The sequence below is a fragment of the Streptomyces sp. NPDC107500 genome (genome assembly GCF_055582785.1).
Genome location: NZ_JBVJPF010000001.1, coordinates 830,613 through 942,328 on the forward strand (window position 1 = coordinate 830,613; position 111,716 = coordinate 942,328).

At 72.7% G+C, this 111,716-nt stretch carries 103 protein-coding genes, 1 other RNA gene and 3 pseudogenes (1 of these 107 only partly in view); 48 read left to right on the forward strand and 59 right to left on the reverse strand.

The window, feature by feature from the left end:
• From ACZ67M_RS03620 to ACZ67M_RS03640, 5 genes are all read right to left on the reverse strand, one after another.
• Positions 1-278, reverse strand: a 278-nt coding sequence (locus tag ACZ67M_RS03620; RefSeq protein WP_469849423.1) for a hypothetical protein, incomplete at its 3' end; no start/stop codon positions are given.
• A 106-nt stretch (positions 279-384) separates the two neighbouring features.
• Positions 385-1,254: a hypothetical protein gene (locus ACZ67M_RS03625; RefSeq protein WP_385799234.1), complete on the reverse strand. Its 870-nt coding sequence runs from the start codon at positions 1,252-1,254 to the stop codon at positions 385-387.
• 158 nt (positions 1,255-1,412) lie between these two features.
• The gene (locus ACZ67M_RS03630; RefSeq protein WP_469849425.1) at positions 1,413-2,387 is read right to left on the reverse strand and encodes an N-acetylmuramoyl-L-alanine amidase; all 975 of its coding nucleotides are present in this window, start codon (positions 2,385-2,387) and stop codon (positions 1,413-1,415) included.
• A 22-nt stretch (positions 2,388-2,409) separates the two neighbouring features.
• On the reverse strand, positions 2,410-3,060 hold the full coding sequence (locus ACZ67M_RS03635) for a class I SAM-dependent methyltransferase (protein ID WP_469849734.1): 651 nt from the start codon (positions 3,058-3,060) through the stop codon (positions 2,410-2,412).
• Between the two features lie 230 nt (positions 3,061-3,290).
• Positions 3,291-5,057: an MFS transporter gene (locus tag ACZ67M_RS03640; protein ID WP_469849427.1), complete on the reverse strand. Its 1,767-nt coding sequence runs from the start codon at positions 5,055-5,057 to the stop codon at positions 3,291-3,293.
• 240 nt (positions 5,058-5,297) lie between these two features.
• Here ACZ67M_RS03640 and ACZ67M_RS03645 point away from each other — a divergent pair, with 240 nt between their 5' ends.
• The gene (locus tag ACZ67M_RS03645; RefSeq protein WP_392008897.1) at positions 5,298-6,752 is read left to right on the forward strand and encodes an MFS transporter; all 1,455 of its coding nucleotides are present in this window, start codon (positions 5,298-5,300) and stop codon (positions 6,750-6,752) included.
• A 204-nt stretch (positions 6,753-6,956) separates the two neighbouring features.
• On the opposite strand, the gene ACZ67M_RS03650 is transcribed toward ACZ67M_RS03645, so the two are convergent.
• Positions 6,957-7,610, reverse strand: a complete 654-nt coding sequence (locus tag ACZ67M_RS03650; RefSeq protein ID WP_469849428.1) for a response regulator — start codon at positions 7,608-7,610, stop codon at positions 6,957-6,959.
• A gap of 9 nt (positions 7,611-7,619) precedes the next feature.
• Positions 7,620-8,846 (reverse strand): sensor histidine kinase, encoded by a 1,227-nt coding sequence (locus ACZ67M_RS03655; RefSeq protein WP_469849736.1) that lies wholly within the window; start codon positions 8,844-8,846, stop codon positions 7,620-7,622.
• A gap of 367 nt (positions 8,847-9,213) precedes the next feature.
• Between ACZ67M_RS03655 and ACZ67M_RS03660 the strand changes: the two genes are divergently transcribed.
• Positions 9,214-10,089 (forward strand): MaoC/PaaZ C-terminal domain-containing protein, encoded by an 876-nt coding sequence (locus ACZ67M_RS03660; protein WP_467322026.1) that lies wholly within the window; start codon positions 9,214-9,216, stop codon positions 10,087-10,089.
• Positions 10,090-10,190: 101 nt separating this feature from the next.
• On the opposite strand, the gene ACZ67M_RS03665 is transcribed toward ACZ67M_RS03660, so the two are convergent.
• Together ACZ67M_RS03665 and ACZ67M_RS03670 are read right to left on the reverse strand one after the other, a co-directional pair.
• Positions 10,191-10,358 carry a hypothetical protein gene (locus ACZ67M_RS03665; protein WP_122620378.1) on the reverse strand — a complete coding sequence of 56 codons (168 nt, stop codon included), beginning with the start codon at positions 10,356-10,358 and terminating at the stop codon, positions 10,191-10,193.
• Between the two features lie 97 nt (positions 10,359-10,455).
• Positions 10,456-11,658, reverse strand: a complete 1,203-nt coding sequence (locus ACZ67M_RS03670; protein WP_469849429.1) for a hypothetical protein — start codon at positions 11,656-11,658, stop codon at positions 10,456-10,458.
• A 211-nt stretch (positions 11,659-11,869) separates the two neighbouring features.
• On the opposite strand from ACZ67M_RS03670, the gene ACZ67M_RS03675 reads away from it, so the two are divergent.
• From ACZ67M_RS03675 to ACZ67M_RS03685, 3 genes are read left to right on the forward strand one after another with little or no spacing between them, the layout of a single operon-like run.
• Positions 11,870-12,736: a Nif3-like dinuclear metal center hexameric protein gene (locus tag ACZ67M_RS03675; RefSeq protein WP_467322029.1), complete on the forward strand. Its 867-nt coding sequence runs from the start codon at positions 11,870-11,872 to the stop codon at positions 12,734-12,736.
• A complete protein-coding gene (locus ACZ67M_RS03680) occupies positions 12,733-13,476 on the forward strand; it encodes a zinc ribbon domain-containing protein (RefSeq protein WP_361355535.1) in 744 nt (247 codons plus the stop codon). The genes ACZ67M_RS03675 and ACZ67M_RS03680 overlap by 4 nt, the downstream gene beginning before the upstream one ends.
• A gap of 47 nt (positions 13,477-13,523) precedes the next feature.
• Complete coding sequence (locus ACZ67M_RS03685; RefSeq protein ID WP_469849737.1) at positions 13,524-14,804, forward strand: bifunctional RNase H/acid phosphatase; 1,281 nt, start codon at positions 13,524-13,526, stop codon at positions 14,802-14,804.
• Here ACZ67M_RS03685 and eda read toward each other — a convergent pair.
• From eda to ACZ67M_RS03705, 4 genes are all read right to left on the reverse strand, one after another.
• Positions 14,779-15,438: a bifunctional 4-hydroxy-2-oxoglutarate aldolase/2-dehydro-3-deoxy-phosphogluconate aldolase gene (gene eda / locus ACZ67M_RS03690; protein ID WP_361355314.1), complete on the reverse strand. Its 660-nt coding sequence runs from the start codon at positions 15,436-15,438 to the stop codon at positions 14,779-14,781. The two genes, ACZ67M_RS03685 and eda, sit on opposite strands and share 26 nt — an antisense overlap.
• A gap of 84 nt (positions 15,439-15,522) precedes the next feature.
• The gene (gene yaaA / locus ACZ67M_RS03695) at positions 15,523-16,305 is read right to left on the reverse strand and encodes a peroxide stress protein YaaA (RefSeq protein WP_469849432.1); all 783 of its coding nucleotides are present in this window, start codon (positions 16,303-16,305) and stop codon (positions 15,523-15,525) included.
• Between the two features lie 27 nt (positions 16,306-16,332).
• A complete protein-coding gene (locus ACZ67M_RS03700; protein WP_469849433.1) occupies positions 16,333-16,947 on the reverse strand; it encodes a hypothetical protein in 615 nt (204 codons plus the stop codon).
• Positions 16,944-17,705 (reverse strand): MerR family transcriptional regulator, encoded by a 762-nt coding sequence (locus tag ACZ67M_RS03705; RefSeq protein ID WP_392008918.1) that lies wholly within the window; start codon positions 17,703-17,705, stop codon positions 16,944-16,946. The genes ACZ67M_RS03700 and ACZ67M_RS03705 overlap by 4 nt, the downstream gene beginning before the upstream one ends.
• Positions 17,706-17,821: 116 nt before the next feature.
• Between ACZ67M_RS03705 and ACZ67M_RS03710 the strand changes: the two genes are divergently transcribed.
• From ACZ67M_RS03710 to rnpB, 3 genes and pseudogenes are all read left to right on the forward strand, one after another.
• A complete protein-coding gene (locus ACZ67M_RS03710; protein WP_385799214.1) occupies positions 17,822-18,655 on the forward strand; it encodes a helix-turn-helix transcriptional regulator in 834 nt (277 codons plus the stop codon).
• Positions 18,656-18,674: 19 nt separating this feature from the next.
• Positions 18,675-19,502 (forward strand): annotated as a pseudogene (locus tag ACZ67M_RS03715) (DMT family transporter); the annotation flags it as partial.
• Between the two features lie 79 nt (positions 19,503-19,581).
• An RNA gene (rnpB, locus tag ACZ67M_RS03720) (RNase P RNA component class A) lies at positions 19,582-19,985 on the forward strand.
• Positions 19,986-20,003: 18 nt separating this feature from the next.
• Here the strand turns inward: rnpB and ACZ67M_RS03725 are convergent.
• A complete protein-coding gene (locus ACZ67M_RS03725; protein ID WP_469849436.1) occupies positions 20,004-20,642 on the reverse strand; it encodes a LysE family translocator in 639 nt (212 codons plus the stop codon).
• A 164-nt stretch (positions 20,643-20,806) separates the two neighbouring features.
• Here ACZ67M_RS03725 and ACZ67M_RS03730 point away from each other — a divergent pair, with 164 nt between their 5' ends.
• The 3 genes from ACZ67M_RS03730 (at position 20,807) to ACZ67M_RS03740 (ending at position 24,638) form a co-directional block, all read left to right on the forward strand.
• Positions 20,807-22,414 (forward strand): serine/threonine-protein kinase, encoded by a 1,608-nt coding sequence (locus ACZ67M_RS03730; RefSeq protein ID WP_469849438.1) that lies wholly within the window; start codon positions 20,807-20,809, stop codon positions 22,412-22,414.
• A gap of 261 nt (positions 22,415-22,675) precedes the next feature.
• Complete coding sequence (locus ACZ67M_RS03735) at positions 22,676-23,617, forward strand: glycoside hydrolase family 11 protein (protein ID WP_469849440.1); 942 nt, start codon at positions 22,676-22,678, stop codon at positions 23,615-23,617.
• 37 nt (positions 23,618-23,654) lie between these two features.
• The gene (locus tag ACZ67M_RS03740; protein ID WP_469849441.1) at positions 23,655-24,638 is read left to right on the forward strand and encodes a polysaccharide deacetylase family protein; all 984 of its coding nucleotides are present in this window, start codon (positions 23,655-23,657) and stop codon (positions 24,636-24,638) included.
• 84 nt (positions 24,639-24,722) lie between these two features.
• On the opposite strand, the gene ACZ67M_RS03745 is transcribed toward ACZ67M_RS03740, so the two are convergent.
• Complete coding sequence (locus ACZ67M_RS03745) at positions 24,723-25,073, reverse strand: MazG-like family protein (RefSeq protein WP_361355330.1); 351 nt, start codon at positions 25,071-25,073, stop codon at positions 24,723-24,725.
• Positions 25,074-25,117: 44 nt separating this feature from the next.
• Positions 25,118-25,660 (reverse strand): DoxX family protein, encoded by a 543-nt coding sequence (locus ACZ67M_RS03750; RefSeq protein ID WP_361355332.1) that lies wholly within the window; start codon positions 25,658-25,660, stop codon positions 25,118-25,120.
• Between the two features lie 141 nt (positions 25,661-25,801).
• Between ACZ67M_RS03750 and ACZ67M_RS03755 the strand changes: the two genes are divergently transcribed.
• Complete coding sequence (locus tag ACZ67M_RS03755) at positions 25,802-26,128, forward strand: nuclear transport factor 2-like protein (RefSeq protein WP_122620575.1); 327 nt, start codon at positions 25,802-25,804, stop codon at positions 26,126-26,128.
• Between the two features lie 215 nt (positions 26,129-26,343).
• Here ACZ67M_RS03755 and ACZ67M_RS03760 read toward each other — a convergent pair whose 3' ends face one another.
• Complete coding sequence (locus ACZ67M_RS03760; RefSeq protein WP_122620397.1) at positions 26,344-27,132, reverse strand: SDR family oxidoreductase; 789 nt, start codon at positions 27,130-27,132, stop codon at positions 26,344-26,346.
• Positions 27,133-27,264: 132 nt separating this feature from the next.
• On the opposite strand from ACZ67M_RS03760, the gene ACZ67M_RS03765 reads away from it, so the two are divergent.
• On the forward strand, positions 27,265-28,917 hold the full coding sequence (locus ACZ67M_RS03765) for an alkaline phosphatase D family protein (RefSeq protein WP_361355337.1): 1,653 nt from the start codon (positions 27,265-27,267) through the stop codon (positions 28,915-28,917).
• Here ACZ67M_RS03765 and ACZ67M_RS03770 read toward each other — a convergent pair.
• A complete protein-coding gene (locus tag ACZ67M_RS03770) occupies positions 28,904-29,920 on the reverse strand; it encodes a Gfo/Idh/MocA family protein (RefSeq protein ID WP_469849443.1) in 1,017 nt (338 codons plus the stop codon). The two genes, ACZ67M_RS03765 and ACZ67M_RS03770, sit on opposite strands and share 14 nt — an antisense overlap.
• Positions 29,921-30,026: 106 nt before the next feature.
• Here ACZ67M_RS03770 and ACZ67M_RS03775 point away from each other — a divergent pair, with 106 nt between their 5' ends.
• From ACZ67M_RS03775 to ACZ67M_RS03790, 4 genes and pseudogenes are all read left to right on the forward strand, one after another.
• The gene (locus ACZ67M_RS03775) at positions 30,027-31,361 is read left to right on the forward strand and encodes a multidrug effflux MFS transporter (RefSeq protein WP_392008937.1); all 1,335 of its coding nucleotides are present in this window, start codon (positions 30,027-30,029) and stop codon (positions 31,359-31,361) included.
• A gap of 77 nt (positions 31,362-31,438) precedes the next feature.
• Positions 31,439-32,488 (forward strand): serine hydrolase domain-containing protein, encoded by a 1,050-nt coding sequence (locus tag ACZ67M_RS03780; RefSeq protein WP_361355343.1) that lies wholly within the window; start codon positions 31,439-31,441, stop codon positions 32,486-32,488.
• A 111-nt stretch (positions 32,489-32,599) separates the two neighbouring features.
• Positions 32,600-33,598: a small ribosomal subunit Rsm22 family protein gene (locus ACZ67M_RS03785; RefSeq protein WP_469849444.1), complete on the forward strand. Its 999-nt coding sequence runs from the start codon at positions 32,600-32,602 to the stop codon at positions 33,596-33,598.
• 78 nt (positions 33,599-33,676) lie between these two features.
• Positions 33,677-34,014 (forward strand): annotated as a pseudogene (locus tag ACZ67M_RS03790) (response regulator transcription factor); the annotation flags it as partial.
• Between the two features lie 21 nt (positions 34,015-34,035).
• On the opposite strand, the gene ACZ67M_RS03795 reads toward ACZ67M_RS03790, so the two are convergent.
• Positions 34,036-34,239, reverse strand: coding sequence for a DUF6243 family protein (locus ACZ67M_RS03795; protein ID WP_361355346.1), 204 nt, complete (start codon positions 34,237-34,239; stop codon positions 34,036-34,038).
• Positions 34,240-34,345: 106 nt separating this feature from the next.
• Here ACZ67M_RS03795 and ACZ67M_RS03800 point away from each other — a divergent pair, with 106 nt between their 5' ends.
• A complete protein-coding gene (locus ACZ67M_RS03800; RefSeq protein ID WP_385803727.1) occupies positions 34,346-34,984 on the forward strand; it encodes a TetR/AcrR family transcriptional regulator in 639 nt (212 codons plus the stop codon).
• A gap of 91 nt (positions 34,985-35,075) precedes the next feature.
• Positions 35,076-35,807, forward strand: a complete 732-nt coding sequence (locus tag ACZ67M_RS03805; protein WP_361355350.1) for a bifunctional DNA primase/polymerase — start codon at positions 35,076-35,078, stop codon at positions 35,805-35,807.
• Positions 35,808-35,824: 17 nt separating this feature from the next.
• On the opposite strand, the gene ACZ67M_RS03810 is transcribed toward ACZ67M_RS03805, so the two are convergent.
• From ACZ67M_RS03810 to ACZ67M_RS03830, 5 genes and pseudogenes are all read right to left on the reverse strand, one after another.
• Positions 35,825-36,814 carry an SCO2278 family lipoprotein gene (locus tag ACZ67M_RS03810; RefSeq protein ID WP_469849447.1) on the reverse strand — a complete coding sequence of 330 codons (990 nt, stop codon included), beginning with the start codon at positions 36,812-36,814 and terminating at the stop codon, positions 35,825-35,827.
• Positions 36,774-36,911, reverse strand: a pseudogene (locus ACZ67M_RS03815) (iron transporter); the annotation flags it as partial. The gene ACZ67M_RS03810 and the pseudogene ACZ67M_RS03815, both read right to left, overlap by 41 nt.
• Before the next feature lie 3 nt (positions 36,912-36,914).
• Positions 36,915-37,775, reverse strand: coding sequence for a heme ABC transporter ATP-binding protein (locus ACZ67M_RS03820; protein WP_469849448.1), 861 nt, complete (start codon positions 37,773-37,775; stop codon positions 36,915-36,917).
• Positions 37,772-38,863, reverse strand: a complete 1,092-nt coding sequence (locus tag ACZ67M_RS03825) for a FecCD family ABC transporter permease (RefSeq protein WP_469849449.1) — start codon at positions 38,861-38,863, stop codon at positions 37,772-37,774. The genes ACZ67M_RS03820 and ACZ67M_RS03825 overlap by 4 nt, the downstream gene beginning before the upstream one ends.
• Positions 38,860-39,888, reverse strand: coding sequence for a heme/hemin ABC transporter substrate-binding protein (locus tag ACZ67M_RS03830; protein ID WP_469849450.1), 1,029 nt, complete (start codon positions 39,886-39,888; stop codon positions 38,860-38,862). The genes ACZ67M_RS03825 and ACZ67M_RS03830 overlap by 4 nt, the downstream gene beginning before the upstream one ends.
• Positions 39,889-39,990: 102 nt before the next feature.
• Here ACZ67M_RS03830 and ACZ67M_RS03835 point away from each other — a divergent pair, with 102 nt between their 5' ends.
• From ACZ67M_RS03835 to ACZ67M_RS03845, 3 genes are all read left to right on the forward strand, one after another.
• Entirely contained in the window at positions 39,991-41,415 is a 1,425-nt protein-coding gene (locus tag ACZ67M_RS03835) for an HtaA domain-containing protein (protein ID WP_392100436.1), read from the forward strand.
• 66 nt (positions 41,416-41,481) lie between these two features.
• Positions 41,482-43,017 carry an HtaA domain-containing protein gene (locus tag ACZ67M_RS03840; RefSeq protein WP_469849451.1) on the forward strand — a complete coding sequence of 512 codons (1,536 nt, stop codon included), beginning with the start codon at positions 41,482-41,484 and terminating at the stop codon, positions 43,015-43,017.
• Between the two features lie 63 nt (positions 43,018-43,080).
• Complete coding sequence (locus tag ACZ67M_RS03845; protein WP_469849452.1) at positions 43,081-43,725, forward strand: PhzF family phenazine biosynthesis protein; 645 nt, start codon at positions 43,081-43,083, stop codon at positions 43,723-43,725.
• Between the two features lie 67 nt (positions 43,726-43,792).
• On the opposite strand, the gene ACZ67M_RS03850 is transcribed toward ACZ67M_RS03845, so the two are convergent.
• Both ACZ67M_RS03850 and map read right to left on the reverse strand, forming a co-directional pair.
• Positions 43,793-44,440, reverse strand: coding sequence for a biliverdin-producing heme oxygenase (locus tag ACZ67M_RS03850; protein WP_361355364.1), 648 nt, complete (start codon positions 44,438-44,440; stop codon positions 43,793-43,795).
• 129 nt (positions 44,441-44,569) lie between these two features.
• Positions 44,570-45,427, reverse strand: a complete 858-nt coding sequence (map, locus tag ACZ67M_RS03855) for a type I methionyl aminopeptidase (protein ID WP_122620416.1) — start codon at positions 45,425-45,427, stop codon at positions 44,570-44,572.
• Positions 45,428-45,485: 58 nt separating this feature from the next.
• On the opposite strand from map, the gene ACZ67M_RS03860 reads away from it, so the two are divergent.
• On the forward strand, positions 45,486-45,716 hold the full coding sequence (locus tag ACZ67M_RS03860; RefSeq protein ID WP_361355366.1) for a hypothetical protein: 231 nt from the start codon (positions 45,486-45,488) through the stop codon (positions 45,714-45,716).
• 35 nt (positions 45,717-45,751) lie between these two features.
• Here ACZ67M_RS03860 and ACZ67M_RS03865 read toward each other — a convergent pair whose 3' ends face one another.
• Together ACZ67M_RS03865 and ACZ67M_RS03870 are read right to left on the reverse strand one after the other, a co-directional pair.
• On the reverse strand, positions 45,752-47,068 hold the full coding sequence (locus ACZ67M_RS03865) for an MFS transporter (protein WP_392100431.1): 1,317 nt from the start codon (positions 47,066-47,068) through the stop codon (positions 45,752-45,754).
• Between the two features lie 67 nt (positions 47,069-47,135).
• Complete coding sequence (locus tag ACZ67M_RS03870; RefSeq protein WP_234953998.1) at positions 47,136-47,750, reverse strand: hypothetical protein; 615 nt, start codon at positions 47,748-47,750, stop codon at positions 47,136-47,138.
• Positions 47,751-47,892: 142 nt separating this feature from the next.
• On the opposite strand from ACZ67M_RS03870, the gene npdG reads away from it, so the two are divergent.
• Positions 47,893-48,600, forward strand: coding sequence for an NADPH-dependent F420 reductase (gene npdG / locus ACZ67M_RS03875; RefSeq protein WP_361355371.1), 708 nt, complete (start codon positions 47,893-47,895; stop codon positions 48,598-48,600).
• A gap of 74 nt (positions 48,601-48,674) precedes the next feature.
• On the forward strand, positions 48,675-48,863 hold the full coding sequence (locus ACZ67M_RS03880; protein WP_122620420.1) for a hypothetical protein: 189 nt from the start codon (positions 48,675-48,677) through the stop codon (positions 48,861-48,863).
• A 6-nt stretch (positions 48,864-48,869) separates the two neighbouring features.
• On the opposite strand, the gene ACZ67M_RS03885 is transcribed toward ACZ67M_RS03880, so the two are convergent.
• A complete protein-coding gene (locus ACZ67M_RS03885; RefSeq protein ID WP_122620421.1) occupies positions 48,870-49,667 on the reverse strand; it encodes a site-2 protease family protein in 798 nt (265 codons plus the stop codon).
• 164 nt (positions 49,668-49,831) lie between these two features.
• On the opposite strand from ACZ67M_RS03885, the gene ACZ67M_RS03890 reads away from it, so the two are divergent.
• Complete coding sequence (locus ACZ67M_RS03890; RefSeq protein WP_469849454.1) at positions 49,832-53,173, forward strand: AfsR/SARP family transcriptional regulator; 3,342 nt, start codon at positions 49,832-49,834, stop codon at positions 53,171-53,173.
• Positions 53,174-53,194: 21 nt separating this feature from the next.
• Here ACZ67M_RS03890 and ACZ67M_RS03895 read toward each other — a convergent pair whose 3' ends face one another.
• The 3 genes from ACZ67M_RS03895 to panB form a co-directional block, all read right to left on the reverse strand.
• Complete coding sequence (locus ACZ67M_RS03895) at positions 53,195-54,007, reverse strand: ABC transporter permease (RefSeq protein ID WP_122620423.1); 813 nt, start codon at positions 54,005-54,007, stop codon at positions 53,195-53,197.
• The gene (locus ACZ67M_RS03900) at positions 54,004-55,029 is read right to left on the reverse strand and encodes an ATP-binding cassette domain-containing protein (protein WP_361355376.1); all 1,026 of its coding nucleotides are present in this window, start codon (positions 55,027-55,029) and stop codon (positions 54,004-54,006) included. The genes ACZ67M_RS03895 and ACZ67M_RS03900 overlap by 4 nt, the downstream gene beginning before the upstream one ends.
• Positions 55,030-55,191: 162 nt before the next feature.
• A complete protein-coding gene (gene panB, locus ACZ67M_RS03905) occupies positions 55,192-56,067 on the reverse strand; it encodes a 3-methyl-2-oxobutanoate hydroxymethyltransferase (RefSeq protein WP_469849456.1) in 876 nt (291 codons plus the stop codon).
• Positions 56,068-56,374: 307 nt separating this feature from the next.
• Here panB and ACZ67M_RS03910 point away from each other — a divergent pair, with 307 nt between their 5' ends.
• From ACZ67M_RS03910 to ACZ67M_RS03930, 5 genes are all read left to right on the forward strand, one after another.
• The gene (locus ACZ67M_RS03910; protein WP_361355378.1) at positions 56,375-57,427 is read left to right on the forward strand and encodes an endonuclease/exonuclease/phosphatase family protein; all 1,053 of its coding nucleotides are present in this window, start codon (positions 56,375-56,377) and stop codon (positions 57,425-57,427) included.
• A gap of 101 nt (positions 57,428-57,528) precedes the next feature.
• On the forward strand, positions 57,529-58,749 hold the full coding sequence (locus ACZ67M_RS03915) for an MFS transporter (RefSeq protein ID WP_469849457.1): 1,221 nt from the start codon (positions 57,529-57,531) through the stop codon (positions 58,747-58,749).
• A gap of 92 nt (positions 58,750-58,841) precedes the next feature.
• On the forward strand, positions 58,842-59,780 hold the full coding sequence (locus ACZ67M_RS03920; RefSeq protein WP_469849459.1) for a MerR family transcriptional regulator: 939 nt from the start codon (positions 58,842-58,844) through the stop codon (positions 59,778-59,780).
• 132 nt (positions 59,781-59,912) lie between these two features.
• Complete coding sequence (locus tag ACZ67M_RS03925; protein WP_469849460.1) at positions 59,913-60,764, forward strand: helix-turn-helix domain-containing protein; 852 nt, start codon at positions 59,913-59,915, stop codon at positions 60,762-60,764.
• Positions 60,761-60,970, forward strand: coding sequence for a DUF397 domain-containing protein (locus ACZ67M_RS03930; protein ID WP_393729237.1), 210 nt, complete (start codon positions 60,761-60,763; stop codon positions 60,968-60,970). Before ACZ67M_RS03925 ends, ACZ67M_RS03930 begins: the two co-directional genes overlap by 4 nt.
• 16 nt (positions 60,971-60,986) lie before the next feature.
• Here the strand turns inward: ACZ67M_RS03930 and ACZ67M_RS03935 are convergent, their stop codons facing one another.
• On the reverse strand, positions 60,987-61,196 hold the full coding sequence (locus ACZ67M_RS03935) for a hypothetical protein (protein ID WP_385803696.1): 210 nt from the start codon (positions 61,194-61,196) through the stop codon (positions 60,987-60,989).
• A 596-nt stretch (positions 61,197-61,792) separates the two neighbouring features.
• Here ACZ67M_RS03935 and ACZ67M_RS03940 point away from each other — a divergent pair.
• Positions 61,793-62,161 carry an RNHCP domain-containing protein gene (locus ACZ67M_RS03940; protein ID WP_392234968.1) on the forward strand — a complete coding sequence of 123 codons (369 nt, stop codon included), beginning with the start codon at positions 61,793-61,795 and terminating at the stop codon, positions 62,159-62,161.
• A gap of 26 nt (positions 62,162-62,187) precedes the next feature.
• The gene (locus ACZ67M_RS03945) at positions 62,188-62,610 is read left to right on the forward strand and encodes an RNHCP domain-containing protein (protein WP_361355389.1); all 423 of its coding nucleotides are present in this window, start codon (positions 62,188-62,190) and stop codon (positions 62,608-62,610) included.
• An 84-nt stretch (positions 62,611-62,694) separates the two neighbouring features.
• Here the strand turns inward: ACZ67M_RS03945 and glnA (ACZ67M_RS03950) are convergent, their stop codons facing one another.
• On the reverse strand, positions 62,695-64,056 hold the full coding sequence (gene glnA, locus ACZ67M_RS03950; protein WP_122620453.1) for a type I glutamate--ammonia ligase: 1,362 nt from the start codon (positions 64,054-64,056) through the stop codon (positions 62,695-62,697).
• 292 nt (positions 64,057-64,348) lie between these two features.
• On the opposite strand from glnA (ACZ67M_RS03950), the gene ACZ67M_RS03955 reads away from it, so the two are divergent.
• Genes ACZ67M_RS03955 through ACZ67M_RS03965 form a run of 3 tightly spaced genes read left to right on the forward strand, consistent with a single transcriptional unit; the run spans position 64,349 to position 67,449 of the window.
• Positions 64,349-65,017, forward strand: a complete 669-nt coding sequence (locus tag ACZ67M_RS03955; RefSeq protein ID WP_450730882.1) for a DUF3105 domain-containing protein — start codon at positions 64,349-64,351, stop codon at positions 65,015-65,017.
• Entirely contained in the window at positions 65,014-65,640 is a 627-nt protein-coding gene (locus tag ACZ67M_RS03960; protein WP_392008988.1) for a DUF305 domain-containing protein, read from the forward strand. Before ACZ67M_RS03955 ends, ACZ67M_RS03960 begins: the two co-directional genes overlap by 4 nt.
• A gap of 54 nt (positions 65,641-65,694) precedes the next feature.
• Positions 65,695-67,449: an NAD+ synthase gene (locus tag ACZ67M_RS03965; RefSeq protein ID WP_385803610.1), complete on the forward strand. Its 1,755-nt coding sequence runs from the start codon at positions 65,695-65,697 to the stop codon at positions 67,447-67,449.
• A gap of 19 nt (positions 67,450-67,468) precedes the next feature.
• On the opposite strand, the gene ACZ67M_RS03970 is transcribed toward ACZ67M_RS03965, so the two are convergent.
• A complete protein-coding gene (locus tag ACZ67M_RS03970) occupies positions 67,469-67,915 on the reverse strand; it encodes a VOC family protein (protein ID WP_161332153.1) in 447 nt (148 codons plus the stop codon).
• Positions 67,916-68,080: 165 nt separating this feature from the next.
• Between ACZ67M_RS03970 and ACZ67M_RS03975 the strand changes: the two genes are divergently transcribed.
• The gene (locus tag ACZ67M_RS03975) at positions 68,081-71,074 is read left to right on the forward strand and encodes a bifunctional [glutamine synthetase] adenylyltransferase/[glutamine synthetase]-adenylyl-L-tyrosine phosphorylase (RefSeq protein ID WP_385803607.1); all 2,994 of its coding nucleotides are present in this window, start codon (positions 68,081-68,083) and stop codon (positions 71,072-71,074) included.
• Between the two features lie 24 nt (positions 71,075-71,098).
• On the opposite strand, the gene ACZ67M_RS03980 is transcribed toward ACZ67M_RS03975, so the two are convergent.
• Together ACZ67M_RS03980 and ACZ67M_RS03985 are read right to left on the reverse strand one after the other, a co-directional pair.
• A complete protein-coding gene (locus ACZ67M_RS03980; protein WP_361355398.1) occupies positions 71,099-71,956 on the reverse strand; it encodes a phosphatase PAP2 family protein in 858 nt (285 codons plus the stop codon).
• An 87-nt stretch (positions 71,957-72,043) separates the two neighbouring features.
• On the reverse strand, positions 72,044-73,078 hold the full coding sequence (locus tag ACZ67M_RS03985) for a LacI family DNA-binding transcriptional regulator (RefSeq protein WP_361355399.1): 1,035 nt from the start codon (positions 73,076-73,078) through the stop codon (positions 72,044-72,046).
• Between the two features lie 378 nt (positions 73,079-73,456).
• On the opposite strand from ACZ67M_RS03985, the gene ACZ67M_RS03990 reads away from it, so the two are divergent.
• From ACZ67M_RS03990 to ACZ67M_RS04020, 7 genes are all read left to right on the forward strand, one after another.
• Positions 73,457-74,728: an extracellular solute-binding protein gene (locus tag ACZ67M_RS03990; protein WP_361355401.1), complete on the forward strand. Its 1,272-nt coding sequence runs from the start codon at positions 73,457-73,459 to the stop codon at positions 74,726-74,728.
• A 106-nt stretch (positions 74,729-74,834) separates the two neighbouring features.
• Positions 74,835-75,839, forward strand: coding sequence for a carbohydrate ABC transporter permease (locus tag ACZ67M_RS03995; RefSeq protein ID WP_385803603.1), 1,005 nt, complete (start codon positions 74,835-74,837; stop codon positions 75,837-75,839).
• 13 nt (positions 75,840-75,852) lie between these two features.
• Positions 75,853-76,764: a sugar ABC transporter permease gene (locus ACZ67M_RS04000; protein WP_469849464.1), complete on the forward strand. Its 912-nt coding sequence runs from the start codon at positions 75,853-75,855 to the stop codon at positions 76,762-76,764.
• A 119-nt stretch (positions 76,765-76,883) separates the two neighbouring features.
• A complete protein-coding gene (locus ACZ67M_RS04005) occupies positions 76,884-78,578 on the forward strand; it encodes a glycoside hydrolase family 13 protein (RefSeq protein WP_392009001.1) in 1,695 nt (564 codons plus the stop codon).
• Positions 78,579-78,722: 144 nt separating this feature from the next.
• The gene (locus tag ACZ67M_RS04010) at positions 78,723-80,093 is read left to right on the forward strand and encodes an alpha-amylase (protein ID WP_469849465.1); all 1,371 of its coding nucleotides are present in this window, start codon (positions 78,723-78,725) and stop codon (positions 80,091-80,093) included.
• 133 nt (positions 80,094-80,226) lie between these two features.
• Complete coding sequence (pulA, locus tag ACZ67M_RS04015) at positions 80,227-85,644, forward strand: pullulanase-type alpha-1,6-glucosidase (RefSeq protein ID WP_469849467.1); 5,418 nt, start codon at positions 80,227-80,229, stop codon at positions 85,642-85,644.
• A 50-nt stretch (positions 85,645-85,694) separates the two neighbouring features.
• Positions 85,695-86,048, forward strand: a complete 354-nt coding sequence (locus ACZ67M_RS04020) for a 5-carboxymethyl-2-hydroxymuconate Delta-isomerase (RefSeq protein ID WP_361355411.1) — start codon at positions 85,695-85,697, stop codon at positions 86,046-86,048.
• 9 nt (positions 86,049-86,057) lie between these two features.
• Here ACZ67M_RS04020 and ACZ67M_RS04025 read toward each other — a convergent pair whose 3' ends face one another.
• The 5 genes from ACZ67M_RS04025 to ACZ67M_RS04045 all read right to left on the reverse strand — a co-directional run bounded on the left by ACZ67M_RS04025 (position 86,058) and on the right by ACZ67M_RS04045 (position 91,386).
• Positions 86,058-86,723, reverse strand: a complete 666-nt coding sequence (locus tag ACZ67M_RS04025) for a TetR/AcrR family transcriptional regulator (RefSeq protein WP_185832360.1) — start codon at positions 86,721-86,723, stop codon at positions 86,058-86,060.
• A gap of 81 nt (positions 86,724-86,804) precedes the next feature.
• Positions 86,805-87,863 carry a PDR/VanB family oxidoreductase gene (locus tag ACZ67M_RS04030; RefSeq protein ID WP_469849469.1) on the reverse strand — a complete coding sequence of 353 codons (1,059 nt, stop codon included), beginning with the start codon at positions 87,861-87,863 and terminating at the stop codon, positions 86,805-86,807.
• Positions 87,860-88,741: a metal-dependent hydrolase gene (locus ACZ67M_RS04035; RefSeq protein ID WP_361355415.1), complete on the reverse strand. Its 882-nt coding sequence runs from the start codon at positions 88,739-88,741 to the stop codon at positions 87,860-87,862. Before ACZ67M_RS04035 ends, ACZ67M_RS04030 begins: the two co-directional genes overlap by 4 nt.
• Positions 88,742-88,842: 101 nt before the next feature.
• Positions 88,843-90,774, reverse strand: coding sequence for a hypothetical protein (locus tag ACZ67M_RS04040; protein ID WP_469849471.1), 1,932 nt, complete (start codon positions 90,772-90,774; stop codon positions 88,843-88,845).
• Positions 90,775-90,834: 60 nt separating this feature from the next.
• Entirely contained in the window at positions 90,835-91,386 is a 552-nt protein-coding gene (locus ACZ67M_RS04045) for a tetratricopeptide repeat protein (protein WP_361355418.1), read from the reverse strand.
• A gap of 94 nt (positions 91,387-91,480) precedes the next feature.
• On the opposite strand from ACZ67M_RS04045, the gene ACZ67M_RS04050 reads away from it, so the two are divergent.
• Positions 91,481-91,921, forward strand: coding sequence for a hypothetical protein (locus tag ACZ67M_RS04050; RefSeq protein ID WP_469849474.1), 441 nt, complete (start codon positions 91,481-91,483; stop codon positions 91,919-91,921).
• Positions 91,922-91,999: 78 nt separating this feature from the next.
• Here the strand turns inward: ACZ67M_RS04050 and ACZ67M_RS04055 are convergent, their stop codons facing one another.
• From ACZ67M_RS04055 to ACZ67M_RS04090, 8 genes are all read right to left on the reverse strand, one after another.
• On the reverse strand, positions 92,000-93,568 hold the full coding sequence (locus tag ACZ67M_RS04055; RefSeq protein ID WP_467322081.1) for a DUF1996 domain-containing protein: 1,569 nt from the start codon (positions 93,566-93,568) through the stop codon (positions 92,000-92,002).
• Positions 93,569-93,712: 144 nt separating this feature from the next.
• Positions 93,713-94,366, reverse strand: a complete 654-nt coding sequence (locus ACZ67M_RS04060; protein WP_361355423.1) for a response regulator transcription factor — start codon at positions 94,364-94,366, stop codon at positions 93,713-93,715.
• The gene (locus ACZ67M_RS04065) at positions 94,357-95,616 is read right to left on the reverse strand and encodes a sensor histidine kinase (protein ID WP_469849476.1); all 1,260 of its coding nucleotides are present in this window, start codon (positions 95,614-95,616) and stop codon (positions 94,357-94,359) included. Before ACZ67M_RS04065 ends, ACZ67M_RS04060 begins: the two co-directional genes overlap by 10 nt.
• A gap of 51 nt (positions 95,617-95,667) precedes the next feature.
• Positions 95,668-96,699 (reverse strand): SDR family oxidoreductase, encoded by a 1,032-nt coding sequence (locus ACZ67M_RS04070; protein WP_469849478.1) that lies wholly within the window; start codon positions 96,697-96,699, stop codon positions 95,668-95,670.
• A 59-nt stretch (positions 96,700-96,758) separates the two neighbouring features.
• Entirely contained in the window at positions 96,759-97,358 is a 600-nt protein-coding gene (locus tag ACZ67M_RS04075; protein ID WP_469849480.1) for a winged helix-turn-helix domain-containing protein, read from the reverse strand.
• A 404-nt stretch (positions 97,359-97,762) separates the two neighbouring features.
• The gene (gene glnII / locus ACZ67M_RS04080; RefSeq protein WP_125492991.1) at positions 97,763-98,794 is read right to left on the reverse strand and encodes a glutamine synthetase; all 1,032 of its coding nucleotides are present in this window, start codon (positions 98,792-98,794) and stop codon (positions 97,763-97,765) included.
• A 267-nt stretch (positions 98,795-99,061) separates the two neighbouring features.
• Complete coding sequence (locus ACZ67M_RS04085) at positions 99,062-99,772, reverse strand: RlpA-like double-psi beta-barrel domain-containing protein (protein ID WP_469849482.1); 711 nt, start codon at positions 99,770-99,772, stop codon at positions 99,062-99,064.
• 97 nt (positions 99,773-99,869) lie between these two features.
• Complete coding sequence (locus ACZ67M_RS04090; RefSeq protein WP_469849483.1) at positions 99,870-100,244, reverse strand: arsenate reductase family protein; 375 nt, start codon at positions 100,242-100,244, stop codon at positions 99,870-99,872.
• 174 nt (positions 100,245-100,418) lie between these two features.
• Here ACZ67M_RS04090 and ACZ67M_RS04095 point away from each other — a divergent pair, with 174 nt between their 5' ends.
• Positions 100,419-100,733 (forward strand): hypothetical protein, encoded by a 315-nt coding sequence (locus ACZ67M_RS04095; RefSeq protein WP_125492994.1) that lies wholly within the window; start codon positions 100,419-100,421, stop codon positions 100,731-100,733.
• A 154-nt stretch (positions 100,734-100,887) separates the two neighbouring features.
• Here ACZ67M_RS04095 and ACZ67M_RS04100 read toward each other — a convergent pair whose 3' ends face one another.
• The 3 genes from ACZ67M_RS04100 to glnA (ACZ67M_RS04110) all read right to left on the reverse strand — a co-directional run bounded on the left by ACZ67M_RS04100 (position 100,888) and on the right by glnA (ACZ67M_RS04110) (position 104,210).
• The gene (locus ACZ67M_RS04100; RefSeq protein WP_469849484.1) at positions 100,888-102,075 is read right to left on the reverse strand and encodes a winged helix DNA-binding domain-containing protein; all 1,188 of its coding nucleotides are present in this window, start codon (positions 102,073-102,075) and stop codon (positions 100,888-100,890) included.
• Positions 102,076-102,370: 295 nt separating this feature from the next.
• Positions 102,371-102,628: an SCO2583/SCO2584 N-terminal domain-containing protein gene (locus ACZ67M_RS04105; RefSeq protein ID WP_202558344.1), complete on the reverse strand. Its 258-nt coding sequence runs from the start codon at positions 102,626-102,628 to the stop codon at positions 102,371-102,373.
• A 172-nt stretch (positions 102,629-102,800) separates the two neighbouring features.
• On the reverse strand, positions 102,801-104,210 hold the full coding sequence (gene glnA / locus ACZ67M_RS04110; protein ID WP_122620485.1) for a type I glutamate--ammonia ligase: 1,410 nt from the start codon (positions 104,208-104,210) through the stop codon (positions 102,801-102,803).
• Positions 104,211-104,430: 220 nt separating this feature from the next.
• On the opposite strand from glnA (ACZ67M_RS04110), the gene ACZ67M_RS04115 reads away from it, so the two are divergent.
• Positions 104,431-104,898 (forward strand): RDD family protein, encoded by a 468-nt coding sequence (locus ACZ67M_RS04115; protein WP_122620486.1) that lies wholly within the window; start codon positions 104,431-104,433, stop codon positions 104,896-104,898.
• Between the two features lie 115 nt (positions 104,899-105,013).
• Here ACZ67M_RS04115 and ACZ67M_RS04120 read toward each other — a convergent pair whose 3' ends face one another.
• The 4 genes from ACZ67M_RS04120 to lipB form a co-directional block, all read right to left on the reverse strand.
• The gene (locus ACZ67M_RS04120) at positions 105,014-105,718 is read right to left on the reverse strand and encodes a DUF4191 domain-containing protein (RefSeq protein ID WP_122620487.1); all 705 of its coding nucleotides are present in this window, start codon (positions 105,716-105,718) and stop codon (positions 105,014-105,016) included.
• 80 nt (positions 105,719-105,798) lie between these two features.
• On the reverse strand, positions 105,799-106,014 hold the full coding sequence (locus ACZ67M_RS04125; protein ID WP_122620488.1) for an SCO2195 family GlnR-regulated protein: 216 nt from the start codon (positions 106,012-106,014) through the stop codon (positions 105,799-105,801).
• A 232-nt stretch (positions 106,015-106,246) separates the two neighbouring features.
• Positions 106,247-107,200, reverse strand: a complete 954-nt coding sequence (gene lipA, locus ACZ67M_RS04130; protein WP_161329654.1) for a lipoyl synthase — start codon at positions 107,198-107,200, stop codon at positions 106,247-106,249.
• A 155-nt stretch (positions 107,201-107,355) separates the two neighbouring features.
• Positions 107,356-108,156, reverse strand: a complete 801-nt coding sequence (lipB, locus tag ACZ67M_RS04135) for a lipoyl(octanoyl) transferase LipB (protein WP_385804156.1) — start codon at positions 108,154-108,156, stop codon at positions 107,356-107,358.
• A gap of 232 nt (positions 108,157-108,388) precedes the next feature.
• Between lipB and ACZ67M_RS04140 the strand changes: the two genes are divergently transcribed.
• Positions 108,389-109,855, forward strand: coding sequence for a regulator (locus tag ACZ67M_RS04140; protein ID WP_361355441.1), 1,467 nt, complete (start codon positions 108,389-108,391; stop codon positions 109,853-109,855).
• 36 nt (positions 109,856-109,891) lie between these two features.
• On the opposite strand, the gene ACZ67M_RS04145 is transcribed toward ACZ67M_RS04140, so the two are convergent.
• Together ACZ67M_RS04145 and ACZ67M_RS04150 are read right to left on the reverse strand one after the other, a co-directional pair.
• Positions 109,892-111,295, reverse strand: a complete 1,404-nt coding sequence (locus ACZ67M_RS04145; protein WP_392009045.1) for an NAD(P)/FAD-dependent oxidoreductase — start codon at positions 111,293-111,295, stop codon at positions 109,892-109,894.
• A gap of 173 nt (positions 111,296-111,468) precedes the next feature.
• Positions 111,469-111,716, reverse strand: partial view of a TIGR01777 family oxidoreductase gene (locus ACZ67M_RS04150; protein WP_361355445.1) — the 3' end only. Its footprint extends 655 nt past the window's final position; 248 of the gene's 903 nt are visible here — the last part of the coding sequence; the start codon falls outside the window, past its right edge — the gene reads right to left on this strand; the stop codon is at positions 111,469-111,471.

Consider the following 111,716-nt stretch of genomic DNA (forward strand, 5'->3'; position numbering starts at 1 on the left):
CCGACGCGGTTGGCGATGGCGTGGCCGATGAAGAGGTAGACCACCGCGGCCAGGCCGTAGCCGGCGACCACGCGGGCCCAGTCCTCGTCGAAGGTGAAGAGGTCACGCGACCAGCCGGCCAGCCAGTTCGCCGCGTCATGGACGAACTGGACCAGGTCGTTGGCCCGGTTGGCGTCCAACAGGTACATCAGAATCCACAGGCCGAGGATGAAGGCCATGATGTCGGCGACGACGGCTATGGCCCTGCCCGCGGAACTGGAACCGTGAGATCTAGACATGCCTTGCGTATGGCCCCGGAAGCCCGGCGGAAACCTACGGCCACGGCCCTCCGTCCGGAACCGGGTCCGGGCGGAGGGCCGTTGAGGTGCCTGAGGGGCGGGCGGGTCAGCCGCGCTGGATGCCCGACGTGTCCTGGAGGACGCCGCGGCGGCCGTCCTGCGTCTGGGCGACCAGGTTGGCACCGCGCTGCTCGACGGCCAGGTACCAGGTGCCCGGCGCCAGCTCGGCGATCGGCGTGGGCGAGCCGTCCTCCGCGAACAGCGGACGCGGCACCGGCACGGCGAACCAGAACGGGGAGAAGTCCCCGGCCGGCTGCGCCTGCGCCTGGGCCTGCTGCGGGGCCTGCGGCTGCGGCTGGGCCTGACCCGGCTGCGGCTGACCGCCGAAGGGCTGACCCGGCTGACCCGGCTGACCGGGCTGACCGGGCTGGCCGCCGTACGGCTGCTGCTGCGCGCCTGGGTAGCCGTAACCACCCTGCGGCTGGCCGCCGTAGGGCTGCGGCGCCGCCGGACGCGCGGCCGGGATCAGGGCGCCCTTGAGGGCGGGGACCAGCGGCGTGGCCACCGCCGCGGCGGCCATGACCAGCGTGGCGATGAGGGCGAGGATCAGGCCCAGGCCGGCGCCGAGCTCGTCGACGAAGCCGCCCTCGCCGTCGAAGGCGCCGGCCGGGTCGAAGATGTTGCCGAGCGCGCTCCAGGCCGCGAAGACCGTGAAGGCGATGCCGAACTGGCCGAGGTCGAGACCGGCCACCTTCTTGGGCTGCGGCATCGCGCGGGCCACCACGATGAGCGCGGCGCCGATGACGCCCGCCAGGACGACACCGAGCACCACCGGCCCACTGCCCCACAGGCTGGGGATGTCGGCGCTGTCCGAGGCACCGTCGATCGAGTAGATGTCGAGGAACGACGCGATCAACAGCAGAACCGCTGCTCCGATCACCACGCCGTCGCCTCGAGTGAGGGAGCGGATATTCACTTCAGGTCCTTCGTAGGTCGTCTCGTCGTCAATAGAGGCGTCGCTGTCACGATGTCGCCGAAAGGTTCCGGTGTGAAGCGCGGGGGTGGCCCCTCATCGTACGGACGACACTATCGTCCGCGCGTCGGGGCTGTCCGCAGGGAGGGGAACGCTGATCACTACCCGCGCAGGAAACTCACGATTCCATCAGACATCCCCTGCGCCGCCTTCTGTCGCCAAGTGCCGCTGGTCAGCTGCGCCACGTCCTTGTCGTCGCGCATGTTGCCGCACTCGATGAACACCTTGGGAACCGTTGACAGATTGAGACCGCCCAGGTCCGTACGCGTGACCAGACCGGTGCCGTCACCCACGTAGTTGGACGGCGCGCCGCCCGTGGCGCGCACGAAGTTGCCCGCGACGCGTTCGCCGAGTTCGGCGGAGGGCGCGACGATGGCGCGGGTGTCGGCGTCGCCGTCGTGCACCGCGCCCGGCAGGATCACGTGGAAGCCGCGGTTGCCGGCTCCCGAGCCGTCGGCGTGGATCGAGATCGCGGCGTCCGCGTGCGCCTCGTTGCCGATCCGGGCGCGCTCGTCCACGCAGGGGCCGTATGAACGGTCGCCGTCCTGCGTCAGTTTCACCGTGGCGCCCTGCTCCTCCAGCAGCGTGCGCAGCCGGTGGGCGACGTCGAGGGTGAACTTCGCCTCCGGGTAGCCCGCGTTGGTGGCGGTGCCCGTCGTGTCGCACTCCTTCCAGTGCGTGCCGACGTTCACCTTCCGGTTGATCTCCGACGTGTGCTGGAAGTTGCCCGGATTGTGCCCGGGGTCGATGACGACGACCTTCCCCTTGAGCGGCCCGGCGGCCCCGGCGGGTGCGGACTTGGAGGAGGACGCGGTCGGCTTCCCGGTGGCGGAGGGGGAGGAGTCCGCGGGCTTCTTGGCGTCGTCGCTCGCGGAGGCCGCGCCCTCGGAGGGGGCCGCCGAGGACGTGCGCGCACCGGCCGCGTCCCCGCCGTCGTCGGAGCCGCCGACCGCCGCGTACACCCCCCACCCCAGCAGCGCCCCGGGCACCAGCGCGGCGACCGCCACGGTCAGCGGGCGGCGCAGCGGGGAGCGACGGGGCCGGGGAGGTTCGAGATCGGGGCCTGTGTACGACACGTCAGCGACTCTAACCGTGCCCTCAGATCCCCGCGCCCGTTCGCCGCAGGACGCGCAGCGAGTCGGTCGCGGAGACCTCCGTGAAGGCGCCGGACGCGAGGGCCCTGAGGTAGACGCGGTACGGGGCCTGGCCGGTGAACTCGTCGGCCGGGTGCGGGAAGACGTCGTGGATGACGAGGAGGCCGCCGTCGGCCACGTGCGGTGCCCAGCCCTCGTAGTCCGCGTTCGCGTGCTCGTCGGTGTGGCCGCCGTCGACGAAGACGAGGCCGAGGGGGGAGTTCCAGACCGCCGCGACCTGGGGCGAGCGGCCGACCAGGGCGACCACGTGCTCCTCCAGACCGGCCCGGTGCAGGGTGCGGCGGAAGGTGGGGAGGGTGTCCATCACGCCCAGCTCGGGATCGACCGTCTCCGGGTCGTGGTAGTCCCAGCCCGGCTGCTGCTCCTCGCTGCCCCGGTGGTGGTCGACGGTCAGCGCGGTGACCCCGGCCCGGCGGGCCGCGTCGGCGAGCAGGACGGTGGAGCGCCCGCAGTACGTGCCGACCTCCAGCAGCGGCAGCCCGAGTCCGCCCGCCTCCACGGCGGCGGCGTACAGCGCGCGGCCCTCGTGCACGGGCATGAACCCCTTGGCGGCCTCGAAGGCGGCCAGGGCGTCGGGGGCGGGCGGCGCGGACATGCGGGTCCTCTCGGTGACACGGGGCGCCGGGCGGCGGCGCGGTTCGGCGCCCATGCTGCCGTACTCCGTGCCGGGGGCCGGGCGGGGGGTGCGGCGAGGAAGGGGGCGCATGCGCCCGTGTGCCCGGAGGGGAGAGCCCCGGCGGGCCGGTGCGGGTGCGGCCCTCCATCGGCCCGCACCCCCTGCCGGGCGTGCGGCAGGGGGTGCGGTGAGGGGTGACGGCGTGCGGCTCAGGCGTGGACCGTCTCGCCCGGCAGGGACAGGTCCAGGTCGACCTGGTGGTCGCCGCCGTGGGTCGCCGCGTGGGCGAGCGGGCCGTGTCCGGCGGCGCGGGCGGCCAGGACGTACGGGCCCCGCGCGGGCACGGCCAGGGCGTAGCCGCCGTCCTCGGCGGAGAGGGTCGCGCCCGCCTGCCGGCCGTGCCGGTCGATCAGCGTGACCTTGGCGCGGGCGACGGGGGCGCCGTCGGCGGCCAGCACCCGGCCCCGGAAACCGCGCGGCGACTCGCCGGCGGCGGCCTCCCCGGCGAGCGCCTGCTCGGCGCGGGCCAGGTTCGCGTCCTCCTCGCTGCTCGCGCGCAGCTGCGTGGCCGTGGACGGGCGGCGGCGGGGGAGGAAGAAGGCCAGTGCCAGGCCGACGGCGACCGCGGCGGTCGCGATCAGGAAGGAGACCCGGAAGCCGTGCATGGTGGGGACGGCGACGCCGCCCACGTCGTTCGCGGTGTTGGCGAGCACCATGCCGATCACGGCGCTCGACACCGACGTACCGATGGACCGCATCAGGGTGTTCAGGCCGTTGGCCGCGCCCGTCTCCGAGGCCGGGACCGCGCCGATGATCAGCGCCGGCAGCGAGGAGTAGGCGAGGCCGATGCCCGCGCCGATCAGCACCGAGGTGATGACGGTCTGCCAGGCGGCGTTCATCAGACCGAGGCCGCCGGCGTAGCCGATCCCGATGATCAGCAGGCCGATGATCAGGGTCGTCCGGGGGCCGTAGCGGGCGGACAGCCGGGCGTAGACCGGCGCCGTGAACATCATCGTCAGGCCCAGCGGCGCCACGCACAGGCCCGCGACGACCATCGACTGCCCGAGCCCGTAGCCCGTCTCGGCGGGCAGCTGGAGGAGCTGCGGGAGGACCAGGGAGATGACGAAGAAGGAGACGCCGACCATGATCGAGGCGAGGTTGGTGAGCAGCACCTCGCGGCGGGCCGTGGTGCGCAGGTCGACCAGCGGGGCGGCGACGCGCAGCTCCATCAGGCCCCAGAGCAGCAGGACCACGACGGCGGCGGCGAACAGGCCGAGCGTGGTGGGCGACGACCAGCCCCAGTCGCTGCCCTTGGTGATCGGCAGGAGGAAGAGGATCAGACCGGCGGTCAGACCGACCGCGCCCGGCAGGTCGAAGGAGCCCTTGGCGCGCAGCGGGGACTCCGGTACGACCAGCAGGGTCAGGGCGATGGAGAGCACACCGAGGCCGGCGGCGCCGTAGAACAGGGTGTGCCAGTCGGTGTGCTGGGCGACCAGGGCCGCCGCGGGCAGCGCGAGGCCGCCGCCGACGCCGATCGAGGAGCTCATCAGCGCCATCGCCGAGCCGAGCCGCTCGCGGGGCAGGATGTCGCGCATCAGGCCGATGCCGAGGGGTATCGCGCCCATCGCGACGCCCTGGAGCGTGCGGCCGACGATCATCGGGATCAGCGCGTCGGTGAACGCGCTGATCAGCGCGCCCACCACCATCACCGAGAGGCTGACGATCAGCATCCGGCGCTTGCCGAACAGGTCGCCGAGCCGCCCCATGATCGGCGTGGCCACGGCTCCGGACAGGAGCGTCGAGGTCAGGACCCAGGTGGCGTTGCTGGGGCTGGTGTCCAGGAGCGCGGGCAGGTCCTTGATGACGGGGACGAGCAGGGTCTGCATCACCGCGACGACGATGCCCGCGAAGGCGAGCACCGGGACGGTGGCCCCGCTCGCACTCCGGGTGGGTTCGTCGGTCGTCGTGTGGGACATGGGGTGGGGCCTCCAGGCCGGGGGGCGTCGAAGTGCGGTGCGGTACCGCTGTGCGGGATGACTGCAGGATGAACCTCGTCAGCCGGGGCAACTATTCCGTTGCTTCGGGTCCCTAATGAATTCTTGACCTTCTCTTGGTCTCGTCCGGGTCCGCGGCGCCTGGGGCCGAAGACCTAGGCCCCGCACCCCGACCGGTCCGGGACCAAATTCCGATGTACGGGCCGGGCTCCCGTTGAGAGCATGACACCCATGCCCGAAGCAACCAGTTCCCCCGTCTCCGCCACCGCCCGGACATCCACCCGCCGCACGCCCCCGACCTGGCTGGTGGTCGCCCTGGCCTGTGCCGGACAGTTCCTGGTCGTGCTCGACGTGTCCGTCGTCAACGTCGCCCTCCCGTCCATGCGCACCGACCTCGGGCTGAGCGCGCAGGGGCTCCAGTGGGTGGTCAACGCCTACGCCATCGCCTTCGCCGGGTTCATGCTGCTCGGTGGACGGGCCGGTGACCTGTACGGGCGCAAGCGGATGTTCCTGGTCGGGCTCGGGCTGTTCACCCTGGCCTCACTGGGCGGCGGCCTGGCCCAGGAGGGCTGGCAGTTGCTGGCAGCGCGGGCCGTGCAGGGCCTGGGCGCGGCGGTACTCGCGCCCTCGACGCTGACCATCCTGACGGCGGCGGTGCCCGAGGGGGCCGCGCGGGCCCGGGCGATAGCGACCTGGACCGCCGTGGGCGCCGGGGGCGGCGCCGCGGGCGGACTGGTGGGCGGCGCCCTGGTGGACGGGCTGTCCTGGCGCTGGGTGCTGCTGATCAACGTGCCGGTGGGCGCGGTCGTGCTGGCCGGCGCCGTGCTGTGGCTGACCGAGAGCCGGGGCGCGGCGCGGCGGCGCCTCGACCTGCCGGGCGCGCTGCTGGTCACCGTCGGCCTGGCCACGCTCGCCTACGGCATCTCGCAGACCGAGTCCGAGGGCTGGACGGCGACGGCGACGCTGGTGCCGCTGCTCGCCGGCCTCGCGCTGCTCGGGCTGTTCCTCCTCGTCGAGGCGCGGACGGCGGCGCCGCTGATGCCGCTCGGGCTGCTGCGGCTGCGGTCGGTGGCGTCGGCGAACGTGGCGATGCTGGTGTCCGGCTCGTCGATGTTCTCGATGTGGTTCTTCATGACGCTGTACGCGCAGAACGTGCTGGGCTACACCCCGCTGGAGGCCGGTCTCGCGCTGGTCCCCAGCTCGCTGGCGGTGATCCTCGGGTCCAAGGCGGCACCGCGTTTCATGCCGGTGCTCGGGGCGCGGAACGTGGCCGTGCTGGGCACGCTGGTGGCGGCGGCCGGCTTCGGCTGGCAGTCGACGATGACCGCGGACGGGGGCTTCCTGACGGCGATCATGATCCCCGGCGTGCTGATGATGCTGGGCGCGGGCATGGCGGCGACGCCCCTGGCCTCACTGGCCATCTCCGGCGCGGCACCCGGCGACGCGGGGCTGGTCTCCGGCCTGGTCAACACCTCCCGCACGATGGGCGGTTCACTGGGCCTCGCGGTGATGTCCACGATCGCGGCGGCGAGGTCCGGCGGAGAGCACGCCGGCCCGGTGGCACTGACGGACGGCTACGCCCTGGTCTTCCGCACGGGAACGGCGGTCCTGACCGCCGCCGCCCTCCTGATGTGGATGTGGCTACCGGCCGGAAAGCCAAAGCCCGCCACGGCATGAGCGCCACGGCATGAGCGCCCCGAAGGGGCGCGGGGAACTGCGCGAGCAACCACCCACGGACGCGCACCCGATGAACCACCCAGCATGAGCGCCCCATGGGGGCGCGGGGAACTGCGCGAGAACCACCCACCGGCCCGCACCCGAAGAGCCACCCCGCGCCGGCAGCCCTCACTCACACCCACCCCGCCCCCAGGCAGCCGCAACTCACACCCACCCCCGCCGCCGAGCCTCGCGCAGCGCCTCCGTCCGGTTGCGCGTAGCCGTCTTGCCGATCGCCGCCGAGAGATAGTTGCGCACCGTGGACTCGGAGAGATGCAGGACCGCGGCGACGTCGGCGACGGTCGCCCCGTCCGCCGAGGCCCGCAGCACGTCGCACTCCCGGGCCGTGAGCGGGCTGGGCCCCGCACTGAGCGCGGCGGCGGCCAGTACGGGGTCCACGACCGTCTCACCGTCCAGCACCCGGCGGACGGCACCGGCCAGCTCCTCCACCGGACCGTCCTTCACCAGGAAACCGGCGGCGCCCGCCTCCATGGCCCGCCGCAGGTACCCGGGACGGCCGAACGTGGTCAGGATCAGCACCCGGCAGCCGGGCACCCGCTCCCTCAGGTCGGCGGCGGCGTCCAGGCCGCTGCGGCCCGGCAGTTCGATGTCGAGCAGGGCGACGTCCGGGCGGTGCGCGAGCGCGGCGGCGACGATCTCGTCCCCGGCCGACACCTGGGCGACCACCTCGATGTCCTCCTCCATCCCGAGCAGCAGCGCGAGCGCGCCGCGCATCATGCCCTGGTCCTCGGCGAGGAGGACGCGGATGGGCCGGGGGAGGGGAGGCGTGTCGGTCACGGGAGAAGACTCGTCGGTCACGGGGCCAGGTTAGGGCGCCGGCGCCTCTACCGGGCGCTCCTCCTCCGGAACCGGCAGTTCCGCCCGCACCGCGAAGCCGCCCCGGGGCTCCGCGCCCGCGGTCAGCGAGCCGCCGGCCGTGAGGAGGCGTTCCGTCAGGCCGGTCAGGCCGGTGCCCGGGCCCTGGGTGGGGCCGGCGGCGCCCGTGCCGTTGTCCGTGACGGTGAGCCGGACCCGGTTGGCGCCGCCCGACACCGCGATCTCGCACCGGCTCGCCCCGCTGTGCCGTACGACGTTGGTGACCGCCTCCCGCACCACCCACCCCAGCAGGGCCTCGGCCTGCGGAGGCAGCGGCGGTCCCGAGCGGACGACCACCGGCTCCACGTCCGCCGCGGCCAGCGCCGAACGGGCCCGGTCCAGCTCGGTCCCCAGGCTGCCCTCCCGGTATCCGGTGACGGCCTCCCGGACCTCCGTCAGGGCCTGGCGCCCGACCGCCTCGATGTCGCCGATCTGGGTCAGCGCGGCGTCCAGGTCGCGGTGTGCCAGCCGCCGGGCCGCCTCCGACTTGACCACGATCACGGACAGGGTGTGCCCGAGCAGATCGTGCAGGTCCCGGGAGAACCGCAGCCGCTCCTCCGCCACCGCCCGCGTGGCCAGTTCCTCCCGGGCCGCGCGCAGTTGCCGTACGGCGTCGGACAGGCTCAGGATCGCGGCCGTCACCATCGTGGACAGGAAGGTCCCGTAGGCGATGTTGAGGCCGGTCCAGCCGTCCTTGACGCCGGCCACGATCCCGGCCACGGCGGCCAGCGTCCAGCCCCACCGGCCCAGCCACCGGCCGCGCAGCGCCGCGCCCGCCGCGAGGCCGAGCAGCGGGAAGAACAGCAGCCAGCTGCCGCCGTAGGCCAGGGACAGGGCGCAGGTGACCAGCGCCATGCCGGCCAGGGCCAGCCGGGTCGACGGCGACTCGCGCCGCTCCCTGTCGAAGGAGCGGAAGGCCACGTAGATGTAGAGGGAGTTGAAGACCAGCAGTCCCAGGCCGCCGATCCAGGGGTTCGACGTCCGTCCCTGGAAGATGTTGGCCAGGCTGCCCAGGCCCATCAGCAGCCAGGGCAGGAGCGCGAAACCGGTGGGCGGCGGACCGACCTGCTCGGGCAGCTCGTCCGCCTTCGCCGCCTCCACCGGCTCGGACTGCCGCGCCAGCTGCCACGCGTCCAGGCGGCACGAGACCCTGCGCAGCCATCTTCCGGTCCCGCTCATCGCCCTCTGCCCCTCTCCTCGGTCGTGCACGTCCTCCGCCGCGGCGGCGGGACGGGACGGCGTACGCCTCCGAACGCCGGCGGCCGTGCCGTCGGTACGAGAATCGCACCCGCCGGCGCCGTCGCGGCCGAGCAGCGCGGCCGTCGCACCGCGCGTGATCTCCAGGTCCAGGCCGTCCACGGACGTGCCGCCTTCCGTCGCTCTCATGCCGGTGACGCTACGGAGCCGGCGGGGCGGGCGGCAGATGCGGTTGTCCGGAGTCCGGGAGGACAAATGTCCCGGCCGGCCGGCGTCCCGTACGGTCGTGGCTGCCGGTCACCGTCCGTGCCTGGGAGGACCCGGGAGGACCTGGGAGAAGGGGACAGCCATGCCCATCGACGCGGCCACGGCGCTCGCCGCACCGCCCCACGTCCGCGAACTCGCCTGGGACCACAAGGACGTCCAGCTCTACCACCTCGGGATCGGCGCGGGACTGCCCGCCACCGACCCCCGCGAGCTGCGCTACACCCTGGAGTCCCGGCTGCACGTGCTGCCGAGCTTCGCGACGGTGGCGGGGGGCGGACCCCCGGGTGTGATCGGGGCGCTGTCCAGGCCCGGCGTCGACGTCGACCTGGCCCGTGTCCTGCACGGCGGGCAGCGCCTGCTGACGCACCGGCCCGTCCCGGTGCGCGGCCGGGCGAGCGCGGCCTCGCGCGTCGTCGCCGTGTACGACAAGGGCACGGCGGCCGTCCTCGTGCTGCGCACCGACGTCACCGACGCGGACGGGCCGCTGTGGACCGACGAGGCCGAGATCTTCGTACGCGGGGAGGGCGGCTGGGGCGGCGAGCGGGGGCCGTCCGGGCGCCCCGCACCGCCGCCGGACACGGAACCCGATCAGGTCGCCGACCTTCCGGTGCGCGAGGACCAGGCCCTGCTCTACCGTCTCAGCGGTGACTGGAACCCGCTGCACGCCGACCCGGAGTTCGCCGCGCGCGCCGGCTTCGGGCGGCCCGTCCTGCACGGGCTGTGCACCTACGGCTGCACGCTCAAGTCGGTGGTCGACACGCTGCTGGACGGTGACGTGACCCGGGTGCGCGAGTACCGCACGCGGTTCGCCGGGGTGGTGTACCCGGGGGAGACGCTGCGGGTGCGGATGTGGCGGCCGGCGGTGCCGGACGGCGGCCCCTCGGTGCGCGTGGCGGTGAGCGCCGTCGAGCGGGACGACGCCCCGGTCCTCGCCGACACCGTCGTCCGGTACGCGTGACGACGACGTGACGACGACGGCCCCGTCCGTCGGAGTGACGCACGGGGCCGTAGCCGCTTGCCTGCTTCTCTACTGCGTGTGTGTCGTGCCTCGACGTGCCGTCAGGCAGCCGTCCCGGACTCCTCGGACGGCTTGCGGTGACGGCCCCGCGGGGTCGCCGCGGCCTCCTGGCTGGAGACCGGCCCGCGGTGCTTGCCATGGCCGGTGTCGGTCTCGGAAACGTCGGCACCGTCGGCCTGCATCGGCTGGGTCGTGCTGGCGTCGTTCATCGGAAGGAATTCACCCCGTCAACATGATCTTTCGTACAGCCGAGCGAGTGTAACCGGCACCCCTCGACCCGAATCCAGGCGGCCACGCCAACCGGCACTACTTCGTTACAAGCCGCGCCAGCGGGGCCTGTTGCAGGGGAACGGGGCGGGGTAGAGGGGGAGCTTCCTCTTCCTTTTCGTCCAGCTTTCCGTCCGGCTTTCCGTCCGCCTCGGCGGGGCGGTCCGGAGCCGTGTCCTCCATGTCGCCGGCGCCTTCCGCGTCGCCGGTGCCCGCCGCTTCCCCAGGGGCCAGCCGCGCCACCCCGCAGGGCAGTTCCGGGGTGGAGCACGGAAGCCGCAGCTCCCCGTCCGCCGTCCACAGCCCCGCCCCCGTCAACCACCCCTCGGGCGCCGGAAGGTGGCGCACCCGGCGCTCGGCGGGCCGCCACACCCCGACCCAGCTGCCGAACGGGCCGTCCACGCGCAGCGCCACCGCGCAGCGCTCCGGCGTCAGTGTCTGCCCCGGCTGGATCGCGACCGGCGTCACCACACACTCCGGCAGCCGCAGGCACTCCGGGAAGCGCACCGGCAGCGTGCTGCCCAGCACCCCCCAGCCGAGCCGGTCCCGCCCCGGCGAGGGCGCGTCCGAACGGATCAGCACCAGTCCGCTGTCGGGGTCGGCCAGCAGTATGCGATCGTCGCTCTCGGGGGCGATCTGAAGCAGCGGCGACACCTCTCCGTCCCGCTCCAGGTCCACCGAGACCGCCTTCACGCGCCCGCCGGTCTCCCGGTCCAGGGCGAGTATCCGGCCCGCGCGGTCCAGCCAGACACCGCCCGAGCAGCGGCCGGGGATCTCGGCCACCCGCTCCGGCCCGAAGGCGCCGCCCACGACCTGCCACAGCACCGTCGCCCGCGGACCGACAGCGAGCGCGTACGCCCGCTCGCCGCCCGGCACCGGCGGAAGCAGCCGCGGCCCGGTGGTGTCCGGCGGGCACTCCACCGCGCCGAGCGGCAGCTCACCGGTGCCCGGGCCGGTCGGGTACAGCAGCGAGAAGAGGTGCCGTCCGGCCGCGACGCGGTGCACCAGGACCCGCCCGTCGGCCATCGGCTGCACCTCCGTGCCGGGCTCCTCGGGCTGGTTGCCGGGCAGCGGCACCGCGTACGGCTCGGGGCCGTCCAGGGTCCAGCGCTCCGGGTACCAGGACTCCCCGCGCCGGGCGAGACGCGCGGCGTAGGCGCCCTCCGCGGTGATGGTGCAGCCCGCCCGCGGGGCCCCGCTGTTCCCGGACTCCGCCGAAGGCTCGATCGCACAGGCCGTCATCGTTCGGTCACCTCCGGCGACGAAGCTAGTTTTCGCACGCGCGGGCGGGGGACCGGCCGCCGTCCCCATCACACGTACGTGTGTCACAGGAACGATTCACCTGAGGGGAGTGAGGGGGGTGTGCTGTGCCGGACCGGGTCGGCGGCGGGGGCCGCGGCGGGGTACCGGCGACGGGTACAAGGGCACAGAACCTCCAGGTAGCCTTGGCTGCGTGCCCCGTCTGTCAGAAGTCATCGCCGCGCTGGAGAACCTGTGGCCCGCCGAGCGGGCCGAGTCCTGGGACGCGGTCGGTACCGTCGTGGGCGAGCCCGACCAGGACGTCTCCCGGGTCCTGTTCGCCGTCGACCCCGTCCAGGAGATCGTCGACGAGGCCGTGAAGCTCGGCGCCGACCTGCTCGTCACCCACCACCCGCTCTATCTGCGGGGGACGACGACGGTCGCCGCCTCCACCTTCAAGGGCCGCGTGGTGCACACGCTCATCAAGAACGACATCGCCCTGCACGTCGCCCACACCAACGCCGACACCGCCGACCCGGGCGTCTCCGACGCGCTGGCCGGCGCGCTCGACCTGCGCGTCGTGCGGCCCCTGGTGCCGGACCCGACCGATCCCGAGGGCCGCCGCGGCCTGGGCAGGGTGTGCGAGCTGGAGCATCCGCTGACCGTCCGCGAGTTCGCCGCCCGCGCCGCCGAGCGGCTGCCCGCCACCGCGCAGGGCCTGCGCGTCGCCGGTGACCCGGAGGCGACCGTCCGCACGGTCGCCGTCAGCGGCGGCTCCGGCGACAGCCTCTTCGACCACGTGCGGGCGGCCGGCGTGGACGCCTTCCTCACCGCGGACCTCCGCCACCACCCCGCCGCGGAGTTCATGGCGGATCGCGCCCAAAGTCCCCTCGCGCTGCTCGACGCGGCGCACTGGGCCACCGAGTGGCCCTGGTGCGAGCTGGCCGCGGCCCAGCTCGACGAGATCTCCGACCGCAACGGCTGGGACCTCAGGGTCCACGTCTCGAAGACGGTCACCGACCCCTGGACCGCCCACGCGGCGTCCGCCCCGACCTCCAACACAATGGGAGCCCCCAACTGAAAGCCGAGCCCGCCGACCAGATCCGACTCCTCGACGTGCAGGGCCTCGACGTCCGGCTCCAGCAGCTCGCGCACAAGCGCCGGTCGCTGCCCGAGCACGCCGAGATCGAGTCGCTGACCAAGGACCTCACCCAGCTGCGCGACCTGCTCGTGGCCGCGCAGACCGAGGAGAGCGACTGCGCCCGCGAGCAGACCAAGGCCGAGCAGGACGTGGACCAGGTGCGCCAGCGCGCCACCCGCGACCAGCAGCGCCTGGACTCCGGCGCCGTCACCTCCCCGAAGGACCTGGAGAACCTCCAGCGTGAGATCGCCTCGCTCGCCAAGCGGCAGGGCGACCTGGAGGACGTCGTCCTGGAGGTGATGGAGCGCCGCGAGTCCGCGCAGGAGCGGGTCGCCGAGCTGACCGAGCGGGTCGGCGCGGTCCAGGGCAGGATCGACGACGCCACCGCACGCCGGGACGCGGCCGTCGAGGAACTGGACGGCGAGGCGGCCTCGGTGACCAAGGAGCGCGAGGTCATCGCCGGCTCGGTCCCCGACGACCTGCTGAAGCTCTACGACAAGTTGCGCGAGCAGCAGGGCGGCGTCGGCGCGGCCAAGCTGTACCAGCGCAGCTGCCAGGGGTGCCGCCAGGAGCTGGCGATCACCGAGCTGAGCGAGATCCGCTCGACGGCGCCCGACACCGTCGTACGCTGCGAGAACTGCCGTCGCATCCTGGTGCGCACGGCCGACTCCGGGCTGTAGGGGCCGGTTCGGTGGCGGCTTCGGCGGAAGCTTCGGTGGCCGGTCGGGTGCGGGAGTTCGTCGTCGAGGCCGACGGCGGGTCGCGGGGCAATCCGGGGCCCGCGGGCTACGGGGCGGTGGTGCTGGACGCGGCGACCGGGGAGTCCCTCGTGGAGGCCGCCGAGTACCTGGGGGTCGTCACGAACAACGTGGCCGAGTACCGGGGGCTGTTGGCCGGACTGCGCGCGGCGAGGGAGCTGGATCCGGACGCGCGCGTGCACGTACGGATGGACTCCAAGCTCGTCGTGGAGCAGATGTCGGGCCGCTGGAAGATCAAGCACCCCGACATGAAGCCGCTGGCGGCCGAGGCGGCGCGGGTCTTCCCGCCGGGCCGGGTGACGTACGAGTGGATCCCGCGCGCGGACAACAAGCACGCCGACCGCCTGGCCAACGAGGCGATGGACGCGGGCGCGCGCGGTGAGCGGTGGTCACCGGCCGGGTCGACGGCGGAACTGGACGCGGGGGGCACCGCCGGACGCCGGGCGGGTGCCGCCCGTACGGCCGGTGCCGCCGTCGGCGACCGGGTCGCCCGGGCCGCTCGCACCGGTGGCGAGGCGGACACCGAAACCGACACCGATACCGATACCGATGCCGATACCAGCGCAGCCGCCGACGTGCGCGCCGCCAGGACGGTCGCGTCCCCCGGCTGGGGACCCCCCGACATGGGAGCCCCCGCCACCTTCGTACTGCTGCGGCACGGCGAGACGCCCCTGACCCCGCAGAAGCGGTTCTCCGGCAGCGGTGGCAGCGACCCGTCCCTGTCGTCCGTCGGCCGGGAGCAGGCCGAGAGGGTGGCCGAGAGCCTGGCCCGGCGCGGCACGGTCCAGGCGGTCGTCGCCTCACCCCTGGCCCGCACCCGTGAGACCGCCGGCATCGTCGCCGCCCGCCTCGGCCTGGAGGTGACCATCGAGGAGGGCCTGCGGGAGACCGACTTCGGTGCCTGGGAAGGGCTCACCTTCGGCGAGGTGCGCGAGCGGTACCCCGCCGACCTGGACGCCTGGCTGTCCTCCCCGGACGCCCGGCCCACCGGCGGCGGCGAGAGCTTCGCGGCGACCGGCGAGCGCGTCGCCGCCACCCGCGACAAACTGGTCTCCGCCTACGCGGGCCGCACCGTTTTGCTGGTCTCGCACGTGACGCCGATCAAGACGTTCCTGCGACTCGCGCTCGGCGCCCCGCCGGAGTCGCTGTTCCGGATGGAGCTGTCCGCTGCCTCGCTGTCGGCGGTCGCGTACTACGCCGACGGCGGCGCGAGCGTCCGCCTCTTCAACGAGACGTCCCACCTGCGCTGAGCGCCGCCGCCGCACGGGCCAGCGCCTCCACGCGGCCCCAGTCGCGGTCGGCCACGGCGTCCTTCGGCAGCATCCAACTGCCGCCGACGCAGCCGACGTTGGGCAGCGCCAGGTACTCCGGGGCGGAGCCGGGACCGATGCCGCCGGTCGGGCAGAAACGGGCCTGCGGCAGGGGCGCGGCGAGCGCCTTCAGGTAGGCGGTGCCGCCCGCGGCCTCGGCCGGGAAGAACTTCATCTCCCGCACCCCGCGCTCCAGCAGCGCCACCACCTCCGAGGTGGTCGACACCCCCGGCAGGTAGGGCACCCCGGACGCCCGCATCGCGTCCAGCAGGACGTCCGTCCACCCGGGGCTGACCAGGAACCGCGCCCCCGCCGCGACGACCTCGCCGACCTGGTCCGGCGTGATGACGGTGCCCGCGCCGACCACGGCGCCCGGCACCTCGCCGGCGATGGCGCGGATCGCGTCCACCGCCACCGGCGTCCGCAGCGTCACCTCGATCGCGGGCAGCCCGCCGGCGACGAGCGCCCGGGCCAGCGGTACGGCGTCGGCGAGGTCGTCGACGACCACGACGGGCACGACGGGGGCGAGATCCAGCACCGAGGTGGCGGGGGAGGAGGGCAGCGGAGAACTCATGGCCTCATCGTGCCGTCGCACCGCACTCCGCGCAACGTGCGTTGCGGTATGTGCAATGGTAACGGAAACCGCCCTGCCGGAACGTCAGTGGATCTCGTCCACCAGCACGTCCAGCGACCACGGCCGCCCCGCCTTCGCCGGCGCCTCGGCCTCCACCTCGTAACCCAGGTCCCGCAGCGCCTCCACCAGCTCCGCCGGACCGACGGGCGCGATCCCGGCGGTCAGCAGGCTCCGGACGATCCGCCCCTTGGTCGCCTTGTTGAAGTGGCTGACCACCTTCCGGGTCGGCGCGTGCAGCACCCGTACGGTCGCCGTCCGCCCGGCGACCTCGCCCTTCGGCTTCCAGGCCGCCGCGTACGCCGACGAGCGCAGGTCCAGGACCAGCCGCTCCCCGGCCGCCTCGGGCAGCACCTCGGCCATCGGTGCCCGCCAGTACGCGCCCAGCGCGCCGAGCCCCGGCAGTTTGACGCCCATCGAGCACCGGTAGGAGGGGATCCGGTCGGTCACCCGCACGGCACCCCACAACCCGGAGAACACCAGCAGCGAACGGGCCGCCCGCCGCTTGGCCGCCGCGTCGAGCGAGGCCAGGTCCAGCGCGTCGTACAGCACACCGGTGTAGATCTCCCCGGCCGGCCGGGCCCCCGCCGTCCGCAGCTCCACGTTCTTGGCGACCTCGCCGCGCAGTCCCTCGCTCAGCCCCAGCACCTCGCGCGCCTTCTCCTCGTCCCCGGCGCACAGGTCGACGAGTTCGCCGAGGACGGTCTCGCGGGCCGGGGTCAGCCCCGGCAGCGACAACGCGTCGGTCTTCAGCGGGGCGCCCCGGCCGGACGCGGCCTTCCCCTCGGACGGCGGCAGCAGGACAAGCACAGGCACTCCTTCGATCCAAGCTCCCGGTCAGGGTACGGCGTGCCCCTCCCGCGCCTGGCCGACGGCCCGTACGAGGGCTCCGGCGTCGTCGGCGTGGCAGCGCACCACGCGGACCTCGTGCCGCCGCCCGAAGAAGGTGACGTGGGTGACGGGCTCGGCGAGTTCGACGGTGACCGACGTCTGCGCGCCCACGGCGAGGTTCAGCTCGCCGTCCTTCGGCTCGTGCGTCGCACGCAGTTCGCGGCGGACCGAGGCGATCCGCTCCAGCGGTATCCGTACATCGACGTGCACGGCCCGGCGGATCCGCAGCGTGCCGCCGCCCGGGTCGAGGACGTGCGGACGGACCACCGACGCCGCGTGCAGCCCGATGACGAAGACGACGGTGTACACGTCCAGGACGAGCACCACGTGGTGCACCGTGGGCCAGTCGCGCAGCAGCACGGACATCCCCACGGACTCGACCACGCAGACGAACGCGAAACCGAACATCATCGCGCCCTGCCCCCGCGCGTACCCGAAGGCGGCCGAGCCGTCCGCCGTCCCGTGGGTCCGCCGGGTCATCCACAGCCACAGGCTCGCCAGCAGCCGCAACTCGTGCCGGACCAGCAGGTACGGGACCGAGGCGAGGGAGGAGCCCGTCATGACCGCCGTCCCCTCGCCACGATCTCCATGGCCTGCCGGATCGCCTCCGCCTGCCCCGGCGCGAAGTCCGCGTACAGGGCACGCAGGATGCCGTGGTCGAAGTCGAGGCCGACGCCCTCCTCGGGCACCAGGTCCGCCGGCATGGCCTCGGCGAGCACCCCGGCCGCCTCCGCCACCCTCGGATCGCCGGCGCCGACGTCCACCAGCTCGTCGAGCAGCGCATACGCCCTGTGGGCCCGCGCCACCGCCTCCGGCGACCCCAGCGCGCCGCGCAGCGAGGCCACCAGCCCGGCCCGCTCCTCCGGAGGCACCGTGCTCTCCAGCGTCGCCAGCATCTCGCGGTCCCGTACGGCCATGGGGGAACCGGAGACGTCCCCCATCCCCGCGAACAGCTCGGCCAGCTCCGGCGAGACCGGCCCCTCGGGCGGCAGCCCGCCCTCCGACTCCAGCAGGGCCCGCAGCCGCGTCCGGCGCTCCCGGATCGCCGCCTCCTGCCGCGCCAGGTCCGCGTCCAGTTCCTCCAGCACCTCGGCCAGCTCCTTCCCGGCCTCGTCCGCGAGCACGTCCCGCACCTCGGTGAGCCCGAGCCCCAGCTCGGTCAGCCGCCGGATCCGGGCCAGCACGACGACGTGCCGCAGCGTGTACGACCGGTAGCCGTTGGCCAGCCGTTCCGGCTCGGGCAGCAGCCCCTGATGGTGGTAGTGCCGCACGGTCCGCGTGGTGACGCCGACGGCGTCGGCGAGTTCTCCGATCCGCATGACCCCAGTAGAAACGTTGACGTTGCGACAGGGTCAAGCGAGCGCACTGGACAGCGCCGCGTCTCCTCTGATCCCGTACGACCGGGGTGGGGACGGACGAATCGGGGGCGGGGACGGTGGACGCACGCGAACAGGCACGGTGGACCAGGGCCAGGCTGGGGACCGGCGGCCCGCCCCTCGACCTCCTCACCGCCCGCTTCGACCGGCACGTCTACGCCCCCCACGCGCACGACGAGTTCACGGTCGGCGTCACCGTCGGCGGCCTGGAGGTCATCGCCTACCGGGGCGGCCACATCCACTCCGGCCCGGGCTCCATCGTCGTCCTGGAACCCGGCGAGATGCACACCGGCGGACCGGCCGCCCCAGACGGCTACTCGTACCGCGCCCTGTACGCGGCCCCCGCCCTGCTCGCCGACGGGCTGCGCGGCGGCTCCCTCCCGCACTTCCGCGAACCCGTCCTCGACGACCCGCGGCTCGCCGCCGCCCTGCGCGCCGCGCACACGGACCTGACCCGCTGCCCCGACCCCCTGGAGACCGAGTCCCGCCTGCCCTGGCTCCTCACGGCCCTGGCCCGCCGCCACTCCGCGTCCCGCACCGCCGACGACACCGCCGTCCCCGGGGCCGCAGGCGTCGCCCGCCTCGTCCGCGACCGCCTCGCCGACGAACTCCTCGCCCCGCCGACCCTGGCCTCCCTCGCCACCGACCTGGGCCTCTCCCGCTACCAGCTCCTGCGCGCCTTCCGTACGACGATGGGGATACCGCCGTACGCCTGGCTCGCCCAGCACCGGGTGGCCAGGGCGCGCGGTCTGCTGGAGGCCGGGCTGCGCCCCGCCGAGGTGGCGGCGCTCGTGGGCTTCGCGGACCAGGCGCACCTGACCCGCTGGTTCCGCAGGGTGCTCGGCGTGACCCCGGCGGCGTACCGCAACAGCGTTCAAGACGGCGCCCCCTGAGGAGCCCGAGACTCGCCGCATGACTGCACGCGGCTGGTTCCTGTTCTCCCTGATGGGAGTGGTCTGGGGCATCCCCTATCTGATGATCAAGGTGGCGGTGGACACCGTCTCCCCGTCCGGGGTGGTGTTCACGCGCTGTGCGCTGGGCGCCGCTCTCCTGCTCCCCTTCGCGCTGCGCAAGGGCGGCCTGTTCCGGACGGTCCGGTCGCACTGGCGGCCGCTGCTCGCCTTCGCGGTCATCGAGATCATCGGCCCCTGGTGGACCCTGACCGACGCCGAACGCCACCTGTCCAGCTCCACCGCGGGCCTGCTCATCGCGGGCGTCCCGATCGTCGGCGTCGCCCTGGCCCGCTTCTTCGGCGCCACGGAGACCCTGGGCGCCCGCCGGGTCTGCGGCCTCGTCCTGGGCCTGGCGGGCGTGGCGGTACTGACCGTCCCGCACCTGACCGGCGGCGACGCCCGCTCCCTCGCCGAGGTGCTGCTGACGGTGGTCGGCTACGCCACGGCGCCGCTGATCGCCGCCCGCCACCTCAAGGACGTACCGTCCCTCCACCTCACCGCGTCCTGCCTCACCCTCGCGGCCCTCGTCTACGCCCCCGCCGCCGTTCTCAGCCGCCCCGACACGCTCCCGGCGCCCTCGGTGCTGGCCGCGCTCGCCGGCCTCGGCGTGGTCTGCACGGCGGTCGCCTTCGTCGCCTTCCTGGAGCTGATCAAGGAGGCCGGTCCGACCCGCGCGACGGTCATCACCTACGTCAACCCGGCGGTCGCGGTGACGGCGGGCGCCGTCTTCCTGGACGAGCCCCTGACGCCGGCCGTCCTCGCCGCCTTCGCCCTGATCCTGACGGGCTCGGTCCTGGCGACGGCGGCCACATCGGCCACTGGAGCGAGCCGCCGCACCCGCCCGGTACCATGGTCGACACGGCAGACGAGCCGGGCGGGCGGCCGCGTGGAGTCCCTCACGGGACTTCCCGAGGAACGTCCGGGCTCCACAGGGCAGGGTGATGGCTAACGGCCACCCGGGGTGACCCGCGGGACAGTGCCACAGAAAGCAGACCGCCGGAGGCTTCGGCCCCCGGTAAGGGTGAAACGGTGGTGTAAGAGACCACCAGTGCCCAGGGCGACCTGGGCAGCTAGGTAAACCCCACCCGGAGCAAGGTCAAGAGGAGCGCCGTGAAAAGCGCTCTGCGCGGACGTTCGAGGGCTGCCCGCCCGAGTCCGCGGGTAGACCGCTGGAGGCCGGTGGCAACGCCGGTCCTAGATGGATGGCCGTCGCCGGAGGGCCCGCGAGGACCTTCCGGAACAGAACCCGGCGTACAGCCCGACTCGTCTGCCGCCCCGCGTCGTGGGATCAGCCCTCCCGTCCCGTCGCCGCCACGCTCACGCCGAGGCCGATCATCGTGAGCCCGCCGGCTCCGCCCACCAGGGAGAGGCGCCGGGGTGAGCGGGCGAACCAGTCGCGGCCGGTCGACGCGGCGAGGCCCCACAGGCTGTCGCAGGCCAGCGCGAGGACGTTGAAGACCAGCCCGAGCAGCAGCATCTGGACCACGACGTGTCCCTGTGCGCGGTCGACGAACTGCGGCAGGACGGCGGCGAAGAAGACGATGGTCTTGGGGTTGGCGACCCCCACCGCGAACCCCTCCCACAGCGTGCGCAGCCCGCCCCGCGCCGGCTGGTCGCCCGTGAACGCCGCCCGCAGGGCACCGCGTCGCCGCCACGCCCTGACCCCCAGGTACACCAGGTAGGCGGCGCCGGCCAGCTTCAGGACGGTGAAGACGAGGACGGACCGCTCCACGACCGACCCGACCCCGAGGGCGACGGCCACGACGAGCAGGTAGGCGCCCAGTGTGTTGCCCACGACCGTGGTCAGCGCGGCGCGGCGGCCCTGGGCCAGCGCCCGGCCGATCACGAACAGGACGCTGGGTCCGGGCACCACGATCAGCAGGAACGACACGGCCGCGAAGGCGAACAGACGGTCGGTGGACACCATGCCGCCCATCGAAGCACGACCGGCCGGGGCCCCTCAGCCTCTTTTCGCCCCGTCGGCAGCGGATGACCGGGCAACGGCAGCTGGAACAAGGGCGGTTGAGGAAAAGCCGTCCCCTGGGGTCGGTATTGTTGCCCCCGTTCTCAGCGAGAGGGATGTGAGGACCGGTGCTGACCGGCGTTCCTGATCAGCAGGTGGGCGGGGGGCCCGGGCGACTGATCGCCGGCCGCTATCTGCTGCACGAAGTCCTGGGCAGGGGCGGCATGGGCGTTGTCTGGCGCGCCCACGACCAGCTGCTCGACCGGCCGGTCGCCGCGAAGGAACTGCGCATCGCCGCCGGCGGCCACGAGGACCGCCGGACCCGGATGCGCCGGGCCGTCCGTGAGGCACGGGCCGTCGCGCGGGTGCCGCATCCCCACGTGGTCGTGGTGCACGACCTGGTCGAGTTCGAGGACCGGCTCTGGATCGTGATGGAGCTGGTGCGCGGTCCGTCGCTCGCGGCCCACCTGGGGCACTCCGGGCCGCTCACCCCGGAGCACACCGCCCGCCTCGGGCTCCAGCTGCTGGACGCCCTCCGGGCGGTCCATCTGGCCGGCGCACTGCACCGCGACGTCAAGCCCGCCAACGTATTGCTGCGCCCCGACGGGAGCGCGGTGCTGACCGACTTCGGCATCGCCGCGCTCGACGAGGACGGCGAGCCCGTCACGTCGGCCGTGCAACTCATGGGCTCCGTCGAGTACATGGCGCCGGAACGGGCCACGGCGCAGGAAGCGGGCCCCGCGTCCGACCTGTGGTCGCTCGGGGCGACGCTGGTCACCGTCTGCGGCGGGGAGTCCCCCTTCCGCAGACCCGCGCACGCCGCGACCCTGCACGCCGTCGTGTACGGGAAGCCGCGGCTGCCCGAGAGGCTCGGCCCGCTCCGCCCCGTCGTCGAGGCGCTGCTGCGCAGGGACCCGCGCGAGCGCCCCACCGCCGACGAGCTGGCGGTGGCGCTGCGGAGCGTCGCGGAGGGGAAGGCGGACGGCGGCGCGGTCCCGTCCGAGGCCGTCACCGTGCCCGTCAGCCCCGTCCCCGAGTTCTCGGCACGGGCGGGGGACACCCTGACGGCGCCCCCGTTGGCTCTCGGCGGTACGGCGGGACGCACCGCCGGAACACCCTCCGCACCGCTTCCGGCACGCACGGGCGGCGCCGGCCGCTGGCTGGCGGGGACCCTCGCCGGAGCTGCCGCGCTCGTCGCGGTCGTGAGCGGCGGGCTGCTCCTCGCGGGTGTGGCGCCCTTCCAGGACGACGGGCAGGGCGCGGATCGGGGCGCGGCCGAAGCGCCCGTCCCGGCGCCGACCTCCCGGGCCTCGCCGGTCGGGGCACCCCAGGTCACCTCGTACGAGGTGGTCGTGAGCGCCGCCGGGGGCTGGCAGCCGGTCGTCGACGCGGTGGTCCGCGCGGGCGACACCGTGACGGTGCGGTCCCGGCAGGGTGAGTGGACGGTCGACCGCGCGCGCATGCCGATGACCGGCCCGGCCGGATACGCCCCGGACAGCGACCGGGACCTGGACTTCGCCGACGACTGCAAGGTCGTACCGGACGCCCCCTTCGGCACGCTGGTGACCCGCCTGTCGGACGCGGACGACGCGCCGGTCCTCGCGATCGGGGAGGCGAAGACCTTCCGGGCGGGCGGGGACGGCGTCGTCCAGCTCCGGATCAACGACGGCGAGGGGTGTGTGGACGACAACGCGGGGGAGGTCGCTGTGGTCGTGGAGGTGAGTCACGAGCCCTGACCGTCCGCGGCTCGCGCGGGACGGCGGTTCGAAAGTTTCGACTCGGCTGCTGACGTAGCCGGTGCTCCAGTAACCAGACGCTGTCCGATGTAAGGATCCGGTAGCGGATGAGCTGCTCATACGTCGCTTGAATCGAGCCAATCCGGCCCTCGAAGCTTTCGAAATAATTACCGAAACCATTGACGCTTGACGCGTGCAGGCCAACACTGGCGCCGTCGTGGAACCTCCAGGACCAGGATCTCCAGGAGAGGAAGCACCGTCATGCAGAGAAGAGCGTGGGTCGTCGCGCTGGCCGCGCTGGTCGCGGTGTTGCTGCCGGGCACCGCCCGGGCCGACACGGTCGTCAACACCAACCAGGAGGGCACCAACAACGGCTACTACTACTCGTTCTGGACCGACAGCCAGGGCACCGTCTCCATGAACATGGGGTCGGGCGGTCAGTACAGCACCTCGTGGCGCAACACCGGCAACTTCGTCGCCGGCAAGGGCTGGAGCAACGGCGGACGCCGGACCGTGCAGTACTCGGGCACCTTCAACCCGTCCGGCAACGCGTACCTCACGCTCTACGGATGGACGGCGAACCCGCTCGTCGAGTACTACATCGTCGACAACTGGGGCACCTACCGGCCCACGGGCGAGTTCAAGGGCACCGTGACCACCGACGGGGGCACCTACGACATCTACAAGACCACCCGCTACAACGCACCCTCCGTCGAGGGCACCCGCACCTTCGACCAGTACTGGAGCGTGCGGCAGTCCAAGCGGACCGGCGGCACCATCACCACCGGCAACCACTTCGACGCGTGGTCGCGGGCCGGGATGCCGCTGGGCAGCTTCAACTACTACATGATCATGGCCACCGAGGGCTACCAGAGCAGCGGCAGCTCCAACATCACGGTCGGGGGCACCGGCTCCGGCGGTGGTGGCGGCGGTGGCGGTGGCTGCACGGCGACGGTGTCGGCCGGGCAGAAGTGGGACGACCGGTACAACCTCAACGTCTCGGTCAGCGGGGCCAGCAACTGGACCGTGACCATGAACGTGCCGTCCCCGGCGAAGGTCCTGTCCACCTGGAACACCAGCGCCAGTTACCCGAGCGCCCAGACCCTGACCGCCAAGTCCAACGGCAGCGGCAACAACTGGGGCGCCACCATCCAGGCCAACGGCAACTGGACCTGGCCGTCCGTCTCCTGCGCCGCGGGCTGACCCCGGGGACGAGGAGAGAGAGGAGGACCCCCTTCCCATGCGCAGCAGACCTCGCCCCTCATGGCGCTCCATGGTCACCGCGGTGTCCGTCACCGCCCTGGCCGTCGCGGGCACCGCCGCCGCCGACGCGGCCCCGGCGCGGGCCACCGCCTGCAACGGCTACGTCGGGCTCACCTTCGACGACGGCCCCTCCGGCACCACCCAGGCCCTGCTCAACGCGCTCAGGCAGAACGGCCTGCGGGCCACCATGTTCAACCAGGGCCAGTACGCGGCCCAGAACCCGGCCCTGGTCCGGGCCCAGGTCGATGCCGGCATGTGGGTCGCCAACCACAGCTACACCCACCCGCACATGACCCAGCTGAGTCAGGCCCAGATGGACTCCGAGATCTCCCGGACCCAAGCGGCCATCGCCAACGCGGGTGGCGGGACGCCGAAGCTGTTCCGCCCGCCGTACGGCGAGACCAACGCCACGCTGCGGGCGGTCGAGGCCAAGTACGGGCTGACCGAGGTGATCTGGGACGTCGACACTCAGGACTGGAACAACGCGAGCACCGACGCGATCGTGCAGGCCGTCTCACGGCTGGGCAACGGCCAGGTCGTCCTCATGCACGACTGGCCCGCCAACACGCTCGCGGCGATCCCGCGCATCGCGCAGACCCTGGCCGCCAAGGGCCTGTGCGCCGGCATGATCTCGCCGCAGACCGGACGGGCGGTGGCCCCCGACGGCAGCGGCGGTGGTGGTGGCGGGGGTGGCGGTACGTGCACCGCCACCCTGTCCGCCGGGCAGCGGTGGGGGGACCGGTACAACCTCAACGTGTCCGTCAGCGGGAGCAGTGCCTGGACGGTGACGATGAACGTGCCGTCCCCGGCCAAGGTACTGACCACCTGGAACGTGAACGCCGGTTACCCGAGCGCCCAGGTGCTGACCGCCAAGTCCAACGGCAACGGCAACAACTGGGGCGCCACCATCCAGGCCAACGGCAACTGGACCTGGCCGTCGGTCTCCTGCGCCGCGGGCTGACCCGGCGCGGCCCTGCGGCGCGGGCGCTCGACACCGTGCCGCGGGGCCGTCGCACGATCGGGTGGCGCAGGACGCGTCCCACGCTCAGGCGCCCGGTGTCCCCAGCGACCGCCCCGCCACCCGTGCCAGATGGCGGCCGAACACGTCCCGCGCCCCGGGCGTCAGCGTCCGCAGCGCCACCATCGCCGTGATCACCACGTCGCACAGCTCCGCCTCCACGTCCTCCCAGGTGTGGGTGGTGCCCTTGCGCGGGTTCTGGCCGGTCGCGCCGATCACCGCCTCGGCGACCTCCCCGACCTCCTCCGACAGCTTCAGCATGCGCAGCAGCAGGCCCTCCCGGCCGCCGACGGGCTGGTCCGCCTCCAGCCATTCGCACAGGTCGTCGATGGTGTCCCAGGGGTCGGCGGCGGGGGTGCCGGCGGGGTCTTCGCTCATACCGAGCAGCGTGCCATGCCCGGGCCGGCCGGTCGGGTGCGGTCTCAGTCGAACAGCGGCTCCTGCTCGCCCTCGGCCGCCTTCCGGACCCGCTTGTTGCGCATGCCGACGACCACCGCCGTGGCCGCCGCCGTCACCCCGAGGGCCGCCGGGACCATCCAGTTGCGGTTGACCGCGTGGCCGAGCGCGTGGTCGAGGGAGAGGCGGCCGGGGCCGGTGACCGCGAGGCCGGTGGCGGTCAGGGCGAGGGACGCGGCGTACTCGTAGCCGCCGGCCTGGGCGAAGAAGCCGTTCGGGGCGTGCACCGCCGCCGCGCCCACCATCGCGCCGGCCGCCGCGGCACCCGCGGCCGGGGTGGCCAGGCCCAGCGCCAACAGCGTCCCCCCGCCCGACTCCGCCAGGCCGGCCATGACCGCGCTGGTCCGGCCGGGCTCGTAGCCCATGGCCTCCATGGCCCGGCCGGTGCCCTCGATGCCGCCACCGCCGAACCAGCCGAGCAGCTTCTGCGCCCCGTGCGCGGCCAGTACGCCGCCGGTACCCAGTCGGAGCAGCAGCAGGCCCAGATCGCGCCGGTCGTAACAGTTCACGTCGACTCCCTCGCATCCCTCGCAGACGGCGGCGGCTCACCCCGACACCGTCTCCCGGGTCTCCCGCGCGGGCCCGTCGCGGGCGCCGTTCGGGTGGCGGACCGGTGGCGGGGGTGCCGGGCCGGTGTGACGCTGGCCGGCATGACCATTCAGACCACGCGACTCAGCGACCCGGCCGTCCGCGGCTTCGTCACCGCCGTCAACGCCCACGACCGCGACGCCTTCCTCGCGCTGCTCGCGCCGGACGCCACCATGGCCGACGACGGGGCCGACCGGGACCTCGCCGAGTGGATCGACCAGGAGATCTTCTCCTCCAACGGCCACATGGAGGTCGACAACGAGTCGAACGGCGGTCGCGCCCTCATCGCCCGCTACCGCAACGACACCTGGGGCGAGATGCGTACCCGATGGGACTTCACCGTGAACGACGACGGCCGGATCGCGCGGTTCGAGACCGGCCAGGCGTAGCCGGGAAACGGTGCGGCAGCCGTTCCGCCCACCGGTGTGCCGGTGTGGCGGAACGGCTGCCGCCTCCCCCCTCGGTGTGGCCCATGGAGCGTGCTGGAAGGGCCTTGTGGAAGACCGACGCTTCAAGTGTGGAGTTCTGGTGAAGGGGATTTGAGCATAGGCCCTCCACCGGCCGCAATGCTGCGGACGTTGATATTCCGATTGTGTGAATCGGCTCAGCCGCGCCCCACGTACGGCATCGCCGTCGCCATGACCGTCGCGAACTGCACGTTCGCCTCAAGCGGCAGTTGCGCCATGTGCCGCACCGTGCGCGCCACGTCGGCCACGTCCATCACCGGCTCGGGTGCCGTCTCCCCGTTGGCCTGGAGCGCGCCGGTCTGCATCCCCGCCGTCATGTCGGTCGCCGCGTTGCCGATGTCGATCTGGCCGACCGCGATGCCGTAGGGCCGGCCGTCCAGCGACAGCGACTTGGTCAGGCCCGTCAGCGCGTGCTTGGTCGCGGTGTACGCCACCGAGTGCGGGCGCGGCGTGTGCGCCGAGATCGAGCCGTTGTTGATGATCCGGCCGCCCCGCGGGTCCTGCTCCTTCATCTGCCGGTACGCCGCCTGCGCGCACAGGAACGCGCCGTTCAGGTTGGTGTCCACCACGTGCCGCCAGGCCTCGTAGGGCAGTTCCTCGACCGGCACGCCGCCCGGGCCGAACGTCCCGGCGTTGTTGAACAGCAGGTCCAGGCGTCCGAAGCGGTCGCGCACGGCGGCGAACAGAGCCGCCACGTCGTCCGGGCGTGACACGTCCGCGCGCACGGGCAGCGCCGCGGCGCCCGCCGGGGCCAGGGCGGCCGTCTCCTCCAGGGTCTCGGGGCGCCGGCCCGCCAGCGCCACCGCCCAGCCCGCGGTGAGCAGTTCCACGGCGACCGCCCGGCCGATGCCGGAGCCGGCGCCCGTCACGACGGCGATCTGCTGCGCGCCGACGGTTTCCTCGTCGGTGGTTCTCACGGAGTTCATGAGTCGGCAGCGTACGGGTCGCGGATCGTGCCGAACTCACCCTCCCGACATGGGATCGCCATGTCCGCGCCAAGCGAGTGTCGTTCCCGGACCGTCGAATGCCCCTTGCAGCCACCGTAAGGGGAGAAACGGATGACACCCGCGAACCAGCCCGCCCAGTCCCAGTCCTCGCACGCGCCCGAACTCCGCGCCGCCGCCCGCCACCTGGGCCGTCGCCGCTTCCTGACCGTCACCGGCGCCGCCGCCGCGCTCGCCTTCTCCGTGAACCTGCCGGCCGCCGGCACCGCGAGCGCCGCCGAACTGGACGCGGCGCGGCTCACCGACGACCCCTTCACGCTCGGCGTCGCCTCCGGCGACCCGCAGTCCGACTCCGTCCTGCTGTGGACCCGCCTGGCCCCCGTGCCCTACCAGGCCGACAGCGGACTGCCCGCGAAACGCGTCGAGGTGGGCTGGGAGGTGGCCCTGGACGAACGGTTCCGCCGCGTCGTCAGGAGGGGCACCGCCACCGCCCACCCCGAGTTCCACCACACCGTGCACGTCGAGGTGGACCACCTCGCACCCGGCCAGGTCTACTTCTACCGCTTCCGCGCCGGCAGCTGGATCAGCCCGGTGGGCCGCACCCGCACCGCGCCCTCCTCCTACAGCCGGGTCTCCGAGCTGACCTTCGGCCTCGTCTCCTGCCAGAAGTACGACGAGGGGTACTACACCGCGTACAAGCACCTGGCCCAGGAGGACGTGGACGTCGTCTTCCACCTCGGCGACTACCTCTACGAGTACGCCGTGAACGCCACCGGCGGCTCCCGCGCCTACCCGGCCGGCACCCTGCCCGGCCTCTTCAACCACGAGACCGTGACGCTGGAGGACTACCGGCTGCGGTACGCCCTCTACAAGTCGGACCCCGACCTGCGGGCCGCGCACGCCGCCCACCCCTTCGTCGTCACCTGGGACGACCACGAGACCGAGAACAACTACGCGGACGAGACGCCGGAGAACAGCGTCCCGCCGGAGGAGTTCCTCATCCGCCGCGCCGCCGCCTACCGGGCGTACTGGGAGAACATGCCGCTGCGCCGGCCCCAGCTCCCCGACGGCCCGGACCTCAAGCTCTACCGCCGCCTGCACTGGGGCCGGCTGGCCCAGTTCGACGTGCTCGACACCCGGCAGTACCGCTCCAACCAGGCCTACGGCGACGGCTGGCAGTACTCCGGCCCCGAGTCCGAGGACCCCTCGCGCACCCTGACCGGCGACGCCCAGGAGCGCTGGCTGATCAACGGCTGGCACCGGTCGAACGCCCTGTGGAACGTGGTGCCCCAGCAGGTCACCTTCGCCCGCCGGTACAACTCCACCACGCTCCCCTCCCAGGTCTCCATGGACTCCTGGGACGGCTACCCGGCCTCCCGCGACCGGGTGCTGGCCGGCGCGCAGGCCGCCGGGATCGAGAACCTGATGGTGCTCACCGGCGACGTGCACGTCTCCTACGGCTTCGACATCAAGCGCGACTTCGACGACCCCGGCTCCCGCACCCTGGGCACCGAGATCGTCACCACCTCCGTCACCAGCGGCCGCGACGGCTCCGAGAAGCCCTCCAACTGGGACACCCTCATGGCCGCCAACCCACACCTGAAGTTCTTCAACGGGCGGCGCGGCTACGCCAAGGTGTCACTCGGCCGGGACCTGGCGCGCGCCGACTTCAAGACGGTCTCCCACGTCACCACGCAGGGCGCGGCGATCACCACCGCCGGGTCCTTCGTGACGGAGGTGGGGGAGCAGGGCCTCAAGCCGGCGTGACCGCGCGCTCCTCGCCGGGATAGCGGACGCCGACGCGCTCACGGATCGCGTCGAGCGTCCGCATCACCGCCAGCGTGCCGTCGAGCGGCACCAGCGGCGACTCCTTCTCCCCGGCCCGCAGCGCCCGCATCACCTCGCGGGCCTCGTGCTGGAGGCTGGCCCGGGGGCCGTCGGCCGGATCGGCCCGGAACTCCTCCGGGTCCCTGCCGTCGCGGTGCAGGACGAAGTGGTCCGGGAAGAAGAAGCCGTGCGGGACGTCCACGCGGCCCTCGGAGCCGGTGACCGAGGCGGAGTTGGGGGTGCCGCCGGTGATGGAGCAGTGCACCGACGCGAGCGCGCCGCTCCCGTAGGAGAGCAGGGCGCCGGTCTGGAGGTCCACGCCCTCGTCCGAGAGGACCGACCGCGCGACGACGTCCGACGGCTCACCGAGCAGCAACTGCGCGAACGACACCGGGTACACGCCCAGGTCCAGCAGCGCGCCGCCGCCCTGCCCGGGGTCGCGCAGACGGTGGGTGGGAGGGAAGGGGCCCGCCAGCCCGAAGTCAGCGTGGACGCTGCGGATCTCGCCGATCGCGCCGTCGGCGACGAGCGCCTTCAGGCGGCGTACCAGCGGGTTGCAGTACATCCACATCGCTTCCATGAGGAAGACGCCGTGCCGCCGGGCGAGCGAGACCAGTTCCTCCGCCTCGCGCGCGTTCAGCGTGAACGGCTTCTCGCAGAGCACGTTCCGGCCCGCCTCCAGGCACAGGCCGGCGGCCCTCCGGTGCGCCGAGTGCGGGGTGGCGACATACACCACGTCCACGTCCTCGTCGCGCGCCAGCGTCTCCCAGTCGCCGTACGCCCGCGGTATCCCGAACCGCTCCGCGAACGCCCGCGCCGACGCCTCGGTCCGCGAGGCCACCGCCACGACCTCCGCGTCCGGCAGATCGACCAGATCCGCCGTGAACGTCGCCGCCATCCCGCCGGTCGCCAGAATTCCCCAGCGCACCTTCTGCCCGGTCACCGCTGACACGCTGCCCCACCCTCGCTCAGGTTCGTTCGAGTCTGTTCGTTCAAGTGCGTACGAGCTGAGAGCATAGGTGGCGGATCTGTAGAAGAGGGAGGGGCACATGCCCGAGCGCGGGCCGTCCATATCGCACGAATCGACCGACATCACGAGCCCCCGAACGGGGCCGGCCGTCCACTCGCTGCGCGCCGCCCGCCGCACCGGGCTGCTCGTCACACTCATCCTCGGCAGCCTCACCGCGACGCCGCCGCTGGCGATGGACATGTACCTCCCCTCGCTCCCGGAGGTCACCCGGTCCCTGCACGCGCCCGCCGCGACCGTCCAGCTCACGCTCACCGCCTGCCTGGCCGGCATGGCCCTCGGCCAGCTCCTCGTCGGACCGATGAGCGACAAGTGGGGGCGCCGGCGTCCGCTGCTCGCCGGGCTCGCGGTCTACGTCGTCGCCACCGCCCTGTGCGCCGTCGCGCCCACCGTCGAACTCCTCGTCGCCTTCCGGCTGGTCCAGGGGCTCGCGGGCGCCGCCGGGATAGTCATCGCCCGGGCCGTGGTCCGCGACCTCTACGACGGTGTGGCCATGGCCCGCTTCTTCTCCACCCTCATGCTGATCTCCGGAGTCGCGCCGATCGTGGCGCCGCTCATCGGCGGGCAGATCCTGCGGGTGACGGACTGGCGGGGCGTGTTCGTCGTCCTCGTCGTGGTCGGGGTGGTGCTCGGCGTCGTGGTCTGGGCCAAGCTGCCCGAGACGCTGCCCGAGGCCGAGCGGCACGCGGGCGGCGCCCGGGACACCCTCCGCGCGATGCGCGGGCTGCTCGCCGACCGCGCCTTCACCGGCTACATGCTCGCGGGCAGCTTCGCCTTCGCGTCGCTGTTCGCCTACGTCGCCGCGTCCCCGTTCGTCATCCAGGAGATCTACGGCGCCTCCGCGCAGACCTTCAGCCTGCTGTTCGGGCTCAACTCGATCGGCCTGGTCGTCGTCGGACAGATCAACGGCAAGATCCTCGTCGGCCGGGTCCGGCTGGACCGGGTGCTGTGCGTCGGCCTCGTGATCGTCATCGCCGCCGCGACCGCGCTGCTGCTGATGTCCCTGGGCGTCTTCGGCGAGGTCGGGCTCGTGCCGGTGGCCGCCGCGCTGTTCGTGCTGATGTCCGCGATGGGGATCAGCCTGCCGAACACCCAGGCGCTGGCCCTGATGCGGGTGAGGAAGTCGGCCGGCTCCGCGTCCGCGCTGCTCGGCACGTCCTCCTTCCTCGTCGGCGCCGTCGCCTCCCCGCTGGTGGGGATCGGCGGCGAGGACACCGCCCTGCCGATGGCGGTCGTCCAGCTGACGGCGGCGGTGGTGGCGCTCGGCTTCCTCGTGTTCCTCGTGGGCATGGGGCGTCCCTCGGCGGGGCGTGCGAGCGGGCGGGGAGCCGCGAGCGGGCAGGGAGCGGAGAACTGAGCGCTCCGAGACTGCGCAGCGGCAGCCCCGAGCGGGCCGGGCTCGATCCCCGGCAGCTCCGCCGTGTCGTCGCCGACGTGCACGCCCTCACCGCCGGTCAGCGGCCCTGGGCGGCGGGCGCCGTCGTGGCCGTCGGGCGCGGGCCCGTGCTCGCCGTCGAGGAGGCGGCCGGGTGGGCCGTGCGGTACGCCGCCCACGACCCGCGCACCGACCGCGGGGTGGAGCTGCCGGAGGGGGAGCGGGTGCCGATGAGCGTGGGGACGCCGTTCGACCTGGCGTCCCTGACGAAGCTGTTCACCTCGGTCGCCGCGGTGCAGCAGATCGAGCGGGGCACGCTCGGTATCGACGCGGAGGTGGGCGCGTACCTGCCCGACTTCCGGGGCGCCGCCGAGCACCGGGTCACCGTGCGGCAGCTGCTCACCCACACCTCCGGGCTGCGGCCCGAACTCCCGCTGTACGACTGCGCGGACGACGCGGAGCGGCTGGCGCTGCTCCGGGCGGAGCGGCCGGTGGGGGTGCCGGGCACGTACTGCTACTCGGACCTGAACATGCTGCTCCTCCAGCAGGTGCTGGAGCACATCACCGGGCGCGGCCTCGACGCCCTCGTCCGGGACGGGATCACCCGGCCGCTGGGCATGACGGCGACGGGCTTCGGGCCGTGCCCTGGGGCGGCGGCGACGGAGGACCAGCGGCGGCCCTGGGGGAAGGCCGACCGCGGGATGCTGCGGGGGGTCGTCCACGACGAGAACGCGTGGGCGATGGGCGGGGTGGCCGGGCACGCGGGGCTGTTCTCGACCGGGCGTGACCTCGCCGTCTTCTGCCGGGCGCTGCTCGGGGGCGGGGCGTACGGGCCGGCCCGCATCCTCGGTCCCGACTTCGTGGAACTGCTGCTCGCCGAGCCGGGGCTGGGGTTCGCCCTCGACCAGGCGTGGTTCATGGGGGAACTGGCGGGACGCGGGGCGGCGGGGCACACCGGGTTCACCGGCACGATGCTGGTCCTCGACCGCGTGACGGACACCTTCGCGATCCTCCTCGCGAACACGGTCCACCCGCGCCGGAGGGCCGCTGCCAACGGGCCCCGGGCGGGGGTGTGCACGCGGGTGGCAAGGGCGGTACGGGATGCCTGACGGCGTCGTGTCCGGGGGCCGATCCGCGTCACCGCGGGCAGATGTGCCGCCTGGGGCGACGGGGGAGGGTGGGCGCGGCCCCGCCCGCGCGGCCCCTCGTAGAATCGTCGCGTGAACGACCCCGCCGACATCCTGCGTGCCGCCCTCGCCGACCTCGTCGACGGGCTGCCGCCGCGGCAGGCCGCGCAGGCCGTGGAGCGGCTGATCGGGAAGTACCGGGGGGACACCCCGACCGACGCCCCCATCCTCCGCGACCGCGCCGACGTCGTCGCCTACGCCGCCTACCGCATGCCCGCCACCTTCGCCGCCGTACGCTCCGCGCTGGCCGCGTTCGCGGACGCCGTGCCGGGATGGGTGCCGGGCAGCCACGTGGACGTGGGCGGCGGGACCGGCGCCGCGACCTGGGCCGTCAGCGACACCTGGGACGGCAGCCGCCCGGTGACCGTGCTGGACTGGGCGGAGCCCGCCCTCGCCCTCGGCCGGGAGATCGCCGCCTCCCACCCCGCCCTGCGCGACGTCCGCTGGCAGCGCTCCCGGATCGGAGCGGCCCTCACCGTCGAGAGCACCGATCTCGTCACCGTCTCCTACGTGCTCAACGAGCTGACCCCCGCGGACCGCGCCGCCCTCGTCGACGCCGCCGCCGGCGCCGCCCGGGCCGTCGTGATCGTGGAGGCCGGCACCCCCGCCGGGTACGCCCGCGTCATCGAGGCCCGCGACCGGCTCGTCGCCGCCGGGTTCCACGTCGCCGCGCCCTGCCCGCACAGCGCCGCCTGCCCCATCGTGCCCGGCACGGACTGGTGCCACTTCGCGGCGCGGGTCAGCCGTTCCTCCCTGCACCGGCAGGTCAAGAGCGGGTCCCTCGCCTACGAGGACGAGAAGTTCAGCTACGTCGCCGCCACCCGCCTCCCGGTCTCGCCGGCCCCCTCCCGCGTGGTCCGGCGGCCGCAGATCCGCAAGGGCCAGGTGCTGCTCGACCTCTGCGAGCCGGACGAACGGCTGGAGCGGCGGACCGTCACCAAACGCCACGGCGACCTGTACAAGGCGGCGCGGGACGCGGCCTGGGGGGACGCCTGGCCGGGGGCGGCGGGCGGCAATCCCGGGAACGACTAGGGTCGTTGGACCGGAGATCCGGAAGTGGGGCCCGTGGAAGATCGAGAGCGCCGCGCCCTGCGGGTCGTCATCGCCGAGGGGCTGGGCAAGGAGCGGGTCGGGCGGGTCGAGGAGTTCACGGCGGCGCTGCGACGGGTCGCGGGCGGCGGTACCGCCATCGATCCGGAGGTCGTCGCCCGGCTGCTCACCCGCAGCCGGCAGGACACCCGGCTCGAACGGCTCAGTCCTCGGGAGCGCGAGGTGCTCGGCCTGATGGCGAGGGCCTGGGCCACAGTGCCATCGCCGGGCGGCTCGTCGTCACCGACGGCGCCGTCCACAAGCACATCCGCAGCGTCTTCGCCAAGCTCGGCCTCTCCCCGGCCGACCAGGTGGACCGGCGTGTGGCCGCCGTCCTCCACCATCTGGAGAACGCGCGGCCACACCGACCGGGCCCGGCCTCACTTCGCCGCGCCGGTGCCGTCACCTGCCTGACGGGACTGCCGTCGCTCCTGGAGTTTGCGCAGCAGCTCCCGCTTCTGCTCCTGCGGGCTCGGGGCGCCGCCGGTCCTGCCGGAGCGGTCGCCGCCGCGCAGGGCGTCTCGGCCGAGCTTCCGGCGGGTGCCGCCGACGCCCAGCATGTTTCCTGCTCCACCTCGGGACATGGGGTCCTCCTCGCCCTCGACAATGACACGAGACGGTTCGTCTCGGGTCGTGCCCCTTCACTGTCCGGCGAGACGGGGCGTCTTGTCAACCTGATAGATTCGAGACATGGCCGCTCAGAAATCCGCTCACGCCCCCGACAAGCCGATCCCCGACGCCACCCGGCGCAGCCAGCGCTCCCGCCAGGCCATCTACGACGCCGCCCTCGCCCTCGTGGGGGAGGTCGGCTACCCCAAGACCACCATCGAGGGCATCGCCGCCCGCGCCGGCGTCGGCAAGCAGACGATCTACCGCTGGTGGTCGTCCAAGGCGGACGTCCTGCTGGAGGCCTTCCTCGACCTGGGCGACCGCGCCGCGGCCGCCGAGGGGCAGGCGACCTACGCCATCCCGGACACCGGCGACCTGGCCGCCGACCTCAAGGCCGTCCTGCGCGGCACCGTCGACGAACTGCGGGACCCGAAGTTCGAGGGCCCCTCCCGTGCCCTGGCGGCGGAGGGCCTCGTCGACGAGCAGCTCGGCCGGCGGTTCGTCGCCAAACTCCTGGAGCCCTCGCTCCAGCTCTACGTCGACCGGCTGCGGTCAGCCCAGGCCGTCGGCCAGGTGCGGCCGGACATCGACCCGCGCATCGGGCTGGAACTCTTCGTCTCCCCGCTCGCCCAGCGCTGGCTCCAGCAGACCGCGCCGATCTCCTACGAGTACACCGACACACTCGTCGACTACGCGCTCCACGGGCTCGCCCCTCGGTGACCAGGGAAGTTTGTCCCTTCGCGACCCCGAAGCGCGGAATGGTGCGACCATAGGGCATGCTGGTGCGCACGACGGCGAGGCAAGGGGTTTGATGAGCGCGGAGTTCGGCGGTCGGAGCGGTCGGCAGGGCAAAATCTCCTCGTGGCTGCGCGGACGCCGCCCCAAGGAGGCCGCCGGTGACGGTGGCCGGGAGGACCTGCTGCTCGCCGCCGCCGGTGCGGGACTGCCGCTGGCGCCCGCCGCGCACCCCGCCGGATACCGTTGCTCCTGCGACCGCGTGGGCTGTCCCACCCCGGCGCGGCACCCGGTCTCCTTCGCCTGGCAGACCCAGTCCACCACCGACCGGTCGCAGATCGAGCGCTGGGCCCGGCATCAGCCCGAGGCCAACTTCATCACCGCGACCGGCATGGTCCACGACGTCCTCGACGTGCCCCTGGAGGCCGGTCGCGAGGCGGTCCGGCGGCTCCTGGACGCCGGCATCGACGTCGGCCCGGTCGCCGAGAGCGACGACGGCCGCATGCTGCTGTTCACCCTCACCCGCGGCACCCCCGAGGACGAGGACGAGTGGTGGCCCTGCGAGCTGGACTGCCACCCCGAGACCATGGACGAGCACCCCGGGCTGCGCTGGCACTGCCGCGGGTCCTACGTACTCGTACCGCCCGCCCGGCTGCCCGGCGAGGACCGCACGGTGCACTGGGTGCGCGGACCCGAGCACCCGCTGCCGGACCCGCTGACCCTGCTGGAGACCCTCACCGACGCCTGCGCCCGGCACGCCGGCGAGGAGAGCGACCACGCGGGCGCGGCCTGGCCGCTGCGCCGCTGAGGTCCGGCGGCGGGGGGCTACTCGCCCTTCGCCGACGTCAGACCCTGCACCCGGCCCAGGACCGACACCTTCCCGTCCGCCGGGTCGAGCGCCACCTCGTTGGACACGAACTCCATCGTCAGCGACTGCTTGATCTCGCCGTCCGTCAGCGCCAGCACGTCCTTGTTCGGCGTCGGCACCGCCGCGCCCCGCGCCGAGGTCTGCTTCTCGTAGTGCCGCGTGGTGAAGAACACCAGCGCACCGCCGTCCTTCGTGCGCAGCGCCAGCGGCGCGTAGTCGCCGTTCGTCAGCGGTTCGTCGATGAACTGGGTGACCAGGCCGGGGCGGCTCGACCGCTTCTCCCGCACCTTGCGCCAGGAACTGGTGTGCACGCCGTCCGCGAAGGAGGCGCCGCCGTCCCGCAGATACGTCGTGTAGTCCTTGCTCAGGTCGCCCGGCGGGGCCGCCAGATCCGTCGAGTTGGCGGGGACCGCCTCGGCCCAGCCGTCCGCGTCGGTCTTGAACTCGGGCATCCGGTCCGGGGCGACCAGCGTCAGGTACGTCGCCTGCCAGGTCTCGTCCAGGCCGTCGCGGGTGAACACCAGCAGCCAGCGCGACGTTCCGCCCTTGTTGGCCTTGGTGTCCGCGACGAACCAGCGGGGCCAGCCCGCCTTCTTCGGAATCGTGTACTTCGCGTCGGTCAGCTCCAGCGGCGCGTGCGCCGGGTTGCCGTCCGGGTGGTTGGTCCGGCCCGCCTTCAGCCGCGCCGAGTCGATGGCGGCGAGGGCACCGGCGGTGTGGTCGGCGTCCAGGGACGCGTCGTACGCCTTGTCGGCGGCGTTGTACGCGGAGGTGAACTGTTCGAGCGCCTCGGCGGCTTCGGCCCGGGTGGCGGAGGGAAGCACCTCGCGCTCGCCGTGCACCACCACGCATCCGCTCGCCGTCAACGACAAAGCGGTCACCGAGGCCGCCGTGAGTATCTTCCGGTCAAGCCGGTGGGGCCGTCGAGGGCCGCGATCCCTGCTCATCAGGTTCCTTCACCTTCCCCTTCCCGGAGGCGAACCCTACCGGGGCGGGACGGCGTCCGAACGCCGGGACCGGGGACAGCCGCCACACCGTGACCTCCGGTCAGTTCTCGCGGCGCGGGACGACCAGCAGCGCGCCCGTACGCGGGTGCGGCAGCACCTCCACCGCCTGGTCGTAGACCTCGGAGAGGAGGTCCTCGTCGAACACCTCCGCCGGGGGGCCCTCGGCCGCGATCCGGCCCGCCCGCAGGATCGCCACCCGGTCCGCGTACGCCGCCGCCAGCGCGAGGTCGTGCAGCACGACGACCACCGCGTCCCCGGCCCGCGCCCGCTCCCGGCACAGGCGGAGGACGAGTTCCTGGTGCCGCAGGTCCAGGGCCGCGGTCGGTTCGTCGAGCAGGAGCAGGGGCGCACGCTGGGCGAGGACCCGGGCGAGCGCCACCCGGGCCCGCTCGCCGCCGCTCAGCGCGGAGAAGGGCCTCCCGGCGAAGCCGGTCACCTCCGTACGCGCCATCGCCTCGGCCACCGCCGCGTCGTCCTCGTCCTCCCGGTCGCTCCCCGCCCAGGGTGCCCGGCCCATCCGGACGACCTCCGCCACCGGGAACGGGAAGGAGAGCGACGCCGACTGGGGCAGTACCGCCCGGCGCAGCGCCAGTTCCGGCGCCGTCCACCGGGCCACCGGACGGCCGTGCACGCGTACCAGCCCCTCGGTGACCGGCACATCGGCGGCGAGGGCGCCCAACAGGGTCGACTTCCCCGCTCCGTTGGGGCCGACCAGGGCCAGCACCTCGCCCGCCCGGACGGTGACGCCGACCCCGTCGAGCACCGGCCGCCCGCCGAGGCGCACGCGCAGACCGTCGGCCTCCGCGAGCACGTCGCCGGGCGCGGCCGGGGGCGGCGGCAGCGGACGGGACGGTACGAGCCGCAGCAGGGCCCGCGTGTTCGACACCTTCGTGGATCTCATGCCCAACCCCCTTGCCTGCGCCGGGTGCGGCGCAGCAGCCAGAAGAAGAACGGGCTGCCCAGCAGCGCCGTCAGTACCCCGAGCGGCAGCTCCGCCGGCTCCGCCACCGTGCGCGCGGCCAGGTCGGCGGCGAGCAGCACGAGCGCGCCGAGCAGCGCGCTGCCCGGGATCAGGAAACGGTGGCCAGGACCGGCGATCATCCGCAGCAGGTGCGGCACGACGAGCCCGACGAAGCCGATCACCCCGGCCACGCTCACGGCCGCAGCCGTCAGCAGCGCGATGACCAGCACCAGCACGATCCGCAGGCGCTCCACCTCCACGCCCAGGTGCCGGGCCGGGCGTTCGCCCAGCGCCAGGAGGTCGAGTCGGCGCGCGTACAGCGGGGCGAGCCCGAGTCCGAGGGCCGCGCAGGGCAGCACCGCCAGCACCTTCGGCCAGGTCGCCTGGGCGAGCGAGCCCAACTGCCAGAAGGTGATCTGGTTGACCGCCGCCGTGTCCGCGAAGAACAGGAACAGGCCGATCAGCGCGCCCGCGAAGGCGTTCACGGCGATACCGGTGAGGATCAGCGTGACCACCTCCGTGCGGCCGCCCGCGCGGGACATGGCGTACACGACGAGGACCGTGATCAGGCCGGAGACGAACGCGAAGACGGAGACCGTCCAGTTGCCGAGGAAGTTCAGCCCGAACGCGATGGCGCCGACCGCGCCGACCGCCGCGCCCGAGGAGACGCCGATGACGCCCGGTTCGGCCAGCGGGTTGCCGAACACACCCTGCATCAGCGCGCCCGCACAGCCCAGCGAGGCGCCGACGAGCAGGGCGAGGACGATCCTCGGGAACCGCACGTTCCACAGCACCGACTCGGCCACCCGGTCCAGTTCGGTGCCACCGAGCCCGGTGCGGTGCAGCAGGGAGCCGAGCACGTCGCCGAGCGGGACCGGGTAGGCGCCGGTGCCGGCCGCGACCGGCACCAGGACCAGCAGGGCGGCGGTGAGGCCGGCGGTCAGCAGCCAGGCGGCGGTGCGCCGGGTGCGGGGCGGCGCCGGGTCGGCGGGCGCCTGGGGGCGGACCGGCTTGTCCAGTACGGTCACCGCGCGCCGTCCTCGCCGTACAGCTGCGCCACGACCGACTCCAGCACCTGGTCGGTGCGCGGGCCGTAGTTGAGGAGGACCCCGTCCTCGACGGAGACGATCCGGCGGTCCATCCCGGCCGGGGTCTGGGCGACGCCGGGGATCTTCACCAGGCCGTCGACGCCGCCGACGGACTCCAGGCCCTTGCTCATCACGAGGATCGCGTCCGGCGCGGCCTTCACCAGGGCCTCGCTGGTGATCGGGGTGAAGTCCTTGTCCAGGCCCGAGGCGGCTCCCGCGTCCACCGCCCCGGCCGCCTCGATCAGCGAACCGGCGCCCGAGTCCGCGCCGCCGATGAGGTACACGGAGGCGGAGCCGCGCAGGTACAGGAAGGCGACCCGTGGCTTCTCACCGTGCGGAACGTCCTTGCGGGCGGCCTCGATCCGCTCCTCCGAGCGGCGCGTCAGCTCCTTCCCGGCCGCCGGTACGCCGAGGGCGTCGGCGACCGCCCGGATGCGCGGGCCCACGTCGTCCAGGCCCCCCGCCGCCTCGACGAACAGCACCGGGATCCCGGCGGCGCGGATCTGGTCCACCGCCTCCGCCGGTCCCGTGGTGGTCTCGGCGATCACCAGGTCCGGCCTGAGCGACAGCACGCTCTCCGCGGAGACGTCGTGGCCCCGGGTGACCACCGGGAGCTTCGACGCCTGCTCGAAGGTGGCGGTGACGTCGCGGGCGACGACGCGGTCGCCGAGTCCGAGGGTGAACACGATCTCGCTGAGGCTGCCGGACAGGGGGACGACGCGCTCGGCCCCCTCCACCGTGACCTCCTCGCCGTCGGCGGAGCGGACGGTCACCGGGAGCCGGGGCGTGGGTCTCCCGGCCAGGGGCTCGACCCGGTTGGCCACCAACTGCCCGGCGCTCGGGGCCCCCGACCCGGCCGGGGCGCCGGGTGATGCCTCCGAGGAGTTTGAGCATCCGGTCGCGGTCAGGGTGAGGGCGAGCACGGACAGCGCTGCTCCCGCCAGTCGGTTCCGCAAGCGTCGCACGTTCCGTCCCGTCCTTCCGTCGACTGCCGGTGTCGGCCCGCTAGAGCTTAGGTTAGCCTTACCTTCGTTCGCTACCGGCCCCCCGATCCGGAGGACTTCGCCATGCCCGCCCGCCTTCGCGCCCTGGTCACCGTGTTGTGCGCGGCCGTCCTCGGAGCCCTGCTCCCCCTGAGCGCCGCCCACGCCGAGAGCCGGACCGTGCAGGGCGGACGGCTCGACTGGGGCATCAAGTCGTCGTTCCAGAGCTACGTCACCGGGCCCATCGCCAAGGGGAGTTACTCGCTGACCGGGGGAGCGGCCACCGTCGGCGGCAGCGCCTTCCGCTTCCACTCCGCGACCGGCGCCTACGACGGCGACCGGGGCACCTTCCGGGCCGGCTTCTCCGGCGGTGTGCGCTTCCTCGGCCACCGCACGAGCGGCGGCGACCATCAGCTCGACCTCACCATCAGCCGTCCCACCGTGAGCGTCTCCGGCGCCACCGGCACGCTCCTCGTGGACGTCACCAGCAAGGCGAAGGGCACCGGGGCGGTCACGACGTCCCGTCAGGTGCCCTTCGCCACCCTCTCCCTCGGCTCCATCGACATGCGCGGCGGCGGCGACACCGTGGCCCTGAACAACGTGCCCGCCACCCTCACCGCCCAGGGCGCCCGCTCCTTCGCCGGGTACTACACCGCCGGCACCGCCCTCGACCCGGTGAGCCTGTCCGCCGACGTCGCGGCGGCGGCGCGGCAGCCGGAGGAGAAGCCGGCCGGCACCCCCACCCCGGCCGCCAAGTCCCCGAAGCCCACGGCGACTCCGGGCGGCGCGATCAAGGACGGGGCCGTCGACTGGGGCGTACGCCGCACCTTCCGCGAGTACGTCACCGGCGACATCGCCGACGGCCGGTGGACGCTCTCCGCGGGCGCCCAGGACGGCGGCGCGCTTTTCCGCTTCCCGGGCGGCGAGGGCACGTTCGAGGACGGCGACCTCACCGCCGCCTTCGAGGGCGCCGTGCGCTTCACCGGCGCCCACGGCCTCGACCTGCGGCTGAGCGCCGTACGGGCCACCGTCGAGGAGGGCATCGGCACCCTGTACGCCGACGTGACCGGCCCCGACGTCAAGGACCGCAAGGTGCCCCTGGTCACCTTCACCGCGAAGGACCTCAAGGCCACCGGCGGACTGGTGAAGGTGACCGAGGCCCCCGCGAAGCTCACCGCGCGCGGCGCCGAGGCGTTCGGCGGCATGTACCAGGCGGGCACCGCCATGGACCCGCTGTCCCTGGCCGTCGCCCTCACCGCCGACGCCGAACTGCCCGCCCTGCCCGACCTCGGCAGCGAGCCCACGACCACCCCGACCCCGCGGCCCGCGAAGACCGGGGCCGACACCTCCGCCGCCCCCGTCGCGAGCGCCACGGACGACGGCGACTTCCCCGCCCTGCCCGTCTCCCTCACGGCCGGCGCCCTGCTGCTGGTGGCCGCGGCCCTCGTGGCCGTCGCCCTGCGCAGGCGCCGCGCCCGGCCCGCCGCGTCCCCCGCGGACGAGGGCTGACCCCCCCCGGAGACACACGACACCGGACCGCCCCCCGGCGACCCCTCACCCAAGGAGTACCGAGCCATGCCCGTCAGACGACGCCGCTCCACCGCCCTCGCCGCCGCCGTGGCCACCGCCGCCGCGCTCGGCGCCACCGTCCTCGTCACGGCCGGCGCCACCACCGCCACGGCGGCCGAAGTCCCGCTCAAGGACTACGAGCTGACCTGGGGCATCAAGCAGACGTACCGCAATTACGTCGGCATGTTCGGCACCTTCACCACCTCGGGCGGCGCCACCCAGGCCGCCGGCAACGGCGCCTTCACCTTCGTCGACGGCACCGGCGCCTACGACACCACGGGACACACCGTCGACCTGGCCTTCAAGGGCGGGCTGGTGAGCAAGTCCGCGGCGCACGGCTTCGAGATCACGCTCACCGACGTGCGCTTCGACAGCAAGGCCGGCGAGATCACGGCCGACATCAAGAAGGTCGACACCTCCGCGGGCGCCCCCAAGACCACCGAGGGCGACGACGTCCCGCTCGCCACGGTCGCCGTGACCCGTGAGATGAAGGACATGGCCACCACCCTCACCGCCGAGGCGGGGGAGTACCTCGGCAGCGCGGGCTACGCGGGCGCGGCCGGCGACCCGCTGACGGTCGTCCAGAAGACGCCGCCGAGCACGCCGCCCGCCTCGCCGTCGCCCTCCCCGTCGCAGACGCAGGAACCGTCCCCGTCCGCCTCGCAGACCTCCCCCACCGAGCGGCCCGAGACCGAGTCACCCGCCCCGACGTCGACGAAGACCACGGAGTCGAGTCCGTCCGCCTCCGCCACCGAGGCCGCCACCAAGGGCGAGGTCGCCGACGGCACCCTCGGCTGGGGCGTGAAGCAGACCTTCCGCGCCTATGTCGTCGGCCCCATAGCAAAGGGCAGGGTCACCGTCTCCGGCGGCGCCACCCAGGCGGCCGGCAACGGCGCCTTCACCTTCAAGGACGCCACCGGCACCTACGACACCGACGCCGGCAAGCTCACCGCCGCCTTCAAGGGCGCCGTGAACTTCAAGGGCCACGAGTCGGGCGGCACGTACGGCCTCGATCTGACCCTGAGCAACCTCAAGGCCACCCTCGACGGCGGCAGCGGCAAGCTGAGCGCCGACGTGAACAGCCTCGGCACGCTCACCAAGGGCGTGGTGCTGGCCGACCTGAAGGCCAAGTCCGCCGACCTCACCACCGAGAAGGACGTCATCACGGCCGACGACGTCGCCGCCACCCTCACCGCGGCCGGCGCGAAGGCCTTCGGCGACTTCTACCCGGCCGGAACCGCCCTGGACACCGTCGACCTGTCGGTGGCGCTGAGCGACGGCGCCCAGCTCCCGGACGGCGGCTCCTCGGGCACGACCGGCGGCACGGGCGGCACCGGCGGCTCGGCCGGCGGGAGCACCGGAGGGACCGCCTCCACCATCGGCGGCACCGGCACGACGACGGGCGGCTCGACCGGCGGCGGCAGCCTCGCCACCACCGGCTCCGACATCCCGGGCCCGGCCCTGGCCGGTGCGGCGGGCGTCGCGGTCGCGATCGGCGCGGGCGCGGTCTACGCGACCCGCAGGCGCCGGACCCAGCAGTAGACCGACGCGGGCCGGGGCGGACTCGTGCCGCCCCGGCCCTCCGGACGATGCTTGAATGCTTCGGTGACTGACTACGACGTACTGCGCGTCTTCTGCGCGCCGAACGGCGGATACGGCAACGAGCTGGGCGTCGTCCGGGAGGGCTCCGTGGTGCCCGAGCCGGGGCAGCGGCAGGAGCTGGCCGCGAAACTCGGCTTCAGCGAGACGGTGTTCGTCGACGACCCGGAGCGCGGCGTCGTCGACATCTACACGCCCACCCTGCGCCTGCCCTTCGCCGGACACCCCTGCGTCGGCACGGCCTGGCTGCTCGACGTGCCCGAACTCGTCACCCCGGCCGGGGTGGTGGGCGCCCGGCTGGACGGGGAGTTCAGCTGGATCGAGGCCCGCCCCGAGTGGGCCCCGCCGCGCACCCTGCGCCAGTACGCCACCGCCGCCGAGGTGGACGAGCTGCCGGTGCCGCCGCCGGGGGAGTGGGTGTATGCCTGGGCGTGGGAGGACGAGGCGGCGGGGCGGGTGCGGGCCCGTGCCTTCCCGGGCCGGGGCGACGGCATCGACGAGGACGAGGCGACCGGTGCGGCGGCGCTGCTGCTGACGGGGCGGCTGGGCCGCGCGCTCAACATCACGCAGGGCGCCGGCTCGCAGATCCTCACCGCCCCGCAGCCGGAGGGCTGGGTCGAGATCGGCGGGCGGGTGCGTCTGGAGCGGTGACCGCGACGGCCCCCTCCCGGCCCGAGCCGGGAGGGGACCGTCGTCGTACGCCGGTGTCCGGGCCGGATCAGGCCGACAGCGGGAACTCCTCGCCCAGCGCCCGGAAGACCCCCGTGTTCAGGGCGAAGGCGCGCTTGCACTCGGCCACCACCCGCTGCTTCTCCAGGTCGTCCGCGCGGATGCCGTCGAGCAGTTCGCGGTACTCCCGCTTGAAGGCGGCCGGGTTGCCGATCTCCTCGAAGACGTAGAAGCGGACTCCGTCGCCCTTGCGGGCGAAGCCCCACGTCCGCTCCGCCTTGTCGCGGATGATCTGACCGCCGGACAGGTCGCCGAGGTAGCGCGTGTAGTGGTGGGCGACGTATCCCGCGGGCCACTCCTCGGCGCACTCGCGCACCCGGGCGGCGTACTCCTCCGTCGCGGGCAGGGCGGTCAGCCCCGCACGCCAGCCGGGACCGCGCAGATGGGCCAGGTCCCGCTCCAGCGAGGCCAGCCGCAGCAGCTGCGGACGGATGAACGGACCCGCCACCGGGTCCGCCGCGAGGCGGTCGGCGGCGCTCTCCAGGGCTTCGTAGACGAACCACAGCTGCTCGGTGTAGCGCGCGTACGCGTCGACGCCGAGCCGGCCGCCGAGCAGGTCGCTCATGAACGTGGAGGTCTCGGCCTCCACGTGCTGCTCGTGCGACGCCGTGCGGATGAGGGTCGAGAAGGAGTCCATGGGCCGATTTTCTATGGTTAGGCTTACCTAAGTCAAGAGTCTTTCCGACGGTCTGTCGGCAAAAGCCTACCCAGACACGTGAAGGCCCGCACATCGAAGAGTGCGGGCCTTCACCGGGCGCGGTGGGGACTACGGGAGGGTGAGGATCTCCGCCCCCGAGTCGGTCACCACCAGCGTGTGCTCGAACTGGGCCGTCCGCCGGCGGTCCTTCGTCACGACCGTCCAGCCGTCGTCCCACATGTCGTACTCGTGCGTCCCGAGCGTCAGCATCGGCTCGATGGTGAAGGTCATCCCGGGCTGGATGACGGTCGTCGCGTGCGGGCTGTCGTAGTGCGGGACGATGAGCCCCGAGTGGAACGACGTGTTGATGCCGTGCCCGGTGAAGTCCCGCACCACCCCGTACCCGAACCGCTTGGCGTACGACTCGATGACCCGGCCGATGATGTTGATCTGCCGTCCCGGCCGGACCGCCTTGATCGCGCGGGCCAGCGCTTCCCGGGTCCGCTCGACCAGCAGCCGGCTCTCCTCGTCCACCTCGCCGACCAGGTACGTCGCGTTGTTGTCACCGTGCACACCGCCGATGTACGCCGTCACGTCGAGGTTCACGATGTCGCCGTCGCGCAGCACCGTGGAGTCCGGGATGCCGTGGCAGATGACCTCGTTGACCGAGCTGCACAGCGACTTGGGGAAACCGCGGTAACCGAGCGTCGACGGGTAGGCGCCGTGGTCGCACATGTAGGCGTGCGCCACCCGGTCCAGCTCGTCCGTCGTCACACCGGGCGCGATGAGCTTCGCGGCCTCCTCCATCGCCCGCGCCGCGATCCGCCCGGCCACGCGCATCGCCTCGACGGTCTCGGGCGTCTGCACCTCCGGACCGGTGTACGGCGTGGGTGCGGGCTTCCCGACGTACTCGGGCCGCCGGATGTTTCCGGGCACGGAACGGGTGGGAGACAGCTCCCCTGGTACGAGCAGCGACTGGCCAGACATGCGAAGGAGTCTAACCAGCGGGCATGGGGGAACATGTCGGTGGCGAGAGGAGCTGGTCATGGCCCTGTTCAAGAAGCGCACGGTCGGCAAGCCGGGCGAGTGGTACTACTGCCTGGAGCACAAGAAGGTCGAGGAGGGCCCGGACTGCCCGGCGAAGAACCGATTCGGGCCGTACGCCTCCCGCACCGAGGCCGAGCACGCGATGCAGACCGCCCGCGAGCGCAACCTCGAATGGGAGAACGACCCCAAGTGGCACGACGCCCCCGCGGGCCGTCCCGACGACGAGTGACCGGACGCCTGACCGGGCCTCGGCACGGGGCCTGATCAGGCGTCCGGCGTGCGGGCGGCCGCGCGCTTCGCACGCAGCCGCACCGCGTGCTCGTTGGTCCGCACGTCGTACGTCATCATCGTCGGCAGACACAGCGCCAGCAGCCCCACCGCTCCCGCGCACAGCAGCCCGCCCGACCACACCGACGCCCGCACCCCCGCGAGCGCGGCCGTGCCGCCCGCCCGGACCTGGCCCAGCTGCGGGCCCACCGAGTACGACAGCAGCTCGATGCCCGCGAGGCGCCCGCGCAACTCGTCCGGGATGGTCTGGTTCCACATCGCGCTGCGGAAGACGCCGCTGACCATGTCGCAGGCGCCGGCCAGGACGAAGCACAGCAGCACCAGCCACACGTTCCCGGCGATCCCCGCGGCGGCGATCGCCACACCCCACCCGGCCGCCGCCAGCACCACCATCCGCCCGTGCCGGTGCACCCGCGACGTCCACCCGCTGCTCACGCTCACCAGCAGCGACCCCGCCGGGATCGCCGCGTACATCAGGCCCAGCGACCACTCGGCGTCCAGCTCGTCCGCCAGGAACGGCAGCACCGCGAGCGGCATCGCCAGGAACATCGCCGCCAGGTCGACCGCGTACGTGCCCAGCAGCTCCTTGCGGCTCCACGCGTACCGGGCGCCCTCGGCGATCGCCGCCCACGACGGCTTCGCCGCCTCGTGCGAGGCGGGTGCGGAGGCGAGACCCACCACCAGGGCCACCGAGGCGAGGAAGGTGACCAGGTCCACCGCGTACGCCCAGCCGAGGCCGGCGTACGCCACCACCACACCGGCCAGCGCCGGCCCGGCGATCCCGCCGACCTGCCAGCGCAGCGCGTTCAGCGAGGCGGCGGCCGGCAGGTGCTCATGGGCGACGATCCGCGGGATCAGCGCGTCCAGGGCGGGGCGCTGGACCGCCCCGAGCGCCGAGGTGAGCGCGGCGATCACGTAGAGCGGCCACACGGCGGGGCTCGGCATCAGCGAGTTGACCAGCAGCGCGGCGCACAGCACGCCCTGACCGGCCTCCGTCCATACGATCAGCTTCCGCTTGTCCCAGGCGTCGGCCAGCGCGCCGCCGTAGAGCCCGAACACCACCAGCGGCACCAGCTCCACGGCGCCGATCGCACCCACGGCCGCCGCGGACCCGGTCAGCTCCTTGATCTGCACCGGCAGCGCGACGAAGGTCAGGAAGCTCCCGAAGGTCGTGATCAGCCCGGCGACCCAGAGCCGCCGGAAGTCCCGGGAGGCCCGCCAGGGAGAGAGGTCGGGCAGCAGGGCACGCAGGCCGACGGGCACGTCGGCGGAAACGGGGGAGGCTTCGGTCACGAGGAGCCATCGTCGGGCCGGGCGGAGAACCACGGCAACCGGTTTTCCCGGGACGCCGGACCGGCCGTCACCAGCCGGACGGAGGCGGGGCCGTCAGGTGGTCGGCCAGGCGGGACAGGCGGTCGCGGAAGCGGCGGCGGCCCCGCGGCGGCGGCACCGCGTTCTCGCCGGCCGCCGCGCTGACCAGGTGCTGCACCGTGTCCAGGTCCAGCTCGGCGCCGTCCGGCACGGTCAGCGCCTCGTGCGCCATCGCCGTCAGCTCCCGCTCGCCCGGGCCGCGGTCGGTGCCCAGCGACAGCACCGTCGCACCGGCCCGGCGGGCGTCGTGCACCCGTTCCAGCAGCGGAGCGCCCGGATCGGCGGGCGTCACCACGAGCAGCGTCTCCCCGCGCCGGGCCGCCGCCAGCCGCCCGAGGCCCACCGCCAGATGCGCCGGGTCCGTGGGACGCGCGTCGTGCCGCACCAGCGTGGGCGCCAGTTCCGGCGTCCCCGACCAGGCGGCCTCGTCCACCAGGTGCGCCGCCAGGTGCCAGGGCTCGTGCTCGGCGGTGCCCACGAGCAGCAGCCCGCCCCCGTGCGGGACCACCGACCCCCGCAGCGCCCCCGCGAACCTCCGGGTGGCCCCCAGCCACTCGGTCCCGGCGAGCACTTCCCGCAGCAGCGCGACCCGTACGGCGTCCATGCGGCCGCATCCTGCCGCAACCCCGCCCGCCCGGTCCGGCGTTCGCCCCGGATTCGCCCGACCCGGGGATACCGGAAAGGGCCCGCCGCCGGCGCCGAGACCCGTACGACCGTCGTGACCGGGGCGGACGTAGGGTCGGCCCATGACCTCTACCGACAGTGCCGCACAGAAGGCCCCCGCCAAGGACCCCTGGGACCTGCCCGACGTCTCCGGGCTGGTCGTGGGCGTGCTCGGCGGCACCGGCCCGCAGGGCAAGGGCCTCGCGTACCGCCTCGCCAGGGCCGGCCAGAAGGTGATCATCGGCTCGCGCGCCGCCGAACGCGCGGAGGCCGCCGCCGCGGAACTCGGGCACGGCGTCGAGGGCGCCGACAACGCCGAGACCGCCCGCCGCAGCGACATCGTGATCGTCGCGGTGCCCTGGGAGGGCCACGGCAAGACCCTCGAATCCCTGCGCGCGGAACTGGCCGGCAAGCTCGTCGTCGACTGCGTCAACCCGCTCGGCTTCGACAAGAAGGGCGCCTACGCGCTCAAGCCCGAGGAGGGCAGCGCCGCCGAGCAGGCCGCCGCCCTGCTGCCGGACAGCAGGGTCACCGCCGCCTTCCACCACCTTTCGGCGGTCCTCCTCCAGGACCCGGAGATCGACGAGATCGACACCGACGTGATGGTGCTCGGCGAGGAGCGCGCCGACGTGGAGCGGGTGCAGGCACTCGCCGCACGCATCCCCGGCATGCGCGGCATCTTCGCCGGACGGCTGCGCAACGCCCACCAGGTCGAGTCGCTGGTCGCCAACCTCATCTCCGTCAACCGCCGCTACAAGGCACACGCCGGGCTCCGCGTCACGGACGTGTGAGCCGATGGGGGACACTGGTGGGGTGCCGCGGTACCCGCGTCACCCGCACGTGTCCCCCGACAGGAGCCAGCCCCATGCCCCGCCTCGCCCTCTACGCCCTGGTCGTCTGCGTCCTCGCGGTGACCGCCGCCGTCGTCTCCTTCGTGCAGGGCAGCGTGCTGATCGGCGTCGTGTGGGTGCTGCTGTCGGGGCTGTCGTCCAACATGTGCTGGTACTACGTCAAGCGCGGCCGGGACACCCGGCGCGAGTCCGTCACGGGCTGAGCGCCGTCACCCGGCGACCGTGCACAGCTCGTCGGTCTGCCAGAACCGGTACAGCTCGAAGCCGCAGTACGTGTCGACCTCGCCGATCCCCAGCCCGCGCAGAATCGCGTCGATCGCGTCGAAGAACACCCCGTTGACGGCCGGGATCCACAGCAGCGCGAACACGATCAGCAGCCCGAACGGCGCGAGCGGCTCCACCTGCCGCCGCACGTTGTACGACAGCCAGGGCTCGATCACCCCGTAGCCGTCCAGACCCGGCACCGGCAGGAAGTTCAGGATCGCCGCCGTCACCTGGAGCAGCGCGAGGAAGGCCAGCGCCAGCCGGAAGTCGCGCGGCACGCCGTCCAGCGCGTCCAGCCAGAACGGCGCCGTGCACACCACGGCGAACAGGACGTTCGTCAGCGGACCCGCGGCCGAGATCAGACTGTGCCGCCACCGCCCCCGGATCCGCCCGCGCTCGATGAAGACGGCACCGCCGGGTAGCCCGATCCCGCCCATGATCACGAACAGCACCGGCAGCACGATGCTCAGCAGAGCATGGGTGTATTTGACCGGATTCAGCGTGAGATAGCCCTTCGCGCCGACCGAGATGTCCCCGCTGTGCAGCGCGGTGCGGGCGTGCGCGTACTCGTGCAGGCACAGCGAGACGACCCACGCCGCCGTCACGAACAGGAAGAGGGCCAGCCCCGGCTGCTCTGCGAACCCACTCCAGGTGGCCCACCCGGTGACCGCGGCGACGGCGACGATCCCGAGGAAGACGGGACTGACCCGCCGGTCACTGGGGCGGGCGGTGGCGGTGGTCATGGAACTCCCTGGTGCTCGAACACACGTAAGACCTGCGGGACTGCCCGACCGTACCGGGCCCACCGGCAAAACGTCCCGCGGGTGCCGGGCGGTTCCGGGAGAGCGCCCCGCCGTGCCGCCAAAACCCCGTGACCGGCTCCGACCGCACCAGGGACAATGGGGCCGTGCGCTATCGCATCCTCGGCACCACACAGGTTTTCCGTCCCGACGGCACGGCCGTCCCGCTCGGCGGGGCACGGCTGCGTGCGCTGCTGACCGTGCTCGCGCTCAGGTCGGGCCGCGCCGTGCCCGTGGGGCTGCTGGTGGAGGAGGTGTGGGACGGGGATCCGCCCGCCGACGCGCAGGGAGCCCTCCAGGCACTGGTCGGGCGGCTGCGCCGGGCGCTCGGCGCGGACGCGGTCGCCTCGGCCGACGGCGGGTACCGGCTCACCGCCGCCCCGGACGACGTCGACCTGCACCGCTTCGACCGGCTGGTCGGAGAGGGCGGCCGCGCCCTCGCCGACGGCGACCCCGCGAAGGCGGCCGTCGTGCTCGACGACGCCCTCGCCCTGTGGCGCGGCCCCGCCCTCGCCGACCTGCCCGACCGCACCGCCGACGCGGCCCGCTGGGAGACCAGGCACCTGGACGCCCTGCGCGCCCGGCACACCGCCGCCCTCGACCTGGGGGCGGCCGAGCGCTCCCTGCCCGAGCTGACGGCGCTGTGCGACGGCCACCCCCTGGACGAGTCCCTCCAGGCGCTGCGGCTGCGCGCCCTGCGTGACACCGGCCGCACCGCCGAGGCACTGGCCGCCTACGAGGCCGTACGGCACCTGCTCGCGGACCGGCTCGGCACCGACCCGGGGCCCGAGCTGCGGGCCCTGCACGCGGAACTGCTCGCGCCCGGGCAACGGGCGACGCCCACCGCACCCGGCGACCGGCCCGCGTCCGGTGACCGGCCCGCGCCCGCCGAGTCACCCCGCGAGGCGGCCGCCCGCCCCCGGGGCAACCTCCGTGCCCGGCTCACCTCCTTCGTCGGCCGGGACGCCGACCTGGAGTGCCTGCGCGCCGACCTGGCGACCACGCGTCTCGTCACCCTCCTCGGGCCCGGCGGCGCCGGAAAGACCCGCCTGTCGCAGGAGGCCGCCGAGGGCGCCGGGGACACCGCACCGGACGGCGTGTGGCTCGCCGAACTGGCCCCCGTCGACGACCCCGACGCCGTACCCGAGGCCGTGCTGACCGCCCTCGGCGCCCGCGAGACCGTGCTGTACGGAGCGGGTGCCGAGGAGATGCGGGCGGTCGGCGCCGACCGGCGGGCCACCGCCGTCGAGCGCCTCGTGGAGCACTGCGGCCGGCGCCGCATGCTGATCGTCCTCGACAACTGCGAGCACGTCGTCGAGGCCGCCGCCCGCCTCACCGAGGAACTGCTCGCCCGCTGCCCCCGCCTGACCGTCCTCGCCACCAGCCGCGAACCCCTCGGCGTACCGGGGGAGTCCCTGCGCCCGGTGGAGCCGCTGCCCGAACCCGCCGCGCTCCGGCTGCTCGCCGACCGCGGCGCGGCCGCCCGCCCCGGCTTCCGCCCCGACGCCGACGAGGACACCGCCGCCGCCTGCGCCGAGATCTGCCGCCGCCTCGACGGCCTGCCGCTGGCCATCGAACTGGCCGCCGCCCGGCTGCGCATGCTCACCCCGCGTCAGATCGCCGACCGCCTGGACGACCGCTTCCGCCTGCTCACCTCCGGCAGCCGCACCGTCCTGCCCCGCCAGCAGACGCTGCGCGCGGTGGTCGACTGGTCCTGGGACCTGCTGGACGCCGACGAGCGGGAGGTGCTGGGCCGGCTCTCCGTCTTCGCCGGCGGCTGCGACCTCGCCGCCGCCGAGGCCGTGTGCGGGCCCGCCGCCCTGGACGCCCTCGGCTCCCTCGTCGACAAGTCCCTCGTCGTCGCCGCGCCCGTGACCGACCGGCAGACCGGCGAGGGCATGCGCTACCGGCTCCTGGAGACCGTTGCCGAGTACGCGGGCGAACGCCTCGACGAGACCGGCGGCCGGGCCGCCGCCGAACGCGCCCACCTGACGCACTACCGCGAATTCGCCCGCACCACCGACCCGTTGCTGCGCGGCCCGCAGCAGCTCGCCGCCATCGAGCGGCTGGAGCGCGAGTACGAGAACGTGCGCACCGCCCTGCGCCACGCCATCGTGGAGCGCGACGAGCAGGAGGCGCTGTCCCTCGCCCTGTCCCTGGGCTGGTACTGGCAGATGCGCGACCTGCGGGTGGAGGCCCGGAACTGGTTCGTCGAGATCATGGCCCTCGGCCCCGACCCCTTCGCCGAACCGGTCCGCCCCGCTCTGCCGGTGTGGGAGCGCTGTACCGCCGCCCCGCCCCCGATGACCGGCGAGATCCTCGCCGAGGCCCGGCGCGGCATCCACCTGGCCCACCTGGCCTGCATGGACACGGAACTGGACGCCTGGCAGCGGCCCGCGGCCCAGAGCAAGCTGCGGGTCATCGCGGCGACGTACGAGCCGGGCATGCCGCAGACCTGCCGCAGCCCCGGGGTGCTCTGGTTCTTCGCCGTGCTGCTCGCCGGCGACGTCGAGCGGCTGCGCGAGATCCAGGACGCCACCGTGCGGACCTGCCGCGAGACCCCGGGCTACGAGTGGGAGCTGGCCGGCGCCCTCCAGATGCGCGCCAACATGCTGGCCAACCGCACCGACTGGGCGGGCGACGCCGCCCGCGACGCCGACGAGTCGCTGGAGATCTACGGCCGCCTCGGCGACGCCTGGGGCATGGCCGAGGCCCTCTCCGGGCGGGCGGAGGCCCGCGAACGCACCGGCGAGTACGCGCTCGCCGCCGCCGACTACCGCACCGCCGCCGAACACGCCGAGCGGCTCGGCGCGCACGCCCAGGTGGACGTCCTCGACGCCCGCCTCGGCAGCGTGCTGCTGGAGGCGGGCGACGAGGAGGAGGGCGAGCGCATCCTGCGCGACGTGATCGAGCGGAACCGCGGCGCCGGTCACAACGGCGCGATGCCCGCCGCCCGGCTCTTCCTCGCCGGCCACCTCGGCATGACCGGCCGCACCGTCGAGGCGAGTGAGCAACTGCGTCTGCTGCGCGAGGAGTTCACCATCGCGCACTTCGTGGTCTTCGACGCCTTCATCCTCGCCGCTGAGGCATGGCTCGCCACGCTGGAGGACCGGCACGAGGAGTGCCTGACCAAGGTCCGCCTGTCCCTGGAGCGGGCCGACGACCCGCTGTCCGCGGCCATCGCCCCGCACATGCGGTCCGCCTACCTGACCATCGCCGCGATGGCGATGGCCCGCGTGGACGGCGGGCGCCGGGCCGCGGACGGCGCACGCTGCATGGGCGCCGCCGAGGCGATGCTGCCGCCCGGCCACGTCTCGTCCGGCATGGAGCGGGACGCGCGCGTCCGGGCCGTCGAGCGGGTGCGCTCGGTGCTCGGCGCCGAGGCGTACGACGCCGCGTACGCCGAGGGCGGCCGCCTCTCCCCCGGGGAGGCCGTCGCCCTCGTATGACGCGTACGACGCGTACGTGACTCAGCTCTTCGTGCGGAACTTGTGGATGGCGACCGGTGCCATCACCGCCGTGATCGCCACCGACCAGCCGAGCGTGATCCACAGGTCGTGCGCGACCGGACCGCCCACCATGAGGCCGCGCGCCGCGTCGGCGAGCGTGGACAGCGGGTTGTAGTCGGTGAAGGCCTGGAGCCAGCCCGGCATCGACTGCGGCGGCGCGAAGATCGAGGAACCGAACTGGAGCGGGAACAGCACGAGGAAGCCCATCGCCTGCACGGACTGCGCGTTCTTGAGGATCACCCCGAGGGTGAGGAACACCCACATGATCGACGAGGCGAACACCGCGGACAGCCCCACGGCCGCGAACAGCCCGACCCAGTGGTTGATGTCGAAGCCGACCAGCACGGCGACGATCATCAGCACGGCGGTGGCGAAGAGCATCCGCACCATCTCCACCGCGATCTTCGCGAAGAGCACCGAGCCGCGCCCGATCGGCAGCGACCGGAAGCGGTCCATGACACCGGAGTTGAAGTCCTGGCTGAACCCGGTGCCGACGCCCTGGGACAGCGTCATGCTCATCATCGCGATCATGCCGGGGATCACGTACTGCACGTAGCCGTCCTGCCCGCCGCCCAGGGCCTGGCCGATCGACCCGCCGAAGACGTACACGAACAGCAGGGTGAAGACGACCGGCATCAGCAGCGCGTCGAACATCGACTCCGGGTCCTGCCGGATCCAGAGCAGGTTGCGGCGGACCAGGGCGCTGGTGTGACGGGCGTGGCCGCGCAGCGAGATGCGGGCGTCGTCCGTGGGAGTGGTGGTGGCGGCGCTCATACGGCGACCTCCTCGCGGGCGTCGGTGGGCGCGGGGTCCTGCGGAGCACTGGCGCGGTGGCCGGTGAGGGACAGGAAGACCTCGTCCAGGCTGGGCAGTTCGGTGGTGATGGAGCCGATGGTGATGCCACGCGCGGTGACCGCGCCGACCACGGCGGTCAGCTGCTCGTCGCTCAGGATCGGCACCAGGACGTCGCCGCGCTGCGTGTCGACCGTGCTGCTGGCCAGCCCGGTGATGCCCAGCTCGTCCAGGAAGGCGGCGAGCGGGCGCAGTTGCAGCGGGTCGGCCGGGCGGACGCGCAGGGTGCGGCCGCCGACCTTGGCCTTCAGCTCCTCGATGCCGCCGTTCGCGATGACCTGGCCGCGGTCGACGACGGTCAGCTCGGAGGCGAGCTGCTCGGCCTCCTCCATGTACTGGGTGGTGAGCAGCACGGTGACGCCGTCGCCGACCATCCGCTTGACCTCGTCCCACACCTCGTTGCGGGTGCGGGGGTCCAGGCCGGTGGTGGGCTCGTCGAGGAAGAGGACCTTCGGGCGCCCGATCATGGACGCCGCCAGGTCGAGGCGGCGCCGCATGCCGCCGGAGTAGGTGGCCGCGGGCCGCTTGCCGGCGTCGGTGAGCGAGAACCGCTCCAGCAGTTCGTCGGCCCGGGCACGCGACTCCTTGCGCGGCAGGTCCAGGAGCCGGCCGATCATGTACAGGTTCTCCCAGCCGGGGAGCTTCTCGTCCACGGACGCGTACTGCCCGGTGAGACCAATGACCCTCCGCAGCTGCCGGGGCTGCCGTACGACGTCGTAGCCGGCGACGTGCGCCTGGCCGGAGTCGGGTGCGAGGAGGGTGGACAGGATGCGGACGAGGGTGGTCTTGCCGGCGCCGTTCGGTCCGAGCACACCCATCACGGTGCCCTCGCGCACGTCCAGGTCGACACCGTCCAGCGCCTTGGTCTCGCCGTAGTGCTTGACCAGCCCCCGTACGGTGACCGCGGCGTCCGCGGCCGAGGGGTTGTCGTCGATTCGCTTCATGCCGACGACGTTGTCAGCCCCCACCGACAAACCGCCGACAGAGCGCCGACAGCCACCGACAGACGTCCGACACCCCCGGCATCCCGCCGACGGCGCCGCGAAACCACCGGCCCCGCCGACGGGGGAAGATCGGCGGGGCCGGTGTCGTACCGCGGTGGCTTGTCAGTGGACGGAGTGCTCGTCCTGCGGGAAGGTGCCGCCGACGACGTCCTCGGCGTACGCCTTCGCCGCGTCGCCGAGGACCTGGCGCAGGTCGGCGTACTGCTTGACGAACTTCGGCATCCGGCCGCCGGTCAGCCCGAGCATGTCGGTCCACACCAGCACCTGGGCGTCGGTCTCGACGCCCGCGCCGATGCCGACGGTCGGGATGTGCAGCGTCCGGGTCACCTCGGCGGCCAGCTCGGCCGGCACCAGCTCCAGGACGACCGCGAAGGCGCCCGCGTCCTGCACGGCCTTGGCGTCGCGCAGCAGCTGCTGGGCCGCCTCCTCGCCGCGGCCCTGCACCCGGTAGCCCATGGCGTTCACGGACTGCGGGGTGAGGCCGATGTGGGCCATCACGGGGATGCCGGACTCGACGAGCAGCCGGATCTGCTCGTGCGACCGCTCGCCGCCCTCCAGCTTGACCGCGCCGACCCCGGCCTCCTTGACCAGGCGGGTCGCCGAGCGCAGCGCCTGCACCGGGCCCTCCTGGTAGGAGCCGAAGGGCAGGTCGCCGACGATCAGGGCGCGGCTGGTGCCCCGTACGACGGCGGCCGAGAGCATCGTCATCTCGTCCAGGGTGACGGGCACGGTCGACTCGTACCCGAGGTGGCAGTTGCCCGCGGAGTCGCCGACGAGCATCACCGGGATGCCGGACTCGTCGAAGACGGACGCGGTCATCGCGTCGTACGCGGTGAGCATGGGCCACTTCTCGCCGCGCTCCTTGGCGGCGGTGATGTCCCGGACGGTGATGCGACGGTTGATCTTGCCCCCGTACAGCGCCCTGCTCCCGTCCCCGGGGGTGCGCTGCGGCGTCGGGGCAGCCGAAAGCTGCGTCATGGCAACGGCTCCTTCATGTCATCTCGAGGCGCCCTGACGGCGTCCCCGGATCCCCTCCATGGTGGCACCTCCGCAGTCCCTCCGGCTAGGGGACCCTCGTCACGTGCCACCGATCGGCTCACGGGGTGAAATGTGCCCGTTCTGTCACAGAGCGACCCGGCCCGCAGCGATGTGGAACTCCTCGCGGCGACTCGTTCGTCCCAGTGCCCGTACGGCCGTCGAAGGACGGCAGGATCGGAACCGATCATCCCCTATGGTGCTGAGTCACGGGGGCGACGGTGAGCACGGCGGGCAGTGAGGCGACGGTATGGCGCAGCAGGCGTACATGACGGAGACGGACAACGGCGGCTCGGATCCCGAGCACCGGGGGAACCGGCTTCGGCGCCTGGTCGGCCGGGTGGTCACCGGCTGGCGCGGCGACCGGCGGATCTGGACCCGGGGCCTGGTCACGGCCGCGGTCGCGCTCCTGCTCTCCGCGGTCATGGCGGCCCACTCGCACATCCCGAACGCCATCGGAAACCTCGGCAGCCTCACCGAAACCTTCCTGCCGTGGTTCGGCCTCCTGATTCCGGTCCTGCTGGTGATCGCCGTGGTCCGCAAGTCGGCGACGGCGCTGATCGCGCTGGTGGTGCCGGTGAGCGTGTGGCTGAACCTCTTCGGCGGCCTGCTCTTCGACAAGACCGGCACCGGCGGCGATCTCACGGTGGCCACGCACAACGTGAACGCCGACAACGCCGACCCGGCCGGCACTGCCCGCGCCGTGTCCGCGGCGGGCGCCGACGTGCTGGCCCTGGAGGAGCTGAAGGCGTCCGCCGTACCGACGTACGAGAAGGCGCTGGAGTCGAAGTACCCCCACCACGCCGTCGTCGGCACCGTGGGGCTGTGGAGCAAGTACCCGGTCGCCGACGTGCGGGCGGTGGACATCCAGCTGGGCTGGAAGCGCGCGATGCGCGCCACCGTCACCACCCCGTCCGGGCCGCTCGCGGTGTACGTCGCCCACCTGCCCTCCGTCCGGGTGAAGCTGGAGGCGGGGTTCACCGCCCGGCAGCGGGACAAGAGCGCCGACGCCCTCGGCGAGGCCATCGCCGACGAGAAGCTGCCCCGCAAGATCCTCCTCGGCGACCTCAACGGCACCATGAACGACCGCTCGCTCACCGCGATCACCTCGCAGATGCGCTCCCCGCAGGGCGCCGTCGGCAGCGGCTTCGGCTTCAGCTGGCCGGCGTCCTTCCCGATGGCCCGCATCGACCAGATCCTGGTCGACGGGGTCGAGCCGATGACGAGCTGGACCCTCCCGTCGACGGGCAGCGACCACCTGCCGATCGCCGCGCGTGTGAAGGTCGACACAACGGCCTCCTGAAGTTCGCCCGTGGAATACCTGCCCTGAGAGCCTTTGTTCCGTAGGGGAACATACAGTCGTCCCTCCCTTACGCACTCCGCTCTCGAAAGGCACGCCCCCTTATGCCCCTGGCCCTGCTCGCCCTTGCCGTGGGCGCCTTCGGCATCGGTACCACCGAGTTCGTGATGATGGGCCTGCTGCCCGACGTCGCGGACGACCTGAACATCTCCATCCCCACCGCGGGCCACCTCGTGTCGGCCTACGCGCTGGGCGTCGTCATCGGCGCCCCGCTGCTGGCGGCGGCGACCACGCGGATGTCCCGCCGCTCCGTCCTCATCGCCCTGATGGCGCTCTTCGTGCTGGGCAACGCCCTGTCGGCCGTGGCACCCGGTGAGATCTCCCTGCTCGCCGCCCGCTTCGTCAGCGGCCTGCCGCACGGTGCCTTCTTCGGCGTCGGCGCGGTCGTCGCCACCGGCATGGTGGCCCCCGAACGCAAGGCCCGCTCCGTCTCTCTCATGTTCCTGGGCCTCACCGTCGCGAACATCGTCGGCGTGCCGGCGGCCACCGCCATGGGCCAGGCGCTCGGCTGGCGGGCCACCTTCCTCGGCGTGAGCGCGATCGGCGTGGCGGCGATAGCGGCCCTGGCCGTCCTGATCCCGCGCGAGAACGCCCCCGCCCCCACCACGGGCCTGCGCGGCGAACTGGCCGCCCTGCGCTCCCTGCCGGTCTGGCTGGCGCTCGGCACCACGGTCGCGGGCTTCGGCGCGCTCTTCGCGGCGTACAGCTACATCACGCCGATGCTGACGGACGCCGCCGGCTTCGCGGACGCGAGCGTGACGCTGCTGCTGGCCCTCTTCGGTGTCGGCGCCACCGCGGGCAACCTGCTCGGCGGCCGCCTGGCCGACCACTCCCTGCGCGGCACCCTCTTCGGCGGCCTCGCCTCGCTGGTCGTGGTCCTCGCCCTCTTCCCCGTCCTGATGCGCACGCCGGTCACGGCGGCCGTGTCGGTGGCCCTGCTCGGCATGGCCGCCTTCGTCACCGGCTCCCCCCTCCAGCTGATGGTGATGGAGAAGGCCACCGCGGCCCCGTCCCTCGCCTCCTCGGCCAACCAGGCCGCCTTCAACCTCGCGAACGCCGGCGGCGCCTGGATCGGCGGCCTGGCCCTCGCGGCGGGCTTCGGCGTCACGTCCCCGGCCCTGGCGGGCGCGGCGCTGGCGGTGCTCGGGCTGGGGGTCGCGGGGGCGGCCTGGGCGGTGGACCGGCGGGCGGCCGTGACGGCCACGGCCCGCGAGCGCGTGGTGGCGGCACACATGCCGGAGGGTGTTGAGCGGGTGCGGGGGTGAGGGCCGCCCGCAGGTCCGAGCGCGCCTCGTTTCCGCCTCCGTCCCGCCTGGACACTTGAGTCTCCAGTAGGGGGAGACGCGAAGGTGGGGGCATGGACGGCGACACGCTCTACTCGATCGGCGAACTCGCTCGGCGGACCGGTCTCACGGTCAAGACCGTTCGGTTCTACTCCGATCGCGGAATCGTGGCGCCGACGGACCGCAGCCCGGCCGGCTACCGCCTCTACAGCATCGACGCCGTCGCACGCCTGGACCTCGTGCGGACCCTGCGCGAGCTGGGACTGGACCTTCCCACGATCCGCGGGGTCGTGGACCGCGAGCTCTCGCTTCCCGAGGTCGCCGCGGCGCACGCCGAGGCACTGGCAGTGCAGATCCGCGTCCTGCGCCTGCGCCGCGCGGTGCTGACGGCGGTGGCCGAGCGCGGGTCCACACCTGAGGAGACGGAACTCATGCACCGGCTGGCCCAGCTCTCCAAGGACGAACGCCGACGTCTGATCGACGATTTCCTGGAGGTCGCCTTCGGCGGTCTCGGTGCCGCTCCCGCCTTCGCGGGGGTCAAGCGCTCGATGACACCCGAGTTGCCCGACGATCCGGACGCAGAGCAGGTCCAGGCGTGGGTGGAGTTGGCCGAAATATCCCTGGACCAGGATTTCCGGGCCGTCGTGCGGGGGCTGGCCGAGGAGCAGGCTGCTGAGCAGGCCCGAAGCGACACGATGGGCCCGCGGCGCGACATTGCCGCAGTCGTCGGGCACCAGGCCGGCCCGGCCATGGCCGCCGGCATTGCCGCTGCCTCGCCCGAGGCCGATCCGATCGTCGCGGCGTTCACGGCGCACTACGCGCAACTCCTCGGCCGCCCCGACGACGTCGAGCTTCGCCGCCGGCTGGCAACTCGGCTGGAGAGCGTGAACGACCCCCGCCGGGAGCGGTACCTCCAACTCCTCGCAGTGGTCAACGGCTGGCCGGCCCCGGAGAGTCTGGCTCCAGTGCTCGACTGGTCCGTTGAGGCTTTGCGCGTCCGGACCCCGCGATGACGGGGAGTAGCTCATGCCGCGTCCGTCGTGTCACCCGATGGCGTGGGCGTAGTCCGTTCCCGGCACCACGGCGTGGTCACGGTCCCTACGGTGTCGCCTGTCGCGATACGACGCGTACGAGGAGGGGTGCGGATGTCGGTGAACGGCGAGACGGACGAGCCGGGCTGGGAGGTCGACCCGGACGACGAGTGGGGCGTGGCGGTCCTGGCCACGGTCGGGCGGCAGCTGAGGCTGCGGCGCGAGGCGCTGGGGCTGCGGGCCGGTGACTTCGGCATCGCCGTCGGCTACGGGGAGGACCTCGTCTACAAGGTCGAGGGCGGGAAGCGGATCCCTCGCCGGGAGTACCTGGAGAAGGCGGACCAGGTGCTCGATGCGGGCGGGCTTCTCGCGGCCACCTGGGAGGACGTGAAGAAGGTCCGGTACCCCAAGCAGGTGCGGGACTTGGCGAAGCTGGAGTCGCGGGCCGTCGAGTCGCTCTCGTACGGCAGCTACAGCCTCCACGGGCTGTTGCAGACCGAGGAGTACGCGCGCGCCCTCCTCGGCAGGAGGCGACCGGCCCTCACGGAGGACGAGGTGGAGAACGCCGTCGCCGCGCGTATGGGCCGGAAGGCGATGTTTGAACGTTCCCCCGCCCCTGAACTCAGCTTCGTCCAGGAAGAGGCGACCCTCAGGCGTCCCGTGGGAGGCATGATGGTTCTACGGCGACAGCTCGAACACCTGCTGGAGGTCGAGCAATTGCGGCACGTGGAGATCCAGGTCATGCCGACGTCCCGTGGTGATCATCCGGGAGGTGGACGGATGCAGGTGCTCAAATTCGACGACGGCACGGCGGTCGGACGGGCCGACGACGAGTTCGGCGCCCGGCCGGTCACGGATCCCAGGCAGCTACGAATCCTCGAACTGCGCTATGGCAGTATCCGGGCCGAGGCACTGCCCGTCCGGGAGTCAGTGGCCTTCATCGAACAACTTCTGGGGGAGACATGAGCCATAAGGACGCATCCCGCCACCTCGCCGACCTGGCTTGGTTCAAGAGCAGTTACAGCGATACCAGCAACCCCAGCGACTGCGTAGAGGTCGCGATAACCCCCGCCACGATCCACATCCGCGACTCCAAGCGCCCCGACGGCCCTCGCCTCGCCGTCGCCCCGGAGGTCTGGACCGCGTTCGTGAGGCGGCCCCGGACACGGTGATCCGGGGCCGTACGGCTCAGGCCACCGTCGTGTGCGCGTCGCCGTGGGTCGCGGAGGCGCCGACGCCGGTGGTGAGGCCGAGGCAGCCGGACTCCGCGTGGAGGCCGGCGCCGAACTGGCCGTCGCCCGCTATCAGGGCCGCGCCGATGGCGATGTTGCCGCCGGACACCTGGTCAAGGGCCGCGTCGGAGATCTCAGCCGTTTCGACCTGGGGGACGAGGTTCATGGCAGGTCTTACCTTTCGTGCCGACGAAAATGGGGGAGCGGTACAACTCGGCACCGATCAAAGCACGGGGTGAACGCCCCACCCGTCTGCCGCCGTTGAGCCCTGAGCCCCAAAAATCCGTCGTACCTGCACACCGTTCATAGCAAGGTCGCACGGGAGGGGCGCGGCGGCGGCGCACCGGTCCGACCGCGCGCACACCCGGCCCCGGAGAGTCGCACGACCGGTGGGAAGCGTGAAGGGACAGGCTCTTTCCCTGACCACATTCGCACACTGATGAACGCGTCACGTCGAATTAATGTGTGGCACCTCTGGAAGGCGTCCTGTTAGCCTCACCAGGTCGTTCTGATTCGTTCTGGGCCAGTGTGCCCTGGAAATGGGTGTTTTATGTCCCGGCCCGCGCCGAGTGCGCCTCGCCGCACCGCGTAACCGTCCGCAGCCTTCGCCATCCGTTTTCTCTCCGGGTGGCTGCCGGACGTGTCCTCCGGTGTTCCGATCCGCCCGTCCGCCGTCCCGACGGCGTCATCGGGCTGCCTTCCGACGAGGCCACTCGGCCTGCTCTTGCTGTCTTGGTCAATCTCCCAGCAAGGAGCACCCGGATGTCCAGCCACACCTCCACCAACAACACTCTCGGCCTCAACACCTTCGCCTGCGCGTGGTGCGGGCTGACCGTGTCCGCGTACGCCGCCGACGGCGCGCCGCGCAACCACTGCCCGTCCTGCCTGCACTCACGCCACGTCCTCGACCATGTCGAGGGCGGTCCGAGCGACTGCGAGGGCCGGATGACCCCGATCGCCATCGCCGTGCTCCGCACCGGTGACTGGATGGTGATCCACCGCTGCGTGCGCTGCGACGAACTCACCTCCACCCCGGTCTGCGTGGACGACAACCAGCTCATCCTGATGCGCATGGCGGTCCGCCCGCTGGCCCAGCCGCCTTTCCCGCTCGAAGCGTTCGGGACTCTCTGACCGCCCGACAGGAAAGGAGCACCACCGTGTCACGCAACAATCGCAGCCGGCGTGGACGGCGCCGCCCGCAGCGGCACAAGGACGTCCCGCACGCCCAGGGCGGCGGCCACCGGGCCGACGGCTTCCGCTGCGTGTCCTGCCGGCTGGACGTCTCCCTGGGCGCCCCCGGCACCGCGCACCGCAACCACTGCCCGAACTGCCTGGCCAGCCTGCACGTCGACCGGAGGATCCCCGGCGACCGCGCAGCGGACTGCCGTGGGCGGATGGAGGCGCTGGGCATGTCGGTCCGTACCGACGGCGAGTGGGTGATCATCCACCAGTGCGTCTCATGCGGCGAGCTGAGCGCCAACCGCATCGCCGGTGACGACAACCCGCTCGTCCTGGTACGCCTCGCCCTCAGACCGCTGGCCGATCCGGAGGCCGCCGGCCGCGTCCTGCTCACCCTGTGACCGGGCCGCGCCCACCAGGCCATCAGCACCCCGGGCCGGCCGAAGCAGCGCAGCCCCAGGCCACTGGCCTGGGGCTGCGCCCCGCTACAGCACCGGCAACGACTTCCGCAGCTCGAAGGCGGTGACCTGCGACCGGTACTCCTCCCACTCCTGCCGCTTGTTGCGCAGGAAGAAGTCGAAGACGTGTTCGCCGAGCGTCTCGGCGACCAGGTCGCTGCGTTCCATCAGGGCGAGGGCCTCGCCGAGGTTCTGGGGGAGGGGCTCGATGCCGAGGGCACGGCGTTCCGCGTCGGAGAGGGCCCAGACGTCGTCCTCCGCGCCCGGCGGGAGTTCGTAGCCCTCCTCGATGCCCTTGAGGCCGGCGGCCAGCAGGACGGCGTAGGTGAGGTACGGGTTGGCGCCGGAGTCGATGGAGCGGACCTCGACGCGGGCCGAGCCGGTCTTGCCGGGCTTGTACATGGGGACGCGGACCAGCGCGGAGCGGTTGTTGTGGCCCCAGCAGATGTAGGAGGGGGCCTCGCCGCCCGCGCCGGCGGTGCGCTCGGAGCCGCCCCAGATGCGCTTGTACGAGTTCACCCACTGGTTGGTGACCGCCGAGATCTCCGCCGCGTGCCGCAGCAGGCCCGCGATGAAGGAGCGGCCGACCTTGGAGAGCTGGTACTCCGCGCCGGACTCGTAGAACGCGTTGCGGTCGCCCTCGAAGAGCGAGAGGTGCGAGTGCATGCCCGAGCCCGGGTACTCGGAGAAGGGCTTCGGCATGAAGGTGGCCTGGAGGCCCTGCTCCAGCGCCACCTGCTTCATGACCAGGCGGAACGTCATGATGTTGTCCGCCGTCGAGAGCGCGTCCGCGTAGCGCAGGTCGATCTCCTGCTGGCCCGGCGCGCCCTCGTGGTGCGAGAACTCCACCGAGATGCCCATCGACTCCAGCATGGTGATCGCCTGGCGGCGGAAGTCCATGCCGATGTTCTGCGGGGTGTGGTCGAAGTAGCCGGAGTTGTCGGCGGGGGTGGGGATCGAGCCGTCGACCGGCTTGTCCTTCAGCAGGAAGAACTCGATCTCCGGGTGGGTGTAGAAGGTGAACCCCAGGTCGGAGGTGCGGGCCAGGGCGCGCTTGAGGACGTAGCGCGGGTCCGCGAAGGACGGGGAGCCGTCCGGCATCAGGATGTCGCAGAACATGCGGGCCGTGCCGGGTGCCTCCGCGCGCCAGGGCAGGACCTGGAAGGTCGACGGGTCGGGCTTGGCGATCATGTCGGACTCGTAGACCCGGGCGAAGCCCTCGATGGCCGAGCCGTCGAAGCCGATGCCCTCGTCGAAGGCCTGCTCCAGCTCGGCGGGGGCCACGGCGACGGACTTGAGGAAGCCCAGCACGTCCGTGAACCAAAGGCGTACGAACCGGATGTCGCGCTCCTCCAGCGTCCGGATCACGAACTCCTGCTGCTTGTCCATCTTCCGTATCCCCATCCTCGCTGGTCAGGCCGCCTGTCTCCGGTACGGCGGGAGGCGGCCCCGCACCCGAGCATCACACCACAGCGCCGTTTCGAATGCGTTGCGGACCCCGGCCGGCCGGCCCACCCCATGACCGCAGCGTAGAGGCCACCTGTTCGATCGGGCCATTCCGGGGATCCGGCCGGGGCGGATCCTGTGATCTCCCTACGAAGGAGCGGCCCTCCACCCTTACGATCAGCGGACCCGGCCACCCCGCTCGATGGCAGAAGACTTCCCAGAAGGGCTGCACCCCATGGGTTCCGCGAAGAAGAACAGCAACACGGCGCGACAGGCCCGCATAGCCGAGATGCGGCGTGCCGAGGAGGCGCGCGAGCGCCGGAACCGGATCCTCACGATCGCGGTCAGCACCGTGGTGGTCGCCGGTCTCGTCGTCGGCGGCGTCTTCCTCGTCCGGGGACAGTCCGACGACTCCTCCGACGACACCGCGTCCGACGGCAAGACCTCCGGCAAGTTCGTCACCGGCGAGGACGGGGTCAAGACCTGGAAGGGCGACCTGGCCCGCAACCACGTCACCAAGAAGGTCAGTTACCCCGTGGACCCGCCGGTCGGCGGCGACCACAACCAGGTCTGGATGAACTGCAACGGCGACGTCTACACCAAGCCGCTGAACAACGAGAACGCCGTGCACTCGCTGGAGCACGGAGCGGTGTGGGTGACGTACACCGACGCGGCCCCGAAGGCCGACGTCGAGAAGCTGGCCGCCAAGGTCAAGAAGACGCCGTACTCGCTGATGAGCCCGGACGAGAAGCAGCAGGACCCGATCATGCTCACCGCCTGGGGCCACCAGCGCACGGTGACGGGCGCCGACGACCCGAACGTGGACAAGTTCTTCGAGAAGTTCGTCCAGGGCGAGCAGACCCCCGAGCCGGGGGCCGCGTGCACCAACGGGCTCTCCCAGTGACACCGAAACGGGCCGGCTGGACCGCGGGGGCCGCCGCCGCGGTCCTCGTCGCGGCCGGCGGCATCACCTACGCCGTCGCGGGCGACGACGGGGCGAGCCGGGTGCCGTCCGCCGACTCCGCGGACGCCGGGTTCGCGCGCGACATGTCGGTCCACCACCAGCAGGCCGTGGAGATGTCGTACGTCGTGCGCGACCGCACCGACGACGAGGAGGTGCGGCGGCTCGCGTACGACATCGCGCAGACCCAGGCCAACCAGCGGGGCATGATGATCGGCTGGCTCGACCTGTGGGGGCTGCCGAAGGTGTCGTCCGACCCGCCGATGAGCTGGATGGGGATGGGCGGGGCGCCGTCGGCCGGTGAGGGCTCCCTGATGCCCGGGATGGCCACCGACGCCGAGATGGCGAAACTCGGGACGCTGAACGGGAAACGGGCCGAGGTCTACTACCTCCAGCTGATGACCGAGCACCACAAGGGCGGCGTCCACATGGCCCGGGGCTGCGTCGAGAAGTGCACGGTCGGCGTGGAGAAGCGCCTGGCCGGCGGGATGGTGGAGTCGCAGGAGTCGGAGATCCGGCTGATGGCCGACCTGCTGGCGGAGCGGGGCGCGAAGCCCCGGACATGAGGCGGACACCGGCACGTCACCCCATTGTGTCGTTCTGACGATTACACTGGGCGGGTGCCTCGACTACGACTCGCCCTGAACCAGATCGACTCCACCGTCGGCGACCTCGACGCGAACGCGGCGGCGGTCCTGCGCTGGACCCGGCACTCCGCCGACCGGGGAGCCCACCTGGTGGCGTTCCCCGAGATGATGCTCACCGGGTATCCCGTCGAGGACCTGGCCCTCAGGTCGTCGTTCGTGGAGGCGTCCCGCACCGCCCTGCGCGCCCTCGCTGCGCGCCTCGCCGAGGAGGGCCTCGGCGGCCTTCCGGTGGTCGTCGGCTACCTGGACCGCTCGGCGACCGCCCAGCCGAAGTACGGCCAGCCGGCCGGCGCCCCGCAGAACGCGGCGGCGGTGCTGTACGGCGGCGAGGTGGCGCTCACCTTCGCCAAGCACCACCTGCCGAACTACGGCGTCTTCGACGAGTTCCGCTACTTCGTGCCCGGCGACACCATGCCCGTGGTCCGGGTGCGGGGCGTCGACGTGGCGCTGGCCATCTGCGAGGACCTGTGGCAGGACGGCGGCCGGGTGCCCGCCGCCCGCTCGGCACGGGCCGGACTGCTGCTCTCCGTCAACGCCTCCCCGTACGAGCGCGACAAGGACGACACCCGGCTGGAACTGGTGCGCAAGCGCGCCCAGGAGGCCGGGTGCACCACCGCCTACCTCGCCATGACCGGCGGGCAGGACGAGCTGGTCTTCGACGGCGACTCGATCGTCGTCGACCGGGACGGGGCGGTCGTGGCCCGCGCCCCGCAGTTCACCGAGGAGTGCGTCGTCCTGGACCTCGACCTGCCGGCCGCCGAGCCGGAGGCGCCCGCCGGCGTGGTGGACGACGGCCTGCGCATCGAGCGCGTCGTGCTCTCCGAGGACCCGGTACCGGCCGACGGGACCCCGCTGTCCGGCGGCCGCGCCGAGCCGCTGGACGACGACGAGGAGGTCTACTCGGCGCTGGTCGCCGGACTCCGCGCGTACGTCACCAAGAACGGCTTCCGCTCCGTGCTGATCGGCCTCTCCGGCGGCATCGACTCCGCGCTGGTCGCGGCGATCGCCTGCGACGCGCTGGGCGCGGAGCACGTGTACGGCGTGTCGATGCCCTCCAGGTACTCCTCCGAGCACTCCAAGGACGACGCGGCCGAGCTGGCGCGGCGCACCGGCCTGCACTACCGGACCGTCGCGATCGCGCCCATGTTCGACGCCTACATGGGCGCGCTGGGACTGACCGGCCTGGCCGAGGAGAACCTCCAGTCCCGGCTGCGCGGCACGCTGCTCATGGCGCTCTCCAACCAGGAGGGCCACCTGGTCCTGGCGCCCGGCAACAAGTCGGAACTGGCGGTGGGCTACTCGACGCTGTACGGCGACTCGGTGGGCGCGTACGGGCCCATCAAGGACGTGTACAAGACGTCGGTCTTCCGCCTCGCCGAATGGCGCAACCGCGCGGCCGGAGCCCGCGGGCAGACCCCGCCGATCCCGGAGAACTCGATCACCAAGCCGCCCAGCGCGGAGCTGCGCCCCGGCCAGGTCGACACGGACTCGCTGCCGGACTACCCCGTGCTGGACGCCATCCTCGACCTGTACGTCGACCGGGACCGGGGCGCGGACGAGATCGTCGCCGCCGGGTTCGACCGCGACCTGGTGACGCGGACGCTGCGCATGGTGGACACCGCCGAGTACAAGCGGCGGCAGTACCCGCCGGGGACCAAGATCTCGGCCAAGGGCTTCGGCAAGGACCGCCGCCTGCCGGTCACCAACCGCTGGCGGGAGACCGGCTGAGACGGCGGCACGGCACCGGTCAGCCCTGGGGGCGCTGGTCCGCCAGCACCTTGTGCAGCGGCTCCGCCACCCGGCGCCGGTACTCCTGGACCGCCCAGCCGTTTCCGTCCGGGTCCTTGAAGTACATGAAGGTCGCGCCGTCGTCCGGCGCGTACTGCACCGGCTCGGAGACGTCCAGGCCGCGCCCGGACAGCTCGGCGTGGGCCGCCTTGATGTCGGCGACGCACAGCTGGAGGCCCTGGTACGAACCGGGCTCCGGCCGGGTCTGCCCCTGCGCCATGTCCCAGATGGCGTCACCGAGAGCGATCGAACAGCCGGAGCCCGGGGGCGTCAGCTGGACGATGCGCATCCCCGGCATGACCTCCTGGTCGATGTCGACGTGGAAGCCGACCTTGTCCCGGTAGAAGTCCCGGGCCCGGTCGATGTCACTCACGGGCAGCGGAATGACCTCGAGGGTGAAGTCCATGGCATGACTCCTTCGGCTTCCGTGTCGGCTCGGGCGCCGACCGCGGTGCCTCTCAAGCTAACGGCTTCCCGGCTGGGACGCGGTCTGTTCGGTGCCGTGCAGTCGCAGTCCGGTTACGCTCGGGCCGTACGACCTTGATCCCAGCAGGTCCGACAGGAGGCCGAGATGACGGCGCCGGGGCGCAGGAGCAGTACCTTCACACGGCTGCTGCGGCACGGCTTCACCGATCCCTCGGCCGCCGAGGAACTGCTGGACGGCGCGGAGCTGACCGAGGTCCGCTCCGACCCCGTACTCCTCGAGGCACTGGGCGCCACCGCCGACCCCGACCTCGCCCTGCACGGCCTGGTCCGGCTCCTGGAGGCGCAGCCCGACCACACCGCCCGCCGGGAGCTGCTGGACACCCTGGTGGCGGCCAAGCCGCTGCGCGACCGGCTGCTCGGCGTGCTCGGCGCCTCCGAGGCCCTCGCCGACCACCTGGCCCGGCACGCCGGCGACTGGCAGGCCCTGGTCACCTACGAGCCCCGCGACCTGCACCCCGGCGTCGAGGAGTTCGAACGCGGCCTGGCCGAGGCCACCGACCCCGTCGCGCTGCGCGTCGCCTACCGGCGCTGCCTGCTCTCCATCGCCGCCCGCGACGTGTGCGGCACCATCGATCTCGCCGAGACCGCCGCCGAGCTGGCCGACCTCGCCACCGCCACGCTGCGCGCCGCCCTGGCCATCGCCGAGGAGGCCGCGCCCGACGACGCCGCGCTGTGCCGGCTGGCCGTGATCGCGATGGGCAAGTGCGGCGGCCACGAGCTGAACTACGTCTCCGACGTGGACGTCATCTTCGTGGGCGAGGCGGCCGGCGACGCCGACGAGACCAAGGCGCTGCGGGCCGCGACCTCGCTGGCCTCGCACATGATGCGGATCTGCTCCGAGACGACCGTCGAGGGCTCCATCTGGCCCGTCGACGCCAACCTGCGCCCCGAGGGCCGCAACGGGCCGCTGGTGCGCACCCTCAGCAGCCACGTCGCCTACTACCAGCGGTGGGCCAAGACCTGGGAGTTCCAGGCGCTGCTCAAGGCCCGCCCGGTGGCCGGCGACCCCGGTCTCGGCGCCGAGTACGTGGCCGCCCTCCAGCCCCTGGTGTGGCAGGCCGCCGACCGCGAGAACTTCGTCGCCGACGTGCAGAAGATGCGCCGCCGGGTGGTGGAGAACATCCCCGCCGCCGAGGTCGACCGCCAGCTCAAGCTCGGGCCCGGCGGCCTGCGGGACGTCGAGTTCGCCGTGCAGCTGCTCCAGCTGGTGCACGGGCGGTCCGACACCTCCCTGCACAGCGGCACCACGCTGGACGCCCTGGAGGCGCTCGCCGCGGGCGGGTACGTGGGCCGGGCGGACGCCGCCCAGCTCGACGAGGCGTACCGCTTCCTGCGCTCCATGGAGCACCGCATCCAGCTGCACCGCCTGCGGCGCACCCACCTGGTGCCCGAGGACCCGGCCGACCTGCGCCGCCTCGGCCGCTCCCTGGGCCTGCGCACCGACCCGGTGGTCGGGTTGCAGCGCGCCTGGAAGCGGCACGCCTCCGTGGTGCGGCGGCTGCACGAGAAGCTGTTCTACCGGCCGCTGCTCGACGCCGTCGCCCAGCTCGCGCCGGGCGAGGCCCGGCTCAGCCCCGAGGCGGCCCGCGAACGCATGGTCGCCCTCGGGTACGCCGACCCGGCCGCCGCGCTGCGGCACCTGGAGGCGCTGGCGTCCGGCGTCACCCGCAAGGCGGCCATCCAGCGCACGCTGCTGCCCGTGCTCCTCGGCTGGTTCGCGGACTCCGCCGACCCGGACGCGGGCCTGCTCAACTTCCGCAAGGTCTCCGACGCGCTCGGCAAGACCCCCTGGTACCTCAGGCTGCTGCGGGACGAGGGCGCGGCCGCCGAGAACCTCGCCCGCGTGCTCTCCGCCGGCCGGCTCGCTCCCGACCTGCTGATGCGGGCCCCCGAGGCGGTCGCGCTGCTCGGAGACGGCGCCACCGGCGGCCTGGCACCGCGCGGGCGCCCCCAGCTCGAGCAGGAGGTGCTGGCCGCGGTCCGGCGCGCCGACGGCGGCGAACAGGCGGTCACCGCGGCCCGCGGGGTGCGGCGCAGGGAGCTGTTCCGTACGGCCGCCGCGGACATCGTCGGCTCCTACGGCACCGAGGCGCAGCCCGTCGAGGCCGACCAGGGCGCCCTGGTGGACCTGGTGGGCGACGCGGTCTCCGACCTGACGGCGGCGACCCTGGCGGGGACGCTGCGGGCGGTCGTGCGGGAGGGGTGGGGCGACACGCTGCCGACCCGGTTCGCGATCATCGGCATGGGCCGGTTCGGCGGTCACGAGCTGGGCTACGGCTCGGACGCCGACGTGCTGTTCGTGCACGAGCCCCGCGAGGGCGTCGACGAGCGGGAGGCCGGGGACGCGGCCAACAAGGTCGTCGCCGAGCTGCGCCGCCTGCTCCAGGTGCCGAGCGCCGACCCGCCGCTGCTGATCGACGCCGACCTGCGGCCCGAGGGCAAGTCCGGGCCGCTGGTGCGGACGCTGAAGTCGTACGAGGCGTACTACCGGCGCTGGTCGCTGGTGTGGGAGCGGCACGCGCTGCTGCGGGCCGAGTTCGTGGCCGGCGACGCCGACCTGGGGCGGCGGTTCACCGAGCTGGTCGACCCGCTGCGGTACCCGGCGGACGGACTCGGCGAGGACGACGTACGGGAGATCCGGCGGCTCAAGGCCCGGATGGAGTCCGAGCGGCTGCCGCGCGGCGCGGACCCCAAGCTGCACGCCAAACTGGGGCCGGGCGGGCTCTCCGACGTGGAGTGGACCGTGCAGCTGGTCCAGTTGCGGCACGGCCACACCGAGGCCGGGCTGCGCACCACCCGGACGCGCGCCGCGCTGGCCGCCGCGTCCGGCGCCGGGCTCATCCCGGCGGAGCAGGCCGGGATCCTCGACGAGGCGTGGGTGCTGGCGACACGGGTGCGCAACGCGGTGATGCTGGTCCGCGGCCGGGCCGGCGACACGTTCCCCACCGACCCGCGCGAGCTTGCCGCGGTCGGCCGGTACCTGGGCCACGGCCCGGGCCACGCGGGAGACATGCTGGACGAGTACCGGCGCACGGCGCGCAGGGCGCGCGCGGTGGTGGAGGAGCTGTTCTACGCGTGACGCCGGGCGCGTGATGCCCGGCGGCTACGCCCGCGTGGGCAACCACGCCCCCTTCTTCCGCGCCGCCGCCACCCGTGGCAGCGCGTACGGCAGGCTGCCGTACCAGGCCGCCGCCACCAGGTAGCCGAACGCCAGGCACAACACGCCCCCCACCGCGTCCAGCCAGAAGTGGTTGGCGGTCGCCACGATCACCACCAGCGTCAGCGCCGGGTACAGCAGTCCCAGCACCTTCACCCACGGCACGGACGCCAGCGCGAAGATCGTCAGCCCGCACCAGACGGACCACCCGATGTGCATCGAGGGCATCGCCGCGTACTGGTTGGACATGTTCTTCAGGTCGCCGGACGCCATCGACCCCCACGTCTGGTGCACCATGACGGTGTCGATGAACCGGCCGCCGTTCATCAGACGGGGCGGGGCGAGGGGATACAGGTAGTAACCGACCAGGGCCACGCCCGTGGTCGCGAAGAGGACGAGACGGGTCGCGGCGTAGCGGCCGGGATGGCTGCGGTACAGCCACACCAGCACACCGAGGGTCACCACGAAGTGCAAGGTGGCGTAGTAGTAGTTCATCCCGATGATGAGCCAAGTCACCGAGTTCACGGCGTGGTTCACCGACTCCTCGACGGCGACGCCCAGTTGCTGCTCGACCCGCCAGATCCAGTCGGCGTTGCGCAACGCCTGCGACCGCTGCTCCGGCACCGCGTTGCGGATCAGCGAGTACGTCCAGTAACTCACCGCGATCAGCAGGATCTCGAACCACAGACGGGGCCGGCGCGGCGTACGGAGCCGGCGCAGGAGTCCCCGCCCCGTCCCCTCAGTGACGGGGTGCGGAACGGCCTCTGCACGGCGTTCCGGAGTCCTCACGGTCGCGTCACCCATAGGCATGGAGTCTGCCAGAAAAGACATCTCCCACCGATCATCCCCCCGTCCGCTGTGGCCCGCATCCGGCCGCGCGGCGGCAAAAGCTCAGGAGCGGCCGCGCTCACCCGGCGCGGAGGCCGTGGAGCCGCGGACCACCAGCTCCGGCATGAACACGAACTCGCTGTGCGGCGCGGGCGTCCCGGCGATCTCCTCCAGCAGCGTGCGAACGGCCGCCTGCCCCATCGCGGGGACCGGCTTGCGGACGGTCGTCAGCGGCGGGTCGGTGAAGGCGATCAGCGGCGAGTCGTCGAAGCCGACGACCGAGATGTCCTTGGGCACGTCGAGCCCCTGCTGCCGGGCCGCCCGTATCGCGCCGAGCGCCATCATGTCGCTCGCGCAGACCACCGCCGTGCAGTCGCGGGCGATGAGCGCGGTGGCCGCCGCCTGGCCGCCCTCCAGGGTGTACAGCGAGTGCTGGACGAGTTCCTTCTCCACGATGTCCGCGCTGAGGTCCAGCTGGTCCTGGACGGTGCGGACGAAGCCCTCGATCTTGCGCTGCACGGGCACGAACCGCTTCGGCCCCAGAGCGAGCCCGATCCGGGTGTGGCCGAGCGAGACGAGGTGCGTGACCGCGAGGCTCATCGCGGCCCGGTCGTCCGGCGAGATGAACGGCGCCTGCACCTTCGACGAGAAGCCGTCGACGAGGACGAAGGGCACGCCCTGGGCGCGCAGCCGCTCGTAGCGCTGCATGTCGGCGGTGGTGTCGGCGTGCAGTCCGGAGACGTAGATGATGCCGGCCACCCCGCGGTCGACCAGCATCTCGGTCAGCTCGTCCTCCGTGGAGCCGCCCGGGGTCTGGGTGGCGAGGACCGGCGTGTATCCCTGGCGGGTCAGCGCCTGGCCGATGACCTGGGCCAGCGCCGGGAATATCGGGTTCTCCAGCTCCGGGGTGATCAGGCCCACCAGGCCCTCGCTGCGCTGACGCAGCCGCACGGGGCGTTCGTAGCCCAGTACGTCCAGGGCGGCGAGTACGGACTGGCGGGTGGTGGCGGCGACGCCCGGTTTCCCGTTGAGGACCCGGCTGACCGTCGCTTCGCTCACCCCCGCCTGGGCGGCGATGTCGGCAAGCCGTGTGGTCACAGGGGTGGACTGTACCTGTCGGCCGCCGCCTTGCACACCGATCGGGCGCCGTGGACGGCCTGTTGGACGGCCCGGCGCGGGCTGCTGCGTCATCGCGCTCCCTCGAGAAAGTGGCGGCAAGAGCTTGCAGAGTCTTGCACAACCGGCCGGATACCGCTCGGCCCCTGTAAACAAGCGTCTCACCACGGTCGCCAGGAGGTCACGCCCGGATAACTTCGGAGATGTCTTGCACTTTTTTGCTGCAAGACCTTTCGCCGCGCTTACAACGCTGTTACGTTCACGTCGCCCGACGGCAGCAACGACGCGGTCGGCAGCGGCAGGAGCGGCGGACGGGCCCGCACCCTGCACCACACGGGCTTTCACCCTCAAGGAGAACTCATGCGGCGTGGCATAGCGGCCACCGCGCTGGTGGCGTCCCTCGCCCTGGCGGCGACGGCGTGCGGCGGGGACGGCGACAGCGACAGCGAGTCCGGCGGACCGGTCACCATCACCTACTGGGACACCTCGAACGCGACCAACGAGGCGCCGACCTACAAGGCCCTGGTCAAGGAGTTCGAGGCCGCCAACAAGGACGTCAAGGTCAACTTCGTCAACGTCCCCTTCGACCAGGCGCAGAACAAGTTCGACACCGCCGCCGGTTCCAAGGGTGCCCCCGACGTGCTGCGCTCCGAGGTGGGCTGGACCCCCGCCTTCGCCAAGAAGGGCTTCTTCCTGCCGCTGGACGGCACCGAGGCCCTCGCCGAGCAGGACAAGTTCCAGCCCAACCTGATCGAGCAGGCCAAGTACGAGGGCAAGACCTACGGCGTCCCGCTGGTCACCGACACCCTCGCCTTCGTCTACAACAAGGCACTGTTCGAGAAGGCCGGCGTCGAGGCCCCCAAGACCTGGGACGACCTGAAGAAGGCCGCCGCCACCATCAAGGACAAGACCGGCGCCGACGGCTTCTGGGGTTCCACGGCCGGCTACTACGGCCAGCCGTTCCTCTTCGGCGAGGGCACCGACACGGTCGACGCCGAGGGCAAGAAGATCACCGTCAACTCGCCCGAGGCGAAGAAGGCGTACGGCACCTGGCTGGGCCTGTTCGACGGCAAGGGCCTGCACAAGGCCGACACCACCGCCGACGCCTACGCCCACATCCAGGAGGCGTTCGTCAGCGGCAAGGTCGCCTCGATCGTCCAGGGCCCGTGGGAGATCACCAACTTCTACAAGGGCTCGGCGTTCAAGGACAAGAACAACCTCGGCATCGCCACCGTCCCGGCCGGCTCCACCGGCAAGGCGGGCGCCCCCACCGGCGGTCACAACCTCTCCGTGTACGCCGGATCGGACAAGGCCCACCAGGAAGCGGCGCTCAAGCTCGTCAACTTCATGACCTCGGCGAAGTCCCAGGAGACCGTCGCCCTGAAGAACTCGACGCTGCCGACCCGCGACGACGCCTACACCGACAAGGTCAAGGCCGACCCGGGCATCGCCGGCTACCAGACGGTCCTGCCCGCCGCCCAGCCGCGCCCGGCGCTGCCGGAGTACGGCTCCCTGTGGGCCCCGCTGGACGAGCAGCTCCCGCAGATCGCCGGCGGCAAGAAGTCCCTGGACGAGGGGCTGGGCGACGCGGAGGCCGCGATCGCCAAGCTGGTGCCGGACTTCTCCAAGTGAGTCCACGGCCGCCGGGTCCCCCGCGTGGGGGGAGGGGACCCGGCGGCCGGTGCGCCGTACCCCTCGATCGTCCCGCCCAGCCCGATGCTCCCGAAGGTGCCGAACCATGACAGTCACCATCGACCGCGCGACCGGCAAGCGCCGCGGTGACCGCACGCCGCGGCCCGGCCTCGGCCGCCGTCTGAGAGACGGTTACCAGAAGTACTGGTACGCCTACGCCATGATCGCGCCGGTGGCCGTCGTGATCGGCGTCCTCGTGCTGTACCCCCTCGGGTACGGCCTCTACCTCACCCTCACCGACGCCAACAGCCTCAACACGGCGCGCACGATCGGCGTCAACGAGATCGAGGCCACCTACAAGTTCATCGGCCTGGACAACTACGCCGACATCCTGTGGGGCCCGACGGCCTACGACCGCTTCTGGTCGCACTTCATCTGGACCATCGTGTGGACGGCCGTCTGCGTCGGCCTGCACTTCTTCATCGGTCTCGGCCTCGCGCTGCTGCTCAACCAGAACCTGCGCGGCCGGACCCTCTACCGGCTGCTGCTGGTCCTGCCCTGGGCGGTGCCCACCTTCGTCACCGTCTTCGGCTGGCGCTTCATGCTCGCCGACGCCGGCATCGTCAACTCCGCCCTCGACTGGCTGCACCTGCCGACGCCGGCCTGGCTGGAGGACACCTTCTGGCAGCGGTTCTCCGCGATCATGGTGAACACCTGGTGCGGGGTGCCGTTCATGATGGTCTCGCTCCTCGGCGGCCTCCAGTCCATCGACAACAGCCTCTACGAGGCCGCCGAGATGGACGGCGCGAGCGCCTGGCAGCGCTTCCGCTACGTCACCCTGCCCGGCCTGCGCTCGGTCAGCTCCACCGTCGTCCTGCTCGGCATCATCTGGACGTTCAACCAGTTCGCCGTGATCTTCCTGCTGTTCGGCAACTCAGCGCCCGAGGCGCAGATCCTCGTCACCTGGGCCTACCACCTGGGCTTCGGCCAGCAGCCGCGCGACTTCGCGCAGTCCGCGGCCTACGGCATCCTGCTGCTGGCCATCCTGATCGTCTTCACCTCCTTCTACCGCCGCTGGCTGAACCGCAATGAGCAGCAGCTCGCGATCTGAGGCAGGAGCCACCATGAGCACCACCGCAGTGCCGACCACCGCTCCCGCCGGGCAGGTCACCGAGCCGGCGGCGAAGCCGCGCCGGGTCCGCGGGCGCGGCGAGCGCAGCCGCGCCGCGTCCCTCGCCTCCCACGGCGTCCTGACCGTCGCGAGCCTCGTCGCGCTCTTCCCGGTCGCCTGGCTGGTCTACCTCTCCCTCGGCCCGGACAAGGACGACTACCTGCACCCCGGGCGCATCTGGTCGAAGATGACCTTCGACAACTACGCCTTCGTGCTCCAGCACACGAACTTCTTCGAGTGGCTGAAGAGCTCGCTCATCGTCTCGCTGGGCACCACGGTCATCGGCGTCATGGTCGCCGCCACCACCGGCTACGCCGTCTCCCGGATGCGCTTCCCCGGCTACCGCAAGCTGATGTGGGTGCTGCTGGTCACCCAGATGTTCCCCATCGCGGTGCTGATCGTGCCGATGTACCAGATCCTGTCCGACCTCCAGCTCGTCGACAGCTACCTCGGCCTGGTCCTCGTCTACTGCTCGACCGCGGTGCCGTACTGCGCGTGGCTGCTCAAGGGCTACTTCGACACCATCCCGTTCGAGATCGACGAGGCCGGACGGGTGGACGGACTGAGCCCGTTCGGGACCTTCTTCCGGCTGATCCTGCCGCTCGCCCGGCCGGGCCTGGCGGTCGCCGGCTTCTACAGCTTCATCACCGCCTTCGGCGAGGTGGCCTTCGCCTCGACGTTCATGCTCAGCGACACGAAGTACACCTTCGCGGTCGGCCTGCAGAGCTTCATCAGCGAACACGACGCGCAGCGCCACCTGATGGCGGCCACCGCCGTGCTCGTGGCGATACCCGTCTCCGCCTTCTTCTACCTCGTGCAGAAGAACCTGGTGGCCGGCCTCACCGCCGGCGGCACGAAGGGCTGACGCCCGACCGGGAGAACGTCCGGCCGCGGTGCCCATCCGACCCCGCAGCACCGCGGCCGGCCGCCTCGTCCCCCACCCATGCCTCCATGACCGGAACTCCGTTACACATCAAGGACGCCATGAGCCAGCAGCCTTCCGCCGCACCGGCCCCCACCTCCGTCACCTCCTCCGCCACGGCCACCGTCGCGGAGCGCCGCGACTGGTGGCGGGACGCGGTCATCTACCAGGTGTACCCGCGCAGCTTCGCCGACAGCAACGGCGACGGCATGGGCGACCTGGAGGGTGTCCGCACCCGTCTGCCGTACCTGCGCGACCTGGGCGTGGACGCCGTGTGGCTCAGCCCCTTCTACGCCTCGCCGCAGGCCGACGCCGGGTACGACGTCGCCGACTACCGGGCCGTCGACCCCATGTTCGGTTCTCTCCTGGACGCCGACGCGCTGATCCGCGACGCCCACGGGCTGGGCCTGCGCATCATCGTCGACCTGGTCCCCAACCACTCCTCGGACCAGTACGAGTGGTTCAGGCGCGCCCTCGCCGAGGGCCCCGGCTCCCCCTCCCGGGACCGGTACCACTTCCGCCCCGGCAAGGGGAAGAACGGCGAACTGCCCCCCAACGACTGGGAGTCCATCTTCGGCGGGCCCGCCTGGACCCGGGTCACCGAGCCCGACGGCACGCCGGGGGAGTGGTACCTGCACCTCTTCGCGCCCGAGCAGCCCGACTTCAACTGGGAGCACCCGGCGGTCGGCGACGAGTTCCGCTCCATCCTGCGCTTCTGGCTGGACATGGGCGTGGACGGCTTCCGTATCGACGTGGCGCACGGCATGGTGAAGGCGGAAGGCCTCCCGGACCTGGGATCCCATGAGCAACTGAAGCTTCTGGGCAACGATGTCATGCCGTTCTTCGACCAGGACGGCGTCCACGAGATCTACCGCCAGTGGCGGCGGATCCTCGACGAGTACAGCGGCGAGAGGATCTTCGTCGCCGAGGCGTGGACCCCGACCGTCGAGCGCACCGCCAACTACGTGCGCCCCGACGAGCTGCACCAGGCCTTCAACTTCCAGTACCTGGGCACCCACTGGGACGCCGAGGAGCTGCGCACCGTCATCGACCGGACCCTGGATGCGATGCGCCCCGTCGGCGCCCCCGCCACCTGGGTCCTCTCCAACCACGACGTCACCCGCCACGCCACCCGCTTCGCCAACCCGGCGGGCCTCGGCACCCAGATCCGCCTGGCCGGCGACCGCGCGCTCGGCCTGCGCCGCGCCCGCGCCGCCACCCTCCTCATGCTGGCCCTGCCCGGTTCGGCTTACGTCTACCAGGGCGAGGAGCTGGGCCTGCCGGACGTCGTCGACCTCCCCGACGAGGTGCGCCAGGACCCGGCCTACTTCCGGGGCGCCGGCCAGGACGGCTTCCGCGACGGCTGCCGGGTGCCGATCCCCTGGACGCGCACGGGAACGTCGTACGGCTTCGGCGCGGGCGGCAGCTGGCTCCCGCAGCCGGCGGGCTGGGCCGAGCTGAGCGTCGAGGCCCAGACCGGCGAGCCCGGCTCGACCCTGGAGCTGTACCGCGCCGCGCTGGCGACCCGCCGCGACCAGCCCGACCTGGGCGCGGGCGACGCGGTGGAGTGGCTCCGCGCCCCCGAGGGCGTCCTCGCCTTCCGCCGCGGCGACTTCGTGTGCGTCGCCAACACCACCGGTGAGTCGGTGACGGTGCCCGCCCACGGCCGCGTGCTGCTGTCCAGCGACGAGGTGACCGAGGCGGACGGCGAGACGAAGGTGCCGGGGGACACGACCGTGTGGTGGACGACGGCCTGACGGGCCGCCGCCCGGCGAACGGTTTTTTTCTTTGAAGTTGGTACGGCCCGCTGCCCTTTCGGGCGGCGGGCCTCTACCATCTGCGTCACCCGCAATCTTGCTGAAGCTTGCAGCAAGAGCCTTCAAAGAAGAAGGAACCCCCACATGGCACGCAGACTTCTCACGGCGGCCGTCGCTCTCGCGGCTGCCTTTGTCATGACCCCGACTGGAGCGCAGGCCTCCCCGCCCGGCGCCAAGGACGTCACCGCCGTCCTCTTCGAGTGGAACTTCGCCTCCGTCGCCAAGGAGTGCACCAGCACCCTCGGCCCCGCCGGCTACGGCTACGTGCAGGTCTCCCCGCCCGCCGAGCACATACAGGGCGGGCAGTGGTGGACCTCGTACCAGCCCGTCAGCTACAAGATCGCCGGGCGGCTCGGGGACCGGGCCGCCTTCAAGAACATGGTCGACACCTGCCACGCGGCCGGTGTGAAGGTCGTCGCCGACGCCGTGGTCAACCACATGTCGGCGGGCGGCGGCCACGGAACCGGCGGCTCCACGTACGCGAAGTACGACTACCCGGGGCTCTACTCGTCGCCCGACTTCGACGACTGCCGCTCCCAGATCTCCAACTACCAGGACCGCTACAACGTCCAGCACTGCGAACTGGTCGGCCTCGCCGACCTCGACACCGGCGAGGAGTACGTCCGCAAGACCGTCGCCGGGTACCTGAACGACCTGCTCTCGCTCGGCGTCGACGGCTTCCGGATCGACGCGGCCAAGCACATCCCGGCCGCCGACCTCGCCAACATCAAGTCGCGGCTCAGCAACCCGGGCGTGTACTGGAAGCAGGAGGCCATCTTCGGCGCCGGGGAGGCCGTCCAGCCGAGCGAGTACACCGGCACCGGGGACGTCCAGGAGTTCCGGTACGCCTACGACCTCAAGCGCGTCTTCAACAACGAGAACCTCGCCTACCTGAAGAACTACGGCGAGGGCTGGGGGTACATGAGCAGCGGCGTCTCCGGCGTCTTCGTCGACAACCACGACACCGAGCGCAACGGCTCCACGCTCAACTACAAGGACAACGCCACCTACACGCTGGCCAACGTCTTCATGCTCGCCTGGCCCTACGGCGCCCCCGACGTCAACTCCGGCTACGAGTGGTCGAACGCCGACGCCGGACCGCCCAACGGCGGCCGTGTGGACGCCTGCTGGCAGAACGGCTGGAAGTGCCAGCACGCCTGGCCCGAGATCAAGTCGATGGTCGCCTTCCGCAACGCCACCCGCGGCCAGGCGGTCACGAACTGGTGGGACAACGGCAACGACGCCATCGCCTTCGGGCGCGGCAGCAAGGGCTTCGTCGCCGTCAACCACGAGTCGGGCGCGCTGAACCGCACCTACCAGACCTCGCTGCCCGCCGGGACGTACTGCGACGTACAGAGCGGCAGGACGGTGAGCGTCAACGGCTCCGGGCAGTTCACGGCGACGCTGGGCGCCAACACCGCGCTCGCCCTGTACGCGGGCCGGTCCGCCTGCTGAACCCGCCCCATGGGCAAGGGTCGTGAAAATTCTTACCGGTACTTTCACGACCCTTGCCGCAAGACTTGCGGCAGCGTTACGGTCACGCCGGGGTCGGACCCGATCGAGCCGTCAGCACAAGGAGTTCACGCCCGTGATACCCAGATGGCCGGTGCCTGTCGCGCGCCGCACCGCACGAGTGAGACGGGTCGCGGCCGTCACCGTGACCGCGCTCGCCGCAGCCCTCCTCCCGCCGCTGGCCGCGCGGGCCGACACCCCGCCCGCGCCCCCCTCCGACGCGAAGCTCGCGAAGGCGGACGCCCGGCACGACCTCACCCGGGAGCAGTTCTACTTCGTCCTGCCGGACCGTTTCGCCAACGGCGACACCCGCAACGACAAGGGCGGCCTGACCGGCACCCGGCTCGCCACCGGCTACGACCCCACCGACAAGGGCTTCTACCAGGGCGGCGACCTCAAGGGCCTGACCGACCGGCTCGACTACATCAAGGGCATGGGCACCACCGCCATCTGGATGGCGCCCATCTTCAAGAACCAGCCCGTGCAGGGCACGGGGGAGAACGCCTCGGCCGGCTACCACGGCTACTGGATCACCGACTTCACCCAGGTCGACCCGCACTTCGGCACCAACCAGGACCTCAAGAACCTCGTCTCCAAGGCGCACGCCAAGGGCATGAAGGTCTTCTTCGACGTCATCACCAACCACACCGCCGACGTCGTGGACTACGAGGAGAAGTCGTACGACTACCTCTCCAAGGGCGCCTTCCCCTACCTGACCGAGGACGGGAAGCCCTTCGACGACGCCGACTACGCGGACGGCGACCGCGCGTTCCCCCGCGTGGACACCGGCTCCTTCCCGCGCACACCGACCGTGCCCGCCGCGAAGAAGAACCTCAAGGTTCCGCAGTGGCTCAACGACCCGGCGATGTACCACAACCGGGGCGACTCCACCTGGGCCGGCGAGTCCACCACGTACGGCGACTTCTCCGGCCTCGACGACCTGTGGACCGAACGGCCCGAGGTCGTCAGCGGCATGGAGAAGATCTACCAGCGGTGGGTGAAGGACTTCGCCATCGACGGCTTCCGCATCGACACGGTCAAGCACGTCAACATGGAGTTCTGGACCCAGTGGGCGACCGCGCTGGACGCGTACGCCGCGAAGAAGGGCCGCGACGACTTCTTCATGTTCGGCGAGGTCTACTCCGCCGACACCTCCGTCACCTCCCCGTACGTCACCGAGGGCCGCCTGGACTCCACGCTGGACTTCCCCTTCCAGGACGCGGCCCGCGCCTATGCCTCCCAGGGCGGCAGCGCGCGGAAGCTCGCCTCGGTCTTCGGCAACGACTACAAGTACACGACCGACAAGGCCAACGCGTACGAGCAGGTCACCTTCCTCGGCAACCACGACATGGGCCGCTTCGGCACCTTCCTCCGGCAGGACGACCCCGAGGCCACCGACGCCGAACTGCTGAGGAAGGACCGGCTCGCCAACGAGCTGATGTTCCTCAGCCGCGGCAACCCGGTGGTCTACTACGGCGACGAGCAGGGCTTCACCGGCGCGGGCGGCGACAAGGACGCCCGCCAGCCGATGTTCGCCTCCCGCACCGCCGACTACCTGGACGACGACCAGCTCGGCACCGACCGCACCCACGCCGAGTCGGCCTACGACCCGAACGCGCCGCTGTACCGGCAGATCAGCACCCTCGCCAAGCTGCGCAAGGCCCACCCCGCCCTCGCCGACGGCGTCCAGACCGAGCGCTACGCGGCCGACGGCGCCGGCGTCTACGCCTTCTCGCGCACCGACGCCGCTCGCGGCACCGAGTACGTCGTCGCCTTCAACAACGCCGACGAGGCGCGGACGGCCACCTTCCCCACCGGCTCGGCGGACATGACCTTCCGCGCCCTCTACGGCACCGACGACGACGCCAGGTCCGGCGCCGACAAGAAGGTCACGGTCACCGTGCCCGCCGGGTCGGCCGTCGTCCTCAAGGCCGCGGGCAGGCTCGCCGAGCCCGCCACCAAGCCCACGGTCGCCCTCACCGCCCCCGGCCCCGGCGCCACCGGCACCGTCGAACTGACCGCCGACGTCGCGGGCGGACAGCTCAACCGCGTCGTCTTCGCCGCCCAGACCGGCGACGGCGAGTGGCGCACCCTCGGCTCCGCCGACCACGCCCCCTACAAGGTCACCCACACCATCGGCGAGGACACCCCGGCCGGCACCGCCCTGCGCTACAAGGCGGTCGCCGTCGACTCGGCGGGCCGCACCGCGAGCGCCATGGCCGCCTCGACGACCGGCACCCCACCGGTCGAGGAGCCGCCCACCGCCGCCTCCCGCGACCACGCGATCGTCCACTACAAGCGGGCGGACGGGAACTACGACGACTGGAACCTGTACGCCTGGGGCGACCTGGCCGACGGCGAGGCCACCGAGTGGCCGGCCGGCCACCCCTTCACCGGCCGGGACGCCTACGGCGCCTTCGCCTACGTCAAGCTCAAGCCCGGCGCGAGCGACGTCAACTTCCTCGTCGTCGACAAGGACGGCGACAAGGACGTCGCCGCCGACCGAACCATCGACGTCACCCGGACCGGCGAGGTCTGGATCGAGCAGGGCAAGGAGCAGGTCGTCACCGAACGGCCCGAATACCCGGCCCAGGACAAGACCAAGGCCGTCCTCAACTACCACCGCGCCGACGGGAACTACGACGGCTGGGGCCTGCACGTCTGGAGCGGCGCCGCGAACCCCACCGACTGGGCGAAACCGCTCCAGCCGGTGAGGACCGACCCCTACGGCGCGGTCTTCGAGGTACCGCTCACCGAGGGCGCCACCAGCCTCAGCTACATCATCCACAAGGGCGACGAGAAGGACCTGCCCACCGACCAGGCCCTGGACCTCACCGCCGACGGCCACGAGGTGTGGCTGCTGGGCGGCCAGGAGGAGTACCTGCTGCCACAGCCCGCGGGTTCGGCCGCGGCCGTCGACCTCGCCACCTCCAAGGCGGTCTGGATCGACCGGAACACCATCGCCTGGAACGGAGCCGAGGGCGCCGCCTCCACCCAGCTGCTCGCCTCCCGCACCGGCTCGGTCAAGGCCGCGAACGGCAGACTGACCGGCGACGGCGAGGCCACCTGGCTGCGCCTCACCAAGACCGCCCTCACCGACGCCCAGAAGGCGAAGTACCCGCACCTGAAGGAGTACGCCGCCTGGTCGGTCGACCCGCGCGACCGCGACCGGGTCCGCGATGCCCTGCGCGGCCAGGTCGTCGCCGCCCAGCGCGCCGCCACCGGCGCCGTCCTCGCGGCGACCGGCGTGCAGATCGCCGGCGCGCTGGACGACCTGTACGCGGACGACGCGACCGGGGCCGACCTCGGCGCCGTCTTCCGGCACGGCCGCCCCACGCTCTCCCTGTGGGCGCCGACCGCGCAGGACGTGCGGGTGGAGATCGGCGACCGCACGGTCCGGATGCGGCGCGACGACGACTCCGGCGTCTGGTCCGTCACCGGCCCCCGCTCCTGGAAGGGCGAGCCCTACCGGTACGCCGTGACGGTGTGGGCGCCCGAGGCGGGCGAGGTCGTCACCAACAAGGTCACCGACCCCTACTCGCTCGCCCTGACCACCGACTCCGAGCGCAGCCTCGCCGTCGATCTGGCCGACCCCGGCCTCGCCCCGCGCGGCTGGAACAGCTACGACAAGCCGAGGGCCGTGCCGCTCAGGGACGCCCAGATCCAGGAACTGCACGTCCGTGACTTCTCCGTCGCGGACCGGACGGCGGACGCCGGCCACCGGGGCACCTACCTCGCCTTCACGGACAAGCGGAGCGACGGCTCGAAGCACCTGCGCGAACTGGCCGAGGCGGGCACCTCGTACGTCCACCTGCTCCCGGCCTTCGACATCGCCACGATCCCCGAGAAGAAGTCCGACCAGGCCACCGTCGACTGCGACCTGGCCGCGCTGCCGGCCGACTCCGACAAGCAGCAGGAGTGCGTGGCCCGGGCCGCCGCCAAGGACGCCTACAACTGGGGCTACGACCCGTACCACTACACGGTCCCCGAGGGCTCCTACGCCACCGACCCGGACGGCACCGCCCGCACGGTCGAGTTCCGCGAGATGGTCAAGGCCCTCAACGACGACGGGCTGCGCGTCGTCATGGACGTCGTCTACAACCACACCGCCGCGAGCGGTCAGGCGAGGACCAGCGTCCTCGACCGGATCGTCCCCGGCTACTACCAGCGGCTCCTCGCCGACGGCTCGGTCGCGAACAGCACCTGCTGCGCGGGCACCGCCACCGAGAACGCCATGATGGGCAAGCTGGTCGTCGACTCGATCGTCACCTGGGCCAAGGAGTACAAGGTCGACGGCTTCCGCTTCGACCTCATGGGCCACCACCCGAAGGCCAACATCCTCGCCGTCCGCGAGGCCCTCGACGCGCTGACCCTCAAGAAGGACGGCGTCGACGGCAAGAAGATCATCCTGTACGGCGAGGGCTGGAACTTCGGCGAGGTCGCCGACGACGCCCGCTTCACCCAGGCCACCCAGAAGAACATGGCCGGCACCGGCGTCGCCACCTTCTCCGACCGCGCCCGAGACGCCGTGCGCGGCGGCGGCCCCTTCGACGAGGACCCCGGCGTCCAGGGCTTCGCCTCGGGCCTGTTCACCGACCCCAACTCCTCGCAGGCCAACGGCACCGAGGCCGAGCAGAAGGCCCGCCTGCTGCACTACCAGGACCTGATCAAGGTCGGCCTCTCCGGGAACCTCGCCGGATACCGCTTCACCGACACCGGCGGCAAGGAGGTCAAGGGCTCCGAGGTCGACTACAACGGCGCCCCCGCCGGATACGCGGCGGCACCCGGCGACGCCCTCGCCTACGCCGACGCGCACGACAACGAGTCCCTGTTCGACGCGCTCGCCTTCAAGCTGCCGAAGGACACGTCCGCCGCAGACCGGGCCCGCATGCAGGTCCTCGCCATGGCGACCGCCGCGCTCTCGCAGGGCCCGGCGCTCTCCCAGGCGGGCACCGACCTGCTGCGCTCCAAGTCGCTGGACCGCAACTCCTACGACAGCGGGGACTGGTTCAACGCCGTCCACTGGAGCTGCGCCGACGGCAACGGCTTCGGACGCGGGCTGCCGCCGGCCGCCGACAATCAGGACAAGTGGCCCTACGCCACACCCCTGCTGGGCGCGGTGCGGGTCGGCTGCCCCCAGATCACCGGGGCGTCGGCGGCGTACCAGGACCTGCTGAGGATCCGTACGGGTGAGCGGGACTTCTCCCTCGCCACGGCGGGCCAGGTGCAGTCCCGGCTCTCCTTCCCGCTCTCCGGGAAGGACGAGACGCCCGGCGTGATCACCATGCGCCTCGGCGACCTGGTGGTCGTCTTCAACGCGACCCCGCAGGAGCAGCGGCAGCGGCTGAGCGGGTCGGCCGGGACCGGCTACCGGCTGCACCCGGCCCAGGCGTCCGGAGCGGACCCGGTCGTCCGGGACGCCGCCTACGCGAAGGCGTCGGGGACCTTCACGGTCCCGGCGCGCACGGTGGCGGTCTTCACCCGCGCGGGCTAGCGGAACGCTGCGGTTAGGGTGCTCCTGTCCGCCGTAGAACAGGAGCACCCATGCCGCAGATCACCATCGAGCGTTCCCCGTCTCTCGACGACGTCGACTGGGAGGAGTTCGCCCTCGCCCTGCACCCGGTGATCGTGGAGACGGTGGCCGCGCGGCTGGAGGCCTGCAAGACGCGGGTCCTGCGCAGCGAGGACGAGGCCGTCGGCGCCGAGAAGGAGCGGCACGCCATCGTGGACGTGTCGATCGCACTGCTCGCCGGACGCTCCGACGACGCCAAGGCGCGGCTCACCGAGGCCGTGGTGGAGCTGCTCCGCAAGCACGTCGCGCCCAGGGACGGCGTCACCCTGCACCTGTCGGCCGAGGTGCGCGACCTCGACCCGTCCTACCGCAAGGCCGAGGTCTGAGACAGGGGCTCAGGACGCCAGCGCGATCAGCCGGCCGACCAGGTCCCCGAACGGGCCGTCGGCCGGTTCGGCCTCGATGACGCGGCGCAGCAGGGCGCCCATCTCCTCGTCGTAGGCGGCGCTCACCGCCGTCAGCGCGGCGAAGTCGTGCACCAGCTGCGTCTCCAGCTCGGCGCGCGGGATGCGGCGCCCGTCCAGCCAGATCAGGGCCGTCGACTCGGCGAGCGAGATCCAGGAGCGGACCACCAGTTCCAGCCGCGCGGGCGGATCCGTGACGTCCAGGTGCGAAAGGATCTGGACATACGCGGCCTGCCGTACGGAGTCCACGAGGGCGTTGGTCGTCGAGGAGCCGACCGCCGGACCGCCGCGCATCAGGGCCGAGAAACCGGGCCCGTGCTCCTCGACGAAGTCGAAATAGCGCCCCATCACCCGCAGCAGCCGCGCCCCCAGCGGGCCCTCCGCCGGCTCCACGAACCGGGCCGCCAGATCGTCCGAGGCACGTTGCAACGCGGCCTCGTACAGGCTGAGTTTGCCGGGGAAGTAGTGGTACACCAGCGGGCGCGAGATGCCCGCGGCCGACGCTATCTCGTCGATGGACACCTCGTCCGGCGAGCGGCGGCTGAACAGTTCGAGCGCGACGCCGATCAACTGCTGCCGCCGCTCCTCGACGCCCATTCTGCGGCGTACCCCGGTACTCATACGAACACCTTACCGATCGAATCCGGCCCCCGAACGGGCCGGACCGGGCATCGGCGTTCACATGTCGAGGACCAGCCGGGTGCCGCGGGCGCGGGAGACGCAGATCAGCATCGAGTCGCCCCGCTCGGAGTCGGTCAGCAGCTCGTCCCGGTGATCGATCTCGCCCTCCAGCACCTTCTGTTGGCAGGTCCCGCACCAGCCCTGCTCGCAGGAGTACGGGGTGCCCGGCAGCTCGGCGCGCACGGCGGCCAGCACCGACGCGTCGCCGGGCACGGTCAGGGTGCGCCCGCTGCGGTGCAGTTCGACCTCGAACTCCGCGTCGCCGCCCGCCGCGGTACGCGGCGCGAACCGCTCCAGGTGCAGGGCGGTGCCCGCCGGGAGGCGTTCCTCGACGGCCGCGATCAGCCCCTCCGGGCCGCAGCAGTACACGGCCGCGCCCTCGGGCAGCTCCGCCAGGAAGGCGTCGAGCCCGGGCCGCCCGTCCACGTCCTCGGCGACAACGGTGACTCTCCCGCCGTCCCGGTCCAGCTTCTCGATCTCCTCCAGGAACGGCATCGAGGCCCGCGTCCGGCCGCCGTACAGCAACCGCCACTCGGCGCCCTCAGGCAGCGCCCGCAGCATCGGCAGCACCGGCGTGATGCCGATGCCGCCGGCGACGAAGACGTACGCGGGCGCCTCGACCAGCGGGAAGCGGTTGCGCGGCCCCCGCACCTCCAGCTCCGTGCCCTCCTGCACCTGCTCGTGCACCTCGCGCGAACCGCCCCGGCCGTCCTCGGCCAGCCGCGTGGCGACGGTGTACGCCGAGGTGTCCTCGGGGTCGCCGCACAGCGAGTACTGCCGGACCAGACCCGACGGCAGCACCAGGTCCAGGTGCGCCCCCGGCTCCCAGCGCGGCAGGTCGTGGCCCTCCAGGCGGATCCGGACCACCCCGTCGGCCACCAGCTCCCGCGAGGTGACCAGCAGCGTCAGCGCGCGCGAGCGCGGCCGCCCCGAGACCGGCGGGTCCAGGGCGGGCATCGGCCACAGCGGAGAGCCCTGGACGCGGTGCCGCAGCGCGCGCCGGGCGACGAGCGCGGCACCGGCCGCGAGCAGCAGAGCCGTCGTCCTGGTCCTCATGCGGACGCCTCCTGGGACTTCTCGGCGGCCACGGCGGCGGGGGAGGCCGCGAGATAGGCCACGGCCTGCTCGGTGGAGCCGAAGCGGGACGGGTGGTAGTCCCGGCTCAGATAGCCGGGTATGGAGCGCAGTACGGCGCCGGTGGCGGGGAGCAGGCCGCTGCGCCCCCGCCGGTGGAAGTCGCCGAAGGTGGCGCGGCCGTCGGTCAGCGTCGGGTCGTTCGCCATGAAGAACCGGGCACCGCGCTGCCACAGGAACACCAGGGCCGCGAACGCGGTCGCCCAGGTGCGGGCCCGCCGCGCGTACCCCCCGTCGAGGTGCTCGAAGAGGTCGAAGGCCACCGACCGGTGCTCGACCTCCTCGGCGCCGTGCCAGCGCAGCAGGTCCAGCATGGTCGGGTCGGCGCCGTGCCGGTCGAGCGCCTCGGCGTTGAGCACCCAGTCGCCGAGGAACGCCGTGTAGTGCTCGATGGCCGCGATCAGCGCCACCCGCTCCATCAGCCACCAGCGGCGCGGCCGGCCCGGCGGCAGGGTGCGGTCGCCGAGCAGCTTCTCGAAGAGCCAGTCGACCTGCGCGGTGTACGGCGTCGGGTCGAGCCCCTGGTCCCGCAGGTGCGGCAGCACCTCGTCGTGGGCCTGGGAGTGCATCGCCTCCTGCCCGATGAACCCGATGACGTCCTCGCGCAGCCGCTCGTCCCGGATGAGCGGCAGCACCTGCTTGTAGACGTGCACGAACCAGCGTTCCCCGGCGGGCAGCAGCAGGTGCAGCACGTTGATGGTGTGCGTCGTGAACGGGTCCCCCGGCACCCAGTGCAGCGGGGTGGCCTCCCAGGCGAAGGACACCTTGCGGGCCTTGAGCGGGACATGCGTGTTAGACATGGCGTCAATGTACTGACGGGTAAGGGCTCAGGGAACCCTCGTGCGCCCACTTGTTGACGCGAGTGTCAGCAGGCGTGGTGGGTGCGGTGGCCCGGGGGCCGCTAGCGCAGCCCGCCGATGGTCCGGCCGCCCTCCAGCGTGCCCTTCAGCTCGGCGCGGGCACCCTGATCGGCCTTCGCCGTCAGCAGGTTGCCGTCCGCCGAGTCGCTGATGCCGCCCGTCGCCTCGATCGACTCGGTGTCGCGGCTCCCGGCGGCGAGCAGGTACCAGTGCCCGCCCGCCGACTTCCACAACACCCCGGCCAGCACATGCGGGTCGCGCTCGCCGCAGGCCGGCACGGACTGCGCCTTCGCCGCCACCGCCCCCTGCGTACCGCCCGGCGTGCGGAACTGGGCCAGCACCCGGGCCCCGTCGCCGCGCCAGGTCTCGGCCCGGGTGCACACCCAGGCGCCCGACCCGGTCGAGTCGGGCAGCGGCTGCTTCGCGAACTCCCAGGCGTTCACCGACCGCACCCCCTGCCCGCGCACCGCGCCCAGCGAGCAGGCGTACGGCGCCCAGGACCGCAGCGCCTCCGTGCCCGAGGCGTCCCGCACCGAACCGGGACGGCCGGTGGTCAGACGGGCCGGGACCAGCTCGCCGAGGTCACTCACCACGCGGGTGTCCGCGGCGTCGGTCAGCTCCAGCACGTTCCAGGACGCGCACGCGCCCGACCGCTGCTGCACCGGGCTGGCCAGCGGCGCGGTGACCCCGTCGGTGAGCGCCAGCTCCCGCGCCCCGGCGTCCGGCTTGCCGAGGTCCCGCCCGGCCGCCCTCGTCACCCAGGGCGCCGTCAGATAGCGGACGTTGCCGTCGGCCCGGCCCAGGACCACCGCGGTCGCCCCGGCCCGGTCGGCCCCGTCGGTCCGCGCCAGGTCCAGGGCGGCACCCGCCGTGCCGTCCTTCGGCTCGGCGTACCGGACGACGCGCAGACCGTCGTGCAGGATCACCACGCGCGCGTTGTCGACGTCCCCGGCGTACAGCAGCTGCGGCGGCCCGGCCGGACCGCCGGTCGCGGTGCCCGGCGTCGCGGACACCCCCACGCTCTCGCCGGGCCGCGCCCAGACGGCCAGGGCGCGGCGCAGCAGCTCCTCGTCGCCGGTGCGGTCACCGCGGGCCGGCCATACCGAGAAGTCCGTGCGCGCGGACGTCTCCCACGCGGTGGGCGCCACCTTCGTGAGCCTGCCGGGATCGAGGGCCGCCTGGGCCGCCGGGTTCCGCGCGTACGCCGGGGCGGCGGCACCGTCCGGACCCCAGCCGTCGCCGGGCAGGCCCAGCAGCGCCCCGCACACCACCAGGGCCGCACCGGCGACCAGCGCGACCTTCGTGTGCTGGCGCCGGCGCATCAGATCGGTCGGCCGGGCCTGGAGGGAGCAGGGGTCGAACTCGGGGGAGCCGAGCAGCGCGTACGCGTCCGGCATCGCGCCGGCCTCCCGCAGGGCGCCGTCCACGTCCTCGGCCCCGGCGGCCCGGAGCACCTGGCGGACGTCGTCCTCGGAGAGCCCCTCCAGGCCCCGCAGCGCGTACGCCGCCCGGGCCGGCCCGGAGAGCGCGGACAGCCGCTGGTCCAGGGCGAGTTCGTCGGCGCCGCCGGAACGCGGGTACAGCTTGAGCCCGCGGACGTGCGGCAGCAGGGGCGGCAGCTGGGCCCGCGTGGGCCAGGCGCGCCGACGCAGCGGACGGCCCGCCTCCAGAGCCGTACGGACGACCCGCAGGCGGACCAGGGCGTAGCCGGGGTCGACCTCCTGACCGGTCGACTGGGCCGGGATCACCGGGGTAGTCGTCCGGCCCCGGGGCAGCGCGCGCTGGGTGAGGGCGTGCGCGGTCAGGACGCGGCGGCCGCGGCCGAGCCCCGGCGGCAGCACCAGATAGGCGAGCCGGGCCAGGCGCGGATAGTGCTCGACGAGCGCCGCCTCGGCCTGCTCGACGTCGACGACCGGGTCGGCCGAGGAGGTTGCGGGCGGTGCGGGGCGCGGGGCGACATCCTGTGGCTGCACGTTCAGCAGAACGAGCGAACGGGGGGATGGTCACCGTGGGCCGTCACCGGGGCGGGGAGGCTACTCCTCCGGCTCCACCAGCAGCCGGGCGTAGTTGGCCATCGACCGCTGGTAGCGCGGGAGATGGGGTGCCAGGGCGCCGAGCACCAGCGACAGGCCCTCCCGGTCCCGGCCCATGCTCGACAGGCAGAGCGCCAGCGTGGCCCGTACGGCGTCGTCCAACTCGTCCGAGGGCGCGACCAGTTCCGGCGAGAGCAGCTTCACGCCCTCCTCCGGGTGCCCGGTGTTGCGCAGGGAGCTGGAGAGCTGGATCTTCGCCCGGCGCCCCTTGTAGGCGCTCGCCCCGCCGAGCCCGCGCTCCAGGGCCTCCCGGTACAGGGGCACGGCGCGGTCGGAGTGGCCGGTGGAGTCCCAGGCGCAGGCCCTCTCGAACAGGGCGAGCGGACTGTCCGCCGGCAGTTCGTCGGCGAGGGCGTCGATCACCGCCCGGAACTCGGCGGCGTCGTCTTCGGCGTAGGCGTCGAACGCCGTCCAGGCGGCGTTCACGCGGTCTTCCCAGTCCTGGTCCACGGCGCCACTTTCGCACGGGTGCCACCGGAAGGTCACCCGCATCCGTGAATACTTCGGGCCCCGCGCCCGTACCGATGACCAGAGCCCCTCGCCGGGGCTCCGTGCGGCATGTCGCCGGAACGGACCGGAGGAACACATGAGGCTGACCCGACCGATGCTCGCGCCGGCCGCCCTGGCGGCGGTACTGGCGCTGACGGGCTGCGGATCCGGTGGTGACGGCGAGGCCGCCGTGCCCCGGACGGCGACCGGCAGCCTGGAACACCTGGCCGCCGAGGCGAAGTGCGCCCCGAACATGCAGACCGACGCCGACACCATCCGTCAGGCCATCTGCGAGCAGGGCGACGAGCGGTACGTCCTCGCCACCTTCTCCACCGACCGCGGCCAGCGCGAGTGGATCAACACCGCCAAGGACTACGGCGGTTACTACCTCGTCGGCCGCAAGTGGGTCGCCGTCGGCCACGAGGACGTGGTCGCCGGCCTGCGCGGCAGGCTCGGCGGCACCCTGGAGCAGGGAACGGTGCACGGCGGCGGTGGCCACTCGGCCGACGGCGGCGAACACACCGGGCACGGCGGCTGACCTCCCGGGGCACGACGAAGGGGCCGGTGGCGGAATCCGCCACCGGCCCCTTCGCCTGCTCACCCGTTCCGGTGCGGACTACTGGCAGTCCTCACCGCTGTTGATGCAGTCGACCACCTCGTTCATCAGGTTCTCGTCCATCACGTTGATGAAGTCGTTGTGATCGGTGATCGGCTTGTGCAGCTGCTCCGGGAAGCCGTCGACGGCGTACGGGTTCTGGACCTGACCGTTCTCGACGGTCGGGGCGGGCACGTCGTACACCAGGCGGACCTGGAGCTGGGGGATCGCCTGGAAGCCGTTCGGGCAGCTGCCGTCCTGCTGGACGAAGGCCACGTGGTCGCGGTGGTTGGCGCTGTCGATGTTCTGGCCGTCCCAGCAACTCTGGAAGTTGGACGTCCGCACGACCTGGCTGCCCTCCGGGCACAGCACGTACTTGTCCGTCACCTGCCTGTCCTCGAAGCCGGTGCAGCTGAAGGAGCTGTTGGCGTTGGCGACCCCGTTGGTGAAGGCCTTGGCGTCACCGGTGATGATGCGCAGGAACTTCGGCATCGCGACGACGTCGCTCTGCTGGTTGCCCACGAACTTGATCTCCGCCTCGGAGGCCTTGAGGATCTTGCCGACGTTGCCCTCGGCGCCACCGCCCAGGTCGCCCGCGTCGAACTCCTGCGTACCGTCCTGGAGCCGCAGTACCGGCCAGTAGTACGTGGACTTGTCGCCCTGGTTCTGGCACGAGGTCTCGGCGTTCGCGAGGTCCTCGTCGCTGGAGAAGGCGTCGTTGTCCTGGTTGCCGACGTAGTCGTGCGTGTGGTGCGCGCCGTTGTCGACACCGGGGGCGACGATCAGGTTGTCGCTGTTGAACAGGTTGTTCTCGTTCACGCCGCAGGCCGCGGTGAAGGAGCCCTGGGACCCTCCGTCCCCGTTGGCGGCGAAGCCGTTCTCCAGGTCCCTGGAGCCGGGCTGGACGTCGTTGATGTCCACGAAGTCCTCGGCGAAGGGACCCGCGGCCCCGTTGCCGTTGTCGCCCTGGTTCTGGCCGCCGTCCTGGCCGCCGTCCTGACCGCCGTCCTGACCTTGGCCGTTGTCCTGGCCCTGACCGTCGTCCTGGCCCTGGCCGCCGTTGTTCTGGTCGTCCTGGCCGTTCCCTTCGTCGCCGTTCCCGTTGCCGTCGTTCGGCTGGTCGACACCCATGCCCCGGCACTCGGCGAAGCGGTCGAGGCCCTGCGGGGCGTTGCCGCCCACCCGCCGGATGTTGGTCCCGATCCGGTCCAGGGCGGCGGTCCGCTTGGACTTGAGGGGGCCGAGGATGGCGTTCTGGACGTAGCTCGCGTCACCGGACTGCGCCTGGCGCGTCGACGCCAGGCGTGCGTAGGCCTCGGTGATCTGCTTGTCGAGCTGCGCCAGCTCCTTGTCGACGCCGGCCCGCGCTCCCCTCGGTACCTTGCGCAGTTTCTGGCCGACGTCCGGGCACTGGATCGTGGCGACCTGCGCCCCCGCGGACCTGGTGCGGTTGTGCGACGACCCCGACTCGTGCGCCGAGGCGTAGAAGTTGGCCCAGACCAGCCCGCCCCCGCCGACCGCCAGGGCCGCCGCCCCGGCTACGACCTTGGTGGCCAGCGGCGAACGGCGTTTTCTTGTGTTGCGTCCCATGGAACTCCTCTGACTTCCTTGCGGGGCATCGAGGGCGCCCGACAGGAGTGAAGCGGCTCCCATGGATACGGAAGCCGCCGCAGGGGTGTTCACCCGTCACGGAGATTGCCGGGGCCCGTGGGACGCGTGAGAGGGGCGAAAAGGTCAGCGTCCGCGGTCCAGATAGGCGAGAACCGCCAGGACACGGCGGTTGTCGTCGTCCGAAACCTCGAGGCTCAACTTGGCGAAGATATTCGCCGTGTGTTTCGCGATCGCCCGCTCCGTCACGACGAGCCGACCGGCGATCGCCGCGTTGGTCCGGCCCTGCGCCATCAGCTCCAGCACCTCCAGTTCCCGGGGCGTCAGCCGCTCCAGCGGCCGGTCCTCCGCCGCCCGCCGGCTGAGCAGCTGCTGGATCACCTGCGGGTCCATCGCCGTACCGCCGGCCGCCACCCGCCGCACGGCGTCCACGAACTGCTCGGCGTCGAACACCCGGTCCTTGAGCAGGTACCCCACCCCGCCGTTGCCGTCGGCCAGCAACTCGCGCGCGTAGAGCTGCTCCACGTGCTGGGAGAGCACCAGGACCGGCAGCCCCGGGCGGTCGCGACGGGCCTTCAGGGCGCACTGGAGCCCCTCGTCGGTGAGCGTGGGCGGCAGCCGTACGTCGACCACCGCGACGTCCGGTTCCAGTTCGGCCAGGGCCCGGGACAGCTCGGGGCCGGTCCCGACGGCCGCGGCGATCTCGAAGTCGTGGGCCTCGAGGAGCCGGACCAGGCCGTCGCGCAGCAGGAACAGGTCTTCGGCCAGGACTACGCGCAAGGGATCTCCATGGTGACCATGGTGGGGCCGCCCGCGGGCGAGCTGACGGCCAGGACGCCGTCGAATGTACCGAGCCGCCGCTCCACCCCGGCCAGCCCCGACCCCGCTCCGATCACCGCGCCGCCCTTGCCGTTGTCGGTGACGGTCACGCGGAGCCGTCCCTCGGCCCGGTGCATGTCGATCCAGAGCCGGTCGGCGCCGGAGTGCTTCACGGCGTTGGTGAGGATCTCGCTGACCGCGAAGTAGGCGGCGGCCTCCACCGGCGCCTCGGCGCGGCCGGGCAGGTCCACGTTCACCTCGGACGCTACGGGCAGCCGCAGCGCCAGGGCCCGCACCGCGTCGCCGAGACCCCGTTCGGCGAGCACCGGCGGGTGGATGCCCCGCACGAGTTCGCGCAGCTCGGTCAGGGCCTCGGCGGAGGAGGCACGGGTCTGCGCGAGCAGTTCCCGGGCCTTGGCCGGGTCCTTCTCCAGCAGCGCCTCGATGGTGCCGAGGTCCATGCCCATGGCCACCAGCCGGGCCTGCGCCCCGTCGTGCAGGTCCCGCTCGATGCGGCGCAGTTCGGCGGCGGAGGTGTCGACGGCGTCGCGACGGGTCTCGGTCAGCACCCGCACCCGCTCGGCCAGTTCGCCCTGGCCGGAGCCGAGGACCGCGCCGGTGAGCCGGAAGTGGGCGCGCAGCAGGAGCGGGGTGAGCCGGTGGGCGGCGGCGAGCAGCACCGCCCCGAGGCCGGCGGCGTAGAGGGCGGACGTCTGGTCGGTGACCCGGACGAACCCGTACCAGTACCCCTCGGGCAGCACCCGCCACAGCCCGGCGGCGATCGCGAAGCCCTCCAGCGGGTAGAGCGCCAGCGCGAAGGCCAGCAGCGCGGTGACGAAGCCCGCCGTCATGTCGACGGGCAGCCACAGCAGGTCCCGCCAGGTCGCCGGGTCACGGAGCATCCCGAAGGTGCGCGCCCACGGGTTGGCGTCCGCGGGCAGCGGCCGGTACGCCCGCGGGATCCGCACCCCGCCCCACCGGGCGGCGAGCAGCCGCCGCCAGTCCGCGAACGCCCGTACCCCGGTCAGCACCCACGGCGTGGTGACGATGCCGACGCCGATCGGGACGAGGGCGATCGACACCAGCGCCAGGCAGAAGCACAGCACCGCCCCGGGCAGGGCGACCAGTGCCACCGCCAGTCCCCGCACGGCCGACAGTGCCACACCCCGGGTGCGTTCCGAACGGTTCCCGCTCTTCGTCTCGATGCTCATGCCGTCAGTCTTCCGGAGGCGGCGGCGCCGGTCACGGGGCCGGGCACCCGCTCAGGGGGTGGTGCCAGGTACACCCGCGCCGGGCCCGTCGGCCGCGGCGAGGATCTTCGCCTCCGTCTCCGGGTCCAGGCCGACCGGCGGGCGGTCGGGGCGGTGGGGTGCCGTGCCGCCGATGCCGCGCAGCCAGGTCCAGGTGCCGGCGACGGTGTCCTCGGCCGGCCGGCAGCGCAGGCCCGACGCCAGCGCCCGGGAGACGTCCGCGCTCTGCACGGCGTCGTGCAGTTCGCTGCCCGGCGGCGTCCACACCGGCAGCTGGCTCCAGGGCTCCACACCGGCGGCGAGCAGGGTGGCGGGGTCGGTCCAGCGCAGCTCCGCGGCGCCGCCCGTCGTCCGCACGCAGGCTTCGAGCAGGGCGCCCATGGTGGTGTGCCCAGGCGGGGACACCAGGTTGTAGGGGCCGCTCAGCTCCCGCTCGATCGCGCCGAGCACCCAGTCGGCGAGGTCGCGGACGTCGATGTACTGGAGGGGCAGGTCGTGCGGGCCGGGCGCGAGGACCGGGCCGCCGCGCGCGACGCGGTTCAGCCACCAGGGGAGGCGGCCGATGTTCTCGTAGGGGCCGAGGATCAGCCCGGCCCTGACGAGCACCGAGCGGTCCGCGCCGAAGGCGGCCGACACGGCGAGTTCGGCGCCGCGCTTGTCCCGGGCGTAGTCGAGTTGTCCGGCGTCCGCCGAGGCGCCCTCGACCAGCGGCGCCTCCTCGGTGTACCCGGCGGGCGGGGCCCAGGCGTAGACCGAGCAGCTCGACACGTACACGTACCGGCCGACGCGCTCGCGCAGCAGCCGCGCCGTGTCCCGCACCGCGTGGGGCGCCGAAGACCAGGTGTCGACGACGGCGTCCCAGGAGCCGTCGTCCAGGGCGGAGAGCCCGTCGGGTGCGGTGCGGTCACCGTGCAGCGCCCGCACCCCGGGCGGCGGCGCGTGGAGCCCGCGGTGGAAGACGGTCACCTCCCAGCCGCGCCCGAGCGCCTCCTCCACCACGGCCCGCCCCACGAACTCCGTACCGCCCAGCACCAGTAGCCTCATGCGGTCACTGTGCCCGGCCCGCCGCCCGCGGGGAACCGTGCTCTGCCGACAGCAGACGCTCAGCGCCCCGTGGGCGGCGTGTACTTGTAGCCGACGCGCCGCACGGTCTGGATCGTCTGCCGGTGCGCCGCGCCGAGCTTGCGCCGCAGCCGGGCCACGTGCACGTCGACGGTCCGGCCGTCCCCCACGTGTCCGTAGCCCCACACCGTGGTGACCAGCTGGTCGCGGGTGTGCACCCGGTGCGGATGCGTCACGAGGTGGGCCAGCAGCTCGAACTCCAGGTACGTCAGGTCGAGTTCCTGCCCGTCCACGGACGCGGTGCGCCGCGCCGGGTCGATCCGGACGAGCGCGTCGCCGTCCTGCGCGTCCGGCCGGGACGGCACGGCCGTCGGTCCGGTCTCGGGCGGGAACGGCGGCTGCTGGTCGGCCGGGACGAGCACCAGGTAACCCACCATCGGCGGGCGCCCCGGCAGCGACGGCAGGGCGTGCGGGGGAGCGGGCAGCCAGGTGGCGCCCGGCGGCAGCAGGTCCGCGACGTCCACCACCTCGTCGCGGTCGACGGCGCGCAGCCGGTGCCGGGGACCGCCGGAACCGGGCAGGCCGGGGGCGGGGGTGGGGGAGTCGACGGGGACGGTGGTCAGGGAACGGATGGTCGCCATGAGACGTCAGCTCTTTCGCGCGAGGAGTTCGTCGGGAGGGGCGACGGGCGCGAGTTCATGGTCGGGCGCGTCGCGGGACGTACGTCGTGCGCGCCGGCCGAAGGCCTGGGGTGTACGGCTTTCTAGCGGGCCGGCGCGATCGTCGCGCGGCAACACACCCGGTCGAAGTCGTCGTGCTGACGGGAAGGCCAGAAGGGCTCGAGGTCATGGCGACCCGTCGCTGCGTACTTCCGGAAGCTGGCCATGGGCCCATTGAAGCAGACGACGGGGCCGGGCAGGAGACCCCTCTCACTGCGTGGACGGGGACTGGCGTGAAGTGTTCCCTGGCCGGATCGTCCCTCACCGGCAACGCCGAGGGGCGTCCACCGTCGCGGTGGACGCCCCTCGGGAGCGGGTGGGGCCTGTCAGACCTGGCCGGCCTTCTCCAGCGCCGAGCAGCAGGTGTCGACGAGCAGGCGGGTCACCACGTACGGGTCGACGTTGGCGTTGGGGCGGCGGTCCTCGATGTAGCCCTTGCCGTCCTTCTCGACCTGCCACGGGATGCGCACCGAGGCACCGCGGTCGGAGACGCCGTAGGAGTACTCGTTCCACGGGGCGGTCTCGTGCAGGCCGGTCAGGCGGTCGTCGATGCCGGCGCCGTAGTTCTTGACGTGGTCGAGCGGCTTGGAGCCCTCGCCGAGCGATTCGGCGGCGGTGATGATCGCGTCGTAGCCCTCGCGCATCGCCTTGGTCGAGAAGTTGGTGTGCGCGCCCGCGCCGTTCCAGTCGCCCTTGACCGGCTTGGGGTCGAGGGTGGCGGAGACCTCGAAGTCCTCGGCGGTGCGGTAGAGCAGCCAGCGGGCCACCCACAGCTGGTCGGAGACCTCCAGCGGCGCCAGCGGGCCGACCTGGAACTCCCACTGGCCGGGCATGACCTCGGCGTTGATGCCGGAGATGCCCAGACCGGCCTTCAGGCAGTTCTCCAGGTGCGCCTCGACGACGTCACGGCCGAAGATCTCGTCCGAGCCGACACCGCAGTAGTAGCCGCCCTGCGCCGCCGGGAAGCCGCCCTCGGGGAAGCCGAGCGGGCGGGCGCCCTTGAAGAAGGTGTACTCCTGCTCGATGCCGAAGATCGGTTCCTGGGCCGCGAACCGCTCGGACAGCTCGGCCAGCGCGGCGCGCGTGTTGGACGGGTGCGGCGTCATGTCCGTGTCCAGGACCTCGCACAGCACCAGGACGTCGTCGCCGCCGCGGATCGGGTCGGGGCAGGAGAAGACCGGCTTGAGCACGCAGTCCGAGGAGCTGCCCTCGGCCTGGTTGGTGGAGGAGCCGTCGAAGCCCCAGATCGGCAGGGCGTCGAGACCGGCGGGAGCACCCGTGATGATCTTCGTCTTGGAACGGAGTTTGGCCGTCGGCTCGGTGCCGTCGATCCAGATGTACTCAGCCTTGAAGGTCACGGGGCCACATCCTTCGGGGTGGGTCTCGGCGCACTTGCGGGTGCTGCGGCGCTGCGGCACTGGGGCGCCGCTTCTACTGCGCAGCAGCGTGTCAACAGGCGATTTCCCGACCGTTGCCCGTGTGTGAACCCCGTGTTACCTGGGGTGGATGTGGCCCGTCTCTCACGGTGCGCATGGGAAGCAGCGTGACGCATGACCCCGCCGAGGTGGCCGCCCGGGCTGGGCCGCCGCCTCGGCGAGTTCCTCACCGGGCCGGGTGACTGAGCCTCACCCGACCTTCTCGATCAGCGCCCGACGGATCAGGAACTTGCCCTCCTCCCGGACCTGTTCGAACGCGGCGTTGTTCAGCAGCGCGCAACTGCCCGAGACCGAGTTCACCTCCACCGTGGTGGACTTGCCGTTGTCGAGGTTGGTCACCTTGAGCTGGGTGCCCACGGGGAACTGGTTGCTGGAGGCTGCGGGCGCGCCGCCCTCGCCGGAGAGGGTGACGGTGGAGCCGTTGCACACCTGCTCACCCGCCTGCGCGCCACCGCCCGCCTGCTCCCCGGCCTCTTCCTCCCCGGCCTGCTGGCCGGGGTCCTGCCCGGCTCCCGCGCCCGCCTCCTGGCCCGCGTCCTGCCCGGCCGGCGGGGGCTGTGTCGCCTGGGAGCCCTGAGCCGACTCCCCGTCGGTGCATCCCGAGGCCGCCTGCTGGCGCCCGATCTCCGCGATGACGGCCTCGCGGTTGGCGATCCGGGCCTCGGACTGCGCGTCGGGATTGGCCCGCTGGCCCTCGATGAACCGCTGGTTGTTGCCGAGCGCCGTGGCCAGACCCTGGCAGACGGTCGAGTCCTGCGCGGACTTGGTCTGCGCGTTCTGCTCGGTCTGCGCGGCGTTCGACGCGTTCGCCATCACGAAGGCCCCGCCGCCCGCCACCGCCGCGGCACTGACCAGCAGCGCGATCTTCTTCTTCGTGCCGAGAGTTCTCCTGCGCGACATGCGCGCCTCCTGAGGGATAGGGGAGCGTACGCCGCTATGTACGAGATACCGAACGCGGTTACTCAGCAGTCACGCCGATTCGCGCACGTAACCTGCGTCACAGGCCGCCCTGTTCGCGCGCCAGCGCGTCACGCACCGCCTCGTCGGTGCGGCCCACCACGGCCGTTCCGTCGGTCGCCGTGATGATCGGGCGCTGGATCAGCTTGGGGTGCTCGGCCAGCGCGGTGATCCAGCGGTCGCGTGACGCCTCGTCACGGGGCCAGTCCTTCAGGCCCAGCTCCTTGGCCGCGGCCTCCTGGGTGCGGGTGATGTCCCAGGGCTCGAGGCCGAGACGGACGAGCACCTGACGGATCTCGTCCTCGGCCGGTACGTCCTCCAGGTAGCGGCGGACGGTGTAGTCGGCGCCCTCGGCGTCGAGCAGGCTGAGCGCGCTGTGGCACTTCGAGCAGGCCGGATTGATCCAGATCTCCATGCCGGACACGGTAGCCGAGGGCTTTCGAAACCCGTTCTCCCCGTCCGTCACAGCAACCCCGAAAGCCCTTGTGGCCAGGGGCTTTTGTCAGTGGGGGGCGGTAAAATAGAAGCAGTGTTCGAGGGTGTCGCCGGGTGGTCCGGACGGCGCCCTGACCGCGACAGGAGGATGCCCGTGCCCGCTGCCGCACTGAAGTCGAAGCCGTTGCCCACCCAGTCCACCGCCAAGCGGCCCGTCCAGCTCGACCTGCCGTACGCACCCGTGGAGAAGCGTCCGCTGCCGGCCGGCCGGCCCCGCGAGTGGTACGTCACGCACAACCGCCGGCTCAAGGCGATGCGGCTCGCCATCGCCCTGCTCGACTCCGGCGTCTACCTGCCGAACCAGGCGCGCAACGAGAGGATACGGAGCGCTGCGCTGACGATCGGGGTTCATCCGCCGTCGGACACCACGTGCCACATGGTGCGGGCGTTGATGCGGTACTCGCGGTGAGCCTGGCGCCGGGTGCCGTCCGTTGTGCGGTGCCCGGCGTCGTCGTTGCCGTCTCCGGGGGCTGCCGCCCCCGGACCCCCGCTTCGGCCTGAACGGCCTCGTCCTCAAACGCCGGACGGGCTGAGATTGCGCACCCGGCACTGAAGAGTGCCCCCTACGCCGACAGCTCCCGCTCCAGCGGTGTCCTGAAGCGCGGTGTGATCCGGGTCGTGCCCACCCACGAACCCAGCCGCTCCGCCTCCGCCCGGATCGCGGACTCAGCCTCCCGGCCGACCCCCGCGCCGTCGAGCACCCGCCAGACGATCCCGCCGTCGGGCCGCTGGGCCCAGCCGCCGATCACGCGGCCGTTCCACCACACCGTCGGCCCCACGTTCCCGCTTCTGTCGAACAGCGCCGGCCGCAGCTCGGGGGCGAGGTACCAGTCCCGCTCCCGCCAGCCCATCGCCGTCGGGTCGAGGCCGGGCAGCAGCGCCGCCCACGGCTCGGCCGGGCCGGACACCGGACCGGCGTCACCGGCGGCGACGTACCCCGTGCCTTGGTCCAGCGACACCGCCTCGGCCCCGATCGCGGCCAGCGCCCGCCGTACCTCCGTCACCCGCCACCCCGTCCACCACTTGAGGTCGTCCTCGGTCGCGGGCCCGCACGCGGCCAGCCACCGGCGCAACAGCTCCGCCTGCGCCTCGCCCGGAGCCAGCTCGGGATGCTCGGGCGCCGGCGCCCAGCGGAACTGGCTGGACGTCCACGACCCCAGCGGCCGGCCCCGCACGATCCTGCCCTCCACGCCCAGCACCCTCAGCAGGCGGGTGGAGACGGTGTGCACGCCCTCGTAGCTCTTCCCGGCCGCGTACGCGAACCGCTCCTTCAGGCGCGGCTCGTCCCGGGCCAGCTCGGCCGCCGTGGCCTGGCCGCGCCGGGCCAGCGCGGACAGGGCCGACTCCTCGACCTCCGTCAGCCAGGCCGCGTCCGGCGCCCCGGCCACCGCCATGTCCTTGAGCAGCGCGGCCCGCTCCCGGGCGGCGACGGTGCGGCCGGTCGAGGCGTGCACGACCGCGGTCAGCTCCGCCGGGAACACGAACACGGTGTGCCGCATGCCGTGCATCCGTACCAGCGTCCCGTCCTCGTACAGCGCCCGTTCCGTCGCGCCCACGGTCTTCGCCGCGTCCGTCAGCCGCGCGCCCACGGCCAGGTGCACCGTGGCGGGATCCGTGCCGTGCAGCGCGACCAGGGCGCCGGCGACCTCCTCCGGGCTCGCCGCGCGCGCCGACGGAGTCAGCCGCTGCCGCAGGGCCAGCCGGCTCCGTCGCTCCGCCGCCCCGATGTGCCGCCGCCCGCCGTCACCCATGCCTGGCCCTCCGCCCGTCCGTGAAGCGTCCGCGTACGGCCATCCTGCCGGGACCCACTGACAACGGCCCGAACGCCAGGCCCGCGGGCCGGCCTAGGGCCTGTCTGACAATTCCCTCCCCCAGCCTCCGGCCGGGAGGTGCCCCCAGCCCCGCGACGCCATGCACGCACTCTCGCCGCACCGGGCGCAGAGCCAAGTACATCCAGTACGAGGCTCTACGCCCGGCACGGCGAGAGCACGCACCTGACGCCGCGAGGCCGCCCTCCGGGCGACGACGGGAATTGTCAGACAGGCCCTAGGGCACCCGGAAGTTGATGTACCCCAGCAGGACGATCACCGCGGCCACGCAGCCGAGCACGATGACGGTGGACACCCAGGACGACCGGCGCGGCGAGCCCACGTGGTCGGGGTCGCCGCGGAACGGGACCGGTCCGGGAGGGTTCTCCTTCCAGCGCGCGGCGAGCATCCGGGCGCGCGCGGAGGGCTCCTTGTGCTCGGCGCCGTCCGCCCACCGGATGTCGAACTCGCGCTCCTCGTCGTCCCGCTCAGCCATCTCCGGCACTCTCCCCGTCCCCCTGATCAAAACCCGACTCGAACAATCGTGTCACTGGACATGATTCCGGTCCCGGTCCGCGCTGTGAAGGGTTTTCGGCCACGGACGAAGGCGCCCCCGCCCCCCGGAGAACGGGGGACGGGGGCGCCTGACGGCTCGGGCGTCGAGTCGATCACACGTCGAAGTACAGCTCGAACTCGTGCGGGTGCGGACGCAGCTGGAGCGGCGCGATCTCGTTGGCGCGCTTGTAGTCGATCCACGTCTCGATCAGGTCCGGCGTGAACACGTCGCCCTGGAGGAGGAACTCGTGGTCGCCCTCCAGGCGGTCGAGGACCGCGCCGAGGGAGGTCGGGACCTGGGCCACGTTGGCGTGCTCCTCGGGAGCCAGCTCGTAGAGGTCCTTGTCGATGGGCTCGGCCGGCTCGATCTTGTTCTTGATGCCGTCCAGGCCCGCGAGCAGCAGGGCCGAGAAGGCCAGGTACGGGTTGCCGGAGGAGTCCGGGGCGCGGAACTCGACGCGCTTGGCCTTCGGGTTCGAGCCGGTGATCGGGATACGCATCGCGGCGGAGCGGTTGCGCTGCGAGTACACCAGGTTGATCGGCGCCTCGAAGCCCGGGACCAGGCGGTGGTAGGAGTTCACCGTCGGGTTGGTGAAGGCCAGCAGCGACGGGGCGTGCCGCAGGATGCCGCCGATGTAGTAGCGGGCGGTGTCGGACAGGCCGGCGTAGCCCTGCTCGTCGTAGAAGAGCGGCTCGCCGCCCGACCACAGCGACTGGTGGACGTGCATGCCCGAGCCGTTGTCACCGAAGATCGGCTTCGGCATGAAGGTCGCCGTCTTGCCGTTCTTCCAGGCCACGTTCTTCACGATGTACTTGAAGAGCTGGAGGTCGTCCGCGGCGGCCAGCAGCGTGTTGAACTTGTAGTTGATCTCCGCCTGGCCGGCGGTGCCCACCTCGTGGTGCTGGCGCTCGACCTTCAGGCCGGACCGCTCCAGCTCCAGGGAGATCTCGGCGCGCAGGTCGGCGAAGTGGTCGACCGGCGGGACCGGGAAGTAACCGCCCTTGTAGCGGACCTTGTACCCGCGGTTGTCCTCCAGGGCGCCGGTGTTCCAGGCGCCGGCCTCGGAGTCGATGTGGTAGAAGGACTCGTTCGCGCTGGTGGCGAAGCGGACGGAGTCGAAGACGTAGAACTCCGCCTCGGGGCCGAAGAACGCCGTGTCGGCGATGCCGGTCGACGCCAGGTACGCCTCGGCCTTCTTCGCCACGTTCCGCGGGTCGCGGGAGTACTGCTCGCCCGTGATCGGGTCGTGGATGAAGAAGTTGATGTTGAGCGTCTTGTCCCGGCGGAACGGGTCGATGCGCGCGGTGGACAGGTCCGGGCGCAGGGACATGTCCGACTCGTGGATGGCCTGGAAGCCGCGGATCGAGGATCCGTCGAAGGCCTGCTCGTCGTCGGGGTCGAACGCCTCGGCGGGCAACGTGAAGTGCTGCATGACGCCCGGCAGGTCGCAGAACCGGACGTCGACGAACTTGACGTCCTCGTCCGCGATGTACTTCTTGGCGTCGTCGGCGTTCTGGAACATCCAGCTCCTCCTACTCCCGACCGTCCCGCCGGGGTGGTAGATCGTTCGTGCGGCCAGTGCGGGTGGCACACGCTTCCTCGACCCTAGGGACGGGTGATTTCTCTAAGGTGACCCGTTTGTTTCGCAGAAGTTAACCGGCTTCGCATCCAGCCTAGGCCCGATCGGGGCCTGCCACACCCCGCCGTCCCCGGTACGTATACGGGCGCAGTACCGTGTTCGGGTGGACAACAGGCAAGCAATCGGATCGTGGCTTTCCGGGCCGCGCGCGGCCATCGAAGAGTCCGGCGCCGATCTCGGATACCGGGGGGAGCAGCTCGGTCTGCCCGAGGAGGGACCGGGCTCGATCGCCCGCCCGGGCAGGCGCATCGGCGCCCTGGCCGTCGACTGGGCCCTGTGCCTCCTGATCGCATACGGCCTGATCACGGACGGCTACGACCAGGCGACCGGCAACTGGGCGCTGCTGATTTTCTTCGTACTCAGCGTGCTGACCGTCGGCACGGTCGGCTTCACCCCGGGCAAGCGCCTCCTCGGCCTGCGCGTGGTCGACCTGGCCACCGGCCGCCCCAGCCCGGTGCGCGCCCTGCTCCGCTCGGTCCTGCTGTGCCTCGCCCTCCCGGCGCTGATCTGGGACCGCGACGGCCGCGGCCTGCACGACAGGCTGGCGCGCACGGTGGAGATCCGCATCTGACCCGGCACGCGGCACGACGCCGGCGCGGAGACGACGCCGCCGGTACGGCGATGGGGGCGACCGAAGTGATTCGGTCGCCCCCATCGCCGTACCGGCGTCTCGGAGTCCTGCGGGGTCAGCGCTGCCTCGGGTTGCCGCCGCGGGGCATGCGCATGCCCTTGGGCATCGGGCCCTTGGGCAGCGGCATGTTGCTCATCAGGTCGCCCAGCGCGCGCAGCCGGTCGTTGGTCACGGTGACCTGCGGACCGGACAGGACGCGGGGGAGCTTGAGCATGGTCGTGCGCAGCTTCTTCAGCTCGACCTGGCCCTCGCCGGTGCCCACCACCAGATCGTGCACGGGCACGTCGGCGACGATGCGGTTCATCTTCCGCTTCTCGGCCGCGAGCAGGGACTTCACCCGGTTCGGGTTGCCCTCGGCGACCAGCACGATGCCGGCCTTGCCGACCGCGCGGTGCACGACGTCCTGGTTGCGGTTCATCGCCACCGCGGGGGTCGTGCTCCAGCCCCGGCCGATGTTGTCCAGCACGGCCGCCGCGGCACCCGGCTGTCCCTCCATCTGGCCGAAGGCCGCCCGCTCGGCCCGGCGCCCGAAGACGATCGCCGTCGCGAGGAAGGCGAGCAGCACGCCCAGGATGCCGAGATAGATGGGGTGACCGACCAGGAAACCGATCGCCAGGAAGACACCGAAGACGACGATGCCGACACCCGCGAGCACAAGACCGATCTTCTTGTCGGCCTTGCGGGTCATCTTGTAGGTCAGAGCGATCTGCTTCAGTCGCCCTGGATTCGCAGCGTCCGCTGCAGGTTCCTTCCTCGCCATGGCACGAAGTCTACGTGCCCCCGAAAGCGCCGACGACGGCAGTGCCCGGCGGGGGGCGGGGAGGAGGGGCCGGGCGAGGTTCAGGGGCGGCCGACGACGGACTGCCCGAGCACCCGCTCCGTCTCGATGCGCTCCTTGGCGCGGCGGCGGTCCTCCAGCACGGAGGTCCAGGCGTTGCGCCGGGCGGTGCGCTGGCCGCTGCTCATCAGCAGCGACTCGACGGCCCGCAGCGCGGTGGTGAACGACGGGATGGCGGTGGCGCGGACGGCGGTGGGGCGAACGGGTGCGGCCTGCATCGTGGAGGTCCCCCCTCGGTACGGCTCCGGGTACGGAGACGGGTGTACGTGGTGTGATTCCAGGGTCACTGACTGGTGTTACCAGGGCGTGACCCGCCGGTCAAACGGACGTGAAGCCGTGATGCCGGGCCCCGGAACGGGCGCGCGGCCCCGACCGGTGTCCTCATCTGCGAGGACGGTCGGGGCCGCGGAATCTCGGCCATTACTGGCGAGTAGGGCCTTGTGCGTGAATTCACACGGTGGCGGAGTGACGCTGCTCCATGGCCATGCCGTAGAGGCGTCCCGCTCGATACGAGGACCGGACCAGCGGGCCGGACATCACACCGGAGAAGCCGATCTGCTCGGCCTCCTCCTTCAGCTCCACGAACTCGTGCGGCTTGACCCAGCGCTCCACGGGGTGGTGGCGCACCGAGGGGCGCAGGTACTGCGTGATGGTGATCAGCTCGCAGCCGGCGCCGTGCAGCTGCTTCAGCGCCTCGCTGATCTCCTCACGGGTCTCGCCCATGCCGAGGATCAGGTTGGACTTGGTGATCAGGCCGTAGTCGCGGGCGTCGGTGAGCACCTTCAGCGAGCGCTCGTAGCGGAAGCCCGGGCGGATGCGCTTGAAGATCCGCGGGACGGTCTCGACGTTGTGCGCGAAGACCTCGGGGCGGGAGTCGAAGACCTCGCGCAGCAGTTCCGGCACCGCGTTGAAGTCGGGGGCGAGCAGCTCGACCTTGGTGCGGCCGGCCTCGCGCTCCGCCGTCTGCTGGTGGATCTGGCGCACGGTCTCGGCGTACAGCCAGGCGCCGCCGTCGGGCAGGTCGTCACGGGCGACGCCGGTGATGGTGGCGTAGTTCAGGTCCATGGTGACCACGGACTCGCCGACGCGGCGGGGCTCGTCGCGGTCGAGCGCCTCGGGCTTGCCGGTGTCGATCTGGCAGAAGTCGCAACGCCGGGTGCACTGGTCGCCGCCGATGAGGAAGGTCGCCTCGCGGTCCTCCCAGCACTCGTAGATGTTGGGACAGCCGGCTTCCTGGCAGACCGTGTGCAGGCCCTCGCCCTTCACGAGGTTCTGCATCTTCGTGTACTCGGGGCCCATTTTCGCCCGGGTCTTGATCCACTCGGGCTTGCGCTCGATGGGGGTCTGGCTGTTGCGGACCTCCAGGCGCAGCATCTTGCGTCCGTCGGGTGCGACTGCGGACACGACCGGCTCCCTAGCGTTTGATTCTTCGGCGTTCTTCAGGGTACGCCCGTTGATTTGGTGGTCGGCGTCGGCGCTGGCCTTGCCGGGGGCTGCCGCCCCCAGGCCCCCGCTCTCGGCCTGAACGGCCTCGTTCCCAAACGCCGGACGGGCTGTTTTTATGCCGCCGGCGCCTTCTCGATCACCCGGGGCTTGAGGTCCGCGTTCTCCAGGACGTCCCGCAGATGGCGCTCGGCGACCGGGAGGACCTCCTCGATGGTCACGTCGCGGCCGAGTTCGTTCGCCAGGGAGGCGACGCCCGCGTCGCGGATGCCGCACGGGATGATCCGGTCGAACCACTTGTTGTCGGGGTTCACGTTCAGCGCGAAACCGTGCATGGTGACGCCCTTGGCGACCCGGATGCCGATCGCGGCGATCTTGCGGTCCTCGCGGCGCTGGCCGGCGTTGGACGGGGCGTACTCGGGCCCGTTCATACGCGGGTCGAACTCGTCGTCCGTCAGACGGGGGTCGAAGTCCAGGGAGAGGCCGCCGAGCGCCGGACGGTGCTCGACCGGGTCGCCGAGCACCCACACCCCGCTGCGGCCCTCGACCCGGGTGGTCTCCAGGCCGAACTCCGCGCAGGTGCGGATCAGGGCCTCCTCGAGACGCCGTACGTGCGCCACCACGTCCACCGGGCGCGGGAGCTTCTGGATCGGGTAGCCGACCAGCTGGCCCGGCCCGTGCCAGGTGATCTTGCCGCCGCGGTCCACGTCGATCACGGGCGTCCCGTCCAGCGGGCGCTCGCTCTCCTCGGTGCGCCGGCCGGCGGTGTAGACCGGCGGGTGTTCGAGGAGCAGCACGGTGTCGGGGACCTCGTCGGCGAACCGCGCGGCGTGCACCCGGCGCTGCTCGTCCCACGCCTCCTGGTACTCGACGCGTTCGGCATCGAACCCCATTCGGACGAACCGCAGCTCACTCACGGCAAGTGCCTCCCTGGAAGGTCGTCAGGCACGAAGCGTGCCCAAGCCACTGTACGACCGCCCGCTCGCCGTCAGCCGGGCGGGCAATCCTCACACGATCGGATGAATGCCGCGCGAAGCCTGCGATCGGGTGCTTACTCTCCGCTACATTCACGCCGTTCACGAGGCCATAAGGGCTGCTCACAGGCGCTCCGGGCGTATCGGCCCGGAAGGCAGGAGACCGCACCGCACCATGACGGAACGACCCGCGCAGCGCACCCCCAACCGCCAGCTCGCCGCGCTCATCGCCGAAGCGGGGTTCTCGAACGCGGGTCTCGCGCGTCGCGTCGACCAGCTCGGACTCGAACACGGCCTGGACCTGAGATACGACAAGACGTCCGTCACCCGGTGGCTGCGCGGCCAGCAGCCCCGGGGCACCACCCCGGCGCTGATCGCCGAGGTCTTCACCCGGCGCCTGGGCCGCCGCCTCACCGCCCAGGACCTCGGCCTGGACGCCTGCGCGCCGGTCTACGCCGGGCTGGAGTTCGCCGGGAGCCCCGACGAGGCCGTCGACATCGTCGGCGGCCTGTGGCGCAAGGACTCCGGCAGCCACGCCGAACTGCGGAAGATCGCCTTCACCCCGGCCGGGCTCGTCGTGCCCAGCCGCGACTGGCTGATCGGCCGCGCCGACGAGAGGGTGGCCCGCGCCGAGGTGCCCCTCCGCATCCCGGCGCAGGGCCGCCCGGCGACTCCCCGGCTCCCGGCCGTCCCCCTCGAACCGTCCCGGCGCAGGGCCCCGGCCGAGCGCGGCCCCGGCCAGAAGGTCACCGGCGGCGACCTCGCCGCGCTGCGCTCGGTCGGCGAGCTGTTCCGCAGCCTGGACGACCGGTACGGCGGTGGGCACGCCAGGCAGGCGCTGGTGCGGTACCTGGAGCACGAGCTGGAGCCGATGCTGCGCGGCACCTACGGCGAGCAGACCGGCCGGCGCCTGTTCGCCGCCGCCGCGGACCTCACCCGGCTCGCGGGCTGGACGTCGTACGACATCGCCGCGCACGGTCTCGCGCAGCGCTACTTCGTGCAGGCGCTGCGGCTGTCGCAGGCGGCGGGCGACCGGGCGTACGGCTCGTACGTGCTGGTCACGATGAGCCGCCAGGCCGTCTACCTGGGCCACGGGCGCGAGGCCGTGCAGCTCGCGCGGGTGGCTCAGCAGGGCGTCGGGACCTCCGCGCCGCCGGTGGTGCAGACGCTGCTGCACGCCGCCGAGGCGCGGGCGCACGGTCTGCTCGGGGAGGTGCGGGCCTGCACCGCAGCGCTGGTGCGCGCCGAGCGGGCGCTGGAGGCCGCGCGGCCGGGCGACGAGGTGCCGCACTGGGCGCGCTTCTTCGACGAGGCGCAGCTCGCCGACGAGTTCGGCCACTGCCACCGCGACCTCCAGCAGTTCCGCGCCGCCGCCCAGCACGCGGAACGCTCGCTCCAGCTGCGCGCCCCCGTCTACGCCCGCAGCCGCCTGTTCTGCCGCGTCGTCCTCGCCACCGCCCGCCTCGGCCTCGGCGAACTCGACCAGGCCTGCCAGCTGGCCGCCGAGGCGGCCGGGCAGGCGGCCGAGATGCGCTCGGTCCGCGCCGCGGAGTACGTCCGCGACTTCGAACGCCGCCTGGAGCCGTACCGGGACGCAGCCCCGGCACGCGGGTACCGCGACAAGGTCGCCGCGCTGAACTGACCACCCGGCCACCGGGCCTGTCCGACCGGACAGGCCCTACGCCGCCCGCGCCGCCCGCACCGACTCCGCCGAGTGCATCGGCCGGCCCGCGCCCAGGTCCGTCAGGACGGCCGCCGAGGCGCGGTGGCCCGAGTGGAGGGCGCCCTGGACGGTGCTGGTGTCGCGGTGGTCGCCGCAGACGTAGAGACCGGCCAGGAGCCGCACGGGGCGGCGTGGGTCGTGCGGGGGGCGCATCGCGGGGACCGCCTCGGGCGTGTGGTGCACGGCGAGGGTCTCCCAGCGGGTGGTGGAGGTGCCGTAGAGGCGGGACAGGTGGATGCGGACGGCGGTGTCCACGTCGGACGGGGGCGGGCCGAGGACCACCGAGGAGACCAGGGCGCGACCGGCCGGTGCCCTGGTCGGGTCCACGTGGCTGACCACCGCCGTGTGGGCGACCGGACCGCCCCGGTCGGCGTCGAGCAGCAGGGACGTACCGGTCGTCGGGGGGTCGTCGGTGGTGTGGTGCACCACCGTCACGGGATGGAAGTCCGGCACCCGCAGTCCCGGCAGCAGCGCGGCCGCCGCGCGGGCGTCCGTCGCCACCAGGACGGCACGGCAGCGGATCACCCCGTGCTCCGCGGTGGTCACGGCGTTGGTGGCGACCGCGGTGACCCGGACGCCGGTGTGCACGGTGCCCGGCGGCAGGGAGCGGGCCAGGTGCTCGGGCAGGGCCTCGGCGCCGCCCTCGGGCAGGGCCAGCCGTCCGCCGGCGAAGGCGCGCAGCGCGAGGTCCGCGCACCGGCTGGAGGTCGTGAGGTCCGGGTCGCACAGCAGGGCGGCGAGCAGCGGACGCAGGAAGCCGTCCACCGTCCGCGCGGGCACTCCGCGCGCGGCCAGGGCCCGGGCGGCGGGCAGCTCCGGGCGGGCCAGCAGCCGCTCCACCGGGGTGCCCGCGAGCCGCGACAGCGCGGCGCCGAGCCGGGCCTGGTCGACGGCGGTACCGAGCGGCGCGCCGGCCCGGACGCGGGGCGTGGGCGCGGGCCTGCCGTAGCCCCTGGGAGGGCCGGCCGCGCGCCGGGGCGCGGGGATCGACCGAGGGGCGCTCGCGAGGGCGCGCACCGCGTGAAGTGCGCCCCTTGCGCCCCGTACACCCGCCGGGGCGCCCGCGCGGTGGTGCCTGCCCTCGCTGTGCAGCAGGACCCCGGGGGCGAAGGGCAGCAGCGCGAGGCCGTCGAGCCCTGGGGTGCGGCGCAGTTCGGGATAGGCCGTGGACAGCAGCTGTCCGATTCTGTCGAGCCGGAATCCGTCGACCTTCTCGGTCGCCTGCCTGCCGCCCACCGCATGGGCGGCCTCCAGGACCGTGGTCGTCACTCCTGCGCTGGTCAGCCGATGCGCCGCGGCGAGTCCGGCGATCCCGGCCCCCACGACGACGACGTCCGCCTGGTACGCGGGCTCAAGCACGTGCCCCTCCTCGAGGTTGCGCGGCCGCTGGAGACGTCATGCCCCCAACCGCCTTGAGGGATACCCGAGTTCGAGACGAGGTTAGGTCCAGAAATCGTCAAGAGGAGTCGCGCAGGGACAGGGCACGGTCGCACGGCGGTCGCATAGCGGCGCCAAGTGGTCACATCCGCACCTCACAGCGCCGCCCGGATCGCCCCGTCGATCTCCGGGAACGCGAACCGGAACCCCGATTCCTGAAGGCGGCCCGGCAGGACCCGGGCGCTGCCCAGGACGTCGCCGGCCATCTCGCCGAGCGCCGCGCGCAGCACCGGCGCGGGCACCGGGAAGGGCGTCGGGCGGTGCAGCACCCGGCCCATGGCCACGGTGATCTCACGGTTCGTCAGCGGCTGCGGGGCCGTCAGGTTGAACGGCCCCGACAGGT

What these genes read in the sequence shown, in the direction of transcription:
- ACZ67M_RS03635 (WP_469849734.1), bottom strand. Translation starts at nt 3,060, where the DNA reads ATGTCCGCGCCGCCCGCCCCCGACGCCCTGGCCGCCTTCGAGGCCGCC.
- ACZ67M_RS03640 (WP_469849427.1), bottom strand. Translation starts at nt 5,057, where the DNA reads ATGTCCCACACGACGACCGACGAACCCACCCGGAGTGCGAGCGGGGCC.
- ACZ67M_RS03645 (WP_392008897.1), top strand. Translation starts at nt 5,298, where the DNA reads ATGACACCCATGCCCGAAGCAACCAGTTCCCCCGTCTCCGCCACCGCC.
- ACZ67M_RS03655 (WP_469849736.1), bottom strand. Translation starts at nt 8,846, where the DNA reads ATGAGCGGGACCGGAAGATGGCTGCGCAGGGTCTCGTGCCGCCTGGAC.
- ACZ67M_RS03660 (WP_467322026.1), top strand. Translation starts at nt 9,214, where the DNA reads ATGCCCATCGACGCGGCCACGGCGCTCGCCGCACCGCCCCACGTCCGC.
- ACZ67M_RS03665 (WP_122620378.1), bottom strand. Translation starts at nt 10,358, where the DNA reads ATGAACGACGCCAGCACGACCCAGCCGATGCAGGCCGACGGTGCCGAC.
- ACZ67M_RS03670 (WP_469849429.1), bottom strand. Translation starts at nt 11,658, where the DNA reads ATGACGGCCTGTGCGATCGAGCCTTCGGCGGAGTCCGGGAACAGCGGG.
- eda (WP_361355314.1), bottom strand. Translation starts at nt 15,438, where the DNA reads ATGAGTTCTCCGCTGCCCTCCTCCCCCGCCACCTCGGTGCTGGATCTC.
- ACZ67M_RS03700 (WP_469849433.1), bottom strand. Translation starts at nt 16,947, where the DNA reads ATGACGGGCTCCTCCCTCGCCTCGGTCCCGTACCTGCTGGTCCGGCAC.
- ACZ67M_RS03705 (WP_392008918.1), bottom strand. Translation starts at nt 17,705, where the DNA reads ATGCGGATCGGAGAACTCGCCGACGCCGTCGGCGTCACCACGCGGACC.
- ACZ67M_RS03725 (WP_469849436.1), bottom strand. Translation starts at nt 20,642, where the DNA reads ATGGTGTCCACCGACCGTCTGTTCGCCTTCGCGGCCGTGTCGTTCCTG.
- ACZ67M_RS03735 (WP_469849440.1), top strand. Translation starts at nt 22,676, where the DNA reads ATGCAGAGAAGAGCGTGGGTCGTCGCGCTGGCCGCGCTGGTCGCGGTG.
- ACZ67M_RS03740 (WP_469849441.1), top strand. Translation starts at nt 23,655, where the DNA reads ATGCGCAGCAGACCTCGCCCCTCATGGCGCTCCATGGTCACCGCGGTG.
- ACZ67M_RS03745 (WP_361355330.1), bottom strand. Translation starts at nt 25,073, where the DNA reads ATGAGCGAAGACCCCGCCGGCACCCCCGCCGCCGACCCCTGGGACACC.
- ACZ67M_RS03755 (WP_122620575.1), top strand. Translation starts at nt 25,802, where the DNA reads ATGACCATTCAGACCACGCGACTCAGCGACCCGGCCGTCCGCGGCTTC.
- ACZ67M_RS03760 (WP_122620397.1), bottom strand. Translation starts at nt 27,132, where the DNA reads ATGAACTCCGTGAGAACCACCGACGAGGAAACCGTCGGCGCGCAGCAG.
- ACZ67M_RS03765 (WP_361355337.1), top strand. Translation starts at nt 27,265, where the DNA reads ATGACACCCGCGAACCAGCCCGCCCAGTCCCAGTCCTCGCACGCGCCC.
- ACZ67M_RS03775 (WP_392008937.1), top strand. Translation starts at nt 30,027, where the DNA reads ATGCCCGAGCGCGGGCCGTCCATATCGCACGAATCGACCGACATCACG.
- ACZ67M_RS03795 (WP_361355346.1), bottom strand. Translation starts at nt 34,239, where the DNA reads ATGTCCCGAGGTGGAGCAGGAAACATGCTGGGCGTCGGCGGCACCCGC.
- ACZ67M_RS03800 (WP_385803727.1), top strand. Translation starts at nt 34,346, where the DNA reads ATGGCCGCTCAGAAATCCGCTCACGCCCCCGACAAGCCGATCCCCGAC.
- ACZ67M_RS03805 (WP_361355350.1), top strand. Translation starts at nt 35,076, where the DNA reads ATGAGCGCGGAGTTCGGCGGTCGGAGCGGTCGGCAGGGCAAAATCTCC.
- ACZ67M_RS03810 (WP_469849447.1), bottom strand. Translation starts at nt 36,814, where the DNA reads ATGAGCAGGGATCGCGGCCCTCGACGGCCCCACCGGCTTGACCGGAAG.
- ACZ67M_RS03820 (WP_469849448.1), bottom strand. Translation starts at nt 37,775, where the DNA reads ATGAGATCCACGAAGGTGTCGAACACGCGGGCCCTGCTGCGGCTCGTA.
- ACZ67M_RS03835 (WP_392100436.1), top strand. Translation starts at nt 39,991, where the DNA reads ATGCCCGCCCGCCTTCGCGCCCTGGTCACCGTGTTGTGCGCGGCCGTC.
- ACZ67M_RS03840 (WP_469849451.1), top strand. Translation starts at nt 41,482, where the DNA reads ATGCCCGTCAGACGACGCCGCTCCACCGCCCTCGCCGCCGCCGTGGCC.
- ACZ67M_RS03850 (WP_361355364.1), bottom strand. Translation starts at nt 44,440, where the DNA reads ATGGACTCCTTCTCGACCCTCATCCGCACGGCGTCGCACGAGCAGCAC.
- map (WP_122620416.1), bottom strand. Translation starts at nt 45,427, where the DNA reads ATGTCTGGCCAGTCGCTGCTCGTACCAGGGGAGCTGTCTCCCACCCGT.
- ACZ67M_RS03860 (WP_361355366.1), top strand. Translation starts at nt 45,486, where the DNA reads ATGGCCCTGTTCAAGAAGCGCACGGTCGGCAAGCCGGGCGAGTGGTAC.
- ACZ67M_RS03870 (WP_234953998.1), bottom strand. Translation starts at nt 47,750, where the DNA reads ATGGACGCCGTACGGGTCGCGCTGCTGCGGGAAGTGCTCGCCGGGACC.
- npdG (WP_361355371.1), top strand. Translation starts at nt 47,893, where the DNA reads ATGACCTCTACCGACAGTGCCGCACAGAAGGCCCCCGCCAAGGACCCC.
- ACZ67M_RS03880 (WP_122620420.1), top strand. Translation starts at nt 48,675, where the DNA reads ATGCCCCGCCTCGCCCTCTACGCCCTGGTCGTCTGCGTCCTCGCGGTG.
- ACZ67M_RS03885 (WP_122620421.1), bottom strand. Translation starts at nt 49,667, where the DNA reads ATGACCACCGCCACCGCCCGCCCCAGTGACCGGCGGGTCAGTCCCGTC.
- ACZ67M_RS03895 (WP_122620423.1), bottom strand. Translation starts at nt 54,007, where the DNA reads ATGAGCGCCGCCACCACCACTCCCACGGACGACGCCCGCATCTCGCTG.
- ACZ67M_RS03900 (WP_361355376.1), bottom strand. Translation starts at nt 55,029, where the DNA reads ATGAAGCGAATCGACGACAACCCCTCGGCCGCGGACGCCGCGGTCACC.
- panB (WP_469849456.1), bottom strand. Translation starts at nt 56,067, where the DNA reads ATGACGCAGCTTTCGGCTGCCCCGACGCCGCAGCGCACCCCCGGGGAC.
- ACZ67M_RS03910 (WP_361355378.1), top strand. Translation starts at nt 56,375, where the DNA reads ATGGCGCAGCAGGCGTACATGACGGAGACGGACAACGGCGGCTCGGAT.
- ACZ67M_RS03915 (WP_469849457.1), top strand. Translation starts at nt 57,529, where the DNA reads ATGCCCCTGGCCCTGCTCGCCCTTGCCGTGGGCGCCTTCGGCATCGGT.
- ACZ67M_RS03920 (WP_469849459.1), top strand. Translation starts at nt 58,842, where the DNA reads ATGGACGGCGACACGCTCTACTCGATCGGCGAACTCGCTCGGCGGACC.
- ACZ67M_RS03925 (WP_469849460.1), top strand. Translation starts at nt 59,913, where the DNA reads ATGTCGGTGAACGGCGAGACGGACGAGCCGGGCTGGGAGGTCGACCCG.
- ACZ67M_RS03930 (WP_393729237.1), top strand. Translation starts at nt 60,761, where the DNA reads ATGAGCCATAAGGACGCATCCCGCCACCTCGCCGACCTGGCTTGGTTC.
- ACZ67M_RS03935 (WP_385803696.1), bottom strand. Translation starts at nt 61,196, where the DNA reads ATGAACCTCGTCCCCCAGGTCGAAACGGCTGAGATCTCCGACGCGGCC.
- ACZ67M_RS03940 (WP_392234968.1), top strand. Translation starts at nt 61,793, where the DNA reads ATGTCCAGCCACACCTCCACCAACAACACTCTCGGCCTCAACACCTTC.
- glnA (WP_122620453.1), bottom strand. Translation starts at nt 64,056, where the DNA reads ATGGACAAGCAGCAGGAGTTCGTGATCCGGACGCTGGAGGAGCGCGAC.
- ACZ67M_RS03955 (WP_450730882.1), top strand. Translation starts at nt 64,349, where the DNA reads ATGGGTTCCGCGAAGAAGAACAGCAACACGGCGCGACAGGCCCGCATA.
- ACZ67M_RS03970 (WP_161332153.1), bottom strand. Translation starts at nt 67,915, where the DNA reads ATGGACTTCACCCTCGAGGTCATTCCGCTGCCCGTGAGTGACATCGAC.
- ACZ67M_RS03975 (WP_385803607.1), top strand. Translation starts at nt 68,081, where the DNA reads ATGACGGCGCCGGGGCGCAGGAGCAGTACCTTCACACGGCTGCTGCGG.
- ACZ67M_RS03980 (WP_361355398.1), bottom strand. Translation starts at nt 71,956, where the DNA reads ATGGGTGACGCGACCGTGAGGACTCCGGAACGCCGTGCAGAGGCCGTT.
- ACZ67M_RS03990 (WP_361355401.1), top strand. Translation starts at nt 73,457, where the DNA reads ATGCGGCGTGGCATAGCGGCCACCGCGCTGGTGGCGTCCCTCGCCCTG.
- ACZ67M_RS03995 (WP_385803603.1), top strand. Translation starts at nt 74,835, where the DNA reads ATGACAGTCACCATCGACCGCGCGACCGGCAAGCGCCGCGGTGACCGC.
- ACZ67M_RS04000 (WP_469849464.1), top strand. Translation starts at nt 75,853, where the DNA reads ATGAGCACCACCGCAGTGCCGACCACCGCTCCCGCCGGGCAGGTCACC.
- ACZ67M_RS04005 (WP_392009001.1), top strand. Translation starts at nt 76,884, where the DNA reads ATGAGCCAGCAGCCTTCCGCCGCACCGGCCCCCACCTCCGTCACCTCC.
- ACZ67M_RS04010 (WP_469849465.1), top strand. Translation starts at nt 78,723, where the DNA reads ATGGCACGCAGACTTCTCACGGCGGCCGTCGCTCTCGCGGCTGCCTTT.
- ACZ67M_RS04020 (WP_361355411.1), top strand. Translation starts at nt 85,695, where the DNA reads ATGCCGCAGATCACCATCGAGCGTTCCCCGTCTCTCGACGACGTCGAC.
- ACZ67M_RS04025 (WP_185832360.1), bottom strand. Translation starts at nt 86,723, where the DNA reads ATGGGCGTCGAGGAGCGGCGGCAGCAGTTGATCGGCGTCGCGCTCGAA.
- ACZ67M_RS04030 (WP_469849469.1), bottom strand. Translation starts at nt 87,863, where the DNA reads ATGAGGACCAGGACGACGGCTCTGCTGCTCGCGGCCGGTGCCGCGCTC.
- ACZ67M_RS04035 (WP_361355415.1), bottom strand. Translation starts at nt 88,741, where the DNA reads ATGTCTAACACGCATGTCCCGCTCAAGGCCCGCAAGGTGTCCTTCGCC.
- ACZ67M_RS04045 (WP_361355418.1), bottom strand. Translation starts at nt 91,386, where the DNA reads ATGCGGGTGACCTTCCGGTGGCACCCGTGCGAAAGTGGCGCCGTGGAC.
- ACZ67M_RS04050 (WP_469849474.1), top strand. Translation starts at nt 91,481, where the DNA reads ATGAGGCTGACCCGACCGATGCTCGCGCCGGCCGCCCTGGCGGCGGTA.
- ACZ67M_RS04055 (WP_467322081.1), bottom strand. Translation starts at nt 93,568, where the DNA reads ATGGGACGCAACACAAGAAAACGCCGTTCGCCGCTGGCCACCAAGGTC.
- ACZ67M_RS04065 (WP_469849476.1), bottom strand. Translation starts at nt 95,616, where the DNA reads ATGAGCATCGAGACGAAGAGCGGGAACCGTTCGGAACGCACCCGGGGT.
- ACZ67M_RS04070 (WP_469849478.1), bottom strand. Translation starts at nt 96,699, where the DNA reads ATGAGGCTACTGGTGCTGGGCGGTACGGAGTTCGTGGGGCGGGCCGTG.
- ACZ67M_RS04075 (WP_469849480.1), bottom strand. Translation starts at nt 97,358, where the DNA reads ATGGCGACCATCCGTTCCCTGACCACCGTCCCCGTCGACTCCCCCACC.
- ACZ67M_RS04085 (WP_469849482.1), bottom strand. Translation starts at nt 99,772, where the DNA reads ATGTCGCGCAGGAGAACTCTCGGCACGAAGAAGAAGATCGCGCTGCTG.
- ACZ67M_RS04090 (WP_469849483.1), bottom strand. Translation starts at nt 100,244, where the DNA reads ATGGAGATCTGGATCAATCCGGCCTGCTCGAAGTGCCACAGCGCGCTC.
- ACZ67M_RS04100 (WP_469849484.1), bottom strand. Translation starts at nt 102,075, where the DNA reads ATGGGTGACGGCGGGCGGCGGCACATCGGGGCGGCGGAGCGACGGAGC.
- ACZ67M_RS04105 (WP_202558344.1), bottom strand. Translation starts at nt 102,628, where the DNA reads ATGGCTGAGCGGGACGACGAGGAGCGCGAGTTCGACATCCGGTGGGCG.
- glnA (WP_122620485.1), bottom strand. Translation starts at nt 104,210, where the DNA reads ATGTTCCAGAACGCCGACGACGCCAAGAAGTACATCGCGGACGAGGAC.
- ACZ67M_RS04120 (WP_122620487.1), bottom strand. Translation starts at nt 105,718, where the DNA reads ATGGCGAGGAAGGAACCTGCAGCGGACGCTGCGAATCCAGGGCGACTG.
- ACZ67M_RS04125 (WP_122620488.1), bottom strand. Translation starts at nt 106,014, where the DNA reads ATGCAGGCCGCACCCGTTCGCCCCACCGCCGTCCGCGCCACCGCCATC.
- ACZ67M_RS04140 (WP_361355441.1), top strand. Translation starts at nt 108,389, where the DNA reads ATGACGGAACGACCCGCGCAGCGCACCCCCAACCGCCAGCTCGCCGCG.